Genomic DNA, 114,398 nt, shown 5'->3' with positions numbered 1-114,398 from the left:
CGCGCGTTCGAACGCGTCGCGAACCCACGCTGGTTCGTCATCGGGCGAGTCCAGCCGCCGCAAGCGCAGCAGATCATGCGGCCGCCACCGCGCGTCGCACGACGTGGCGTGCACGGTGGAGAAGGGCGCGGCCGCACACACGCGCATCACACGGCATCCCATTGTTCGGCAAGGCGCCGCCGCACCTCGATCGACGCCGCGCGAGTCTGCCGCGCCGCCGCCGATTCCAGCCGACGCGCGAGCGTACGATCCCCGTCGCGCGCGCTGCGAATCTGCTCGACCAGTACCGTGCGCACACGCTCGATCTGTGCCGCGTCGGGCGCGTCCGCGTCGATGCCTTCGATCAACTGATCGAGCAGCCCCAACTTCGCGAACGACGCCATCGAATACGACATCGGCACGATCGTGTCGCCGAGTTCGTCGAGTTCTTCGACCGTGCGGCGCGTGACGCGCGCGGCCGCTTCCTTGCCCATCGCGTGGACCATCGTGCCGGGCGCGTCGAGCGCGACGATGCGGTTCGCCTGATAGCCGTGCGCGAGGAACGCGCCGGACATCGCCGGACCGACGATCAGCGCGATCACCGGATGGCCGGCGTCGCGCGCGCTCGCATAGGCGTCGACGGCGGCCGCGCAGGCGAGGTGGATGCCGAGCATTTCCTCGCGATAGCCGTACGCCTGGCTCTTCACGTCGACGATGGCGACGATCGGGCGCCGCGTGCCGGCGTCCACACCCGCATCCGCTTCGATCGCTTCACGCACCGCGCGCGCGAGTTGCCAGCCTTGTTCGAGCCCGACCACGTTGGTGGTCGCGCGCGGAAAACGGTTCGCGGGGTCGGGCACGACCGTGATGAAGCGCGCGGTGTCGCCGCCGAGCGGCGCATCGCCGCTCCAGACGGGCGCCGCGCTCGACGGTTCACCGGCAAGTGCATTGAACCAGCGCGTGCCGCGCGTGAGTGTCGTGTCGTTCATGCCTGCTCCCTGTTCGACGCATCGCGCCCTTGCGGGTTGTACACATCACGCAGCGACTCGGGCGTGACGCTCGCCGGATCGATCCGCGCGAGCCTCTGCAAGAACATGTCGACCTGCTCGCTGCGATGCGAGGCCGGCACGCCTTGCGCGAACGCGGCGCGTACGGCGGCGCGCACGGCCTCGGCATCGTCGTCGACGAGCGTGTCGGCGAGCGCGCTCGCGACGCGCTGCTCGCCGCCGATCAGTTGCCATACGCGGCGGCGGTCGCTCGCATCGAGTTCTTCGATACCGGCTTCCTGCTCGATTACCTCAGGTCCGTTCATGCCGAGCCGTCCCTGCTTCGTCACGATCAGATACGAGCACAGCGCGGCCGCGAGCGACATGCCGCCAAAGCAGCCGACCATGCCCGCGATCACGCCGACCACCGGCACGCGCCAGCGCAGCGCGACGATCGCCGCCTGAATCTCGGCGATGACCGCAAGCCCAAGGTTTGCTTCCTGAAGCCGCACGCCGCCGGTCTCGAACAGCACGACCGGGCGCACGAGCGTGCCACGCTTGCAGTCGCGCAGCGCCATCTCGAGCGCCGCGGCGATCTTGCTGCCCGACACTTCGCCGATGCTGCCCCCCTGGAACGCCGACTCGATCGCGGCGACCACGGCCGGTTCGCCGTCGATCGTGCCGCGCGCGATCACGCAGCCGTCGTCGGCCTGGCAGACGATGCCCTGCAAGGGCAGCCACGGCGATTCGATGCGATCGAACGGTCCGAGCAGTTCGCGGAAGCTGCCCGCGTCGAGCAGCGAGCGGGCGCGCTCGCGTGCGGGCAGTTCGATGAAGCTTTCGCGCAGCAGCGGCGCGCTATGTACGCTGGCGCTCGTGCTCATACGCTGTCTCCTTCCTCGGCCGCTTCGACCGCTTCGGCGAGCCGCAACGCGACCACGCCCGGCGTCGCGCCGAAGTCGTTGATCTCGATTTGCACGGCGCCGTCGTAGCGCGTGAAGAAGCGGTCGAACACGCTCTTCCAGATGTGGCTATAGCCGTCGACGCTGGTGCGCACCACCACGTGCGCGGCGAGCGCCGAACCGCCTGGATCGGCGGCAGCAGGCGACAGCAGCACTTCCAGATCGCCCGAGCCGACCACGCCGACGTGCGCGCGGGTCGTGACGGCGCGTTGCGCCGGATAGTCGAAGGTCAGATGTTCCATGAGGCTCAGCTCCGGCTGGCGTCGCGATGCGCCAGCATGTCGAGAAAGAGGGTGGCGGCGAGCAGATCGGCCGCGCCGCCCGGCGATGCGTTCAGCGACAGCAGTTCGCGTTCGAGCGCGTCGAGCGCGACGCGGCCCGGGGCTGTCGAACTGCCGCCCGCGTCGAGCACGCGCCGCGCGCCGCGCTGCCCCGCATGCAAGCCGGCGAGTCCCGCGCGATGCAGGAGGCAGGTATCGTCGAGCGTGCTCATGATCGCGAGCAACGCATCGATGCGCGCGGCGTTTTCGTCGAGGCCGCGCGCGCGGGCCGCGTGCAATGCCGGCAGGCCGACGTCGAGCGCGTGCGGAAAGCCGTCCTGCGCTTCGCGCCGCGCGCCGCCGACCTGATAGCGTCGACGCGCGCGCTCGCCGTGGCTATCGGACGAAGCGGCGAAGCGATCCGGGAAGCAGGCGATCTGCGCGGCCAGCGTGCAGACGCGCGAGGTATCGAGATGGTTGGGATCGCCAGGTCTGTGCGCACGCATGGAGGAACTCGAAGCCGTTTCGAGCGCGACGCCTGCAACCAGCAAGCCGATGATCCAGATCGCGCCGCGATGCGCATTGCTCCCTCCCGTCGCCTGCATCATGTCCTGTTCGCCCGCGCGGCCGATCTGCGCGAGCTCGGCGCGCAGCAGCGCCGAGGGTTCGCCGCGGCGACGCGCCGTGCGCGCCAGCGCCGCGAAGGTCGGTTCGAGCGCGTGCGCGGAGCGCCGCATGATCGCGAGATCGAGGTCGCGATGCGCGCCGCTGCCGCGCCGGTCGACGAGCGCGGGCTTCGGCGTGAGCTCCGCCTCGTCGATCAGCGCGATGATCGCGTCGCGCGCGAGTTGGGCGTCTGAAAACGGCGCGACCGGCGAGGTGCCGCACGCATCGTGTAGGACCGAAGCATGCGGCGCGTCCAACCGGTCAAGAAGAACAGCAGCGGACGCCATCGTCACCAGCTCCGGAAGCGCGCGGGCGGCGCGTACAGTCCGCCCGACCACGTGACTAGATCGTCGATGCTGCGCGCCGCGAGCAGCGAACGCTTCGCTTCGCCGCGCCGGATGCCGAGATCTTCCGGATACGCGACGATGCCGCGCCGGCGCAATTCCGCAGTTTTCTCGGGCTTCGCGCGCAGACCGATCGGCGTGACACCGGCCACCGCCGCGACCGCCGCGCGCCGCTCGTCGATGCCTTCGGCCTTGTGCAGATGCGCGATGCCTTCCTCGGTGACCACATGGCTCACGTCGTCGCCATAGATCATCACCGGCGCGATCGGCATGCCGTTTTTCGCGCCGACCGCGACCGCGTCGAGTTCATCGACGAAGGTCGGCTCGCCGCCTTTCTTGTACGTTTCCGCGAGTTGCACGACGAGCTTCTGGCCACGCGACACCGCGCCGTCGCCCTTCAACAGCTTCAACCACGCCTCGCTCGAATGACGCCGGCCGCGCGGATCGTGGCCCATGTTCGGCGCGCCGCCAAAACCGGCGAGCCGTCCGCGTGTGACCGTCGACGAATTCGCGTCGGCATCGATCTGCAGCGTCGAGCCGATGAACAGGTCGACGCCGTATTGCCCGGCCAACTGACACAGCACGCGGTTCGAGCGCAGGCTGCCGTCGTTGCCGGTGAAGAACACATCGGGGCGCGCCTCGATATACGCCTCCATGCCGACCTCGCTGCCGAAGCAATGGATGCTGTCGACCCAGCCCGATTCGATCGCGGGGATCATCGTCGGGTGCGGATTGAGTGTCCAGTTGCGGCAGATCCTGCCCTTGAGACCGAGCGATTCGCCGTAGGTGGGGAGCAGCAGTTCGATCGCCGCGGTATCGAAGCCGATGCCGTGATTCAGCGAAGTGACGCCATACGGCTCGTAGATGCCGCGTATCACCATCATCGCGGTCAGCACCTGCAAGTCGCCGATATGGCGCGGATCGCGCGTGAACAGCGGCTCGACCGCGAACGGACGGTCCGCCTGCACGACCACGTCGACCCACGAGCCCGGAATGTCGACGCGCGGCAATTCGTCGACGATCTCGTTGACCTGCACGATCACGATGCCGTGACGGAACGCGGCGGCCTCGGCGATCGTCGGCGTGTCCTCGGTATTCGGGCCGGTGTACAGATTGCCGTGACGGTCGGCCTTGTCCGCGCACAGCAGTGCAACGTGCGGCGTCAGGTCCACGAACATGCGCGCATACAGCTCGACATACGTATAGATCGCGCCGATTTCGAGCTGGCCGTCTTCGAGCAGTTGCGCGACTCGCAGACTCTGCGGCCCTGCGAACGAGAAATCGACCTTGTGCGCGATGCCGCGCTCGAACAGCGTCAAGTGCTCAGGACGACTGATGCTCGAAATCAGCAGATGCACGTCGTGCAGCTTGTGCGGATCGACCCTGGCGAGCGAGCGCGACAGAAAGTCGGCCTGCTTCTGATTGTCGCCTTCGAGCGCGACGCGCTCGCCGGGTTGGATCAGCGTTTCGAGCGCATCGACGATGCGGTGCGTGGGCAGTACGCCGTCTTCGAGCCATGGCGCGATGGCCGCGAGGCGGCGGTTCTTTTCGTCGCGCCGGGTCGTCCACGAGCGGGCAGTGGACCGCGATGCGGCGGCTTCGGCGGGGGGGTTCATCGGCTCGGTCATCGGTTCGATCAGCTCCCGGTGGTTACGCGCGGACGTCGGCCGCGCGGCTTCGGTTGATGCGCAAGCGCTTCTTCGCGCGCGCGCTCAGTCAGGAAACGATGCAGAAGCTCGCCGGTGCCGAGCAGATGCGCGACCACCAGCGACTGCGCGGTCGCGATATCGCGGCGCTCGACGGCATCGAGCAGCGCGGCGTGCTCACTGTCGGACTCGCCCTTGTACGACGGCAAGCCGAACTTCAGGCGCAGATAGCGTTCGCCGCGCCGGTGCAGCAAGCCGATCATGTCCGCGAGCTGCGGTCGGCCGGCGGGCGCATAGAGACACATATGGAACGCGGCATTGCGCGTGACGTATAGCGACGGATCCTCTTCGCGCTCGGCGGCGCGGCACAAGTCCCTGGCTTCGCGCAGCGTCGCGGCGGTGTGATTCGGAATCGCAAGGCCGAGCGCGAGACTTTCGAGCGCCGAGCGGATCTCGTAGATCTCGCGCGCTTCGTTGGCGGACAGCGGCGCGACGGTCGCGCCTTTATGGACCGCCGCGCGTGCCCAGCCCTCGCTTTCGAGCTGGCGCAGCGCCTCACGCACGGGAATCGCACTGACCAGGAAATGCCGGGCAATCGCGTCCTGGCGCAGCGGGGCGCCAGGCGCGAGCGTGCCGTCGACGATCGCCGCGCGCAGCGCCTCGGCAATCATGTGCGAGGTACTTTCGCGCGGCGCGGCGGCCGGAAGAAACGAACCGGACATAGCCGCGTCCAGGGGAAAACCTTCAGTTGCGTCGGTCATGATATCAAATATTATATATGAAAAGACGCGTATTTCAGCGCGGGCAAACCCGGAAGTCTTGAACCACATCCAGGCAGGTGCTCGCGCCGTCCTCTGAATGAGTTGTACGAGGACATCGCCGATCACTCAACATCGTCGAGCCATCCCCAAGCGCGCCCGTCCTTTTCTTCGTTACGTTCAACTATCGTAGGCCGGAGGAGCATGATGAATACAGTAACCGACCGACGGGCGGTCGCGCGTCAGCGCACACCGCTCAATCGTTCGCAGATCGCAGGGTTCTGGGGAGCGTGGGCCGGCTGGACGCTCGACGGCATGGACTCGTTCATTTACGCGCTGGTGCTCACGCCCGCGCTGACCGAGCTGTTGCCGCGTTCGGGCTTCGCGGCGACGCCGTCGAATGTCGGCCTTGCGGGATCGGTCCTGTTCGCGCTGTTTCTGGTCGGTTGGGGACTGTCGTTCATCTGGGGACCGCTCGCCGATCGCTTCGGCCGCACCAAGGTGCTCGCCGCCACCATCTTCACGTTCGCGATTTTCACCGGGCTCGCCGCGACCTCGACCAATGTGTGGCAGCTCGGTATTTATCGCTTCATCGCGGGCGTCGGGATCGGCGGGGAATGGGCGCTCGCGGGCACCTACGTTGCCGAGGCCTGGCCGGAGGATCGTCGCAAAATGGGCGCCGGTTATCTGCAGACCGGCTACTACGCAGGCTTCTTTCTCGCGGCTGCGCTCAATTACACGGTCGGCGTGCATTTCGGCTGGCGCGCGATGTTCCTGACCGGCGCGGTACCGGTCGTCGTCGCGATTCTGATTCTGCTGCGCGTGAAGGAGCCGGAGAAGTGGCAGAAAGCCGACGCAAAGACGGTGCGCGTGAAGCCGTTGCGCGAGATCATGGGGCCGGCTTACCGGCGTCGCACATGGGTCGCGTGCGTTCTGCTGACGATCGCGATCATCGGGCTGTGGGCGGGCGCCGTCTACGAGCCGTCCGCGGTGATCCAACTGGCGGCGCGCGCCGGCATGTCCAAGGGCGATTCGATTCGCACCGCGTCGCTCGCGACCGGCCTGCTGTCGATCGGCACGATCCTCGGTTGTCTCGCGCTGCCGCCACTGGCCGAGCGCATCGGCCGCAAGATGACGCTCGCGGTGTACTTCGCGGGGATGGCGGTGTCGATCGCGGCGAGCTTCGGTTGGGCGTTCTATCTGCCGAACGGGCTCGCGCCGTTCATCGCGTGGCTGTTCGTGCTGGGCTTTTTCGGCGGCAACTTCGCGTTGTTCAGTCTGTGGCTGCCCGAGCAGTTCGAAACCCGTGTACGCGCGACGGCGTTTGCGTTCTGCACGTCGTTCGGGCGCTTCGTCGGCGCCGGTGTCAACTTTCTGCTCGGCGCGGCGGTGCTGCATATGCAGACGCTCGGCGTGCCGATCGCGTTGACCGCGCTCGTGTTCGTGCTAGGCCTGTTCGTGATTCCGTTCGCGCCGGAGACGAAGGGCGAGACGCTGCCGCAGTGAGAACCGGGCGGGCGGCGCGCTTTACTTCGCGTGACTGCGTGTCCGCCCACCCGGATGCACCAGCGTCAGCAACGGCCAGCCGAGATTGACGCCGAGACTCGCGGCGACGATCAGCGCCATGCCCGCCAGTTGCGACAGCGACAGCGCACGGCCATACACGAGCGCATCGACGACGATCGCTGTCAGCGGATAAACGAACAACAGCACCGCGATCACTGGCGTGCTGAGCTTGGGCAGCGCGCCGTAAATCAGCACATACGACAATCCCGTGTGCAGCACGCCCATGCCGATCAGCCAGAACCACTGCATCGGACCGATATGCGTGAGCGTCAAAGGCGCGATGAGCGGCGCGATCAGCGGCAGACAGATCACGCCGACCGCGCATTGCGTGAGCGTCAGCAGATGCGGGCGCATTTCGCCGAGGCTCTTCGCGATCAGCGTGACGCTCGCATACAGCAGCGAGCCGAGCAGCGCTTCGCTCAAGCCGATCAGATAGCTGCTGTGGCCTTGCAGGTTTCCGGCCGCGATCACGCCCGACGCGAGCACGAGCCCGACGAACGCCGTCGCGATCCAGCCGAGCCGGTCCGCGCCGAGCCGCTCGTTAAAGAGCGCCGCGCCGATCAGCACGACCCAGAACGGCTGCACATGAAACACGACGGTCGCGACCGCGATGCTGGTGCGATGAATCGCATCGAAAAAGCCGACCCATTGCGTGACCATCAGCACGCCGGAAATCAGCGCGAGCGCGACCGTGCGGCGCGTGAACTGCGCGTGCGTGAAAAAGCCCTTCCATGCGCAATAGGCGGCGAGCGAGAGAAAGCCGAACAGGCAGCGGAAGAATACGAGCGTCAGCGCATCGAGCCGCGCCTCCTCGACGAAAACGCCGATCGTGCCCATCAGCAGGCCGCCGCTCGCCAGCGTGATCGCGCCTTGTTGACGTGAGGTGAGAGACATGCGCAATGACTCCGTAACATGATGCCTGCGAGTATTGCGCCGCTTGCGACCTGTTCACAAACGAATTAAATTGAGCAATTCCATAAGCCCGGTTGATAAATCGTGAACCCTGAATTCGACGTCGATCTGTTGCGCAGCTTCGTCGCGGTCGTGGAGGCGGGCAGCTTCACAAAGGCGGCGGCGAGCGTGCATCGCTCGCAGGCGGCGGTCAGCATGCAGATCAAGCGGCTCGAAACGATGCTCGGCACGACGCTGTTCGCACGCAACACGCGCAACCTGTCGCTGACGCGGCCCGGCAGTACGCTGCTCGAATACGCGCGGCGCGCGCTTGCGTTGCAGGAGGAGGCGTGGTCGGCGATCGTGCGGCCCGAGGTGACCGGGCGGGTGGTGCTCGGCGCGCCGGACGACTATGTGTCGTCGCTGCTATCGCCGGTGCTGCGGCGTTTCGCGACGTTGTACCCGCGCGTCGAGATCGAGATCGTCTGCGCGCAGAGCACGGCGCTCGCGCCGATGCTCGCCGACAACAAGATCGACCTCGCATTCGTCACGCGCGACCCCAGGATGCGCGGCGAATTCGTGCGCAGCGAACCGATGGTGTGGGTGGGGGCGTCGGTCGATACGCCGGTGTTGAAGGCCTCGCCGTTGCCGGTGGGGTTGTACGAGCCGGGCTGCGTCGCGCGCCAGCACACGCTGGCTGCGCTGGATGGCGCGCGCATCCGTTATCGCGCGGCGTTCAGCAGCGCGAGCCTGATGGGGCTCGTCGCGACCGTGGATGCCGGTTTGTCGGTGATTGCGCTGACGCGATGCAGCGTGCCGCCGCGGCTCGCGATACTCGGCGACGCGCAAGGCCTGCCGAGAATCGCTCCGCTCGAAATCGTGGTCGCGCGCAGCGCGAAATCGGATCGGCCGACCTGCGATTATCTGGCGCAGCAGATGGTGCAGGATCTGTCGCTGCGGTAGCCGAGCGTGCCAGCCTTAGTCGGTCAGGCGCGCGAATAGGCGGTCACTTCACCCTCGACCGCGAGCCGCACGCGCTCACCCGGACGCGGGCGCAGATAGCGGGTCGATCACGATCAGGCAGCCAGCGCCCTTGGTGCCGGTCGTGCCGTCGTTGCTCGGCGTGCTGCCGACGATCACCCAGCCCGACTTCAGCATCGTCATCGCGGTCGATAGGCCGATGCCGCCCGGGCATTCCTTCAGATCGCGCGGCACGGTCGCGAACACCGTCATCTGTCTGGTGTCCGGGTGATAGTCGATGATCGTGCTGCCGGTGCCCTGAAGGTTCGTCGAGTTGTTGAAGTTGCCGACCAGCACGTCGTCTTTCTTCACGGTGCCCTTGCTGACCGGCGCGACCACGAGCGCTTACGGATTCTGGTCGCCGTTATCCGGCACGGTATTGATCAGCGTCGTGTGACGCTTGATCGTTTCAAGGAAGCCTTGCGGCTCGGCCCGCGCGCTGGCGGCCATCGTGAGAGCGGCGGCGCCGGCCATCGCGGCGAGCAGGGCTCGCGCGGCGCGCGCCGCAAGCTTGCGCGTAAGTCGATTCACGATTGGGCCTCCGTGCGGGTGCACAAAGCGGGAGTGGCGGTGACGATGGAAAGCATGGGAAGTGCTGGTCCGGTTGCGTCGGGTGGCGTGTGCTTGCGAGGATGAAAGCGCGTTGCGGGCGGCGTCAGAAGTTGATATTGGTCCGCACGCCGACGACGAAGGTGTTGCGCAGCGGCTGCGTCGGGTCGTTCGGGTTCTGGCCCGCGCCGGCGTTGAACGTGTATTGCGCGTCGGCCTGCAACTGCCACCACGGATTGACCTGATATTGGTAGGTCGCCTCGAGCGTGGTTTCGCTGGTGCGCACGCCGTAGGGGCTGCCGTTGAATGCCAGGAAGTCCTTGTCGAGTCCGTTCACGTGACTGCCGACCTTGATGTAGGTCAGCGCGAGACCGGCGCTGTCGTTGTCACGGCCCTTGAACGGCGCCTTCAGCACGACGCCGAGGTTGGCCGCGACTTGCACGAGGTTGCGGTCGCCCGGCGCGCCCATCACGCGCGCGAACACGCCGAGGCTGCGTGGTTCGTCGGGGTCGGGGCGCCACACCATCTGATCGGCGACCGCATAGAAGCTGTAGTTGCCGCTGTGATTCGTGGGAATGCCGGTCGACGCCGGATTCGCGAGCGACAGCCCCATGTTGTCGTAGCGCTGATCGGCGAACTTGTTGGTGTTGTACCAGACGCCGACCTTGTAGGTGCCCGGCAGACCGCGGCCGCCCGTACCGACCATTTCGCCTTCGGCCGGCTGGTTGATCGAGTACTGCAACTCGCCGATCCACAACGCGCCGTTATGCAGGTTGAAGTTCGTGCCGCTCATGTTGTCCGGGTCGTTGCCGAGCGGGTCGCCCGAATACACGCCGGCAAGCGCGGTCAACGAAGGGGTGATCTGGCCGCGCACGCGCACGCCGAGACCCGCGAGCGGATAGGCGGGACCGCCCGACGGCATGTCGTACGAGGGCAGCGCGGGCCAGCCGAACATCGTGTTGAGGAACAGGGCCGCATACGTGCTCGTGATGAATTCCTGGTCGAGGCTCTGCTGACCGATCTTCACGTCCACGCGCTTGTTCAGGAACGACTGCTGATACCAGAGCTCCCACAGACGCGTCGCGTCGTCGGCCTCGATGCCGCTCGCGGTATTCAACGTGCCGAGCTTGTTCGCGCTCAGGTTCGCGCCGTGAATTTGCAGTGCGCTGACGTTGAAGAGGCCGCCCGGCAGGCCGAACGCCTTTTGCGTATCCATCTGCAAGGTGGCGGTGGTCAGGCCGTCGTAGTTGGCGCCGCGCGCGAGACCGCCGCGCAGATTGGCCAGCACTTCGCTGGTTTCGGTCAGCGTGAAGGTCATGCCGTACTTGCCGAGCCACGGACGCAGGCCGCCCATGTCGCCAAGCAATTGCTGGCGGTTCCAGAGGCCCGTCCACTGGTTGGTCTGCGTCGCCTGAATGTTCAGGTCGGCCTGGGGCGCTTCCGGGTTCGCATCGGGATTGGCTTCGGCCAGCGCCGCGTGGGCGGTCAACGAGGCCCACGCGAAAGCCGTGCACAGCGCGACGCGCCGCATCGAAGGCAAACGCGTACGATGAGTTGCGCCGGGACCTGCGGAAGCGTCGCAAACCGGACGCGCATTGGCACGCGATCCATTGAGTTGGGCGAACTGCATCGAAATCCTCATTAGTGTTGTTTCGACCGATGTTATCAATCGGCGATTGCCTGGCGCGACATCGCATGTTGTCTCAAGCTGCCAAAGCGGCTGATGGCGTGATCGTACAGGCGTATTGCGGCAGTCAAACAAATGAGAACGATTCGCAACAATATTGCTGCCGTGTAATTCCCGGATTTACGGGCTGCTCCTAAACTTTACGAGGGTGTAAGAAGGTATTAATTAACGAGTAATGAAAACGTATTGATGTAGTCAGGCCGAACGTGCGAAATGGCAAGATGTCGAAGCGCACGAGTAACCCCGAAAGTCAAAGTAAGGAGGTAGAAATGGGCAAGCGCAGTCTTCTGGTTTCGTTGCTGGTGAGTGGTGGTCTGTTGCTGGGCGGCGCAGCGCACGCGCAGTTGAATCTGAAGCAGTTCGGCATCGGCGGGGGCGGCGATAGCGCGGCGGGTACAGGGGCGTCGTCGGGCGGCGTGTCGCAGTTGCTGCAGAGTTACGTGGGCGCGAACCAGCAGGTGCTGAGCGGACAGTCGAGCCTCGCGTCGGCGATGGGCATGACGAGTGCCGCCGGCCAGGCGCAGCAGGCGGCGGGGCTGCTCAGCGGCGGCACGCCGTCGGTCAGTCAGTTGACGCAGGTCGGCAGCACCCAGCAGTCGCTGTCGCAGAAGCTGACCGATGCGTTCGCGAATCATGCAAGTGGCGGCGCGTCTGCGACGCCGGTCAACAAGGAAGCGTTCACGCAAGGTCTGTCGTCGCTCGGCAAGGGTGTGAGCCAGTATTCGAGCTTGCAGTCGGGGCTCGGCAGCCTCGGTCAGATGAGTCCGTCGTCGCTGCTGCAATCGGGCCTCAATCCGCAGACCGCGCAAAGCGCTTCGTATATTGCGCAGTCGGCGCCGGGGCAGTTGCAGTCGCTGATGTCGACGCTGAGCTCGGCCGTGCAGTTCGCATCGAGCCACGGCATTACGGTGCCGTCGATCGCGACGTCGGCGTTGAAGGGCTTGTAGGCGCGTTTTCGCTTCGTTCCGCGCGCGGTCGATTCAGCGCCGAAAGCCGCTATGATCGCGTCGAACCCGCAGTCCAACCGGAATTCCGCCGATGTCCCACACCATCAATCTGGAAAACTACTTCGCCCGGATCGGCTATCAGGGCGCGCGCGCCGCCACGCTCGACGTGCTGCGGGCGATTCACCGGCTCCATCCCGCCGCGATCCCGTTCGAGAACCTGAACCCGTTGACGCGCCGGCCCGTCAGGCTCGAGCTCGAAGCCGTCGAACGCAAGCTCGTGACCGAAAAGCGCGGTGGCTACTGCTTCGAGCAGAACATTCTGTTCGCGAACGTGCTGATGCAACTCGGCTTCCGGGTCACGCCGATGCTTGCGCGCGTCGTGTGGGGCCGCGAGCCCGGCACGATTGCGCCGCGCACGCATATGGTGCTGCGCGTCGATATCGACGGCGACGCATGGATCGCCGACGTCGGCTTCGGCGCCGTGACGCTGACCGCGCCGCTGCGGCTGACCGCCGGCCTCGCGCAGCCGATTCCGCTCGGCACGTTCCGTCTCGCCGACGCGGGGCGCGACACCGTCTATCTCGAGGTGCTCGCGCCGGACGAGAGCTGGACCCGCGTTTATCACGTCGACCTGCGCGCAGTCGAGTGGATCGACTACGAAACTTCGAACTGGTACACGTCGACGTCACCGGATTCGAAGTTCGTTCATAACCTGCTGGCGTGCCGCGTATTGCCCAAACGGCGCCTGGCGCTATTCAACGATCAGTTCAACGAGCGCGACGCACAAGGGCAGATCGTCAACGAACGGCGCCTCGCGAGCGCCGCCGAACTCGCCGACTGTCTGCGTGAGCGCTTCGGTTTAAACCTTGAGGACATCGATATCGCCGACGTGTTCGAGCGCGTGCGTACGCGCGATGAGGCCGCATGAGCCGACCGCTCAAGGGCGCCGCGATGATCGCACGTCTGATCCTGCAATCGCTGGCGTGGCTGGTTTTCATGGGCGTGCTGCTGTTCGGCGCGGCCGGCACGCTCGCGTGGCCGGCAGCATGGTGGTATCTGTTCGAGCTGGCGGTACTGAGTCTGTGGCTCGGCTTGTGGCTCGCGCGTCATGATCCCGCGCTGCTCGCGGAGCGGCTCGCGCCGTTCGTGCAGGCGCAGCAGAGCCGCTGGGATCGTGTGTTCATGGCCGCGATCGGGGCCGCGTGGTGCGGCTGGCTGATCCTGATGGGTTTCGACGCGATGCGGTTTCGCTGGTCCGCGCCGCTGCCGTCGTGGCTCATGGGCCTCGGCGCGTTGTGCGTGTTCCTGTGCATCTTCACGTGCCGGTTCGTGTTTCGCGCGAACAGCTATGCCGCACCGGTGGTCAAGATTCAGTCGAGCCGCGGGCACAAGGTCGCCGACACCGGGCCCTACGCGTACGTCCGTCATCCGATGTACGCGGCCGCGCTGGTGTTCTTCGTCGGCACGCCGCTGATGCTCGGCTCGTGGTGGGGGCTCGTGGCGCTGCCCGTGATGGCGTACGGGATGGGCTGGCGCGCGGTGCGCGAGGAGCGGCTGCTCGCCGGGCAGCTCGACGGCTACACCCAATACATGGCTCGGGTGCGTTACCGTTTCGTGCCGTTTATCTGGTAGCGCGTTCCAGCCGTCTCCCAGCGTCGAACCGGGTAAGATTGGGCCCGGCCGTCGGAGAACCGGCCACGGTGTACTTCATGTACCACCGGCGAACCACCGATGAGGTTTGGAGTGAAAACAACTACCCAGGCGCGCATAGCGCCCGCCGCACAGGCCGAGCAGAAACAGCATTCCGCCGAACGCGATCGCGATCGCGACACGCCGGTCAAGGCGATGCCCGCCTACGAGCAGATCAAACGCTACGTGCTTCAGCGCATCAGCGAAGGCGCATGGAAGCCGGGCGGGCTGATCCCTTCCGAAACGGAACTGGTCAAGGAGTTCGGCGTCGCGCGCATGACGGTGTCGCGCGCGCTGCGCGAGCTGACCGCCGAGCGCGTGCTCACGCGCGTGCAAGGCTCGGGCACCTTCGTCGCGCCGCAGCGGTATGAATCGACGGTGCTGGAGATCCGCAATATCGCCGATGAAATTGCCGCGCGCGGACATCGTCATTCGGCGCGCGTGCTGACGCTCGAACCGAGCGACGACGCCGATGCGCTCGAAGCGCTCGGTCTCGCGAGCGGTCCCGCGTTTCACTCGTGCATCGTGCACAGCGAGGAGGCCGAGCCGATCCAGTACGAGGACCGCTTCGTCAATCCGAAGGTGTTCCCTGAATATCTGCAGCAGGATTTCTCGGTCGAAACGCCGAATCACTACATGGTGCGGCTCGCGCCCGTGCAGCGCGCCGAGTTTCGCATCTACGCGCAAAAGCCCGACGCTTATGTGCGGCGTCATCTGATGATGGATATCGGCGAGCCGTGTCTGCTGCTGTGGCGGCGCACGTGGGTCGGCGAGAACGTCGCGACGTCGGTGCGGCTATGGCATCCGGCGTCGCGTTTTCATCTGGCGGGGACCGTCTAGGCCCTAGTACGGTTGCTGAAGCGCGCGTTATCCCTGGCGCTGCGACGTATTCGGCGAAAAGCGGCAGCCGAGCCGATAGCGCGAACCCGGATGCACGAAACGCGCGAACGTCACGGCGACGCCGCCCGTCCACGTGCGGCGCGTCAGCGTCAGGCACGGTTCTTCAGCGTGAATTTCGAGCAGCTCTGCTTCGGCAGGCGTCGGCAGCGCCGCGTCGACCACGTGTTCGAGATCGTGCATCGGCACGACCGTCAGCAGATACTCGGACGGCTTCAGCGCCGAGAAATCGTGCTGCAGAAAATCCGGCGCGACGGCCGGATTCACATAGCGATCTTCGAGCTGCACCGGCAGACCGTTCTCGCGATGCACGCAAATCACATGAAACACCGAAGCGCCCGGCGTCAGCCCCAAGGCGTTCGACACCGTGACCGACGCGGTCTCGCGCTGCAACAGCACCATATCGCAGCGATAAGCGTGGCCGCGCGAGCGGATCTCGTCGCCGATATGGGCGATCATCAATAGCGTGGACTGCGGCTTGTTCGGCGCGACGAAAGTACCGACGCCCGATACGCGCGTGACGAGCCCCGCGTCGGCGAGTTCGCGCAGCGCGCGGTTGACCGTCATCCGCGATACGCCGAGCGTCGCGACGAGGTCGAGTTCAGAAGGCAGACGGTCGCCCGCCTGGCGTCCGCCCGAGTCGATGATCTGGCGAATGTGCTGTTTGACCTGCTCGTAGCGCGCGGCCGGCGCCTCGTCGCTGCCGCGCGCGATTTTGGCCGCGGCGCTGGCCGCGCTAGCAGAGGATTTGCCATGAGGCTTGTTGCGAGCGGTGGCGCTCATAGGGGCGGGGTGTCGTCCGGGCCGCGCGTCCAGAACGCATTGCGGTCGAAATAGTTTTGCAGAAACTGCCGCAGACGCGGCTGCGCGGCATCGTGAAACACGTCGCGCGGTTTGCCCTGCACGGCGATGCGGCCTTGATCGATGAATACGACCTTGTCGGCAACCTGCGCGGCAAAACCCATTTCGTGCGTGACCACGGCCATCGTCATGCCGTCGCGCGCGAGCTGCTTCATCACCTGCAGCACCTCGCCGACCAGTTCCGGATCGAGCGCCGAGGTCGGTTCGTCGAACAGCATGATGTGCGGCTCCATCGCGAGTGCGCGCGCAATCGCGACGCGTTGCTGTTGACCGCCCGACAGTTTCGCCGGATACGCGTCGCCCTTGTGCGCGAGGCCGACCGTCTCCAGCATCGCGCTCGCGCGACGGCGCGCTTCGTCGTACGAAAGGCGCCGCACGCGCAGCAGCGCTTCCATTACGTTGCCGAGCGCGGTCATGTGCGGCCACAGGTTGAACTGCTGGAACACCATGCCGACGTTGCGGCGCACGCGGTTGATCTCGCCCTGCGAGGCGCGCACGCGTTTGCCGTTGCGCTCGGTATAGCCGAGCAGTTCACCTTCGATGCGCACGTCGCCGTGATCGTAGGTTTCGAGCGCGGCGAGGCAGCGCAGCAGCGTGCTCTTGCCCGAGCCCGACGGCCCGATGATGCAGACCACTTCCGAGCGCGCAATCTCGAGATCGATGCCGCGCAGCACCTCGACATCGCCGAAGCGTTTGCGCAGATCGCACACTTCGATCAGCGGCGCGGCATTCGATGCGTTCGCCGTTGCACTGGCGGCCGGCGCGGCAGATTGCGCGTTGGAGGACATGTCGGCGATGGCGTTCATAGGTGTTCCGGAATCATGCCATGAAGCGTGCGAGGCGGGCTTCGGCCCACATGCCCGCGCGCGAGGTCAGCTCGACCAGCGCGAGATAGCACACGCACAGCACCAGCAGGGTTTCGACGAAAGCGAAGGTGGCCGAACCGATGCCGGTCAGCACGAACGTCAGTTCGGGCACGGTGACGATCGACAGCACGGCCGTCTCCTTGCTCAGCACGATGATCAGATTGGTCAGCGCGGGCACGATCAGCACCAGCATCTGCGGCGCCTGGATGCGTACAATGGCCTGCCAGCGCGTGAGTCCGAGACACGCCGCCGCTTCGAGATGGCCTTTGGGCACCGACTGGAAGCCGGAGCGGAACGCCTCGGCGAAATACGCGCTGCCGTAGAGACCGAGGCCGACGATGCCAGCCGTCATCGGTTCGAGCGTGAGGCCGATGGACGGGCCAGCGTAGTACAGCAGAAACAGTTGCACGAGAAACGGCGTGCCGCGCAGCAACTCGATGTAGACACGCAACATGGCGCGCAGCCAGCGCCCGCAGAACAGTTGCAGCACCGCGATCAAAAAGCCGATCGCGAGACCGATTGCGACGCCCGCGGCCCAACTGGCGAGCGTCGTCGCCAGGCCGGCGGCGATCGGCTGCAGGTTGTGCGTGATGACGGTCGGGTCGAACGTTTGCATGGCGAGGTTCGCTTAAACGTGAGTCGATTCAGGCGTGCTGCAAACGGTGTTCGGCCGCATGCGCCACGAGCGCGAGCGAACCGCAGATCACGAAGTAGATGAGCCCGGCCGCGACATACGCTTCGAGCGGCCGGTAAGTGCTCGCGGCGATGTTCTGCGCGGTGCGCGTCAACTCGGCGACGCCGACCACCGAGATCAGCGAAGAAGCCTTGATCAGCAGCACCATTTCGTTGACGAGCGACGGCAGCGTCAAACGGAATGCTTGCGGCACCAGAATGCGCCGCAGCGTATCGAGCGGGGAAAGCCCGAGCATGCGCGCGGCTTCGAGATGTCCGGGCGGAATGCTCAGAAAACCGCCGCGCAGAATTTCGGCGATATACGACGCGGAGCACAGCGACACCGTGCTGATCGCGGCGACGATCGGCGACACGTTGATGCCGGCGAACGGCAGCAGGTAGTACACGAGCAGCAGTTGCACGAGCATCGGCACGCCGCGAAAGAAGAACACGTAGGCGCCGCCCGCGAGGCGCGCGGCGCGATGCTGCGACAGCCGCGCGGTGCACACGCCGATGCCGACGAAGAATCCGATCACGAGCCCCGTCAGCGAAATGCCGACGGTGGCGAGCGCCGCATGCAGCAGCAGCGGCAGGCCCTGAACGAAGACGGTCGTGTTGAACATGGATCGCGGCCGGTGGAACGGGAAGGGCGACGCGCGCCGCGCTACGGCGAAACTATTGCCCGACGCGGGACGCCCACGTTGAAGACGCTCAGTAGTTCGGCGTGGGCATCGTGGACGGCATCTCCATCGCGACACCGAACCACTTTTTCTGCAACGCGGCGAGGCGGCCATCCTTCTGCATTTTCACGAGCGCTGCGTTGAACGCGTCGGCGAGCGGTTTGCTGTCGGCGTCCTTGCGCAATGCATACGCGAAGTACACCTTCGCACCGAACGGCGGCTGCACGACCGCGAACATCTCGGGGCGCTGCTTCGCGACATACGCGATGTTGGTCATCGAGTTCGCTGCCGCGGCGATGCGGCCCGCCGCGAGGTCCGCGTAAGCCTGATTGTTGTCGACGTACTCGCGGATTTCAGGCTGCTTCGGCAGTGTGGCCGCGTAGCTCTTCAGCTGGTCCAGCTGCGCGGTGCCTTTGCCCGCGCCGACCGTCTTGCCCGCGATATCCGACGATTGCTTGATCGACGCATCGTTCGCGCGCTTGAGCAGCGCGTCGGTCGCATCGGCGACGGGCAGCGTGTACGTGTAGCGTTCCATGCGCGCCTTCGTGACCGTCAGCGGGCCGCCGACCATATCGAACTTGCCCGCTTCGAGACCGGGCAGCACGCTCGGCCACGGCAGATCGATGAAGCGCACCTTCACGCCGATTTCCTTGCCGATCTCCGCGAACAGCTCCTTGTTGAAGCCGGCCTGCTGACCGTTCTCGAGAAAGTCGAATGGCGCGAACTGCATTTCCGTGCCGACCACCAGTTCGCCGGCTTTCTTCACTTTGGCGAGCTGGTCTTCGGCGTGCGCGGCGACGCTTGCAGCGCACAGCGCCAGCATGACCAGACGACATTTCCAGCCTGCAAGGATACGCATGGGGTTCTCCGGGGGCGAATTGGTGTTAGGTTGCCGGCGTGTCGAAGTGTTCGTTCCAGACCCGCCGCGTCGGCAGCGCGTTGCGGGGCCTCGCTGGGCAGTATATACCGCGCTGCCGGCGAAAAATAAATGCTCGCGTGAGTAGAGAAAAGCCCTGATATCGAGGGCGTGCGAAGCAACTTGCGGTGCTGCTTTTGGCGGTATATACCACTGCAATACCGATCCTCGAAGGAGCCGCGCGATGCCCGTGAGCCGCATTCCGATCATCGATGTCGCCGGCGTGCGCACGGGCGATCAGCAGGCGCTCAGACGCGTCGCGAAGGAAATTCATGAAGCGTGTACGACGATCGGGTTTTTCTATATCGTCAATCACGGCGTGCCGCAAGCGAAGATCGATGCCGCCGCGCAGGCTGCCCGCACTTTCTTCGCGTTTCCGGTCGACACGAAACGACGCGTGGCGGTCAATCATCGGCATCGCGGCTTCAATGCGCTTGGCGACGCGACGATGTATCAGGCGAAGCGGCCCGATTACAAGGAGTTCTTCAGCATCGGCCTCGAATTGCCGGAAGACGATCCCGACGTGCTGGCGGGCCAGGCACTACGCGGGCCGAACAATTGGCCGGACTTCATGCCGGGGTTGCGGCCGGTGCTGTATGACTATTACGAGGCGGTCGGCGCGTGCGGGGCCGACCTGCTGCGCGCGGTCGCGGTGAGTCTCGGCATCGAAGAAAATTTCTTCGCGCCGCGCTACACGAAGCGCATGCAGCGCACGCAAATGGTCTACTACCCGCCGCAGCCGCAGCAGTCGGACGAAGATCAGTTCGGCGTCGCGCCGCACACCGACTACGGCTGCATCACATTGCTGTGGCAGGATCAGGTCGGCGGCCTGCAGGTGCGCGAAATCGCCAACGATACGTGGGTCGAGGCGCCGCCCGTCGAAGGCAGCTTCGTCGTGAACGTCGGCGATCTGCTCGCGCGCTGGACCAACGACCGCTTCCGCTCGACGCTGCATCGCGTGATCAATGCATCGGGGCGCGAGCGCTATTCGATCGCGACGTTCTACGATCCGACCTACGGCGCGCTCGTCGATCCGCGTGAGCTCGGCGCAAGCGACGCGCAAAGCAAATATCAGCCGGTCGCCGCGGGCGACTATATCCTCGGCCGCATCAACGATTCGATGGGCTACCGCAAGAAACTCGCCGCTACGGCACAGTAAGGAACGCCTGCATGACAGAGCAGAGCATCACTGACGACAAGACGACACCGACCGCAACCCCAGCCGCAACCGCACCGCTCGCGATGACACTCGAGGCCTTGCGCGCCGCGCTCGGCGTCGACGCGGTGCGCGTCGGCGATCAGATCGGCGAACGCGCGCTGACCGACTGGACGCGCCACGAGCCGACGCGTCCGGCCGCACTGCTGTTGCCGCGCACGACCGACGAAGTATCGCGTGCGCTCGCGATCTGCCACGCCGCGCATCAGCCGGTGGTACCGCAAGGCGGTATGACCGGACTCGCGGGCGGCGCGATCGCGCGCGCCAACGATATCGCGTTGTCGCTGGAACGCCTGAGCGGCGTCGAAGAACTCGACGCGGCGTCGGCCACACTGACCGTACGTGCCGGCACCACGTTACAGGCCACTCAGGAAGCTGCCGAAGCAGCCGGCTTCGAACTCGCGCTCGACCTCGGCGCGCGCGGCTCATGCCAGATCGGCGGCAATCTCGCGACCAACGCGGGCGGCAATCGCGTGATCCAGTCCGGCACCGCGCGCGACCAGGTGCTCGGGCTCGAAGTGGTGCTCGCCAATGGCGACGTGCTCAGTTCGCTCGGCAAGATGGTCAAGAACAACACCGGCTACGACCTGAAGCACTGGTTCATCGGTTCGGAGGGCACGCTCGGCGTGATCACGCGCGCGGTGCTGCGGCTGCATCCGCGCCGCGCCGCACGCCACACCGCGCTTGTCGCGCTCGACGATTACGATGCCGCGGTGAGCCTGTTGCGTCGTCTCGCGACGCGATTCGGCAACGACATCGGCGCGTTCGAGATCATGTGGCCGGACTTCTACGATTTCGGCGTGAAGCTGACCGGCGCGCGCTCGCCGTTCGACGCCGCGCATCCGCTCTATGCGTTGATCGAGCACGCGGGCTTCGATGCCGACGACGCTGGCGAGCGCTTCGCCCTGGCGCTGACCGATGCGCTCCAAGCGGGCGCATTGCGCGACGCGGTGGTCGCGCAGTCGGTCGCCGATGCGCGCGCGCTATGGGCGATCCGCGAATGCACGGCGGAGTTTCCGCTCAAGCTCGATCCGATCAACTTCGACGTGAGTCTGCCGATTGGCGAGATCGGCACGTTCGTCGACCATTGCCGCGCGGCGCTGGATCAGCGCTGGCCGGGCAACGAAGCGTATTTCTTCGGGCATATCGGCGATTCGAATCTGCATCTGACCGTCGATGGTCATTCGATCCCCGGCGTCGATCATCACGCGGTTTATGCGTTCGTCTACGAGATGCTCGGACCGTTGCGCGGGTCGGTGTCGGCGGAGCATGGCATCGGTTCGCTGAAGCGCGAGTTCCTGCCGATTTCGCGCTCACCGGCCGAGCTTGCGGCGATGGTCGCGATCAAGCACGCGCTCGATCCGAACGGCATTTTGAATCCGGGCAAGCTGTTCTGAGTTTCGATGAGAAGCAAATCAACGACTTCTTCCTCGCGTGCGAGTCCGCCATATTTTCACGATCAGCACATAAATAACGATCGCCACAATCAGATCTATAGCCGTCATTGCGCCGATGTAAAGCAGTTCATAGTCGGCCACTTCGACACGCCGGCTTCTATCAAAATCTCTTGTTTTATGCCTGGCTTTATTGTCCGAATGCGTGGCGCATCGGCCATGCTCCGCCGTCAATGCGCATTCAGATAACCGACGATCAACGGATAAACATCGACCGCCGCGTTCTTGCCGAAGATGCAGTCGATATGCCCATACCCCGGAATCAGATGTCGCTCGTACGGCTGCTCGGGGAAGCGCTCGCGCAGCAGCTCGTAAGTGCGCGCGGTGCTGACCGGCAGATAGGTTTCGTTCTTCTCGCCGTGTATGAAGCCGATCGGCAAACGCATGCCCTCGAGTCCTTTCATGCCGTCCGCGCCGGTCAGATACACGTCGTCGCCGCGCGCATCGACGACCTGGCCCGCGCGCACCATCGTGGCCAGATGCTGGAACACGGCCATGTCGTGAATGCCGAACAGTTCCTGCAGGTTCGCATGCAGCGTCTCGTTCAGCTTGTCGTGCTCGTAGAGCAGGCCATACAGGAATGTCGCGCGATGACAGATCGGATTGCCGCAGCCCTCGCCGTGATCGAGCGGATAGAGACGCAGCGCTTCGTCGTACAGGTTCGCGGGCCACGAATCTTCCTGCGTATAGGCGGTGAGGTCGCGTATGCGCAGATGCTGCATCAGATCGGGAATATGCAAGCCGGCCTTGATCCGTTGCAACGTGCCCGGCACCGGATGCGCGGACACCTGCGAAATCACCGCCGAGCGCACGCCGTCGAGTCCATGGAGAAGCGACATGCTGAGCGCGAGGCCGCCCAGGCAGTGGCCGAGTACCTGAAGGTTCGGCGCGCCGGTCACTTCGCGAATCTTCGCGACGGCGGCGGGAATGTCCTCGCGCGCGACTTTGTCGACGTTGGTCGGCACGAGCACGCTCGGCAGTTCGATGCTGACGCGCAGATCGACGAGCCACACGTCGTAGCCCGACGCGTACAGATATTCGACGAGGTTGGTCGTTATCAGATCGGTCGAGAAGATGCGGCTCGATACGCCCGAGCCGTGGATCAGCAGGATCGGCTTCGCGACTTTGCCCGCGGCCGGATCGCAGTAGCGCGTGAGCTTGAGCCGCGTGCGGTCGGGTGTGTCGAAGTACATGACCTGCGGCGCCGGCGCGCGCAGCGTGCGTTTCGCGCGCGGCGGTATGTATGGATCGTAGAACTGCAGCGGCGCGGCCACGCCGCCGTATTCGGTGAACAGCACGCCCGCGAAGAACTTGCCGAACTTCAGCGTCCATTCGAGGCGCGTCATCAGGTCGGGCGCGTGGGTGACTTCGAGCGTGCGCTGCTGCTTCAGGAAGTTTTCGGGCGTGATGATCAGCGTCGCGGTGCCGACGACGGGCGCATCGTCCTGCGCCGCGGCGCGAATCTCCGCATACAGCGTGTTGGTCTGCTCCCACAGGTTGATCGGCGACGTGCGCGTGATGATCTTCTTGCCGGTCAGATACCAGGTGTTGCCTTCGACCGCGGCGAGCGTCATCCGGTAGTTCATGTTGCGTTCGTCGACGTCGGATTCGTCGACGACGAACAGGTTGAACGTGCCGTCGCTGATCGTCAGCGGTTGGGCGGACAGGGCGGGGCAGGTCAGTGTGCCGGCGGTGCGCGCGAGGTGATTCGGGTTGCTCAGCATGTCGGCGAGATCGTCGGACTCGACCGTCAGCGTGAATTCGATCGGGCTCTTCGCGGCTTCGCCCGCCACGCTGGGCGTGTAGGTGCCGACCATCGTCTCGGTGAAGCGCAGGCCGATCTTCTGTGCGGGCGGCGCGGCGGCGGTGCCCTTCGACATGTAGTCGATCGACCAGTCGTGCGCTTTGGCCAGCAGCGCGCAATTGCGCTCTGCGAGCGCGGAGATGGTCAGGAGCGGATTGACGCCGAGCGACATCGGCATCACCGCGCCGTCCATCACGTAGAGGCCGTCGTGCACCGCGACGCCGACCGTGCCGCTGAACACGCGGCCCAGATGATCGACCACGCCATGCGCGGCGTCCTCGCCCATGCCGCAGCCGCCGAGCGGATGCACGGTGACGGTGTGCCGGCCGGCGATCTTCGTCGAAATCGGGTTGCGCAGATATTTGCCGCCGAGCGGTTTGGTCGCCTCGATCAGCACGTTCTCGATGGTCTGGAGGATCGGCTGGCGTCCCGCGTTTTTCCAGTCGATGCGCGCACGGCCTTTGTCGCCGACCGTGATGCGGCCGCTTTCGTCGTCGTGCGCCATCACGAGATAGCTTTGCGTGTGATTCATCGCACCGTGGTACGGGCCGCGGATCAGGCTTTCGAGCGCACGCGCGTCATAACTCATGCGCTCGAGCAGCGACGGGGCCCCAGCCGCATCCACGCCTTCGAGCGGCGCGACCGCGCCGAGCATGCCGACGAGCGCCTCGCCGACCGCACCGGCCAGCGAGCCTTCCTCGATCACGTAGCCATCCCTGACGTTTTTCTCGTCGGCGCGATTGTCGATCAGGCCGGTGATGGTCGGTCCGACCGGCGGAATCTGCCCCGGCTTGTGCTCGCCCCAGCCGACGCCGTTGATCGTGTCCCTGGTGTTGTACGCGAAGGCGAGCACGTCGCCGTTGCCGGTGAAATGCTGGCCGAGCGTCTCCGACATGCTCAAGCCCGCGTCGCGCGAGCGCAGCAGCAGCGCGGTCGAGCCGATCGTGCCCGCCGCGACGATGACGATGTCGGCCAGCACGAACAGATCGGGCGCGTCGTAGCTTTCGCGGCCGAGCTTCACGAGCTGGAAGTTGACCTTCCATTGCTGCGTGTCGGGATCGCGCAGCACCGAATGCACGGCCGTGCCGGTGAAAATCTGCGCGCCATGGGCGACCGCGTCGGGCAGATAGTTCATGTGGGTCGAATTCTTCGCGTCGTAGTTGCAACCGGAGTTGCAATCGCCGCAACCGACGCAGCGCTGCTGCTCGACGCCCGCCGCGTTCGGACCGTCCTTGAACGTGACCGTGATCGGCGGACGGCTGAAGCGGTCGGCCATGCCGAGCGCCTGTGCCGATTTTTCGAGCGCCTGGAGCTTCGGCAGCGGCGGGAAATCGTCGGGCACCGGCGACGGTGACAGCATTTTCCAGGCGAGCGCATAGCCGTCGTCGCGTCCGGCTTGGTCGGCGCGCAGCGCGGCCGGCCAGCGCGGGTCGTCCCACAGGCGCGGATCGGCTTCGAGCGCGACGTTCGCATTGATCAGCGACGTCCCGCCGAGCCCACAGCCCACCACCGCATTGACGTCTTCGTTCACGTGCACTTCGAGCAGCGCGAGCGGCGAACCGATCTGCGCCTCGGCCGTGTTGTACTGGATCTGCTCGACGCCCTGCAAGGGGGTGCGCGGAAACTCGCCGGCCATGAATTCGCGGCCGCGCTCGAGCACGCACACGCGACGGCCCGCGCGCGCCATGCGGCTCGCGGCGATCGCGCCGCCGTAGCCCGAGCCGATCACGACCACCTCGTAATGCCGTTGCAGCGCCGTCGGCGCGCTCGATAAGCGGTTCATCAGGACCACCTCGTCTGGAATCGGATGCGGGGAACGGAAGCTCGACTTCGAAACAAAGACGGCGTGCTGCGGGAGCTTTTTTATCGTAGGCGGAATATCGGCGCAAAAAAAGCGCGCCGTGAGGGCGCGCCGAAGTCGTAGCGTGCGACGTTCAGGGCGGCACGACCGGCCGGCCGTTGCCGGGGTGTACCCGGCCGTACGGGCATGCGCACTTACCGCACTTCTTATGTGGCCTGTTGGTTATCCGAACTATTACGCGGCCACTTCATTGAATTCGCTATCGCTCGATTCCGCCGCGAGCAGATTCAGCGCAACCAGAATCGCCGCGCGATTGTCGACGTCGATCTCGATGCCGAGCGCGTCGGTGAGCCAGCGGCCGAGCTTGGTGTTGGAAAATTCCTCGGCGCCGGCCGTCTTTTTCGTGGTGACGCCGAGTTTGACGGCGCGATAGTGATAAGAGGGCACCCGATGCTGAGCCGCGACCGCCGAAAGCCCGCCTTTGCATTCGGAGCACCAGCCGAGGCTGCCGGCCAGCACGATCCGCTCGGGTTCGTCGAGCCCTTCGATGAACTCGCGCGCCGCTCGCCGCACGCGCTGTTCGTCGAGGCCGTACTGCAGCAGCACGCTTTCCACCGGGTCTTCGAGCGCGTGCGCGTGCAGATCGATTTCCTGCGCGACGCCCTCGGTCTCCATCGACACATTGCGCTGATGGCACGCGCTGCGCAGGCAGTCGATCAGATAGCGGCGGAAATACGCGCATACCGCGTAGCTGTTGGACGGCGCGCTGTCGGCGCGCGCGTTCGTTTCAGTGTGGCCGGGCGCGAGGCGCAACACCTTCGCGTAGATGAACTGAGCGACCAGTTCTTCCTTGTCCTCGCCCAGCGCCTGCAATTCGAGCGGGTGGTAGGTCCGCAACGCGCGCTTGACCAGTTCGACCATCGACACCATTTCGTCCGCTGAGAGCCGGGTGCGCCTGCGCCACAGATGGGGGAGGATCGCGTCGTCGAGTTGGCTGGCGAACTCGTAGCTCGGGACTGCGCCCATGGAAAACCTCCGTCGGTTGGCAGGGAGCGCGGCGAGCCGCGGCGCGTGGGCCGCGAGTCGAGGGAAGGTGGCTGAAATGCCGCGCTGAAACGTGAATGCAGTATGGTTCGCGGCAAGGCCCTCGCCTATATGGATTAAGTGTTAGCCGATGGGTAAACTGCCGGGTAAACCTTCTGATGGATTGCTGACGATTCGTCTGAAGAGCGGGCATTCGCCGTAGAATAGACCGCGGGGGCGGCGCGTTCGGTCGCCCGATTCGACCCGCGGTTGCCACGAAGTGCCGGAGCGCCGCCGCTTCGTCAGTGTTTCGTCTCAACGAAGTTGCCATGCCCCCGCGATAAAGCTGCGTGGGATCGGCGTAAGCGCTAAAGCGCTCACGCCGATCGACAGAGGAGACCGCCCCATGCGGGCCGACCCGATCCAGCGTGCCATCGACGAAGACCTCGTGCGCGTGCTCTACGCGCAGGATCCGATCGCGTTCTTTTCGCACTGGTTTTCGATCGCGGTGCTGGTGGCGATCTACTGGCCGCATGTGCCGGCGCCGCCGCTGTTTATCGCGTGTTTCGTTTTTTATGCGCTCGCCAATTGCGCGGGCCTGGCGCTGTGGATTTGCAATCGCCGCTATCCGCAACTCGTCTCGCCGCGCGACTGGATCTATCTGCACGCGCTGCGCGGCGTGCTCCTCTATAGCGGGCCGGGGTTCGCGGTGTGGTTCGCGTTCCAGAGTCCGCAAACCGATCTGCCGTTATTGCATACCGTACTGCTGGTGACGCTCGCGGCCGGCGTGTTCATGTCGAATGGGTTCGATCTCCTCAATTTTTCGACGTCGATTCCGTTTCTGCTGCTGCCGTCGATCGTGCTGCACTTCGGCTCGCATACGTTCGATCGCACGATTCTCGCGATCGTGCTCGCGTTCTTCTTCTGCGCGATCAACGTCTACGCGATGAGCTATCGCAAGCTGTTTCGCCAGGTCGTGCAGGCGCGTGTCGATCAGCAATACCTCGCGGAATCGCTGGCCGCGCAAAAGCGCGTCGCCGAAGAAGCGAGCCTCGCGAAGACGCGCTTTTTCGCGGCGGCAAGCCACGATCTGCGTCAGCCGCTACATGCGATCGGCCTGCTCGCGGCATCTCTGAACGATCCGGCGGCGACGCCCGCGCAGCACGCGAAGACGGCCGGGCACATCGTCTATAACGTCGAGGCGCTCAATCAGCTGTTCAACCAGGTGCTCGATCTGGCCCGGCTCGAAAGCGGCGTGACCCAGGTGATCCGGTTGCACTTCCGGCTCTCCGAGCTGTTCGACCGGGTCGGTAGCCAGTATCGTCCGCAGGCCGCGGCGAAGGGGCTCGCGCTGCGCATCGCGCCTACGACGATGGTCGTCTACGACGATCCGGTGCTGCTCGAACGCGTGTTGAGCAATCTGCTGTCGAACGCGGTGCGTTATACGGAGCAAGGCGCGATCTGGCTCGGCTTCCGGCGCGCGGGGCGACAGAAGGGCGGCTATATCGAGGTGCGCGATTCGGGCGTCGGCATGGCGCCGCAAGAGCACGAGCGCATTTTCGAGGAGTTTTACCAGGTCGAGAATCCGCAGCGCGACGCGCGTCAGGGGCATGGGCTCGGGCTGCCGACCGTCAGGCGGCTCGTCGGCCTGCTCGGCGGCGAGTTGCAGCTGCGCTCGGCACCGGGGCGCGGCTCGGTGTTCCGCTTTGCGGTGCAGGCGGGTGACGCGAGCGGCATCGTCGCGAGTCTGAACGATTCGGTCGCGGGCGGCCCGGCCGCGCTGGGGCGGCGCGTGCTGTGCATCGACGACGAGCCGTCGATACTCGAAGGCCTCGCGAGTCTGCTCGAGCGCTGGGGCTGCGACGTGCGCGGCGCGCGCGACGAAGCCGGCGCGCTCGCCGCGCTCGCGGACGGCTTCGTGCCCGACGCGGTGCTGTGCGACTACCAGCTCGCCAATCACCGCACCGGCGCGCAGGCGCTGAGCGCGATACGGGGCGTGCTTGCGCGGGAGGGGCACGGCAATGTGGTGACGCTGCTGATCACCGGCGATATGGCGTCGGCGGAGCTGACGGCGCTCGCGTTGCAGGGGATTCCGGTGCTGCACAAGCCGGTGACGCCGGCGCGCTTGCGACGCACGCTGGAAATGCTGTGGCAGCAGGCGGAGCTCGATCAGGGGCGGCCGGCGGGTGCGGTGGTGTTGGGGCGCGGAGCGGCGGACGACCCAGCGCCGCCGCCCGCCGCGGCCGGCTCGCCGCAAGCTGAAGCGGGCTCAGGGGCGCAAAGCGAAACGCAGCCGTAGAGGCGGGAAACAAGGACGGGTTGGGCTTGCGGCGCAACACAAAGCGCTACAACGTCTTCCCGGCCTCCAGCCATCCATTGATTACGGCGATCGCCGTCGACCGGTTATGCACACCGAGCGCCCGAAAGATTACCGATAGATGCACCTTCACCGTGCCTTCGGCGACGCCGAGATCGCGCGCGATCATCTTGTTGGTCCAGCCGCGATGCACGAGCCGCATGATGTCCTGCTGACGTGGCGACAGGTTCTCCAGCAGATGCTGCTGATGCGGCTGCAGCGACGGTACCTGCGTGACCGGTTCGATCTGGGAGACGGTGCCGGGGCCCGGCCCGCGGACGGCTTGCGCGGCGGCGCTCGGGGCCGGCACACGTGCCGATCCATCCGCATCGGCGCCCGCGCAGCTGGCCGCCTGCGTTTCGCGCGAGCCGAGCAGACTCAGCGCTTCCATCGGCACATAGGCACCGCCGGACAGCACCAGCTCGATTGCCTTCAGCATCACGCTGGCGGGCTGGCGCTTGGGCACGAAGCCGAGCGCGCCGGCCGCGAGCACCGCGCGCATCTCGTCGGGCGATTCCTCGGCGGACAGCACCACGACCGGCAGCGCCGGATTCGCCTTCAGCAGCGTTTCGAGCGAACTCGCGCCGCTCATGCCCGGCATATGCAGATCGACGATCGCCAGATCGTGATTCGCGTCGGGTCGCGCGGCGGTCGCAAGGGTTTCCCAACTGTCGGCTTCGTCGAACTGGGCGTCGGGATCGAAGCCGCGCAGCATGCCTTTGACGCCTTGCCGGATCAGTTCATGGTCGTCGGCTACAAGAAACTTCATGATGTCTCCGCGAGTCGAGCCTGTCCGTTGAGGGTTGCCGCCGTTGCACATGCCGCAGTTGCAGGCTGCGCAGTTGCAGTGTGACTAACTGCCGTACTCGTGACACGCACCGCGGTCGTCGCCGGAATCGTTGCCTCGGTTCCTCGCCGCGTGGAGTGTCGCACTTACCGCCGCATCCGGCATCGTTCGATGCGCTTCGTGATGTTAAGGCAGGTCTCCCGCGCATAGGTTCCGGCTTGCTACGTAGACGAGCCGCGCGCCCCGTTTTTGAAGCGCTGACGCGCACGATCCGGAAGGTTATGCCCGCCGGATCGACACGGGTTCGCGCGCCGCTATCTGACCGCGAACAGCGTCGCATTCATCAGAAGCCTGAAGGCGAAACCGAGCGACATCGCCGCGGCCACGCCGAAGCACCATAGCGCGATGAACCAGAGCCAGCCCGGCAATTTGCGGCTGGGCGTTGCCGCAGTGGCGGTGGGAGCCGACGCACTGGGACCCCGCGTTTCAGTGATAGTGATGTTGGTCGCCATGACGCACCTTGCCTCGAAAGACCCAGTAACCCATCGCCGTATAGGCGACGATGATCGGAAGGATCACCGCCGCGCCGGCCAGCGTGAACGTCTGGCTCGTGCGTGGCGCGGCGGCTTCCCATAGCGTGATGCTCGACGGAATCGCATACGGCCACAGACTCACGAGCAGCCCGAGATAGCCGAGCAGCACGAGCGCCAGCGCGAGCATGAACGGCGTGTTGTGATGGCGCGCGCGCACCGCGCGATGCATGAAGAACGCGCAGATCGCAACGAGGAACGGCACCGGCAGCAGACGGTAGAAGATCCCGTCATGGAACCAGCGTTGCGCGATGCCCGCATCCATCAGCGGTGTCCACAGGCTCACGAGCGCGATGAAGCCGAGCAGCACCAGCGTCAGCGGCCAGACCACGCGATGCAGCCTTCGCTGCAGATCGCCCTCAGTCTTCGCGACGAGCCAGCAGCAGCCGAGCAGCGCGTAGGTCGCGACGAGTCCGAGGCCCGTCAGCAGGCTGAACGGCGTGAGCCAGCCGAACGCGTCGCCGGCATAGGCGCCATCGGCGACCGGAATGCCTTGCAGGAACGCGCCGAGCACGATGCCCTGGAAGAACGCCGCGCCGGCCGAGCCGCCGATGAATGCGAGGTCCCACAGATGCTTCGTGCGCCGCGACTTCGCGCGGATCTCGAACGACACGCCGCGAAAGATCAGGCACACGAGCATGAACACGAGCGGCAGATAGAGCGCCGACAGCACGGTCGAGTAGACGACCGGAAACACCGCGAACAGCGCGGCGCCGCCGAGCACGAGCCAAGTTTCGTTGCCGTCCCATACTGGCGCGACCGTGTTCATCATCAGGTCGCGTTCCTTTTCGTCGGGGAAGAACGGAAAGACGATGCCGATGCCGAGGTCGAAGCCGTCCAGCACCACGTAGATGAAAAGGCCCAGCGCGATAATCGCGGCCCATACGACGGTTACGTCCATTTTTTCTTTCTCTCGAAGCGTAGGTTAGACGGCGTCGATCATCCGATCGGCGGCGGACAGCGGGCGGCGCGCGGTCTGCGCGGTCATCGGCTGCGGCAGGCCGAGGGACATGTCGTGCGACTTGCCGCCAGGCAGCGCAGGACCGGAGCGCATCAGCTTCAGCATGTAGTAGATGCCGGTGCCGAACACGAGGAAGTAGACGGCCACGAACGTCATCAGTGACAGACCGACCTGCTGCGTGGTCAGCGGCGATACCGCCTGCGACGTGCGCATCACGCCGTACACGACCCACGGTTGACGGCCCGCTTCGGTGGTGACCCAGCCGGCCAGCAGCGTGATGAAGCCGCTCGGCCCCATCGCGACGCACAGCCGCTGGAACCACTTCGCTTCGAACAGGCGCCCGCGCCGGCGCAGCACCCAGGCCGCGATCGACATCGCGATCATCAGCACGCCGAGGCCGGCCATGATGCGGAAGCTCCAGAACACGACGGTCGAATCCGGTCGGTCCTGCGGCGGGAATTCCTTCAGGCCGCGGATTTCGCCGTCCCAGCTATGCGTGAGGATCAGGCTGCCGAGGTGCGGCACCGACACCGCGTAGCGCGTGGTTTCGGCCTTCATGTCGGGGATGCCGAACAGGTTCAGCGCGGTACCGCCCTTTTCGGTATTCCACAAGCCTTCGATTGCTGCGATCTTCGCCGGCTGATATTCGCGCGTGTTCAGGCCATGCTGATCGCCGACGAATGCCTGGATCGGCGTCAGAATCAACAGCAGCCACAGCGCCATCGAGAACATCTTCTTGACGGCGGGATCGCGCCGGCCGCGCAGCAGATGCCACGCGCCGACCGCCGCGACCACCAGCCCCGCCACGATGAACGCCGCGAGCGCCATATGCGCGAGCCGGTAGGGGAACGAAGGATTGAAGATGATCTTGAACCAGTCGAGCGGCACGACGTGACCGTCGACGACCTTGAAGCCCTGCGGCGTCTGCATCCAGCTATTGGACGCGAGAATCCAGAAGGTCGAGATCAGCGTGCCGATCGCGACCATCAGCGTCGCGCCGAAGTGCGCCCGCGGACTCACGCGCTGCCAGCCGAACAGCATGATGCCGAGGAAGCCCGCTTCGAGAAAGAATGCGGTCATCACCTCGTACATCAGCAGCGGACCCGTGATCGGCCCGGCGAAACTCGAGAAGCCCGACCAGTTGGTGCCGAACTGATAGCTCATCACGACGCCCGAGACGACGCCCATGCCGAAGGCCACCGCGAAGATCTTCGACCAGAACAGACAAAGATCTTTGTAGTAGGCCTTGCCGGTTTTCAGCCAACGCCATTCGAGAACGGCGATGAAACTGGCGAGACCGATGCTGAGCGCGGGGAAAACGATGTGAAAAGAAACGGTGAACGCGAATTGAATGCGCGCGAGATCGAATGCCGATAGTGCGGAGTTCATGATCCTGTTGTGCGTGATGGCCGCGTGAACGGACTTACGCGCGTCGACCGATGTCGGTGCGCACTGCGCTGGGCAGATGGCGCAAGAGTAGGGGATCGAAACAAAAGATGTTGCGATGCGATGTGCGTCAAAAAACCGCCTTGTTTTATGCGAAATACGCTTATCGATGAGGCAAGCCCTTGTTGAGTATCAAGTTTCTTTTGGCGACCGAAACGTGGCCGTGTGTGCCTCGTCGCGTGAGCTGCGTCAATCGACCGCGCTGCAGCAATGCGTTTCGCGCAGCCTTGCGCCGCAAGGTCGCGGGCGGTGTCTGTCGCCAGCCGACAATCGATCCATCCAAACCGACTTCGTCTGTGGGCGTGCTGGTCGGGCGATCTTTTTACTTCTACGATGCACGCTGCCGCCTCGCCCGTTTCAGCTTTTTCTCTTCAGTATTCGTTGCGCATTGCCCATTCGCCATTCGTTTGGTGTTGATGTTATTTCGCGGCGGAATTTCTCAATAGGTCATTACTCATTGCCGCATTCGCACGGCGTTCTGTCATGCGTCGCGCGCATGCTTCGTGACAAACTTCCGCTTCATCCACCTGCCGGCGACGGCAGACTTCATCGACAAGGAGTCAGCAGATGAGCACGATCAGGACGAAAGACGGTACCTCGATTTTCTACAAGGACTGGGGCCATGGCCGCCCGGTCGTGTTTTCGCACGGCTGGCCGCTGACCGCCGATGCGTGGGATGCGCAGATGCTGTTTCTCGGCAGCAAGGGCTTCCGCGTGATCGCGCACGACCGGCGCGGTCACGGCCGCTCGGAGCAGCCGTGGGACGGCAACGAGATGGACACCTACGCCGACGATCTCGCCGCGCTGATCGAACATCTCGATTTGCAGGACGCGACGCTGGTCGGCCATTCGACAGGCGGTGGCGAAGTTGCGCATTACATCGGCCGGCATGGCACGGGGCGCGTCGCGAAGGCCGTGCTGATCGGCGCGGTGCCGCCGCTGATGCTGAAGACCGCCGATAATCCGCTCGGCCTGCCGATCGACGTGTTCGACGGCATCCGCAAGGGCGTCGCGGACGATCGCTCGCAGTTCTTCAAGGATCTGGCCGTGCCGTTCTACGGCTACAACCGGGAGGGCGCGAAGGTGTCGCAGGGCGTGATCGATTCATTCTGGCGCCAGGGCATGGCCGGTTCGATCAAGGGGCTATATGACTGCATCGAGCAGTTCTCCGAAGTCGACTACACCGAAGATCTGAAGAAGATCGACGTGCCGACCCTCGTGCTGCACGGCGACGACGACCAGATCGTGCCGATCGACGCAGCCGGCCGACGCACCGCGGAGATCGTCAAGAACGCAACGCTGAAGGTTTATCCGGGCGGCCAGCACGGCATGTGCACGGTGGAGGCCGACAAGGTCAATGCCGATCTGCTCGAATTCATCGGCGCCTGAGCGAACGTAACGACGTGATCTGTCGAGGGCGCGGGCGGCATACGGACGCCGCTCGCGTCGGACGCCACGCGCCCGCTGGCGTCAGGTAAAGCCACTTCTGGAACAAAAATCCACTTTCAGTTATACGATGTCGCACGAATGCGATGTCCTTATGTCTTTGTTTTTTAAAGAGCTGCGAAACTGTCGCGCAGTAACTTAAGGGTAAATGCGGAGTTGAAATCCGCTTGTTCATCGCCGATAGTACGTTATCGTACAACCTGAGTGTGTTATGTGACGCGCACAGCGCGATTCGCCGGCCGCTCAGATCCTCCGTCTGTTCTCTGAAGACCTCGCGCGCGGCGCAGTAAAAGGAACCCCTATGAAGAAGATTGCCCTGAGTGGCGCCGGCGGCCAGCTCGGCTCCGTGGTACGTGCTGAATTCGTCGCGCGCGGCGTGCCGCTGCGCTCGGCCGCGGGCTCCAAAGTACTGACGCCGCTCGTCGACGGCGAAGACGTAATGAATGGTGACCTGCGCGATCCGGCGGTGGTCGACCGTCTGCTGAACGGCGTGGACGTGCTGATCCATTTCGCCGGCACGAGCGTCGAGCGTCCGCTGCCCGAGATCATCGAGAACAACTTGCGCGGCCTCGTCGAAGTCTACGAAGGTGCGCGCCGCAACGGCGTGAAGCGCATCGTGTTCGCGAGCTCGAACCACGCGATCGGCATGTATCCGGTCACCGAGCATCTGAGCCTCGACTGCGAACTGCGTCCGGACGGCTTCTACGGCCTGTCGAAGGTGTGGGGCGAAGCGCTCGCGCGCATGTACTGGGACAAGCACGGCATCGAAAGCGTGTGCGTGCGGATCGGCAGCTGCCTCGAGCGTCCGACCGAGCAGCGCCATCTGAGCACCTGGTTCGGCCACAAGGACCTGATGCATTTCCTCGACCGCTGCATCGAAGCGGAAGACGTCGGCTTCCTGACCATCTGGGGCGTGTCGGCCAATACGCGCAGCTGGTGGGACAACAGCGGCGCCGCGCGTCTCGGCTACGAGCCGAAGCAGAACGCCGAGGACTACGCGCAAGACATCCTGTCGCGCCCGAATCCGCTCGATGAGCTGTGCCAGCGCTACCAGGGCGGTAGCTTCGTCGGCATCGACTATTCGCGCAAGGCTTGAGTCCCGTTCGGCTTGACGGGCAATGCATCACGAGGAGTAGCAGCAATGAAGATCAAGGGTATTCGCTGGTGGATGGTCGCGCTGGTCGCGGCCGGCCTGATCATCAACTACCTGGCGCGTAACACGTTGTCGGTCGCGGCTCCGACGATGATGAAGGAGCTCAACATCACGACCGAGCAGTATTCGCACGTGGTCGTGGCGTGGCAACTCTGCTATGCGTTCATGCAGCCGGTCGCCGGTTTCGTGCTCGACACAATCGGCACCAAGGCCGGCTTCGCGGTGTTCGCTCTGGTGTGGTCGGTGGCTTGCGCGGCGGCTGCATGGGCGACGGGCTGGCGCAGCCTCGCGGTGTTCCGCGGTATCCTGGGTCTCGCCGAATCGGCCGGTATTCCGGCTGGCGTGAAGGCGACCAGCGAGTGGTTCCCGGCGAAAGAGCGTTCGGTTGCGATCGGCTGGTTCAACATTGGCTCGTCGATTGGCGCGCTGCTTGCGCCGCCGCTCGTCGTGTGGGCACTGTTTCACGGCCGCTGGCAACTCGCGTTCGTGATCGTCGGCGTGGCGGGTATCGTATGGAGCGTGCTGTGGATGATCATCTACAAGCATCCGCGCAATCAGAAGCTGCTGGCCAACGCGGAGCGCGACTACATTCTGAGCGGCCAGGAAGCGAAGCATCACGATGACATCAACACGCCGAAGCGCAACTGGCGCGCGATGCTGGCGAGCCGCGATTTCTGGGCGATCGGTATTCCGCGAATTCTGTCCGAGCCGGCCTGGCAAACCTTCAACGCGTGGATTCCGTTGTACATGATGACCGAGCGTCACATGAACCTGAAGGAAGTCGCGATGTTCGCGTGGATGCCGTTCCTCGCCGCCGACATCGGCTGCGTGCTCGGCGGTTATCTGAGCCCGCTGTTCCACAAGTACGCGAAGGTGTCGCTGTTCACGTCGCGCAAGATGGTGTTCGTGGTCGGTGCGCTGTTCATGATCGGGCCGGCGTGCATCGGTCTCGTCGAGAGCCCGTACATGGCGGTGGCGCTGCTGTGCGTCGGCGGCTTCGCGCACCAGACGCTGTCGGGCGCGCTGTACGCGATCACGTCGGACATGTTCGGCAAGCACGAGGTCGCGACCGCGACCGGCATGGGCGGCATGGCCGGCTATCTGGGCGCCGCTGCGTTCACTGCACTGTTCGGCGTGCTCGTTACGCAGATCGGCTACAGCCCGCTGTTCGTCGTGCTGGCGGTATTCGATCTGATTGCCGCGGCCGTGGTCTGCCTGATGGCCAGGAGTTCGGACAAGATGCCGGAGCCGAAGTGGACGTTGCCGGATGCGGTGACGGCGAAGTAAAGTGAGATGCGGTCGGCTCTGGTGGGCCGATCCGGTGAAAGAAGCGGCGCCCGCGAGTGGGCGCCGTTTTTTTATTTGCGGGTTTTGAGGCGGTCGACCGGATACTGATGTTGTGGCGCGAGCATCGCCACAAACTACTCGCTGAGAAGCCTCTTTGTGTTGAAGTCATCGTTGTCTCCCACAAGAACCCCGCAAAATAGCAGTCGACCACAGGGACAGGAAATGGGCGATAGATGATTCTTGTGTCCGATTGATCCGGGGAGACACGGGGCCGGGAGTCCATCGCTAAACACGATAAAGGCGTCGCGTTAGGCGGCGAAAGGCTCTACGGCCCGAAAGAGGGAAAGGGCATCACGCGCGAACTACGTACGATGCTCAAGAATGCAAAGTGCGACCGAGCCGGCCATCAGTCACATGAAGACCGACGGACAACCCGATCGCAACTATTTCGAACCTACGTCAAATCACGCGCTCTTCTGACCGATCTCGTGATTCGCGAGCACTTCGAGCGCGCGCACCATCGCCGAGTGGTCCCACGCCTTGCCGCCGTGCGCGACGCACGCGTTGAACAGCGCCTGGCAGATGGCGGTGTTCGGCAGCGACACGCCGAGCGCCTGCGCGGTCGACAGCGCGAGGTTCAGGTCCTTCTGGTGCAGTTCGATGCGGAAGCCCGGATCGAACGTGCGCCTGGTCATGCGCTCGCCATGCACTTCGAGAATGCGCGACGATGCGAAGCCGCCCATCAGCGCCTCACGCACGCGCGCCGCATCGACACCCGCCTTCGACGCGAGCAGCAGCGCGCTTCGCCGACCGCCTCGATGGTCGCCGCGACGATCACCTGGTTGGCGACCTTGCACACCTGGCCCGCGCCGACCGCACCGATCAGCGTGACGTTCTTGCCCATCATGTCGAACAGGGGCTTCACGCTGTCGAACGTGGCCTGTTCGCCGCCGACCATGATGGTCAGCGAGCCGGCCTTCGCGCCGACCTCGCCGCCCGACACCGGCGCGTCGAGATAATCGGCACCGGTTTCGCGCACGCGCGCCGCGAAATCGCGGGTCGCCATCGGCGAGATCGAGCTCATGTCGACGACGGTCTGGCCGGCGCGCAGCGCGCTCGCGAGGCCGTTCTCGCCGAACAGCACGCGTTCGACGTCCGGCGTGTCAGGCACCATGATGAAGATCACGTCCGCGTTGGCGGACACCGCGGCGGCGTTGTCGCATGCGACGGCGCCGGCCTGCGTGAGCTCGGCGGGCACGCCGCTACGCGTGAAGGCGGCGAGCGAGACGCCGTTTTTCAGAAGGTTGGCGGCCATGGGCTTGCCCATGATGCCGAGTCCGATAAAGCCTGCTTTTTGCATGGAATGCTCCGAAGATGTCGTGGCGGCCGCGTTCAAGCCTCGCCCGCCGGTTTCTGCATGAAGTGTTTCTGCGCCGCCTGCGCGGCGCCCTTGAGCAACCCGAGATCCGCGCAGACGGCGACGACGCGCGCGCCCATCGACAGATACCGCTCCGCGTCGGCCTGCATCGGCGCGAGAATGCCGCTCGACTTGCCGGCCGCCTGCGCGCGCGCGAACACATGCGCGATCGCCTGCTGCACGTCCGGATGGCTCGCGTTGCCGAGGCGGCCATACGACGCCGCGAGGTCTGACGGACCGATGAAGACCGCGTCGATGCCGTCCATCGCGAGGATGCTGTCGATATTCTCGACCGCCCTGCGGCTTTCGATCTGCGGGATCACGCAGACGTTGTCGTTGGCGATCGCGAAGTAGTCGGGCACGGTGCCATAGCGGTTGCCGCGATGGCCGACCGACACGCCGCGAATGCCCTGCGGCGGATAGCGCGTCGACGCGACCGCGCGGGCGGCGTCGTCGGCGCTGTCGACGAAGGGCACGAGGAAGTTCGAGAAGCCGCTGTCGAGAAAACGTTTGATCACGACGCTGTCGTTGGCCGGTGGTCGGACGACCGGTGCGCTGCCGCTGTCCTTGAGCGCCATCAACTGCGGGATCAGCGTGAGCACGTCGTTGGGCGCGTGTTCGGCGTCCAGCAGCATCCAGTCGAAGCCGACCGTGCCCAGCAATTCAGTGGCGATCGGGCTGGCGAGCGACGCCCAGCAGCCGATCTGGGTTTTTCCCTCGCGCACCGCGCGCCGGAAACTGTTGGGCAACGATTCGTAAGGCGTGACGGCGGGCATGCGGTGTCTCCTCGAACGGCGATGGATCGGGAAAAGCTGCGACAATGCTAAGCCTCGCGAAATGCGAGTTATAAGTCGTCGTATGACCAAGCCCAGATTAGCACTGCACGACCCGGTTGTAACGGGCGAGTATACCCGTATGCCCCTGCCAGATAAGCGTTTCGGGTTGCATAAGGCCCCCACGATGTTGTAGGATGACTTATATCTTTAGCGTTCATTAAAGGAAAGCCAAAAATGCCTATTACCGGCGAAATGCTGATCGGTCGCAAAGCCGTGCGCGGCGAAGAAAAACCGCTGCGCGCGTTCAATCCTGCCACGGGTTCCGAGATTGCCGAGCCGGTGTTCGGCAGCGGCACCGTCGAGAACGTCGAGCAGGCGTGCGCGCTCGCGCAACAGGCGTTCGACGCCTACCGTCAACTGCCGCTCGCAGTGCGCGCCGAGTTCCTGGACCGTATCGCTGACGGCATCACCGCGCTCGGCGACGAGCTGATCGAGCGCGCGCAGGCTGAATCGGGACTGCAGAAGGCGCGTCTGGAAGGCGAGCGCGGCCGCACCACCGGCCAGCTGAAGCTATTCGCGCAGACGGTGCGCGCGGGCCAGTGGCTCAACGCTACGCTCGATTCGCCGCTGCCGGAGCGCAAGCCGCTGCCGCGCTCGGATCTGCGCATGCAGAAGATCGCGCTCGGCCCTGTCGCGGTGTTCGGCGCGAGCAACTTCCCGCTCGCGTTCTCGGTGGCGGGTGGCGACACCGCCGCGGCGCTGGCTGCTGGCTGCCCGGTCGTCGTGAAGGCGCATCGCGCTCACCTCGGCACGTCGGAGCTGGTCGGTCGCGTGATCCAGCGCGTCGCGCAGGAAATGGATCTGCCCGAGGGCGTGTTCTCGATGATCGTCGGCGCGGGTAACTCGGTCGGCGAGGCGCTGGTTGCGCACCCGGCCATCAAGGCGGTCGGCTTCACCGGTTCGCGCGCGGGCGGTACCTCGCTGATGCGCGTCGCGGCGGCACGTCCGGAGCCGATCCCGGTGTACGCGGAAATGAGCAGCATCAACCCGGTGTTCCTACTGCCCAACGCTCTTGCAGCACGCGGCGACAGCATCGCGCGCGGTTTCGTCGACTCGCTCGTGCTCGGCGCGGGCCAGTTCTGCACGAACCCCGGCCTCGCCATCGCGGTCGACAGCGACGCGCTGAAGGGCTTCGTCGCGACGGCATCGGAAGCGCTCGCGGCGAAGCCGGCGCAGACCATGCTGACCTCGGGCATTCACGCCGCGTATGAAGACGGCGAAGGCAAGCTGGCGGCAACGAAGGGTGTCGAAGTCGTGGCACGCGGCGTCGCCGCAACCGGCCCGACCCAGGCTTGCGCGGCGCTGTTCGTGACCGACGCGCAGACGTTCCTCGCGAACCCGGCGCTCGAAGACGAAGTGTTCGGCCCGGTGTCGACGATCATCCGCTGCAAGGACGAGCAGGAAGTGCTGAAGGTCGCCGAACACTTCGCCGGCCAGCTGACCGCGACGCTGCAGATGGACAGCGCCGACGTGGCGGCTGCGAAGAAGCTCGTGCCGATTCTCGAGCGCAAGGCCGGCCGGATTCTGGTCAACGGCTTCCCGACCGGCGTCGAAGTGTGCCACGCGATGGTCCACGGCGGCCCGTTCCCGGCAACGTCGGATAGCCGCGCGACCTCGGTCGGCACCACGTCGATCGACCGCTTCCTGCGTCCGGTCTGCTACCAGGACTTCCCGGCCGAGCTGCTGCCGCAAACGCTGGCCGACGGCAATCCGCTGGAACTGTGGCGTCGTCGCGATGGCGAACTCACGCGCGGTTAATCGCGTGAGGCCGTCCTGAACGGATGCGCGCCCAAGCCGGTTGGCCGGGCGCGGATCGAAGGGAAGTGCGGACGCAATCGCAAGATAAAAAAATGGCCGGGAGATTCCCGGCCATTTTTTCGCCCGCGAGCTTCGTGAGAATCAGCTGTTCGCTTCGCTCGCTTCATTCGCGCGACGCAGCCGCTCGCGGCTATTCGACAGATGCATGCGCATCGCGGCGCGTGCGCCTTCGGCGTCGTGCCGGCTGATCGCCTCGAGGATGCTTGCATGCTCGAGGTTCACGAGCGACAGATACGCATCAGGATCGGCGCGCGCGATGCCGGCCGAGTCGAGCCGGTTGCGCGGAATCAACGCGCTGCCCATTTGCGACAGGATGTCGACGAAATAGCGGTTGCCGGTTGCGCGTGCGACCGAGATGTGGAACTGCAGGTCGGCCTGCACGCTGTCGAGCCCGTTGTGGCGCGTGGCCTCGATCGCGTCCAGCGCGGCGCGCATGCGCGCGAGGTCGTCCGGTTTCGCGCGTTGCGCGGCGAGACCGGCGCATTCGGTTTCGAGGCTGATGCGTAGCTCCAGAATGGACAGGACGTCGCGCAGCGTGGTGGCGGGCACCATGTCGATGCCGAGTTTTTCGCGCTGCGGCTCGAGCACGAAGCTGCCGATGCCGTGCCGCGTCTCGATGACCTTGCCTGCCTGCAGGCGCGAGATCGCCTCGCGAATCACCGTGCGGCTCACGCTGAGTGTGTTCATCAGCTGCGATTCGGTGGGGAGTTTGTCGCCCGGCTTCAGCAGGTTGGCCGCGATCTGCTCGGTGACGTAGTTGACGACGAACTCGGCAAGATTGCGAGCGCGTCGTGGCGGTGCCGCGGATGCTAGTGGTGTAGCCATCGAAAACGCTCCTTGTTTGAAAGATCGCTGGGGATCGTGCATTTTTATTATATCGTCGTCTGACGACTGATTATATAAGCGCAGGCCCGAAGTTTGGCGCCTCGGCGCTGATAGATTGCGCGAGGCGCCGGGTCGGCCGGCCGGAAGTACGATAACCACGACGATAACCAAGCCTATAACGGGCTCACGCCGGGCGCAACTCGACCCGCCGGATATCCTTGACGATCACCAGATAGCTGATCACCGTCAGCAGCGCGTTCGCGCCGACGAACACCAGTGCGCCATTGAACGAGCCCGTGCGCGCGACGAGATAGCCGATCACGATCGGCGTCACGATGCCGGCGACGTTGCCGAACATGTTGAAGATCGCGCCGGACAGGCCGAGCGCTTCCTTCGGCGACGTATCGGCGACGACGGCCCAGCCGAGCGCGCCGATGCCCTTGCCGAAGAACGCGAGCGACATCAGCGCGACGACGACCCAGTCGGTCGACACGTAGTTGCAGCCGATGATGCAGGTCGACAGCAGCATGCCGCCGACGATCGGCACCTTGCGCGCGACCGTCAGCGAACAGCCGCGGCGAATCAGCCCGTCCGACAGCACGCCGCCGAGCACGCCGCCGAGAAAACCGCAGATTGCCGGCAGCGAGGCCACGAGGCCCGCATGCAGGATCGTCATGCCGCGCGCCTGCACGAGGTAGATCGGAAACCACGTCAGGAAGAAGTAGGTCAGCACGTTGATGCAGTACTGCGCGAGATAGACGCCGAGCAGCATGCGGTTGCCGAGCAACTGACGCACGAGCGTCCAGCCGCCGGCCTTCGCAACATCGTCCGGGCCCGTCTTGCGCGCACCGTTGACGAGTCCGCCGCCTTGCTCGATGTACTCGAGCTCGGCGCGCGACACGCGCGGATGGTCGGCGGGATTCTTCATGACCTTCAGCCACGTCAGCGCGAGCAGCAGCCCGACCACGCCCATCACGACGTAGACCATCTGCCAGCCGAACGCGTGCGTGAGCCACGCCATCAGCGGCGTGAACACGACCGCGGCGAAGTATTGCGCGGCGTTGAAGATCGCCGACGCCGTGCCGCGCTCGTTGGTCGGGAACCAGCTCGCGACGACCTTCGCGTTCGCCGGGAACGCCGGCGACTCGGCCGCCCCCATCACGAAGCGCAGTACGAACAGCGCGGTGATCGCCGCACCGGCGCTGCCGAGCAGGCCGACCGAGCTCTGCAGCAGCGTGAACAGCGACCACGAGAAGATGCTCGCCGCGTATACGCGGCGAGCGCCGAAACGGTCGAGCAGCCAGCCGGCCGGCAGTTGCGACAGCACGTAGGCCCAGCTGAATGCGGAAAAGATATAGCCCATGCGGATCGCGTCGAAGCTGAACTCGGTGCGCATCGCGGAACCGGTGACAGACAGGGTCGCGCGGTCGGCGTAGTTGAGGGTCGTGATCACGAAGATCAGCAGCAGGATCCCGTAGCGGACCTTGGTGCGTGCCGCGCTAGAAGCGGCGTCGGTGGAACCGGCCATGCGGCTCAAGTCCATGGGTCATCTCCTGTATTGTCGGGCGAGGTGTGGTCTGCGCGCCGGCCGGCCCGCAGACCACCTGTCTGTCGTGCAAAGACGCGAACGCCCGGCGACGTTGCCGTGCCGGGCGTTCACAACGGGGCCGTCTATGCGGCCCTCGTCGATGAGGCTCGCGAGCTTCTTCGCTCGAAGCCCTGACGCCGGTGCCTTACTGCGGTCCGAGCTTCTTGATCAGCGCGTCGAGCTGCTCCATTTCTTCCGGAGTCAGGTCGGTCAGCGGTGCGCGCACCGGACCTGCGTCGTGACCGACCAGCTTCGCGCCAGCCTTGACGATGCTGACCGCGTAGCCTGCGCGGCGGTTGCGGATCTTCAGGTACGGCAGGAAGAACTCGTCGATCAGCTTGCCGACCGTCGCGTGATCGTCAGCGGCGATCGCGCGGTAGAAGTCCATCGCGGTCTTCGGGATGAAGTTGAACACCGCCGACGAGTACACCGGCACGCCCAGCGCCTTGTAGGCGGCAGCGTAGACTTCCGCGGTCGGCAGGCCGCCGAGGTACGAAAAGCGCTCGCCGAGGCGGCGGCGGATCGTCACCATGTTTTCAATCTCGCCCACGCCGTCCTTGAAGCCGATCAGGTTCGGGCAACGGTCTGCCAGACGCTCGAGCATGTCGGCGTTGAGCTTCGAGTTCGCGCGGTTGTAGATGATCACGCCCATGCCGGGAACAGCCTTGCAGACCTCTTCGGCGTGGTCGGCGATACCGTCCTGGCTTGCTTCGGTCAGGTAGTGCGGCATCAGCAGGATGCCGTGCGCGCCGAGGCGCTGCGCTTCCTTCGCGTAGGCGATCGCCACGCGGGTCGGGCCGCCGGCGCCGGCGAGGATCGGTACCTTGCCCTTGCAGACTTCGACCGCGGTCTTGACTACTTGCGTGTAGTCGTCTTGCGTCAGCGAGAAGAATTCGCCCGTGCCGCCGGCGACGAACAGAGCCGAAGCGCCGTACGGAGCGAGCCATTCGAGACGCTCTGCGTAGGTGTCGGCGCGGAAGTCGCCTTTAGCGTCGAAGTCGGTGACGGGGAAGGACAGGAGGCCCTCCGAAACGATCTGCTTGAGTTCCTGCGGTGTCGTCATGATCAAATATCCAGGCGTCGGATTGAGTCGTTGTTGGTTTCAACCAGTACAACGGACGTCGTACTAGTAGAAAATCTTTGGAAATCAGATTTCTTATACGTCATCGTACAACAACAAATCCGGTAACTCAACGGGGTTTTCACGGCATAATGCACTCTATAGGGTAAATACGGAACATCCAGGCAAAACTTCATGTTGTAGGATGACGTATGATTAATGGCGAAGCAGGCCTATCACGCCTCAAGGATCGATCAATGGAACAAACTCCGCTCTACATCCGCGTTCATCCCAATGACAATGTCGCGATCGTCGTCAACGACGGGGGTCTTGGCGAGGGCGCGGTATTTGCTGATGGCCTCAGGCTGCGCGAGCGTGTGCCGCAGGGCCACAAGGTCGCGCTGGCCGATCTCGCCGAGGGCGACGAGGTCATCCGCTATAACGTCGTGATCGGTTATGCGCTGAAGCCGCTGCCGAAGGGTAGCTGGATCAACGAACACGTGATCCGCATGCCGAGCCCACCGGGACTCGAAGACCTGCCGATCGCCACGACCAAAGCGCCGGACATGCCGCCGCTCGAAGGCTACACGTTCGAGGGCTACCGTAACTCGGACGGCTCGGTGGGCACGCGCAACATTCTCGCGATCACGACCACCGTGCAGTGCGTCGCCGACGTCGTGCAACACGCGGTCACGCGCATCAAGGCCGAGCTGCTGCCGAAATATCCGAATGTCGACGATGTCGTCAGCCTCGGTCACACCTACGGCTGCGGCGTCGCGATCGACGCGCCCGACGCGATGGTGCCGATCCGCACCGTGCGCAACATCGCGCTGAACCCGAACTTCGGCGGCGAAGTGATGATGGTGAGCCTCGGCTGCGAGAAGCTGCAGCCCGAGCGTCTGATGCCGCCGGGAACGATTCCGATCGCGGCGGCAGCGGTCGTCGACGACGTCGCGGACATCGGTGATGTCGCGCTGGACCAGAACGGCGACGTCGTGGTGCTGCAGGACGAATCGCACGTCGGCTTCCAGTCGATGATCACGTCGATCATGAGGATGGCCGAAGGGCATCTGAAGCGCCTGAACAATCGCCGTCGCGAAACCTGTCCGGCGTCGGATCTGGTGATCGGCGTGCAGTGCGGCGGTAGCGACGCGTTCTCGGGCCTGACCGCGAACCCGGCCGTCGGATTCGCAACGGACCTGCTGGTGCGCGCCGGCGCGACCGTGATGTTCTCCGAAGTCACCGAAGTGCGCGACGGCGTCGATCAGCTGACCGCGCGCGCTGCCAATGCGGACGTCGCACAGGCGATCATCCGCGAGATGCAGTGGTACGACGATTACCTGAAGCGCGGCGGCGCGGACCGCAGCGCGAACACGACGCCCGGCAACAAAAAGGGCGGCCTGTCGAACATCGTCGAAAAGGCGATGGGCTCGATCGTCAAGTCGGGCAACTCGGCGATCTCCGGCGTGCTGTCGCCGGGTGAGAAGGTCAATCAGAAGGGCCTGATCTACGCGGCGACGCCGGCCAGCGACTTCATCTGCGGCACGCTGCAGGTCGCCTCGGGCATCACGGTGCACGTGTTCACGACCGGCCGCGGCACGCCGTACAGCCTCGCCGAAGTACCGGTCATCAAGGTCGCGACGCGTTCGGACCTCGCGCGTCGCTGGCACGATCTGATGGACCTCGACGCCGGCACGATCGCGACCGGCCAGTCCAGCATCGAGGAGGTGGGCTGGGAACTGTTCCGCCTGATGCTCGAAGTCGCGAGCGGCCGCAAGGAAACCTGCGCGGAGAAGCTCGGACTGCACAATGCGTTGACGCTGTTCAACCCGGCGCCAGTGACCTGAGCAGGCACCTTGCCCCGTCCATACTCAGGCGAGCGCCGGTCCAGCCGGCGCTCGCTTTTCCGTTCAGAAGACCCGATCGCAATCACAACATCAAAGAGACATGACCGATTTGAACGTTGACCGCTCCGCGGCAAAGAAACCCTTCCGCCGTCTGCTGCTCACCGGCGCCGCGGGCAACCTCGGCAAGCAACTGCGTCCCGCGCTCGCGCAATGGGCCGACATCGTGCGCGTGTCCGATATCGCTGCGCTCGGCGAAGTCGCCGCGCACGAGGAAGCGGCCGTCGTCAATCTCGCCGATGAAGCAGCCGTGCACGCGCTGCTCGAAGGCGTGGACGCGGTGGTGCATCTCGGCGGCATCTCCGTCGAAGCGCCGTTCGAGGACCTGCTCGAAGCGAACATCCGCGGCCTGTACAACGTGTACTCGTCGGCGCAAAAGCATGGCGTGAAGCGCGTCATCTACGCGAGCTCGAATCACGCGGTGGGTTTCCATCCGGTGACGTCGGTTCTCGATACCGAAGTGCCGCTGCGTCCGGACGGCATGTACGGCGTGACGAAGTGTTTCGGCGAATCGCTGTCGCGCTACTACTTCGACCGCTTCGGTCTCGAGACCGTGTGCTTGCGGATCGGCTCGTCGTTCGAGCAGCCGAAGACCGCGCGCATGCTCGTCACGTATCTGAGCTACCGCGATTTCATCGAGCTCGTGCGCTGCTCGCTGTTCACGAACCGCGTCGGTCACGCGATCGTCTACGGCGTGTCGAACAACCGCATCTCGTGGGTCGACAACACGAACGCCGCGTTTCTCGGCTACCGTCCGCAAGACAGCTCGGCGCAGTTCGAACACCTGTTCCCGCCGAGCGCCCCCGACACGCGCTTCGACGACCCGACCCAGCTGTACCAGGGCGGCCCGTTCGTGCTGGCCGGTCCGATGGAGCCGCAGCGGGAGCCTGAACAATGAGCGCGAATCCGCAAGTGGAGCGCTTCGAAGCGGCCGGTCCGTTGCCCGCGGCCACCGGTGAAAGCCCGGTCTGGCGCGCGGCCGAGCAGGCGCTGTATTGGGTCGATATTCCGGCGAAGAAGATCGTGCGCGGCTCGCTCGAGACGGGCAAGCGCACCGCATGGCTGCTGCCGGAGCAGGTTGCCTGCATCGCGTTCGATCGCGCCGGCACGGTGCTCGCCGGCTGCGAGACCGGGTTGTTCGCGGTCTCGCTCGAGGACGCGTCGAAGGCGGCGAGCGGCGAGCCTCTGACAGCGTCGCTGCGCAAGCTCGCGGCGCCTGAATTCCCGCACGGCGGAATGCGTTTCAACGACGGCCGCTGCGACCGGCAAGGGCGATTCTGGGCCGGCACGATGGTGATGGACATGGCCGCGGCGATCCCGGGCGGCGCGCTGTACCGCTTCGACGAGAAGGGCGTGCTGTCAGCGCCGGTCGTCGATTCGCTGATCACGCAGAACGGCCTCGGCTGGTCGCCGGACGGCACGACGATGTACCTGTCCGACTCGCATCCACTGCGCCGGCTGATCTGGGCGTTCGACTACGACGTCGACACCGGTGAGCCGCGCAACCGCCGCGTGTTCGCCGACCTGCATCACTATTCGGGCCGTCCGGACGGCGCGGCGGTCGATGCCGACGGATGCTACTGGATCTGCGCGAACGACGCCGGTCTGCTGCTGCGTTTTACGCCGCAGGGCAAGCTTGACCGGCAGGTTCCGGTGCCGGCCATCAAGCCTGCCATGTGCGCGTTCGGGGGCCGCGATCTCGATACGCTGTTCGTCACTTCGATTCGTCCCGCCAACGGCGCGAGCGAGCACGACGGCCACGTGTTCGCGCTGCGGCCCGGCGTGAGCGGGCTGCCTGAGCCCGAATTCGCAGGGCAACTGTAACGTTGCTTGCATGAAGCATGCGCCGGGACGAAGTTTTTCTCCCGGCGTTTTCATTTTTTGGGACCATTCGTGTGGCCCTTTATTCGTCACTCGTCGTACAACATGTAGCGCAAAGACCACGACGCCACGTATTTCTTCAGCAAAAATACAACAGCTTCACAGACTGTACGATTCCGTCCCCATCCAATGCCAGACGGCGCGGGGCCATATTGCATGCCACGCCGGTCATCCGTACCGACGCTTTTCTTGATGCGGGTAAATACCGTCTGTACAAGATAAAACCCCTTTTATAGACTTCGTATGTTGTCGTACAACATATAAGCCCAAACAAATGGCTTTCTGTATTCGTGTGACAGTGCAATTCGGTGGGTTTTCAGGGCATTCGTGCCGCTGCGGTCGATGCGGCATGCATGTCCGAAGCCGGCCGGCGTGATTGAAGTAAGTAGTCGAGTTGTCGACTGGAGTGCTGGGTCAACTGTGCCGGGGAAGTCGCGCAGCCAGTACGGCCAACGCCCGCACCTGCGAGGGCAGTGAGCGTGAAGCCGGAGACGCGTCAAAACCATGTCACATCCGCTGTTGCTGGGATGGTCTATTTTTCAAGGAATGTCACGATGAACAAGAAGTTTGCCTCTTCCCATGTTTCGATGATCGTCGCGGCCGCGGCGTTGGCGTTCAGCACGATGTCGGCTGAAGCGCGCGTGTTCCGCGTCGCCGATGTGCACGGCGACACCTTCCCGACCAACATGGCCGTGAAGTACATGGGCGAGGAGATCAACAAGGCGACCGGCGGCAGGGACTCCGTGAAGGTGTTCGGCAACAGCGCGCTCGGTTCGGAAAACGACACGATCGACCAGGTCCGTATCGGCGCGCTCGACATGGCGCGTGCCAACGGTGCTGCGTTCAACGAAATCGTGCCGGAATCGATGATCCCGTCGCTGCCGTTCCTGTTCCGCGACGTCGACCATTTCCGCAAGGTCATGTACGGTCCGGAAGGCCAGAAGATCCTCGACGCCTTCACGGCGAAGGGCATGATCGCGCTGACGTTCTACGAGAGCGGCGCACGCTCGATGTACGCGAAGAAGCCGATCAAGTCGCCGGCTGACATGAAGGGCCTGAAGGTTCGCGTGCAACCGTCCGACCTGATGGTCGACGAAATCAGGGCAATGGGCGGCACGCCGACCCCGATGCCGTTCTCGGAAGTCTATACGGGCCTGAAGACCGGCCTCGTCGACGGCGCCGAAAACAACCTGCCGTCGTACGAAGAAACCAAGCACTTCGAAGTCGCTCAGGTCTACTCGGAAACCCAGCATTCGATGACGCCTGAAGTGCTGGTGTTCTCGAAGAAGGTGTGGGACACGCTGTCGCCGCAAGAGCAGCAGATCATCAAGAAGGCCGCGGCCGACTCGGTGCCGTACTACCAGAAGCTGTGGACCGCGCGCGAAGCCGACGCACAGAAGGCCGTCACGAAGGGTGGCGCAACGGTCATCGCGCCTTCGCAGATCGACCGCGCGGCTTTCGTGAAGGTGATGCAGCCTGTGTGGGCGAAGTACGAAAAGACCCCGCAGATGAAGCAGATCGTCGACGAGATCGAAGCAATCAAGTAAGTCTCGCGTCCCGGACGCAATCAGCAATTGCAGCGCTTGTCGCAACAGCGGCGTGAATGGTCCCGCGAGGAAACTCGCGAGACCTTCCGCCGCGCGATTTCGCGCGCGCGTGCGGATCGCGTCGCATCGGGACGGCTGAATCTCAAGCACAGGTCGGTCGTAAGCAAGGACAGGGTCATGAGTTTCCTGAAACGCCCAAATGATTTTCTTTTTCGCGTGCTGCTGGTCGTGGCGTCGCTTAGCCTCGCCGTACTTTGCCTGCTCGTGATTTATAGCGTGGTGATGCGCTACGTGTTTAGCGACGCGCCCGATTTCGTTGAGCCCATCGCATTGCTGCTGGTGATCCTGATCGCGATGTTCGGCGCCGCGCTGAAGGTTCGCGAGGGCGGTCACATCGGACTCGACTCGCTCGTCAAGAAATTGCCCGAGAAAGGCCAGGTGATCGCGAAAGGGATTCAGCACCTGTGTCTGGTCGCTTTCGCGGTGGCGGTCTTCGTCGGTTGTCTCGAGATGGCGGAAACCACGATGGGCGACCGCATTCCGATCATCGGCGTGCCGGAAGGCGTGCGCTACTGCATCCCGATCTTCGCGAGTGTGTGCATCGCGTTGTTCTCGATCGAGCATCTGCTCGAGCTCTTCGCGGGGAAACGGGAAGAGCCGGCGCTCGAACTCTCCGCCACGGAATAAAAGTAGAACCATCATGGAACTTGCCCTTCTTACCGCCAGTTTTCTAATCTTCCTCTTCCTCGGGGTTCCGGTTTCATTCGCGTTGGGCCTGTCCTGCGTTCTGACGTACCTGTTCGAAGGCTTGCCGACCGCGACCGCGATGCAGTCGATGATCTCGGGCATGAACGGTTTCTCGTTCCTCGCGGTCCCGTTCTTCATCTTCTCCGGCGAGCTGATGCTCCACGGCGGCATCGCTGATCGCATCCTGCGTTTCGCGCAGGCCACGGTCGGCCATTTCCGTGGCGGCCTCGGCATGGCCAACGTAGTCGCCTGTACGCTGTTCGGCGGCGTGTCGGGTTCGCCGACCGCGGATACGTCGGCCATGGGCGGCGTCGTGATCCCGCTGATGAAGCGCGAAGGTTATAGCGCCGCATACGCGGTCAACGTGACCACGCACTCGTCGCTCGCCGGCGCGCTGATGCCGACGTCGACCAACATGATCATCTACGCGTTCGCCGCGCAAGGCGTGAGCGGCGTGCTGAACGGCAAGCAGATGAGCGGCGTGTCGATCGGCGATCTGCTGTTCTCGGGTCTGTTGCCGGTGCTGTGGGTGATGGGCTTCGTGCTGATCGCCGCTTACTGGCAGGCTGTCAAGTTCGGCTATCCGCGCCGTCCCGACGGTTCGACCGAACTGCAGCGTTTCCCGGGCTGGATGGCGGTGCTGCGCACGTTCATCGGCGCGGTGCCGGGTCTGATGGTCATCGCGATCATTCTGTTCTGCGTGGCGCGCGGTATCGCCACCGCGACGGAGGCGGCCGCGATCGCCGTGGGTTATTCGCTGATATTGACCATCGTCGTGTATCGCTCGCTGTCGATGAAGAAGCTCGGCCATGCGCTCGGCAAGGCCGCGAAAACGACCGGCGTGGTGTTGCTGCTGATCGGTGTGTCGAACATGCTGCGCTTCCAGATGGCCTATCTGGAGATCCCGGAGGCGATCGAACGCATGCTCGACGGCGCGACCTCGCTGCCGTGGCTGATGTTGTTGTACATCAACGTGATTCAGGTGTTCCTCGGTACGTTCGTCGACATGGCGGCGCACATCCTGATCACAACCCCGCTGTTCCTGCCGATGGCCATGCACAACGGGGTGGGCCCGGTTCAGTTCGGCATCATGATTCTGCTGAACTGCGCATTGGGTCTCGTGCATCCGCCGATTGGCTCGGTGCAGTTCATTGGTTGCGCAATTGGCAATGTGTCGATAGGTGAAACTACTAAGGTGGCGTGGCCGTATTACCTCGCTATCTTCTCGGCGATCAATATTGTCACCTATGTCCCGTGGTTCTCGACGTGGTTGCCGAGCATCATCAACGGTCACCCGGTGTTCTGATCTAAATAAAAACGTATTTCCCACACTCAGCGGCGCTCGCATAGGCCGCATTAGAAAGTTTTTAACAGAGGAGTAGAAATGAAAAAGACTCTCTTAGCTTCGGCCTTGGGGTTGGTCGCCCTGGGCGCACACGCGCAAAGCAGCGTGACGCTTTACGGTATCGTCGATACGGGGTTGGGTTGGCAGAACAGCTCGACGACGCTGAGCCCGACGTCTGGCGCCGCATCGGCCCGTCCGTCGCCGGGCGGTGCTTCGCAAGTCAAGATGATCAACGGCATTTGGGCTGGTAGCCGTTTCGGCCTGAAGGGCTCGGAAGACCTGGGTGGCGGCACCAAGGCCATCTTCCAGTTGGAAGAAGGCTTCAACAGCGCAACCGGCGCGCAAAGCGTGTCGGGTCTGATGTTCAACCGTCAGGCATGGGTCGGTATGACGAACGCGCAGTTCGGTACGCTGACGGCTGGCCGCCAGTACACGTCGTACTACACGATGCTGTCGCCGTACAGCCCGACCACGTGGCTGACCGGTGCATACGGCGCGCACCCGGGTGATATCGACTCGTTGGATACGGTGTACCGCGCGAACAACTCGCTGGTCTACACGTCGCCGAGCTTCGGCGGTCTGACGGTCAGCGGTTCGTACTCGATCGGCGGCACGCCGGGCAGCTTCAGCGCCGGCCAGACGTGGAGCGTGGCAGCACAGTACCTGAACGGCCCGATCGGTATCGCTGCAGGTATCCAGCGCATCGACAACGGCAACTCGAACGGCGGCCTGTGGGGCGCGAACTCCACGCTGATCAACAGCACCACCCCCCCGATTGCGGCGCCGGCCAACTCGGCAATCAACAACGGCTTCCAGACCGCAGCGAAGCAGCAGCGCATCGCAGTCACGGGCGGCTACGCGTTCAACTCGGCGTGGGACGTCTCGTTCGCATACTCGAACGTTCAATACGCTGCGGGTACGGGCTCGTTCTTCCACGACACCCAGATCTGGAATACGGGTGGTGCAGTGCTGCACTGGAAGCCGATCTCGGTGCTGGACCTGGCCGCTGGCTATAGCTACACCCGTGCAACGTCGTCGAACGGTATCCAGAGCACGGCTAGCTACAACCAGTTCAACCTGTCGCAGTACTACACGCTGTCGAAGCGTACCGGCCTGTACGCGCTTGAGGCGTTTCAGCGCGCTGGTGGCCAGACGCTGGCAGGCAACGGTAAGACGATCATCGACGCAACCGCAAGCATCGGTGACGGTCAGAACGGTTCGCCGGCGTCGTCGCGCAGCCAGGTCGCTGTCGGCGTTGGTATCATCCATAAGTTCTAAACAGTTACTGAATACGTGGCGGCACGTTGTTTTGCCGCCACATCGACGCGTTTTTTTCGCGTCGTCAGTCTCGCAAAGCTGCCCACATTACGTGCGCAGCTTTTTTTTCGATGCTTCATTTTCATGCATCGCAGGCGCTGGTCTCGCCAGCGGTGCCAGATCTGAGTTGGGATTGCCTCGCGCGCGGGCTTTCGCGTTACGATGAGAACCCGGCGCGCTTTCCCGCGCCGTTTCGCGAGGAGACGCCGATGCGTGAATTACGATGGGCTTCGGAAGAGGGCGACGGCATCGAACATCTGGTATTCGATGCGCGCGACGATGGCTTCGCCGTTGAAAGCGTCGTGGTCGGGCAGCGCTATGGCAAGGCGTACGGGCTGCATTACGCGGTGCGCTGCGACGCGCGCTGGCGCACGCGCTACGCGCGGCTAAAGATCGTCGGCGGCGGCGAGCTGGAGCTGCATGGCGATGGCGACGGCCACTGGCACGACGGGCACGGCCTCGCGCTCAGCGCGATCGAAGGCTGTATCGACATCGATATCGCGGCGACGCCGTACACCAATACGTTGCCGATCCGTCGGCTGCAACTCGCGCAAGGCGAACGTCAGCCGATCGAAGTCGCGTATATCTCGACGCCAGACTTGCAGGTCACGCGCGCCGAGCAGGCATACACGTGCATCGAGTTGAATGGCGAGTACCGCTACGAAGGCATTTTTCGCGAGTTCACCGCGAATTTGCGCGTGGATAGCGATGGTCTCGTTATCGACTATCCGACCTTGTTCACGCGTTTGCCGCGCGCGCGTTAGGTTTTGCGTTCGGCGTCGCCTGCTGCGTTTGAATCGTCGTCGGGCCCGGTCGACGCGCCGCGGCCGAGCGGGCGTTGCATCAGCGTCGTGTCGAGCCAGCGACCGTGCTTGTAGCCGACAGCCTTCAACGTGCCGGTCAGCTCGAAGCCGAGTTGCGCGTGCAACGACAGTGAGCCGCCGCTGCCGCCATCGGCGATCACCGCGATCATCTGACGCCACGGTCCGGTCTCGCAACGTTCGATCAGCGCCTGCAGCAGCAGGCGTCCGATGCCGCGTCGGCGATACGCGTCGTTGACGTAGATCGAGTCTTCGATCGTGTTGCGATAGGCGGCGCGCGGGCGATACGGCGTCGCATAGCAATAGCCGGCCACGTCGCCTTCGATCTCCGCGACCATATATGGCAGGCCGTGGCTGCGCACGCTTGCGAGCCGCGCGCGCAGATCGTCGACGGACGGCGGGGCTTCTTCGAACGACGCGACACCGGTCAGCACGTGATGCGCGTAGATCGCCTGGATCGCGGGGAGGTCGGCTTCGCTGGCGTCGCGGATCAGCGGGGCGTCGAGCGGAGGGCGGGGTGAACTCATGCGGGGTCCTGTCGAGGCGGGCGCAGTTTAGCGGAAGTATTCACTATGCCTGTCGCCGGGGCGGAATTGAAGCGGGTCAAAGGTCGAATTGATCGAACTCGCTCTGCAGCTCGCGATTACGCGCCACGCGTTCGTCGATAGCCGGTCCACGCCGTTCGACGACCGCCGAGATCAGCAGATTGAACAGGCACGTCAGCGGCGCGAGCGAATCCCAGAACTGACCGACGTCGGTCTTCACCTGCAGCAGATCGCCTCCGAAATCGCGCGCCCACGGACAGTAGATATCGGTGACGAGCGCGAACGGCAGGCCGCGGCGCGAGGCCGCCTGGCAATAGCGTCGCGCGATCGTCGAGTAGGTGCGCGTGTCGGTGACGATCAGATAGGGCGTGCTGAATTCCGAGTTCAGCGAATCGACGTAGGAACCCGACATGCCGTCCGAATAGAACACGCGTGGGCGGATGTATTCGAGATAGCTGTAGAACGCGTTGCTGATGCCGCGCGTCGATTGGATGCCGAGGATGTAGACCGCATCGGCGTTCGTAATGCGCTCGGCGACGCGCGCGAAGGCCGGCGAGCGCGCGAGTTCGTACACGTGCCGGATCGCGCCGATCTCGAGTTCGAGCGATCGGGCGAGCGCGCCGTCGCGCGGCGAGGAGCCATCAGCGACGCTCGGTTCATGAAGCTCACCGGTTTGCGCGCTGTCGCTCGGGCCACGGCGGAACGCGTGGAGCCGGTCCGTGATCAGCCAGGGCCGCTGCTGCGTGCCGCGCAGCTCGCGTTTCAGATCGTCGAGATTGCGATAGCCGACGCTACGTAGAAAGCGGCCGACCGAAATGCCGCTGGTGCCGGCTTGCTGCGCGATCTGATCGGCGGTCTCGAGGCCGAGCCGGTCGAGATTCGCGAGCATGTAGCTGGCGACGCGTTTCGACGTCGGCGTGAGTTCGGCAAAACGGGCTTCGACGGTTTGGGCAAAAGCGGTCGTCATCGTCAGTCGCGGCGCGGGGCGCTGGTTGTGCCAATCTGCGAAATGATGACATATCGATCCACGGCTCGCGCAATTCGATCCTGAAAAAGTCTGCTCGCCGTGCGACGGTCGAGCCGCGTCAGACCGGCCGCCGCACCGGCGCGGCGCGCGAAAAATGCCGTGCGCCAGCCACGCAGGCGACCACGATCACGGTGACGATGATCATCGATGGCGGTACCTGCTCGTGCAGCAGCACGCCGGCGAGCAGCAGTCCGAAAAACGGCTGCAGCAACTGCAATTGGCCGACCGCCGCGATGCCACCGAGCGCGAGCCCGCGATACCAGAACACGAAGCCGATCAGCATGCTGAACAGCGACACGTACGCGAGTCCCCACAGCGCGGCGGCGCCGACACCGTCGAACGACACGGGCCGCGTCCACCATGCGAGCGGCAGCATCAACGGCATCGACAGCACGAGCGCCCACGAAATCACCTGCCAGCCGCCGAGATGACGCGACAACCGCGCGCCTTCCGCGTAGCCCAGCCCGCACACGACGATCGCCGCGAGCATCAGCGCGTCGCCGAGCGGCGAGGCGTCGATGCCGTGACGCAGCGCGAACGCGGCAACCGCCGCGCTGCCGAGCGCCGAGAACAGCCAGAACGCCGGCTGCGGGCGCTCGCCGCCGCGCAACACGCCGAAGATCGCGGTGGCGAGCGGCAGCAGGCCGATGAACACGACCGCGTGCGCGGCACTCACATGACGCAGCGCGAGCGCGGTCAGCAAAGGAAAGCCGACCACGACGCCGAGCGCGACCACGACGAGCGGCAGCAGATCGCGCCGCTCCGGGCGCGTCTCGCGGAACACCAGCAACAGCAGCAGGCCAAGGATGCCCGCGATCGTCGCGCGCGCCACGGTCAGAAACACCGGATCGAAGCCCTGCACGGCAAGCCGCGTGGCCGGCAGCGAGCCGCTGAAAATCAGCACGCCCGCGACACCGCTGAGCCAGCCGTTGGTGGTTTTGTCCATGGCAAACGTCCCTGCGCTGAAAGAGTCTCATGATGCGCGCCGCGGCCGTAAACGTTAAGCTACAGATCAGTACAGTTCGCCCAAACTGTACCGAACATGGGAGCAGTACAGATGGCGGAAAGCGAGAACAACGAGACGGTGCCGGGCACGCGTGTCGGCCTCGTGATGACCAATCTGCGGGAGCGTATCGCGAGCCGCTCGCTGATGCCGGGCGCCCGCGTGCCGTCAATCCGCGCGATGACCGACACGCTCGGCGTATCCAAGTCGACCGTGGTGGAAGGCTACGACCGTCTCGTTGCGGAAGGGGCGATCATCGCGCGGCGCGGCTCGGGCTTCTTCGTGTCGGGCCATGCGCCGCCGCTCGCGCTTGCCGATCTTGGGCCGCGGCTCGATCGCGAGGTCGATCCGCTGTGGCTCACGCGGCAGTCGCTGGAGACCGGCTCGAAAGCGCTGAAGCCCGGCTGCGGCTGGATGCCGGCTTCGTGGTTGCCGGAAGATGGCGTGCGGCGCGCGCTGCGCGCGGTCGCCCGTGATCCGCAATCGCTGCTCGCGGATTACGCGAGCCCGGCCGGCTTGCCCGCGCTGCGTCAGCAGCTTGCGTGGCGGCTTTCCGCGCACGCGGTCGATGCGCCGCCCGAGCAGATCCTGCTGACCGACGGCGGCACCCATGCGCTCGATCTCGTATGCCGCTTCCTGCTCGAACCCGGCGACACGGTGCTGATCGACGATCCTTGCTATTTCAATTTCCAGGCGTTGCTGCGCGCGCATCGCGTGCGGATCGCGAGCGTGCCGTACACGCCGCAGGGACCGGATCTCGCGGCGTTCGAGCGCGTTCTGGTCGAGCAGCGTCCTCGGCTCTACGTGACGAACTCGGCGATCCACAATCCGACCGGCGCGACGCTCGCGCCGGCCGTCGCGCACCGGCTGCTGAAGCTCGCCGGCGAGCACGATCTGCTCATCGTCGAGGACGACATCTTCGCGGACTTCGAAGACGAAGCCGCGCCGCGCCTTGCCGCATTCGACGGCCTCGCGCGCGTCGTGTCGATCGGCAGCTTTTCGAAGACGCTGTCGGCGGCGGTGCGCTGCGGCTATATCGCGGCACGCGCCGAATGGGTCGAGCCGTTGATCGATCTGAAGCTCGCGACCTCGTTCGGCAATGGTCAGCTCGCGGCGAGCGTCGTGCATCGGATGCTCGTCGACGGTACCTATCGGCGTCATCTCGAGTCGATGCGCGCGAAGCTGGCCGATGCGATGGGAGAGACCATCAGGCGTCTCGGCTATGCGGGCCTCGATATCTGGACCCGGCCGCGCGCGGGCCTGTTCGTATGGGCGCGCTTGCCCGGGGCGCTCGATGCCGCCGACATCGCCCGTCATGCGCTGACGGCGGGCGTCGTGTTCGCGCCGGGCAACGTGTTCAGCGCGTCGCAAGCGGCGGCGGGCTTTCTGCGTTTCAACGTGTCGCAATGCAATCGCCCGAAGGTGTACGAGGCATTGCAACGGGCGATGGAAGCGTGCACGGTGTCGGCCGACGCGGGACGCGAGCGGGTCTGAGACGAACTCAAGCGAAGCAGGCGTTCGCGGTCCCCCGCTGCAGCGTTATTTGCACAGCAGAAGCATCCGTTCTTCTTCCGAGCAAGGCGTGTGCGGTTTCGGCCCGGGTTGCGCGGCCGCCGCGCTCATCGCCGCGCTGCGGTTCGCGAGACACGCGCGCAGATGCTTCTCGACCGGACCGTAGTACTTCCACCCATGAACGAGCGTCGGCAATTCGAGCTTCACCTGTTTCCATTTCGGATGGCCATGCTCCTGCAGATTGTCGAAGTTCGCGCACAACGAGTCGGCGAAATGATTCAGATTGCTGACTGTGTCGCGCAAGCCGTAATCGTAAGTGACCAGAAACGCTTTGACGGTCAGACCCGGCACGTCTTCCTTCAACCAGCCGGGGTAGCTGCTTTGGCGGATCGTAGTCGGAAAGTAGGTGTGCTTCGCGCGATTCGTCTCGGGCGCGTTGGGATCGACGGGCAACAGACGCAACTGTGACAGCAGGTCGGGTTTCATGTCGTTGAACAGCTTTGCCGGCTGCCCGACCACGATGATCGCGACGTCGATCTTCTTCACGATCAGCGCGGCGAGCGCGTCCTCGTTGCTCAGATGCACGACGTTCTGCTCGGGAATCGGCTGGCCGAACATCAGGCGGTAGAGCGTCGTCGCAGACTGCGCGGTGCCGCTGCCTAGCAGGCCGACGCTGATGGTCTTGTCCTTGATGTCGGCGAGCGTTTTCAGCGGCGAATCCGCCCGCACGACGACGTTAATTTCCTCGTCGTAGAGCGGCATAATCAGTCGCAGCGGCCGGATCGTCGTGCCCGCATCGGGGTTGCCCGAGTTGGCCATGTCGATGAACGCCTGGTACACGTCGGACTGCACGAGCGCGAGCTTCACGCCGGGCTCGAAACGCATGCGCTGCACGTTTTCCGCCGAGCCTTTCGACGCCACCACTTCGAGGTCGATGCCAACCGGCTGGGCCACCCATTTCGACAGGTCATTGCCGATCTGGATATAGGTGCCGCGCTCCGGCCCGGTGACGATCTTGTAGTGCGCCGGTTCCGCGCCGGCCAGCGAACATACGACCAGTACCACCAGGCCCAGCCAGCCCGCGAGAAGTCTCTTCAGCATGGTCTTTCTACCTATCGGTCAGGTTGATCCCGCTTCACGCGTGGCGCGTGGAAGCACCAGTGATCCGGTTGCCATGTCATGTTCAAACTGCTGCCAGGGTCGCTCCGTCTGTTTCCGCTCAGAGGACGCACGATAATGTGCGAATCGGCACAGACGGCGGCCATTTGATCTGGTATGCCAAGCAATGTTTTGCGCGACGGCACAGCAGTTTGCGTCTCCTGGACCCTGTTCGGACCGTCGCGTCGCGCGTGAGCGCTAGTTGCTCCGCGGTGTCGCGGTTCTCACGACACCGACGTTCGTTGCGGTCACGATCAGTTCGCCGGGCGCTTGCATGCCGACGGGCAGCGGTGCCTGCGCTTGCGCGAGCGGCGCGCCCGGCGCGGCGTCCGTCGTCGCATGCGGCGGAGTCAGCGGCGCCCAGCCGGTCTCGCGAATGACGCGCTCGAGGATCACTTTCGCCGCGTCGTTGCCGCTGTCGATCGCGAGCGCCTCGTTCGCGTGCTGACGCGCGCACGGCCACGACTGCTGCGCGACGCAGGCCTGCGCGGCCTGTAGCGCAGTATCGCGACGCTGGACGAGCGGCCGCATCTGATCGGCCAGACCCTGCGCGTCGCTGTTTCCAGGTTGTAACGTTTGCGCGGTGGCGAGAGCGGCTTGCGCGGCGGACAAATCGTTCGCGCGGAACGCTGTCCTCGCGACCTGCAATGCTTGTCCGGCGTCGCGGAATTGCGGCGCGGGCCGCATGGGCGTCGCGGCCATCGGCGGCGCGGCAGGCGGCGCAGCTGGTGTCGCTGGAATGACGGGAGCCGCGGGCGCGACGGGCGCGGGCTTCGCCGCCAGTTCGGTCACGGGCGGTGGCGCGGGCTTGGCCGCGGCCGGCGCGTGCGTGGTCTGTGCTTGAGCAATCACAGGCGCGGAAGCAAGCGGCGCAATCATGCCGGTCGTTGTTCTGGCATCCGTCGTAATCTGCTCCACGCCTTTATCTTCCGATTCGCCGCCGTCGCTGAATAGCGTATAAGTGACATACGCCAGGCCGATTGCGACAAGCGCGCCGATCACGTACAGCACGCGCCAGATCGTCTGCGCAGTGTTGGGCGGCGCATACATCGGATCTTCGTAAGGCGGGATACTGGTGTCGGTCGACACGAGCGCCGTGTGCATGACCGGCTCGGTCTGCAACAGGGGTTCGGACGTCATCGCGGCAGCGGCGATGGCGGGCTGGTCCCGTCTGCCGAGCTCGTCGTCGAAACGGGGCAGGGGCTTGTGCGTGGCGCTCGCGCGGCTGCCTGGAATACCGGTGCGGATGTGCGGATCGTCCTGGTCGAACGGATGCGCAGCGCCACAGTAGGGGCAGGCGTCGACTTGTCGGTACAGTGCGCCACCGCAGCGTTTGCAGGGCGTGGGGAAACTTTGGCCGGTTGCTGTCTGGGTGGACATGCCGTGGACCCACCTTTGGAAAACGATGCCATAAAGGCATGCTTCGGATCGTGTTGAGGCAGGAGCCTTGTCCGCGGAATCACAATCCACATGCGCCGGAGGTCGCGGAGACGTAGGCAGCGGCTGCGTTTCCACGGTTTCCAATATGTGGTGTTTCACGGGGGACGTCAACGCGGATGGCCCCTGGATTGTGTGCGCTACCGCTCATTTGGAGGTATGAAGAAACCCTGGCCATACAATCGAAACGAGTGTATGTGCCTGTTGTTTCACGACAAATGGAAGACAACCGGAAGCATCGCGCTGCATGAAGTGAGCGCGACAAAAAAACAACGAGGCCGACGCGTCGTGCGTGCGCCCTCGTGATCAACCTGCGATCTGGCGCTTGCCGGTACGCATTTGCATCAGCTTCCCGATCAGGCGTCGAAGTACGCTCAGTGCTTGCGCAACGGATGATCCTTCAGCAGCCATGCGAGCACGAAGGCGAGCACCACGACGCAAGCGGCCGACAGATACACGGTGTGCAACGCACCCGAGAACGCATGCAGATAATCGTTGCGCAATGCTTCGGGTAGCTGATGAATCGCTGCGGGACCCAATGCCTGCGGAAGTTCGGTGTCGGACGGGATCAGCTTTTCGAGGCGTCCGGCGAGGCCGTTCGAGAACACCGCGCCGAAGCCGGCCACGCCGATCGAGCCGCCGATCGAGCGAAACAGCGTCACGCCCGACGTCGCGACACCCATATGCTTGAATTCGACGGTGTTCTGGACCGCGAGGACCAGCACCTGCATCACCATGCCGAGGCCGCAGCCGAGCAGACCCATGTACAGATACATCACATGAATCGGCGTATCGATCTGCAGGCGCGCGAGCAGCAGCATCGCCACGGAGACGAGGAACGTGCCCATGATCGGGAACAGCCGGTACTTGCCGATCCTGCTGATCACGCGGCCCGTCACCATCGACAGGATGAACAGGCCGCCCATCATCGGCAGCATCTGCATGCCGGCTTGCGACGGCGTGGAGCCCTTCACGACCTGCAGATAGAGCGGAATGAACGTCACGGAGCCGAACAGCGATACGCCGATGATGAAGCTCACGAGGCTGCTGATCAGAAACGTGCGCTGTTTGAACAGTCCGAGCGGCATGATCGGTTCGACCGCGCTGCGTTCTTCGTGAATGAATCCCCAGATCGCTACGAGGCCCATGCCGAGCGTGAACCACAGTTGCGGCGACGACCACGGCAGGATCGTGCCGCCCTGACTCGTGAACAGGATGATGCAGGTCAGCGCGCCGGCGAGAAACGCGGCGCCCATGTAATCGACCGTGTGCTTCACGTGGCGCACGTGCGGCGTGAACACCGCGCCGATCACGACGAGCGACAGGATGCCGAGCGGCAGGTTGATATAGAAGATCCAGCGCCACGTCAGATGCTCGACCAGAAAGCCGCCGAGCAGCGGACCGATGACGGTGGCGAGGCCGAAGATGCCGCCGAACACGCCTTGGTAGCGGCCGCGCTCAGCGGGCGGAATCACGTCCGCGATCGCCGCCATCGTCACAACGAGCAGGCCGCCGCCGCCGAACCCTTGCAGCGCGCGCAGCACGATCAACTGACTCATGTTCTGCGCGATGCCACACAGCGCCGAGCCGACGAGAAAGATGACGATCGCCGTCTGCAGCACGATCTTGCGGCCGAACAGGTCGCCGAACTTGCCGTACAGCGGCACGACGATGGTCGAACTGAGCAGGTAGGCGGTCACGACCCACGACAGGTTATTGAGCCCGCCCAGTTCGCCGACGATGGTCGGGAGCGCGGTCGAGACGATCGTCTGGTCGAGGGCGGCGAGCAGCATGACCAGCAGCAGCGCCGGAAACAGCAGCCGGATCGGCGGATGGTCGGCGGCGGGCGCCGCCGTGCGCGGATCCTCGGGCGCGGAGTCGACTGACAGGGTCGTAGCGGGTTGTTCCATGGCGGCAATGCATTGAAATTAATTAACTGAGAGATTAATATATTCGACATCGCCTCTCACGTCAAATTCCATGCAATGACAAGGATCTCGTCTGACGACGCCGCGACGCACAGTGCCGTGACAGATACGGAGCCGCCCGCGCGAATTGCCGCGAAAGAGCGCGACGCGTCGAAGCCCAAACTCAAGGCAGCGCCAACGGATATTCACGCCGCGAATTTCGGAAGCAGCGCGCCGGCTGGGTCGGCCGCCCGCCGCCCCGGCCGACCGTCGGGCGCCGCGCGCGGCCCCGAGCAGCGTGCGCGCTTGCTCGACGCCGCGCTGACGCTGTTCGCGAGGCAGGGGATCGTCGAGACATCGCTGGGTGAGATCGCCCGCGAGGCCGGCTTCACGCCCGCGATGGTGCACTACTACTTCAAGACGCGCGATCAACTGCTCGACGTGCTGATCGACGAGTGTTTCGCACCGTTGCGCGCGAGCCTCGGGCTGCCGTTTCAGGAGAATCCCGACGATCCGGTCGCGGCAATCACGCAACTCGCGGAGCGGCTCGTGCAGATCGCGAGCGACAACCCGTGGTTCGCGTCGCTGTGGGTGCGCGAAGTGATCAGCGACGGCGGGCTGCTGCGCCAGCGCATGCATGAGCGCTTTGGTTTCGAGCATCAGAAGGCGTCGCTGCTGGCGATCGCGCGCTGGCAGAAGGAGGGGCGCCTGAATGCATCGCTCGAACCCGCGCTCGTGTTCGTCACGCTGCTCGGCATGACGATTCTGCCGCTTGCCACTTCGAAGCTGTGGCGCAACGATCCGTTGCGCCGCAGTATCGGCGGCGCGGAGATTGCGCGGCACGCGGTGGCGTTGCTGGTTCAGGGCATTGGGCCCGGCAAGGGCGATTGAACTGGCGCCCGGTGTGGCACACCGGTCGCCGCATCCTTTGAAAACGCCCTAGACTTTGCGATTTTTCTTCCACTCGTCGAACGCCGCCTTCGTCTCGTCGTTCGGCGGATAGGTGCCGGGCAGCGCGGCGCCGGCACGAATCCTTTCGGTGAGAAACGCCTCGAGTTGTTCCTGCCCGGCTGCGGCTTGCGCGACGTCGTCGGCCATCTTCAGCGGAATTACCACAACTCCATCCACATCGCCGACGATCACGTCGCCCGGAAACACCGCGACCCCACCACAGCCGATCGGCACGTTGATATCGACCGCGTGATGGCGGATCAGATTGGGCGGCGCGCTCGCGCCGGCGCAAAACACCGGCATGTCGAGCGCGGCGATCGTCGCGCTGTCGCGCACCGGGCCGTCGGACACCATGCCGACAACACCGCGCACCTGCAAACGAAGCGACAGAATCGAACCGAACGACGCGCTGCCGCGCTCGCCGCGGCAATCCTGCACGAGCACGTGGCCCGGCGGAATGGTCTCGACGCATTTGCGTTGCGCGTACTCAGGGTCCGCGAATAGCTCCAGTACGTCGATGTCTTCGCGCGATGGGATGTTGCGCAGCGTGAACGCCGGCCCGACCAGATTCGCGCCGCGCCGCGGACCGAGCGGCGCGACGCCCTGCATGAAGGTGTTGCGCAGACCGCGTTTGAATAGCTGCGTGGTCAGCGTGGCGGTGCTGACGTGACGAAGGATGTCGAGCGTCGCGGCGGAAAGCGCGGGCGATGTGGCGGACATGGTGTCGGTTGACCTCGGGTTGAGATGAGGGGGCATCGATAGGCGCGCGTGCGCGCCCACGATGATAGCGCCGCGACATCACCGGTTAGCAGGCCAGCGCCATTCATCGCCGCGACATCGGCAACCGCGACCGAGCCCTTCTTTACGTGACGCGAACCGCTGCAACGCGGCACGCGACGTGCTTACAGTGTCGTCGGATGCGAGCGACGCAAAACGAACGACGGCGCCGCGTTGCGCAAACAATACGAAGGACAGAATCGATACCGGGCGGAGAAGGCCGTACGAACGGGGTTCGTACGAACCGCGCCGGAACATCGGGTGCCGGCGATCGGCGAGCCGCGGATAAACTGCGGACTCAGCAGCTAAAGCGCGGTATGCGTCGAGCGTCGTTTTTTCATCGACGTGCAATTTTGGCGCGTTACCGTGCGCAGGCGTTGTACTCGGGAAGATGTTAAGCAATGTTTTACATCGCGGACCTGTCTGCAACCCGGCGTGCGAAATCGAGTCGGAATCATGGACAGCAACACCCTGGCCGCGCGAATCAGCGGCAATCAGCAAAATGAAATACAAGGTGAAACCTTGGCCTCCTCGGACGGCCTAACCGGTTTTTCAGAGCAACAACATACGATGAACGCAGCAATGAGGCTCGATCAGGCCACGATCGTGCTGGTGGAGGACGACCCGGACAGCCGGGAATCGTTGACCTTGTTACTCGAGGCGGAAGGCGCGAAGGTCTGCGCGGTCGCCGATGCGGAAGAGGGCGTCGTGGCGGCAATGCGTTTGCTTCCCGACGCGGTCGTCTGCGACCTCGACTTGCCGGCCATGGATGGCTTCTATCTGATCCAGCGGCTGCGCGACCACGAGATTTGCGGCGGCCATTCCCCCTCGGTGGCGGTGGCCCTCACCGGCCATACCGACGACGCATACCGCCTGCGCAGCATCGGCGAAGGCTTCCAGCATTTCATGACCAAACCCGCGTTACCCGAAGCGCTGGTGACGCTGCTGCACGACGCGATCGACGCCCGCGCGGCAGGTTGATCGACGCTTCGCAGCGGCTCGCACGGCCGTCGACGCTTCGCTGCGCGTCATACAGCGTTGCGCACGCGACGCGTGGCGCGCCGCTATTTCGCCGCGGCCACCGGCGCGGCCGCGCTGGCCTCTTTGGCCGCCTGACAGGCCGCACACAATCCCTTCAACTCGATTTCGTCGCTCGCGAGCCGGTAGCCCGCGTCCTCGATCTGCGCGACCAGGGCCTGGCGCAACTTCGGTTGATGCAACTCGGTGACGCTGCCGCATTGCTGACATACGACGAGAATGCCGTGCTGGCATTGCGTCAGATCATGGCAGACAGTGAACGCGTTGATCGATTCGATCCGATGCACCAGCCCCACGGACAGTAAAAAATCCAACGCGCGATAGACGGTCGGCGGCGCCCGAGCCGGCGTGGATCTGGCGCATTTCGTCGAGCAGCGAATAGGCCTTGGTCGCGCGTCCCGAGTTCAGCAGCAGTTCGAGCACCTTGCGCCGGATCGGCGTGAGTTTTTCGCCGCGTTCGCGGCAATATTCCTCGGCAAGTGCGAGAGCCGCTTCCTGCGACGGGCCATGTGCGTGCGACGGCTCGTGCACGTCGTAATGCGCTTGATGATCGCGTGCATCGGCGGCGGGGGCGGCAGGTGTGGGAGCGACCGGACGGCCGGTCGCGGCTGGCTTGGCGGTTTTCATGCGTCGATTATAGAGGCAGGCGGGATGCAGGTGCCGCGCCGGTTGAAGCGTCGCGAGAATCGGGATTCCCGTTCATCGAGAAAGTGGCCCCGTCAGGTTTGCTCCGCCCGGCCGATGGCGTTCCCCCAGATATGGTTTACGACGGACAACAAGGGTCTTTACCGGCAAAAAAATGCCTATTCCTTTCCGCCGACCCGCGCCATGCTCAGGTCAACGGAAAATCCACATACTTCTTGAACCCGGAACGCGTCGTGAGACGCGAATACCAGCGCTCCAGATTCGGCAGCGGCGGCCGCTGCAAACCGTCGAGGCCGAACCAGCGCTTCGCGTACGCGCCGATCACGATATCGGCGAGCGTGAACTTGTCGCCTTCGAGAAAGAAGCGGCCCTGCAGATGCGTGTCGAGCAGGCGCCACAGGACGGTGACGGCCTTCGCGTCGGCGGCGAGTTTGGCGGCGTCGCGCTCGGCCTCGGGCGTGCGCACGAGGGTCCAGAACACGGGACGTTCCACTGGCTGCAGCGTCGACAGCGACCAGTCCAGCCAGCGGTCGATGCTCGCGCGCAGTTTCGGGTCGGCCGGATACAGCAGGCTCGATTCGCCGTATTGCATCGCCAGATAGCGCAGGATCGAGTTGGATTCCCACAGCACGAAGTCGTCGTCGACCAGCGTCGGAATCTTGCCGGTCGGGTTCATCGCGAGATAGTCGGGTTCGTTGTTGCGGCCGAATTGCAGGCCCGCGTCGATGCGGTCGAACGGCAGCACGAGTTCGTCGCAGCACCACAAGACCTTCTGGACGTTGACCGAATTGGCGCGTCCCCAGATCGTAATCATCCGGTAAATCCTTTTCTCTTACAGTTGGCAAGCCGCGCGGCGTGCGCGGCGTTCAGCCAGTAACGATACACGATCCGCGCGGCTTTGCGCGAGGGCCGCCCGGCCGACATTGCGTTGCGTACAATGACCGCACTCCGGATTGCCCGCTGAAACCACGCATCCCAACTCATTGAGGCATCGCATGGCCCGCATTGTTCCCGACGACTGGAAGAGCCTCGAAGCGACCGGCGCGGCGGCGCGCGAACGCGAAACGCTCGCGTTGCTCGAGAAGGCACTGCCCGCCGACTACACCGTCTACCACGGCGTGCATTGGACGCGCCTGAACCAGAACTTCTCCGTGTTCGGCGAGGCCGATTTCGTGATCGTGAGTCCCGCCGGCCGCCTGCTGATCATCGAGCAGAAGACCGGCTTTCTGCGCGAAACGCCGAAGGGGCTCGTCAAGGTGTATCTGCAGACCGAGCGCAACGTCGCGATCGCGCTCGCGCATACGATCGAGAGTCTGCACCGGCGTTTTACCGCGGCGTTCGGCGCGGGCGCGTATTTCATCGAGGAACTGCTGTACTGTCCCGATCACATCGTCAAGGATGCGGCGATCGCCGGCGTGAATCCCGCGCGCATCGTCGACGCTACGCGGCGCGAGCGTCTCGCCGCGATCATTCGCGAAGCGCTGCCGGCCGATGAACCGCGGCTTCCCAGCGCGTCGAAAATCCACCACTTTCTCGCCGACGAACTCGCGTTGACGCCCGACACGAGCGCGCTCGTCGGGCAGGCGGGCACGCTCGTCACGCGCCTTTCGGGCGGACTCGCGACATGGGCCCGGCGGCTCGAATTCGCGCCGTTCCGTTTGCGCGTGATCGGCACGGCGGGCTCCGGCAAGACGCAACTCGCGGTGCAGGTGATGAAGGACGCGGTCGCGCGCGGCGAGCGGCCGTTGTACGTGTGCTTCAACCGGCCGCTCGCCGATCACATCGCGCGGGTCGCGCCGCCGGAGGCGAAAATCGCGAACTATCACCAGCTCTGCGACTGGGTCGCGCGCGACGCGGGCCGCGCGCCCGATTTCCGGTCGGCGCAGGTGTTCGATCAACTGGAGGCCGTATTCGCCGACACGCCGATCGAACCGCGCTGGCAATTCGACGTACTGATCGTCGACGAAGGGCAGGATTTCCAGCAGCCATGGGTTGCCGCGCTCGAGCGGCTGCTGCGGCCGGGCGCCGCGTGGTGGTGGCTCGAAGACCCGCTGCAGAATCTGTACATGCGTGAGCCGGTCTCGTTGCCAGGCTGGACCACGCTGAAAGAAACCACCAATTACCGCAGTCCTCGCGACATCCTCGATTATCTGCGCGATGTGCTGGGCGCGTCCGTGCCGCTGGCCGCGGCACTTACGTCGGGCAGTCCGTTCGACGGCTCCGAGGTTTCGGTGTCGGTCTACGACGAAGCGCTGGGCGCCGATAGCAGTATCGACGCAACCAAGCGCGCCATCACGCAGGCGCTATCGCTCGGTTTTCGCAAGCAGGACATCGCGGTGCTGTCGTTCCGCGGCCGCGAGGGCTCGGCGATGAGCGCGCTCGATCATCTCGGACCGCATCGGCTGCGCAGTTTCACCGGCAAATACGATCTGTTCGGCAACCCGGAGTATCGTGAAGGCGACGTGCTGTTCGAGTCGATCTACCGCTTCAAGGGGCAGGCGGCGCCGTGCGTGATCTTCACCGAGATCGACTTCGACGCGTTCGACGAACGCAGCGCGCGCAAGCTGTTCGTCGGCGCGACGCGTGCGACGATGAAGCTGATCGTCGTCGCGTCGCAGCGGGCCGCGCGGCATTTGCAGTTGCGCGAGGCGAAGGACAAATAGCGGCGGCGTTCGGGCGCTGCGCCCACCCAGAACGTTGCGCTCAACTCCACGCCCTTGCGCTCACCAGCATCCCCGTGCGCGTCAGCGCATCCCACCAGATCACGCGCAGCAGCGGCGCTTGCTGCGCGATCAGCAGCGCCTGCACCGGATCGCTTTCGACGAAGTGCGTGACACCGGCCCGTAGCGCCGCGCTCGCCTTGTGCGCGGCCGCGCCGGCGGGGCTGTCGTCGTGCAGGCCGGGCGTTCGCATCGCCAACTGCATGTGAGCGAAGCCGTGTCGCGCGAGCCACGCTTCGGTGCGCGCGCGATCCATCTCCGGGCGGCCCGTGATTATCGTGCGCACCTGCTGCAGGTCGATGCCGGGCAGCACCTCGAACGGCAGCAGTGCGTCGCGCTCGGCGAGCGCGGCGGCGAGGTCCTCGTCGTAGCTCGCGAGCGGTACGTCGGGCAGCAGGATGCCGTCGAGGTCGATCGCGTAGGCCGCGTACTCGTGGTCGTTGGCCATCGCGGGCGCGGCGCCGGCTTCGACGCGCGCCCAGTCGTCGCGGTAGCGCTCGGTGTACGCCTGGCGCTCCCATGGAAAGAGGGCGAAGTAGCCGCGCGCATCGATCGCGTAGTCGGGCTGCGCGCGGCTCAGATCATCGACCGCGGCGGTCAGGGTTTTGACTTCGAGCCCGTGCGCCTGCAGAAACGCGATGCAATCGACGAGCGTAAAACCGCGTCCCGCGATGTCCTCGCACAACAGCACTTTCGATCCGGCGGGCGGGATCGGCAGCGTCGAATCCCATGCGACCGCGCGAGTCTGGCGGTCGTAGCGCAGGAACGCGACCGGCGCGCCGACCGCGTGCGACACCATCAGCGCGAGCGGCGCGCCGCCGCGCAGAATCCCGAGCGCCATCGCGAAACGCTCGGCGAGCAACGCGGGTTGCAGCGATTCGATCCAGTGATCGAGCTGTTCGTACGTCAGAGGCAGGACCGGCTTGTTCATGACTATCGAGGCGCCGCGTGGCGCGATGGAAGGCAATGGTCCGCGGGGATGCGCGCGCGGCGCGCGCTGACGCACTGGCGCGACATAGCGGGTCCTCGCTTTTGAGTCAGCGCATTTTGGCGATATTATGCATGCGGGTCAAAGGTCGCGTGTCGGGGTGGCACGCGTTTGACGGCTCGGCACGGCGCAACACTTCGCGTGGCATGAGATCGGCTGACCGTGGCGCCGCCCGCGGTCCGGCGAATCAACGAAAACGGATAAAAAAAGCAAATGGCCAATCTGATTGCAACGCTGCGCAACGCAGCCAGCGGACCCAGTGTGCCCTGGCGGATGAGCTGGCTGACGGGGCTGGTGGGACTGATCGTCGGGCTTTCCGTCTGTTGCGCGCATGCGCAGCCGGGCGCGCGGCAGTCGCCGCCGCTGGCGCTCGACGTGCAGGGCAAGATCGCCAATACCAACGACGCCGCGCATCGCACCTATCACTTCAACGAGGCTCAACTGCTCGCGCTGCCCGTGCATACGATCACGACCTCGACCACCTGGACGCCGCGCTCGACGTTCACCGGGCCCAGGCTTGCCGACATCCTGAAGGCCGTCGGCGCGCACGGCACCCAGATCGAACTCCACACGTTCGACGACTACACCTACACCGTGCCGGTGTCGGACTGCGAACGCTACGGCGTGATCGTCGCGTACAGCATGAACGGCCAGCGCCTGAAACTCAGCGACTTCGGGCCGCTGTTTCTGATCTATCCGCGCGACGCTTTTCCCGATGAACTGACTGGCGCGGTCGGCGACTCGAAATTCGTATGGCAGATCAAGGCCCTCATCGTCAAATAGCGCGCCGTCCGTGGCGGCGCGTGTTGTACGTGCTGATCTGGCTGATGGCGCTCGCGGCGCCCGCCGGCGCGATCGGCTATCTGCTCTATGCGAACCTGTTGAACCCGCGCACGACCGAGCAACTGACCGGTACCTACGACGGTTTCTACTGGGACGCCGCGCAACTGCAGATCGCGTACGCGCGCTTCGAGAACCAGCTGCTGCTGTATCAGTCCGGGGCCGACGACGATTATCAGCGGTTGCAGCTGCGCTTCCAGCTGCTGCAATCGAAGCTGCGCGTGATGGCCGGCTCGACGCAGCGGCTCTCCGCGCAGCTCGCTCTGTTGCAGCGGCAGCTCGACGAAATCAAGACGCTCGAGACTATGCTCGACGACATCCAGCCCGAGGTCGACGTACTGCAGCGCGACCGTGCGGGTGCCGCGCGGATCGACGCGCAGCTGCGCCAGCACTGGAGCGAGGTCAACGATCTCGCGCTGTCGCGCCGTTTCGCGGACGTCGCCGACCGCGAGGCGATGAACCGCGATTTCATCGACAAGCGCCGCATCCTGTTCGCGGGCGGTCTGGTGCTGCTATTTCTGTCGGCGGCGGCGACGCTGCTGCTCGTGCTCAACGCCCGGCGCCGCACGCGGCTCATGCGCCAGCAGCGCGCGGCGCTGGAAGCCGAGCATCAGGCGAGCCGCGCGGCGCGCGAGGCGAGCCTCGCGAAGGATGCGTTTCTCGGCATGATCGGCCATGAGCTGCGCACGCCGCTGCATGCGATCGTCTCGTCGGTGGAACTGCTCGGCTTCAACTATCACTCGGATGCCGACCGCAAGGTGATCCAGCGGCTCGAAACCGCGGCGCGCCATCTCGAGGCGCAGATGAAGGACCTGACCGACTACGCGCGCCTTGGCGCCGGCAAGCTCGAACTGCGGCACCAGCATTTCGAGCCGCGCGAGCTGCTGGCGTCGATCCTCGATGAACACACGATGTCCGCCAGGACGCGCGGGCTCGAGCTCGAAGGCGAGGCGAGCGGCGCGAGCGGGCTCGTCGAGTCGGACCCGCACCGCATCCGGCAGATCGTCAACAACCTCGTCACCAACGCGATCCGCTACACCGAGACCGGCACGGTGCGCGTCGAACTGCGGCAAGAGCCGGCGCTGCTGATTTTCGTCGTCAGCGATACAGGGCCGGGCGTGTCGTCTGAACAGATCCCGTTGATCTTCGAGGAGTTCACGCAGCTCGACGCGTCGCGCACGCGCCGCTTCGAAGGCGCGGGGATGGGGCTCACGATCGTGCAAGGGCTCGTGAAGCTGTTCGGCGGCACGGTGGATGTTGCGAGCACGGTCGGCGAGGGCACCAGCTTCACGGTGACGATCCCGGTCGTGCCGGTCGCAAGCGTCGAGCCGGCCGACGTCGCGGAGCAAGCCGAGCCGGACGGCGCACAGCCGTGCGTGCTGATCATCGACGATAACCGGCTGATCCGCGAGTCGCTCAGCGAAATGGTCGCGCACATGGGCTACGACTCGCTCGCACTCGGCAATGCCAACGACGCGCTCGCGTGGCTCGACACCCACCGCTGCGAAGTGGTGCTGCTCGATCTGCACATGCCGGAGCGCGATGGCTACACGTTTCTCGAAGACTTCGCGACGCGCGACGGACCGTCGGCGGGCGTGCCGGTGATCGTGGTCAGCGCGTACGCGCCGGAGGTCGTGCGGAATGGCGAAAGTGGCGCGACTGGCGCGCCGTCGGTGTTCGAGGCGCTGTTAAAGCCAGTCCATTACGAGGATCTGAAGCACGCCCTGCAGCGGGCGCTGGCGGCGCGGCATCAGGCGTGAGCGCGTGAAGGCGGCGCTGCCGCGAACGGGGCGCGCATCGGCGCCCGCGCTTCAGGGGCGGTTAAGCCGCTTCGACAGATCGGCGACGAGGATCGCCATGCGCGCGGGCTTCTCGTAGCACGCGACGTCGTAATCGCGGATCACCTCGCTGATCTCTGATTCGCTGGCCTTGCCGGTCAGCAGTTCGCCGGTGAGCACGAAGATCGGCGCGTCCGGGTTCTCCGACGCGCGCACCGCGCGAATCGCGGCCGCGGAGGTCTGCGAGCCGAACAGCCAGTCGATGATCACGCCGTCGAACACCTGCGTCTGCAACTGCTCGCTGAAGGCCGCGAGCCCATAGATCGCGACCGCCGTGAAGCCGCTGCGCTCCAGATAATCGCGCAGGTTATCGGCGCTTGCACGATCGTCGTCGACCACCGCGATGGCCGGCTTGTCGCTCTCGGCGCGGCGCGGATAGATCTCGATCTTGTGGACCTCGTACGCGCTCTGATACAGCGCGCCATCATGACGCGAGACGCGCCATTGACCGAGCCGCGAATAGGCGACGAATTCCGGGCGGCTACCCGGTTCGAGCGCCGCGCCGACCCACGCGGTGCAGGCGATTTCGGTCGCGCCGATGCAGAACACCGCCTCCTGGGCGATCGCGCCGACGACGCCCGGATCGAGCGACTGCGCGCCGAACAGCTGCGCCGCGGGTTCGTCGAATACCTCGGCGACTTTCTTGATCTGCGACAGCGTCCACGGACTATTGCCGCGCAGTTTGCGGTGCCCCTGAGAAAAACTCAGGTCGAGGATGCGGCATAGCTCCGTGGTTTGCTGTCGCTTGCCGATTCCATGCCTGCTCATCAACTCGCGCACGCGCTCGGCAACCGCGATGGAGTCGGGTGAGTCTGTTTCGTTGGCCATGCTGCGTGAAAATCCGCCGGGTTAAAAGGTACATGGGGAGCGCGGTCGACAGGCGCAAGCTGACCCTGCGCATGCTATGCGCATGAATCGGTCACGCGGGGACAGCAAATGTACCGCAAAAAAATTCACCATTATGATTTTGTCAGACCGGCCGCCGAGTCCGCTGATGCAAGCGACGCCATGGCCGTGCCGGTGACTTTGATGCATTGAGCATCAAAAGGCATTCTACCGGTGAATCGATGACGAAACCGTAGGGAATCCACGAATGAGTAGTGCGCAAGGCGACGGATCCGGCTGCTTGCCGCAAAGCCTGGCGGGTCCGCCCTTGCGGAAAAGCCAGGCGAGAGGGGCAATGAAAAGTGTGTCCGGAGGTACGGGTTTGCGCCGGCACGCGCGGTCCGCGTTCAGCTTGCCGGCATCGTGTCGAGCCGGGCCGCCGAATTTTGAAGTCCTTTGAAAATCCGCTCGGCGACCTTGCCCGGAAAGCGCTCGGGCAACTCCGCCGACACCCGCTCGATCACGCCAGGTGTCTGCTCGATCAGACGCTGGAGCAGCGGCTCGGCGTCGGCGCCGTACGAGCATTTCAACGCCATCGCGTTGAAGTGTCGCCGCTGCACGTCGCGAAACGCATCGTGCTTGCTGCGCGACCATAGACCCATCGCAAGCCGCGCCTTGTACCACGACCACTGGTTCGGGCCGTTGCCCTCGACCGGCCAGATCGACATCACGTCGTAAAGCGGCGTCAGACGGTACTGGCCACCGGCGAGCAGGCGGATGCTGAAGTTCTTCGCGTGGCCGTCCGGCGCGGCCAGCATCCAGAACAGGATCTGGCTCGCGAGCAGGGTCTCGATGTCCTGCCGCGCCTCGACCGATTGCTGCAGAATCCGCGCGAGGTCGAGCACGCCGGGGCCGCCCTCGTTTTCGTACTTGCGATGCGACGGCACGCCGTACACCTGGCAGAAATCTTCCTGCGGCAGACGCAGCAGCCAGCTGCCGCTCGAATGCATCTGCCGGTCGAAGCGTTCGACGGCGAGCACGCGCTGCTTGCCGAACCTGAGCATCTCGGTGTTCGCGACCGGCAGGCCGAACGCGCGCAGAATCCGCAGACACAGCCACTCGTTTTCGACCGACGTGCTGAGATCGGCGAGCCGGTTGCCGACCAGCCCGAGCGGCAGCTTGAAGATATGCGTGGTCGGCGTCGCGCCGTGCGGCCGTTGCCATTGGCCGTCGTGCCACAGCAGCGCGGTTTTCTCCTGCGCGCCGGCGAGCGAGATGCGGAAGTCGTCGGATTCGTCGGGCGCGCCGAGCGTCGGTTTGCCGACCGTCTGCGCGAGCAGCGCCTCGATGTCGTCGTCGGAAAGCGGCGTGCCTTCGATGCGCTGGACCCCGGCCGGCGCGTCGTCTTCGGCGAGTAGCTGGACCGCGCCTACGCAGTCGCGGCCGATGGCCTGCAGCAGCTCGAACGCGTCGAGCGTTTCGGTCCGGTAGCGCTGCGCGATGCGTTTGCGGATGACGTCGCTGTCGGGCAGCAGGTTGTCGAAGTAGTTGAGCACCCGCGGCCCTTTGTGCGTCATGTTGCCGGGCGTGAACGGCAGCGACAGCGACAGCGGACGACCCGCGGGCGACGCGATCCAGGCGGCGTCGTAGGCGAACTCCATCGGGCCGCGCGCGGGCAGCCGCCAGAGCCCGACGCGCTCGCCGTTGGCCCACACCGACAATGCCTTCGAAGCGGTTTGCCGGGCCATCTCACCACTCGACGTTCGGTGCCGGCTCGGAGCTCGGCTGATTTTTGTCGCGCAACTGCAGTTGCAGGCCGTAGGCGCCGCACAGCGCGAGCAGCTGGGTGAGCGTGAGCCCGCTTGCATCGGTTTCGAGCGTGGAAATGCGGCTTTGGCTCACGCCGACGCGCGCGGCGGCCTCGGTCTGCGTGAGGCCGGCCTGGCGGCGGCTGGCCGCTAGCAACTGCGCGAGCTGGTCCGAAGTGGCGATCAGATGGAGCATGGCGGATTATCTGCGAGACGAATAAATGCAATTTATGCGTGAGACGAATATTTGTCAAATATTTGCGTGACGCATAATCGACGAATATTCGTGTGACGGATAATCGGGCATTCCGGCAGGCGCCGGCTGCGACCAGCCGCGGTGCCGACGTCGCTCGTCATTGCGGACAATGGCCCGCACTGCGAAGATGACGCCCACCTCTCCAACCCGCCCACCAATGACCACGACTTACCCGCTGCACTCGACCTTCACGCCCGCCGACCAACCGTTTCCCAGCCACGCCGACGTCGTGATCGCCGGTGCCGGCATCATGGGCTGCGCGGCCGCTTATTACCTGGCGCGGCGCGGCCTGTCGGTGGCGGTGCTCGACAAGTCGCGGATCGCCGGGCAGCAGTCATCGCGCGCGTGGGGCTTCGTGCGTCAGCAGGGTCGCGAAGCCGCGGAGGTGCCGCTGATGATGGCCAGCATTCCATTGTGGAAAGAACTCGAACGCGAGCTGAATTTCGATCTCGAATGGCGCCAGGGCGGTTGCCTGTATGTCGCCACCCATGACGAAGACTGGACATCGTTTCAGCAATGGATCGAGGTCGCGCGTCAGTATGGCCTCGATACCCGCACGCTCGACCGCAGGCAGATCGACGCCGTGGTGACCGGCATGCAGGGCCCCGCGCTCGGCGGCCTGTACACGCCAAGCGACGGTCAGGCCGAACCGCGCCGCGTCGCCGCGGCCTTCGCGGCACGGGCGGCCGAAGCCGGCGCGCTGTTTTTCGAGGGCTGCGGCGTGGTCGGCGTCGAACGCGCGGGCGGTGCGATCGCTGGTGTGGTCACCGAGCGCGGCACGATTCGTACCTCGCGTTTGATCTGCGTGGCCGGCGCGAGCAGCTGGCGGCTGCTCGGAACGCTCGGTCTCGAACTGCCGCAGCAGGCCGTGCGCGGTACCTGCATGCGCACCAATTCGTTGCCGCCGATCACGGCGTCGACCTTCTGGGGCCACGGTCTCGGCATCCGGCAGCGCGCGAACGGCGCGATCAATCTCGCCGACGACATGCAGGTCGACGTCGACATGACGCTCGGTCATTTCCGCGCGCTGAAATGGTTTTTGCCCGAACTGTGGACGCAGCGCGAGAAGTTCAGCTTCCATCTGAACGGCGCCTGTTTGCACGATCTGCGCGAACGTCTGCCAGGCGGCGTGCCCGACGCCGAACGCGTGCTCTATCCGCGCGACCCGCATCCCCAGCCGAACGCGCGCCACGCGCCGCGCGCGCTGACAAAGCTGCGCGCACTGTTTCCGGCGTTGCGCGACGCCCAGGTGGTCGAGGCGTGGGCGGGGCTGATCGACGTGTTGCCCGACGGCATTCCGGTGATCGATGCGCCGCCGCAGGTCCCGGGCCTGACGATCGCGACGGGTTTCTGCGGTCACGGTTTCGCGATGGGGCCGATCGTCGGCAAGCTGCTGGCTGAACTCAACGATGGCGGCGAGGCATCGCTTGATCTGTCGGCGTTCCGTTTGCAGCGTTTCTTCGACGGCACGATGAAGCGGCCGCGCAGCATGCTGTAACCCCGCGCAACCCAACCCGATCCAACCCAACCCGACCGATAGCACCGATGACCGAACACGTCCTCCGCCACGCCGACGTCCCGTACCACACGCAATGGGGCAGCCCCGAGTGGGTGCGCGACATCGTCGAACGACAGCGCGACCCGTGCGACGATCCGCACTGGCAGCGCAGCGGTTTCGCCGACCCCGAGCGCTACCGCTTCTGGGCGCAACGCCTGTGCGGGCTGACGTGCCTCGAGTCGGCTCTCGACTACTGGAGCATCGATCACGCGCCGCGCGCCGCACTGCTCGACGACGCGCTGCGGCACGGCGTATACCGGTTGCGCGACGATGGTGGCGTCGACGGTCTGATCTACCGGCCGTTCGCCGACTGGGCTGGCCCGGCGTTCGGCCTCGATATCGACGTGCTGCCACAGGCGTCGCTCGAGGAGATCGCGGCGCGGCTCGACGACGATACGCTCGCGATCGTGTCGGTGAGTCCCGAGATCCGCTATCCGCAGCGGACGAACCAGCGGCGGGGCGGTCATCTGATCCTGCTGCACGGGCGGGATCGCGGCGGCGTGTGGTTTCACAACCCGTCGGGCGTCGCGCCGCATCAGTCCGACGTGTACCTGCCGTTCGCGACGATGTCGCGTTTCTATGCAGGGCGGGGGATGACGCTCAGCCGCGGCACGAGCTAGCCGGCGCGCTGGGCACGAAGCGGAGTCGCGATTCGGCGGGCAGTAGACGTCCACACGACTGGTCAATTTTTTCGCGCTCGGTTACGGTGACGTCATGCCCACTCCATCCCCCATTGGATCGTTCCGCCCATGACCCGCCCGACCACGCAGATCTTCGACGCCGCCACCACCGCGCGGCTGATGCCTTACGCAGCGCTCGTCGACGCGTTGAGGCGCGCTAGCATTGACTACGCGCAACGACGCATCGTGAGCCCCGAGCGGCTCGTTGTGCCGCTGAACGCCGGTGGCGTCATGCTGTCGATGCCCGCCACCGCGCCCGATCTCGCGATCCACAAGCTCGTCAATGTGTGCGCGAGCAACGGCGCGCGCCATCTGCCGACGATCCACGGTCAGGTCATGGCCTTCCATGCCGATACCGGCGAGACGCTGTTCATCCTCGATGGTCCGACAGTGACGGGGCGCCGGACCGCGGCGATGTCGATGCTCGGCATCGCGACGTTCGCCACGGGCGCGCCACATGAATTCCTGTTGATCGGCACCGGCACGCAGGCGCTCAATCATCTCGAGGCGATCGGCGAACTGTTTCCCGACGCGCGCGTGTGGGTCAAGGGCAGCGCGCCCGCGCGCGCCGAAGCGTTCTGCGCGGCGCAGCGCGGCAAGGTGCGTGAGCTGCGGCCGCTCGCGGATGCGGGCGCGACGATTCCCGTTTCGGTCGACGTCGTGATCGCGTTGACCACGAGCAAACAGCCGGTCTACGACGAAACGGCGCGCGCCGAGCGGCTCGTGATCGGCGTCGGCGCTTTCACGCCGCAGATGGTCGAGATCGGCGCGACTACGATCGCGGGCAGCGCGCTGTTCGTCGACGATCAGGCTGGCGCAATGCACGAGGCCGGCGATTTCATCCAGGCCGGTGTCGATTGGGCGCGGGTGGGCGGGATCGCCGCGGTGCTCGAGCAGACGCAGCCCTTGCCGGCGGGGCCGGTGATGTTCAAGAGCGTCGGCTGCGCGGCGTGGGATCTGGCCGCGTGCCGGGTCGCGCGCGACGCGCTGGCGCGCGGCTGAGCGTCAGCGGCCCAACCGGCAAATAATCGCGCAAAATATCCCGAAAAAACAATTGTCTGGCGCGCAAGATTGGCAACTTGCGCTAACCTGCGGCAGATGTTGCCGTGCAAACTATCTCAAAACGTTGCACCATAGATGTTTGCCGGAAAAAGCGCCATAGCGGACGTGAGCCGTAGCCCGTCCGCGCCGCCGCCGATTCCTGATCGACGCCTTCCCCCTAGACGCTGCGACCGTGCCATGACGACCCAACAAGCTCCTGCAACACCCGACCTGCCGCTTGATATGATCATCTTCGGCGGCACCGGCGACCTGTCGTTCCGCAAGCTGCTGCCCGCGCTGTACATGGCGCATCTGCACGGCAACCTCCCGCCCGACACCCGCATTCTGACGATCGGGCGCAAGCCCTGGTCGCGCGAGGAATACATCAGTGAATTCATGGAGCAGAAGGCCAAGCCCTTCATCGACGAAAAAGCGTTCGACGCGTCGGCGTGGGACAAATTCCTCGCGATTTTCGAATACGTGCGGATGGACGTCGATGCGGCCGAGGACTACCTGCGCCTGAAGGAAGCGTCGCGCGACGGCGTGAACCGCGTGTTCTATCTGGCGACCTCGCCGGATCTGTTCACCCATATCTGCGACAACCTGTCGTCGGCCGGGCTCGTCGACGGCAATTCGCGGGTGGTGCTCGAAAAGCCGCTCGGCCACGATCTCGCGTCCGCTCAGGAGATCAACAACGCGGTCGGCAAGCATTTCGAAGAAGCGCAGATCTACCGGATCGACCACTACCTCGGCAAGGAAACCGTGCAGAACCTGATGGTGCTGCGCTTCGGCAATCCGATTTTCGGGCCGCTGTGGCAGGCGCCGTACATCAAGAGCGTGCAGATCACGGTGGCCGAAACGGTCGGCGTGGGCAGCCGCGCGGGGTTCTACGACAAGACTGGCGCGCTGCGCGACATGGTGCAGAACCACCTGCTGCAACTGCTGTGCATCGTCGCGATGGAGCCGCCGGTGTCGCTCGATCCCGACGCGGTGCGCGACGAAAAGCTGAAGGTGCTGCGCTCGCTGCGGCCGATGACGCCCGAGGAGATCGCGCGCGATACGGTGCGCGGCCAGTACACGGCGGGCGCGGTGGATGGCGAGGCGGTCAAGGGATACCTCGAGGAAGACAACGTGCCGGCGGGTAGCCGCGCCGAAACCTTCGTCGCGTTGCGCGCGCGGATCAACAACTGGCGCTGGGCCAACGTGCCGTTCTTCCTGCGCACCGGCAAGCGGATGCAGAAGAAGCTGTCGGAGATCGTCATCGAATTCTCCGATCTGCCGTTCTCGATCATCCCGAGCGGTGGACGAACCTACGGCAATCGTCTGGTGATCCAGTTGCAACCCGAAGAGTCGATTCAACTGCAGGTGCTCGCGAAAGAGCCGGGCAGCGGCATGCACATGCTGCCGGTGAGCCTGAACCTCGACCTGCAGCAGGCGTTCACCGAGCGTCGCGCGGAAGCCTATGAGCGGCTTCTGATCGACGTGATCCGCGGACGTCTGACGCACTTCATGCGCCGCGACGAACTCGAAGCGGCATGGGCGTGGGCCGAGCCGATTCTCGAAGGCTGGGCGAAGTCGGGCGAGCGGCCGCGCTCATATTCGGCGGGCACGTTCGGACCGGCGGCATCGACCGCGTTGATGACGCGGGAGAACGCCGTGTGGGCGGAGGAATCGCAGTAACTGGCTTTTGACAGCGCGCTTTTCGAAGCGGCTCGCGACGTTGCAGTGGCGTCGCGAGCCGCTTTTGCGTGTGCTGTCGTTGCCGCGTGCATTATTCGTCATTGATACGGCTTGCGCCTATGATGGTTTCCTTGTCCGCGTCACTCAGCGGCATTCCAAACGGGGCATCGATGAGGCGAATTCTCGTGGCATTGATCTGGGCGGCAAGCGTGGCAACCACACTCGATCTCGCGGCTTGCGCCAGCAGCAGTCTCGATGCCCGGAGCGATCCGCCGAAGGTGATCATCGACAGCGACTACAACACGCTCGGCGACGACGGCCAGCTCGGGGTGATGGCTGCGCAATTGCAGGCGCAGGGCTCGCTGAAAGTGCTCGGCATTACCGTGGTGTCGGGCAACCAGTGGTTGAAGCAAGGTGTTGCCGATGCGCTGAAATCGGTCGAACGACTCGGCGTCGAACAACAGATCGGCGTCTATGCGGGCGCCAACTACGCACTGACGCACGACTTCAAAACGATCCAGCGGGAACTGAAGGAATTCCCCGGCGGCGATGGCTATATTGGCGCATGGAGCAAGCCCGAGCCGAAATCGGCTAGCGACCTCGTCGCGCCGCCGGACGGCTTCGCGACGCACACGAAGGTGCAGAGCCAGAGCGCGATCGACTTCATCGCCGAATCGGTCAAGCGGTACCCGGGCGAGGTGACGATCCTCGCGATCGGCCCGCTGACCAACATCGCGTTGGCCACGCGCGAGCATCCCGAGATCGTGCCGCTGATCAAGCAGATCATTTACATGGGCGGCGCGGTCGACGTGCGGGGCAATACCACGCCCACCGCCGAATTCAACTGGTGGTTCGATCCCGCAGCGGCGAAAGCGGTGCTGGGTCTGCCGATCAAACAGACGGTGATCCCGCTCGACGTGACGGATACCGTGAAAATGGACAAGGCACTGTACGATCGAGTCGCGCACGATCCGGCGAAGCAGACCATCATCACGCAACTGTTCAGGACGCTGAACGGCTACGGATACGACGGCAAGGACGGCTTCGAGACCGATCCGAACTACACGACGAACATCTGGGACACGCTGACGCTCGCCTATCTGATGCATCCGTCGTTCGCGACGCAGACCGTCGAGGAGTGGGTGGATGTGGATACGGGCTTCGGCGCCAACGATGGCAAGGCAAGGGGCTACACGAGTTCGCCGCCGCCGGGTTTGCAGAAGATGACGGTCGTCAAACGATTTGATAATCCGGCGTTTTTTAATTTCTATGTCGATCTGTTGACGCGGCCGGTGCCGGTGCGGCCGTTGGACTAGTCAACGCGCGAGCGCCGCGCGCCCGCACCCGCTTCACGCGGGATGCAAGCCGCGCAGCAACTGACGCACGCGCGACAGATCCTGCTCGACGTGCCCGGCTTTCTCGAACAGCTCCGCGAGCCAATCGACGAACGCGCGCACGCGCGGCGACACGCGGCGGTTCTTCACATACGCGACCGAGACCGGCATCGGCACGGGTTTCCATTGCGGCAGCACTTCATGCAGCAAGCCCGAATCGAGGTAAGGCTGCGCGGCGATGCGCGCGGGCTGGATCATGCCGAGGCCTTGCAGTCCGCAGGTCAGGTACGCTTGTTCATCGCTGACTTGTACGAAGCCGTTAAGCTTGACCTTGCGCGCTTCGCCGTCCACTTCGAAATCGAAGTCGCATTCGCGGCCGCTATGCGGCGACACGCAGTTGACCGCGACGTGCGCGCGCAGATCGTCGAGATCGGCGGGCGTGCCGTGGCGGGCCAGGTAGGCCGGACTCGCGCAGGTGACGTGATCGAGCGTGCCGAGTTGCCGCGCGACGAGATTGGAATCGGGCAATTCACCGAGCTGGATGCTGCAGTCGATTGCTTCGGAGACCAGATCGACGGTGCGGTTGCTGACGCCGATCGCGAGGTCGAGTTTCGGGTAACGGGTGTGGAACTCGTCTAGCGACGGCAGCACGATTGCACTCGCTACCGCGCTGGGCATTTCGATGCGGAGGCGGCCGGTCAGGTTGTCGGTCGAATTACGGAGGCTGGCTTCCATTTCGTCGATGTCGGCCAGGATTTGCGCACAGCGTTCGTAATAGGCTGCGCCTTCTGGTGTGATGCTCAGGCGGCGCGTCGTGCGGACTAACAGCGCTGTGCCCAGCAGGGCTTCCAGGTTTTGGACGATCGTCGTCGCCGTTGCACGCGGAATGTTTAATGACTCCGCTGCGCGGGTGAAGCTGTTGGTGTCCACAATTCGGATGAATGTGCGCATTGCAGTTATTCTGTCGATCACTGGGATGCTCCAAATGGTTTTCTGTTTTTTTGCCTGCGGTGGATTTGTCTTTGTTCTTGTGGTGTTGGCCTTTCCTTGCTGACTTGTCGGTCTATTAGCGTTGCCCCTGTGCGGGGCGGCACCTACTTTCTTTGCTGCTGCAAAGAAAGTAGGCAAAGAAGACAGCTCAAACCGCTAATTCTTAAGCGGGCACCGTGCTCCACGAATGGCAGTGGTGCATCTGGAATCCGTGCCCCCGCACATTCCACGGCAGTGACAAAGCCGTCATCCATCCCACTCCGCACTACGTGCGTCGCGGACGGGTATGCAAGGGAAACCAGAGTGTTTTTTTAGGTTAGTGGGGCCATCGGCTGCGCCTCGGCGACGCGCCGAAACAACCAATGGTTTGAGAACAGCGCTTCGGCGCGCGCAGCGCCGCCGGAAGAATGACGGCCTTGTCACTAACGCGGAGTGTGCGGGAACACAGATTCCAGATGCACCACTAGCCGCGGTATACAGAGGGACCCGCTTAAGAGTTAGCGGTTTGAGCTGTCTTCTTTGCCTACTTTCTTTGCAGCAGCAAAGAAAGTAGGTGCCGCCCCGCACAGGGGCAACGCCAATAGACCGACAAGAAATCAAGGAAAGGCCAACGCCCTAAGAACACAGAAAAAAGGGCGAAGGCAAAAAAAAACACAACAACAAAACAGAACCCCGCGCCGCAGGCGCAAAAAACCACCCGCTGCGCGGCCAAAAAGTTGCCATTACTTCCGCATCGAATCCATATCAACCACAAACCGATACTTCACATCGCTCTTGAGCATGCGCTCATAAGCTTCATTGATCTTCTGCATCGGAATCATTTCAATATCAGAAGTAATGCCATGCTCGCCACAGAAATCGAGCATCTCCTGCGTCTCGGCAATACCGCCAATCAGCGAGCCAGCAAGGCGCCGCCGCTTGAAGATCAGATTGAACACCTGCGGCGACGGATGATCGTGCTCCGGCGCACCCACCAACGTCATCGTCGCGTCACGCTTGAGCAGATTCAAAAACGGATTCAGATCATGCTGCGCAGCCACCGTATTGAGAATGAAATCGAAGCTATTCACATGCGCTTCCATCTCCTGCGGATTCTTCGAAACCACGACTTCATGCGCGCCAAGCCGCTTCGCGTCCTCGATCTTCGACGGCGAGGTCGTAAACAGCACGACATGCGCGCCCATCGCCCGAGCCAGCTTCACACCCATATGGCCAAGTCCACCGAGGCCGACAATCCCGACCTTCTTGCCCGGGCCCACGCCCCACGTGCGTAGCGGCGAATACGTGGTGATGCCCGCGCACAGCAGCGGCGCGACACCCGCGGGGTCGAGGTTCTGCGGCACGCGCAGCGTGAAAGCCTCATCGACGACCAGTTGCGTCGAATAGCCACCGTAAGTGACCTGTCCGTCGACGCGATCGACACCGTTATACGTGCCCACCCAACCGTTCTCGCAATACTGCTCGAGACCTTCCGCGCAGCTCGAACAGGTGCGGCACGAATCGACCAGACAGCCGACCGCGACCAGTTCACCGACCTTGTACTTCGTCACGTTCGGACCAACTGCGGTCACACGGCCTACGATCTCGTGGCCCGGCACGACCGGGTAGATCGTGTTCTTCCATTCGTTGCGCGCCTGATGCAGGTCGGAATGGCACACGCCGCAGTACAGCACTTCCATCTGCACGTCATGGGCGCGGGGTGCGCGGCGCTGGATTTCAAATGGGGCGAGCGGCGCGGTGGCGTCGGTCGCTGCATAGGCATACGTCGTGCTCATGGATGGCTCCAGCAAAGAGGGTGATGGCGCAACATGCGACGCGCCGGCGATGCGCAACACTGGGTTGCGGATGCGGCGGGCCGCAGCATGAACCGGGATCGGGGCGCGAGCGTTGGGGGCCGCCGTTGGCAAGCTGTCGGCGCATGGCGGTCGATGACCGCGCACGCTGCGCGCGTCGAAAAAGGCGATCCGGCAGGGTTCCCATGTTAGGAGCCCGGCGCCGCCCGGGGAATACCTGATCGTCTTGAAGGTTTGCCTAAAACTCTGGAGGGGCAGCGCGACAGGCTGTTTGATGCTAAATTTCAAGCATTATTCTCTTGGCCGTCGCCATATCGTCATGTCCACTCAAGCTGTCGGTTCCATTCCGGAAGACCCCGCGCAACGCCGCTTGCTCGAACTGTTCAACCTGCTCGCGCCGAATGCCGGCATGACGCGCTCGAGCCTCGAAGGCGTCAGCCTGCTGCGCGCGAATCGTCCGATGCCACGCATGCCGGTCATGTACGAGCCGAGCATCGTGATCGTCTGTCAGGGGCGCAAGCGCGGCTATCTCGGCGATCAGGTGTTCCAGTACGACGCGCAGCAGTACCTCGTGCTGTCGGTGCCGTTGCCGTTCGAATGCGAGACCGAGGCAAGCGAACAGGAACCGTTTCTCGGCATGTCGGTGCGCGTCGATCTGACGATGGTCGCCGAACTGCTGATGGCGCTCAACGAAACCCAGGGCCTCGCGCAATACGAACCGGCCGGCATGTATTCGACGCCGCTCGATGCCGCACTGAGCAGCGCGGTGCAGCGTCTGCTGGAGGCGCTCGCGTCGCCGCTCGACGCGCAAATCCTGGCGCCAGGCATCGTCCGGGAAATCTGTTATCGCGTGTTGACCGGCGAGCAGGGCGGCGCGATTCGCGCGGCGCTCACGCATCAGAATCACTTTGGCCGCATCGCGAAAGCGCTGCGGCGCATTCATGCGGACTACCACGCGTCGCTCGATGTCGATACGCTCGCGGCCGAGGCCGGCATGAGCCTCGCGGTGTTTCATGCGCAATTCAAGGCGGTCACCGCGACCTCGCCGATGCAGTACGTGAAGACCACGCGTCTGCATCACGCGCGTCTGTTGATGGTGCAGGATGGCTTGAATGCGGGCGCGGCCGCCGTGCGGGTCGGTTACGAAAGTGCGTCGCAGTTCAGCCGCGAGTTCAAGCGGCTATTCGGCCTGAGTCCCGTCGACGAGGTCAAGCGCATGCGCGTCGCTCACGATGCGCCGCCGCCGCGCGCGCACAAGCCGGTGCCGCGTTATGTGACCGCGGTCTAAAGCCCGCTGAACCAGTTGTAGCCCTGATCTTCCCAGTAGCCGCCCGGGTTCGAGTTGGTCACGAAGATCGCGGCGATGTGCTTCGGGTTCTTGAAGCCGAGCTTGGTCGGCACGCGCAGCTTCAGCGGATAGCCGTATCTGGCCGGCAGCGGCGCGTTGCGGAAATCGAGCGTCAATTGCGTTTGCGGATGCAGCGCGGTCGCCATGTCGAGGCTCGAGTAATAGCGGTCCGCGCATTTGAAACCGACGTAGCGCGCGCTCAGATCGGCACCGATCAGTTCGAGAAACGTGCGAAACGGCACGCCGCTCCATTGTCCGATCGCGCTCCATCCTTCGATGCACACGTGACGCGTGATCTGCGAGACCTGCGGCAACCTGCGCAGCTGCTCGAGACTCCAGCGGCGTTTATCCGCGACGAGCCCCGATACTTCGAGCCGATAGGTCGAGCCGTCGATATCGGGCGCGTCGAACTCGGGATAGAACGCGTTGAACGGAAACGGATCGGTGATATCGCGCGCCGACCAGGTCGGCGCGAGTTTGTTGCGATTGAACAGCCACGCCTGCACGCGGTCGTTCCAGCGCGACATCGCCCATAGCACCTTGTCGACGGAATCGTTGTCCTGCAGGTTGCAGCCGGACAGCATCGCGAGCGCGCCGATCGATAGCGAGGAGCGCAGAAACAAGCGGCGTTGCAACTGCTCGATTTGCGGCCGGTGCTCGGCAAGCACGATGCGTGAGCGGCGCGCGTCTTCTGTATTGGCACGCGTATCGTTCGCCATGTCGGTTCGTTGCGCGGCGCTCATGCGCGAGTCCTCTGGGGGGCTTGATCGATGCGCTGCGCGCCGCGCCGGACGCGTCCGGTGAACATCGGCGGCAACGTGCGCGGCACCAGCAGCACCAGCAGCAGATGCACGACGACAAACCCGACCACGCCGGCCATCGCGACGAAATGCACGCGGCGCGCAAAATCGAAGCCGCCGAACAGCGCGGTTAGCCACGACAATTGCACCGGCTTCCAGATCGACAGTCCCGATGCGACCAGCAGCACGCCGAGCAGCATTACCAGCAGATACAACGCGCGCTGCACGGCGTTGTACCTGCCGGTTTCGTGCGGCAATCTGAGGCGCAACGCAAGCGCCGCATCGCGCGCCAGCTCGCGGGCACGCACCGGCAGCAGCTTGCGACGCAAATGGCCGCTCGCGACGCCATGCGCGAGATACAGCAGGCCGTTCGCACACAGCAGCCACATCGCCGCGAAGTGCCATGCGATCGAGCCGCCGAGCCATCCGCCGACCGTCGCCCACACGGGGAACCGGAACGGAAAGATCGGCGACGCGTTATAGATCGCCCAGCCGCTCATCACCATGCAGGCCATCGCGAACGCGTTGATCCAGTGCGTCACGCGAACGACGAGGGGATGAACGACCAGAAATGCTTGCGAGTCGGGCATTGGCTTCAAAGACGAGGGGGATGAAGACGAACGACGGGCCGCTTTACATCGGCGGCGTCACGCCATGCTCGCCGGCCGAAATGAAATTCGCCGCCATCGCGCCGTCCGCTTCCTTGTGCGCGAACAGCACGACCTTCGTGCCGGGCGCGAGCAACGCGCGGCTGCCCGGCTCCAGACTGACGATGGGCACGTCCTGCGGAATCACGATCTTTTTCTCGCCATCCTTGTACTTGACGGTGATCGTGCGGCCGTTGCTGACCACGAGCGAGCCGACCGTGCCGTTCGTCATCGTGCTGTTCGCGCCGAGATCCCACGGCCGATGACCTTCGCCCGAACCGCGCATGCTCGGCGGGAACACATGCACTTCGAGCGCCTTCAACGTGCCGTCGGGCTGCGGAATCGCGGCGGTGCCGACGTAGCTGTCCGGCTTGATGTCGCTGACGTTGGCGAGCGTGACGCCGCGAATCGGCGTGTCGGCGGCGAGCTTCACGTCGACGTCCTGACCGTCGCGCGTGTGGACTTTGAGCAGATCGCCCGACAGCGACGTCACCGTGCCGCGCACGCCGGTTGGCGCGGCGGTCTGGGCCGAAGCCGCGAACGTCGTCGCGAGCAGCGCGGCGGCGAGCGCGGGGACGGCGAGGGCGCGCAGCGTTCGTGCGCGGGCGATCTTCATGCGGGTCTTCATGAGGCAACTCCAGGAAGGGATGCAGCGTGGTGGACGGTGGGTTCAGACTAGCCGTCGCATCGGCTCGTCAGAGTGACGGGAGGATGACAAAAACGTCATCAAGGGTCGAGGGCGGCCACGTAGAATGGCCGCCGGGAGCGCTGCGGTTCTTCTCGAGCGCTGTCATCAGGCTTTTTTGCGCGTGCGAGCGCGGCTTTTACGGTCGCATCGCGCGAGAGGAGCAGCGAGCATCATGAGCATTCTGGTCATCGAAGACGATCCGAAAACCGGCGACTATCTGAAGAAGGGCCTGCGCGAGAATGGCTACGCGGTCGACCTCGCGCGCACCGGCACGGACGGCCTGCATCTGGCGCTCGAGCATGAATACGAACTGATCGTTCTCGACGTGATGCTGCCCGGCATCGACGGTTGGGAAATCATGCGGGCGTTGCGTGCGCGGCGCGATCTGCGGGTGATTTTCCTGACCGCGCGCGATCAGGTCAGCGACCGCATTCGCGGTCTCGAACTCGGCGCCGACGACTATCTGGTCAAACCGTTTTCGTTTACCGAACTGGTGCTGCGCGTTCGCACGCTGTTGCGCCGTGGCGTAATCCGCGAGAGCGACGTGTTCGAAGTCGCCGACCTCAAGCTCGATGTGTTGCGCCGCCGGGTCACGCGCGAGGGCGTCGACATTGCGCTGACCAACAAGGAGTTCATGCTGCTGCATCTGCTGGTGCGCCGCGAGGGCGAAGCGCTGTCACGCTCGCAGATCGCATCGGAGGTGTGGGACATGAACTTCGATAGCGACACCAACGTGGTCGACGTGGCGATCAAGCGCTTGCGTGCAAAGGTCGATCACCCGTTCGGGAAGAAGCTGATTCACACAGTGCGCAGCATCGGCTACACGTTCGGCGACGGCGCATGAAACTCTGGAGCGAACGCTCGCTGATCGCGCGCACCACGTTGCTGTTCGCGCTGATCGCCTGCGCGGTGATCGGCTCGCTCGGCGCGTATTTCTATCATTCCGCCGAAGTCTCGCTGCAACGCCGCGCCGACGTCGTGCTGAGCGGCCGTGTCGAGCATTTCAGCCGCATCGTGCACGACCTTTATTCGGTAAGCGAATTAAAAAAGCGCCCGCTGCTGTTCGAGACGATGCTCGGCGCGGAAGAGGACGTATTGATCTTCCGGCGGCCGGGAGAAGCACCGTTCGTCGACGTGAATCCGGGCAGGCTCGCGGTGCCTGAGCTACCGGCCGGCCCGGCGGGCAATCCCCCGCGTGCCGCCGACGTGCGTCAGACGCGCCTGCCCGACGGCGTGCCGGTGCATTGGGCGATTGCGACCGCGACAGCACGCGAGGATGGCGCCGAAGTCGAGGTGATCGCAGGCCATCCGATGACGCACGAAATGCGCATGCTGGCCGAATACCGCAACCGCATCGTGCTGGCGACGCTGACCGGCATGCTGGCCGCGACGCTGCTCGCTTACTGCGTGCTGCGCCGCGCGCTGCGACCGGTTCGCGAGATCGCCACGCGGGCCGCGCAAATCAGTCCGACGAACCTGGCGGTGCGGCTCGACGACGAAGCGGCGCCGGTGGAACTGCGTCAACTCACACACGCGTTCAACGCGATGCTCGATCGTCTCGCCGACGGCTATCAACGCCTGCAGCAGTTTTCCGCCGATCTCGCGCACGAGATTCGCACGCCGGTCGGCGCGCTGGTCGGTCAAACCCAGGTGGCGCTCGCCCAGCCGCGCGAAGCCGACGAATATCAGCAACTGCTCGAATCGAATCTCGAGGAGTTGAATCGCCTGAGCCATATCGCGGAGAACATCCTGTTTCTCGCGCATGCGGATCATGCGGCGTTGTCGATCGAGCGGCAGCCGGTCGATCTGCATGGCGAGCTCATCAGGATCGCCGACTATTTCGAAGGCCTGGCCGACGAACGCGGGATGCGTTTCGAAGTCGACGCGGCGGGCGTCGCATCGGCCAATCCGATGCTGTGCCGCCGCGCCATCAACAATCTGGTCGTCAACGCGGTGCGTTACGGCGCGGGCGACACGATCGTGCGCCTGCGCGGCGCGCAGGACGAAGCAGGCGCGCTGGTGACGGTCGAAAACGAGGGCGAGCCGATTCCCGCCGTGCAACTCGACCGGCTGTTCGACCGCTTCTATCGCGGCGACGCGGCGCGCAGCGCGTTCACCGAATCGAACGGACTCGGGCTCGCGATCGTGAAGGCGATCATGCACCTGCATGGCGGCAGTGCGCGTGTGGTGTGTCCGCTGCCAGGCGTCGTGCGCTTCGAGCTGCGCTTTCCGGGTGCGTGACTTGCTAGCCGGGTAGGTCCGGCGCCGCCTCAGCCGACGCCGCCTATACTTTTCAAAGCGCTTTGAAAGGACCGTTCGCTGCCGAACTCACCAGGAGTCGCATCATGGTCAAGCTCGCTTTGTATGTCCGTCTGGAAGCCAAGCCCGGTAAGGAAAAGGAAGTCGAGGCGTTTCTGCTCGGCGCCCTGCCGCTCGTCGAGCAGGAGCCGGCCACCGCCGCGTGGTTCGGTCTGAAGCTCGGTCCGTCGACATACGCCATTTTCGACGCGTTCGACGACGAAGCCGGCCGCGACGCGCATCTGACCGGCAAGGTCGCGGCCGCGTTGATGGAGAAGGCGGGCGAGCTGTTCGCGTCGCCACCGAGCATCGTCAAGGTAGATGTGCTGGCGGCCAGGCTGCCGGGCTGAGGTTGAGCGTTGCGTTGGCGTGGTGAACGCCTGACGCCGGCGAGCGTTACTTCGCCGCCGCGTCCGCCCCAGGCTGCGCCCCGTAGTGCGCGCGCTTTTCCTCGTACATCAGCAGGTCGGCGCGCTGCACGCCCGCTTCCAGCCGATCGTCGCGCTGGCAGGTTGCCGCGCCCATCGAGAAGCTCAGCGGCGAGCCCGGATAGAACTGGTTGTTCATCTCGACGAGCTGGCGGATCGCGTCGATCATCGCCGCGCCGCCGCGCTCGTCGGTATCGGGCATCAGGATCGCGAACTCATCGCCGCCGATGCGCGCCGCGTGGAACGGCGATTCCATCGCCTTCGCGAGCACTTCGCCGGCACGCCGCAGCAGCGCGTCGCCGGCCGCGTGACCGAGCTGATCGTTCACGCGCTTCAGGCCGTTCAGGTCGGCCATGATGATCGTCACGGGCCACGGTCCCTTGCGTTCGAGCCGGTTCAGCTCGTCGACGTAGAACGAGCGGTTGCGCAGCTTGGTCAAGACGTCGTGCTTGCCGAGGAATTCGAGGTAGGCCTCGGCCTTCTTGCGCGCGGTGATGTCGGTCAGCGCGACGAGTACGAGGTCCCAGTCCTGTTCGTGGCCTGGCAGCACCGAGAATTGCAGGTGTACGTGCACCTCGTTGCCGTCGAGTGAATAGTTGAGCACCTCGCGCTGCTGGAACAGCTTGTTGTCCCACAGTTCGATCAATTGCTCGCGGAAATGCGGACGCATGTCGTCGCGGAACACGTCGGCGAGGCGCGCGAGCAGCGTTTTCTTGTCCTTCGCGCCGAACATCCCGAGCGTGTGATGGTTGACGTCGAGCACATGGATTTCAGCCATGCAGCGTTCGACGAACTCGGGATGGACGTCGGTAAACACGCGGAAATCGTTGATGCCGGCCGCGCGCGCGCCATCGAGCAGGCGTTTGACGGCGCTGAAATCCTCGACCCACAGCGATACCGGCGAATGCTCGAAGAGCCCGCGCGCGTATTCTTCCGCTTGCGCGACGCGGCGCCGCGCGCCTTCGAGCTCGGTGATGTCTTCGGTCGACACCAGCACGCGGTCCCAGCGTTCCTCGTGACCGGGCAGCACCGCGCCTTTCAGCAGCACGTCGAGGCGCCGTCCACCAAGCGTGTAGTTGACCGTGTGGCTCGTGAAGTTCGACTGTCCGGCCCATAGCTGGCACAGCTCTTCGAGGTGCGTTTTCAGCATGTCGTCGCGGAACACCGAGGCGAGATTGCTCGTCAGCGTGTCGAAATCGGCGGCCTCGAATTGCGTGAGCGTCTGGCGATTGACCTTGATTACGCGGATGCGATGAGCGCATTCGGTGACGCGGCGCGGGTCTTCGGCGAAATGGGCGCGCAGATCGGTCACGCCGGCGGCTCGCCACGCGTCGAACAATGCGCGCACGCCGCTGAAATCTTCGAGCCACAGCGACACGGGCGCGAGGTCGAACATCCCGGAGTCGTCGTTGATGGGCGCGGAGCCGCTCGTGAGGGTATCCAGCATGAGGTTCTCGGGGGCGGAAGTGCGGCTATTTTAGACAGGTTGGCGCCGGCCGAAAATGAAAGACGATTGGCCTGTCGTTTTTGCGCAGATGTGATACGAAGCGCAGCCGGCGACCGAGGTCCGCTATTTCTGATCGTCGCGCGCCGCGCGCGTGCCGATGTACTCGTACTCCTCGGTATTGAGCCGCGAAATGCGCAGTTCGACCGCCCTGCGGTGATACGAGTACGCGATGCGCCGGATCTCGAGCAGCGGCGCGCCGACTTCGACGCCTAGTTGTGTGCTTTCGAGCTCATTGGCGAGCGCAACGCTCACATGCTCATCGGTCTCGACCACGTTGATGCCGAAACCGTCCTGATAGAAGTTGTACAGCGTGTTCGGCCGGTTGCGCAGCTTGCTTTCCGTCAAGCCGGGAAACAGCGCTTCGGGCACGGTGATATGTTCGATCAGCACGGTCTTGCCGTGCAGCGCGAGCCCGTTGACGAACTGCAGAACGCGCGCGCCGGTGTCGATGCCGAGCGCGGCGGCCGCCTCGCGCGAGGCACGCGCCTTCCTGAACCCGATCAGCGTGACGACCGGGTAGGCCTTGTCGCCGTCGCGCCGCACGATGCGAAAGAAGCGGAAGAAGTGCCGGTCGCGCTGATGCATCGCCACGAACGTGCCGAGCCCTTGATGACGGATCAGAATGTTCTCGGCGCACAGTTCGTCGATGGCTTTGCGCAGCGTGCCGATCGACACGCCGAAGCGTTCTGCGAGGCGCTTTTCCGAAGGAATGCATTCGCCGCCCTTCCATTCGCCGGCCGCGAGCGCCGCGAGAATCGCGCTTTTGACCTCCTTGTACCGTGTGCCTCCCACTGCGGGCGCATTGATCGCGAGCGTGCTCATGAAAACCTCTGGGATACGCGAGTCGGGCCGCTCGCCGGGGTTGAACCTGCCCTGATTCTAAACGACCAGGTCATCTAATACATCTGGATGAATCGTATGTTGTCGGTGAATCGCGACAACGGCCCGGTTCTCGCCCAGTCGTCTAACACATATATATGACCTAATTGACATTGGGTAAGTCGCCGCCTAATATCGATTCACCGCGGCGCACCTGGCTGCGCCGCCCGGCGGCACCCTCACCGCATTCAAACTACGAATGGAGACGCTCATGAGCAATCCCACGGCAGACATCAACGACACCGCAGCGGGCGCGTCGGCGCCGCGCAGAACGATCCACATCGTGCTGCACGAGGCGAAAGACACGGTCGGCGTGGCGGTGGTCGAGGGCATCAAGGCGGGCACGCTGCTCAACGCATGGATCATGGACGACGACGAAATCGTCACCGTGCCGGCGAAGCAGGACATTCCGATCGGTCACAAGGTCGCGCTGAAGGACATGGCCGTTGGCGACACGGTGTTCAAGTACGGCGTCGACATCGGCAAGGTGGTCGCGCCGATCAAGGCCGGCGAGCATGCCCACGTGCACAACATCAAGACGAAGCGCTGGTAGGCAGAGCAGCGCCGCGCTCGACGGCATGATGCTGCCGTTCGGCGGCGCCAAAGGCGCGATGCTGGCGCTGGTGGTCGAACTGCTGGCCGCCGCGCTGAGCGGCGCGAACTTTGGCTACGAAGCGGGCTCGTTCCTGACCGAGGAGGGCGAGCGCTCGCGCATCGGCCACCTGTTCTGGACGATCGACCCGGGCGCGCTGGCTGGCGACGACGCGTATCTGTCGCGAGTCGAGGCGCTGATCGAGATGATGCTGATGGATGACGACGTGCGCCTGCCCGGTTATCGCCGGGAGCAGCTTGCGCAGGCGGCATACGAGGAGGGCGTCGACATTCCGGATGCGCTGATCGCGCAACTGGAGGGCCGCGCTTAAACGAGCGTCGCAGCGCACCCAACCGATCTCACCCGACTGGACACGCCGTCGAAAAAAGCGCATAGCTGAAAGCGAAACCGAAACTATCGGTGCGCCAGATAGTTTTGCTCGCAAATCGCGATTTCCCTTGTGAGGCAGGTGCGAATACGATGGCCGGTATCGTATGAGCAGCGCGTATGACGCGCGCTTCGGCCCACCAGAAGCAACGACGGAGATGGCCATGGAGCACCACGCCCGCACGCAGAACGAACGGCTCGATGTCAAGACCACCACCTGCTACATGTGCGCGTGCCGCTGCGGCATCCGCGTGCATCTGCGCGACGGCGAGGTGCGCTATATCGACGGCAATCCGGAGCATCCGCTCAATCAGGGCGTCATCTGCGCGAAGGGTGCCTCCGGCATCATGAAGCAGTACTCGCCCGCGCGCCTTACGCAGCCTTTGATGCGCAAGGCCGGCGCGCAGCGCGGCAGCGCGCAGTTCGAGCCGGTCTCGTGGGACACCGCGTTCGACGTGCTCGAAAAGCGTCTCGCCGCGATTCGCTCGACCGATCCGAAGAAGTTCGCGCTGTTCACGGGTCGCGACCAGATGCAGGCACTGACCGGCCTGTTCGCCAAACAGTTCGGTACGCCGAACTATGCGGCGCACGGCGGCTTTTGCTCGTCGAACATGGCGGCCGGCATGATCTATACGATCGGCGGTTCGTTCTGGGAATTCGGCGGACCGGATCTCGACAGCGCGAAGCTGTTCTTCATGATCGGCACCGCGGAAGATCATCATTCGAATCCGCTGAAGATCGCGATTGCGAAGTTCAAGCGCGCGGGCGGCCGCTTCATCGCGATCAATCCGATCCGCACCGGTTATGCAGCAATCGCGGACGAATGGGTGCCGATCAAGCCTGGCACCGACGGCGCGCTGTTCATGGCGTTCCTGCACGAACTGATCGCCGCCGACGCGTGGGATCACGAGTTCGTGCAGCGCTACACGAACGCGGCGGAGCTGATCGATCTCGACGAAGCGAGCGAAAACTTCGGCCTGTTCGTGCGCGATCTCGAGCGGCCGGAAGGCAATCCGCTGTTTCCGCAGAATCATCTGTGGTGGGACCCGGTCACGCACCGCCCGGTGCCGCATCATGCGAGCGGCGTGACGCCCGCGCTCGACGGTCGTTACACGCTCGACAACGGCAAGCCGGTCACGCCATCGTTCGCATTGCTGCGCGAGCGCGTCGCCGAGTGCACGCCCGAATGGGCGGCGCAGATCACTGGGATCTCCGCCGATACGATCAGGCGGCTGGCCGGCGAGATGATCGAGACGGGCCGCCGCCACCGCATCACGCTGCCGATCCGCTGGACCGACGCGTGGGGCGAAACACACGAGACGGTCACGGGCAACCCGGTCGCTTTTCACGCGATGCGTGGGCTCGCCGCGCATTCGAACGGCTTTCAGTCGATCCGCGCGCTCGCCGTGCTGATGTCGCTGCTGGGCACGATCGACCGCCCCGGCGGCTTTCGTCACAAGTCGCCGTTTCCGCGCGCGGTGCCGCCATCGGCGAAACCACCGAACAGCCCCGCCGCGGTGAAGCCCAATACACCGCTTGCGACGGGCCCGCTAGGCTGGCCCGCCGCGCCCGAGGATCTGTTCATCGACGAACACGGCGGTCCGGTGCGCATCGACCGGGCGTTCTCGTGGGAATATCCGCTCGCGGTGCACGGCGTCATGCACAGCGTGATCACCAACGCGTGGCGCGGCGATCCGTATCCCATCGACACGCTGATGATTTTCATGGCCAACATGGCGTGGAATTCGTCGATGAACACGATGAAGGTGCGCGAGATGCTCGCCGACAAACACGCGAACGGCGACTACAAGATTCCGTTTCTCGTCGTGTGCGACGCGTTCCAGTCCGAGATGACCGCGTTCGCCGATCTGATCCTGCCGGACACGACTTACCTCGAACGTTACGACGCGATGTCGATGCTCGACCGGCCGATCTCCGAGTTCGACGGTCCCGTCGATTCGGTGCGTGTACCGGTCGTGCCGCCGACCGGCGAATGCACGCCGTTCCAGGAAGTGCTGATCGAACTGGCGTCGCGCCTGAGGTTTCCGGCGTTCACCAATGCGGATGGCAGCCGGCGCTTTCGCGACTATCCGGACTTCATCGTCAATCACACGACGTCACCCGGTTCCGGCGTCGGCTTTCTGATCGGCTGGCGCGGCAAGGATGGCGACAAGGCGCTCGTCGGCGAGCCGAATCCGAATCAATGGGAGCAGTACGCGAAGAACAACTGCGTATTCCATTACCGCTTGCCCGAGACCTTGCAGTACATGCGCAACTGCAACGGACCGTATCTCGACTGGGCGGTCAAAAACGGTTTCCGAAAATTCAGCGAACCGATTCTGATCCAGCTTTACTCGGACGTGATGCAGAAGTTCAGGCTCGCCGCGCAAGGACGCACGAGCGGCCGGCAGCCGCCCGACCATCTGCGCGCGCGCGTCGACAGGTACTTCGATCCGCTGCCGTTCTGGTACGCACCGCTCGAAAGCGCGGCGACGGACCTCGCGCGATTCCCGCTCGCCGCGGTCACCCAGCGGCCGATGGCGATGTATCACTCGTGGGATTCGCAAAACGCGTGGCTGCGGCAGATTCATGGGGAGAACTACCTTTATGTGAATCCGGAAACGGCGAGCGGGAACGGCATCGCCGACGGCAGCTGGATCTACGTCGAATCGCAATGGGGCCGGGTGCGCTGTATGGCGCGCTACAGCGAGACCGTCGAACCGGGCACCGTATGGACGTGGAACGCGATCGGCAAAGCGGCGGGCGCATGGAATCTCGGTCCCGACGCGAACGAGTCGCAGCGCGGCTTCCTGCTCAATCACCTGATCACCGACGAGCTGCCGGGCCGCGACGAGGCACCCGCGCGTATGTCGAACTCCGACCCGGTGACGGGCCAGGCCGCCTGGTACGACGTGCGCGTGCGCATCTATCCGGCCGAAGCCGACGCGCGGCACACGCTGCCGCAGTTCGAGGCGATGCCCGAATTGCCCGGCGCGGTTGCACAGAAAAGTGTGGTGTCGCGGATCGTCCAGACCTATTTCGCGGGACGCGGAGAATTCGCGGCTCGCCTGCGCGGGACGTTGCGCCGCGCCGAACATAAGGGCGACGATCGTTGAAGCCACGGCAAGGAGCTTGCAATGACCCAGATGGCGCTGGTAATCGATCTGAACGTATGCGTGGGATGCCAGGCGTGCGTGACGAGCTGCAAGGAGTGGAACACGTCAGGCGAATCGGGCAGCCTCGCCGATTTCAATCCGTACGACGCGGACCCGTCCGGCACGTTCTTCAACCGTGTGCAGAGTTTCGAAGCGGGCAGCTTCCCCGACACGGAGATGATCCATTTCCCGAAGTCGTGCCTGCATTGCGAGGACCCGCCGTGCGTGCCGGTGTGTCCCACGGGCGCGAGCTACAAGCGCAAGGAAGACGGTCTCGTGCTGGTCGATTTCGATCGCTGCATCGGCTGCAAGTATTGCGCGTGGGCGTGCCCGTACGGTGCGCGCGAACTCGACGAAGCGCGCAAGGAGATGACCAAGTGCACGCTGTGTGTCGATCGCATTCATGACGAGCATCTGTCCGAGCGCGATCGCAAGCCGGCCTGCGTGCTCGCATGTCCGACATCCGCGCGGCTGTTCGGCGATATACACGATCCGGAGTCGGAGGTGTCGCAAGCGATCCGCGAGCGCGGCGGCTATCAGTTGATGCCGGAGTGGGGCACGCGCCCCGCGAATCACTATTTGCCGCGCGTGCCGATCGCGTCCGCGAGTTGCGGCGGCGACGGGTGCTCGTGCAAATCGTCAGGAACGACCACCGGCGATGCCATGCACACGTCGGGCTCGCCCGACTCACAGCTCGAGGGGCAGCTCGCGCATGGCGAAGTGCATCTCGCGTCGATCGCGACGCGCATTTGAACGACAACGAGGCCATACGATGAATCCGGCTTTTTCCGTAGTCTTCCTGACCACGCTGAGCGGCGCGGCGCAGGGGCTGTTGATCGCGCTCGTCGGCGTCGAGAGTGCGGCGTGCCTGGGCTTCGTTGCGCAACCCGCCGCCACCATCGCGTTCTACGTGAGCGGCGCGGCGCTGGCGGTGCTGCTGGGCGGTCTTGGTCTGATCGCGTCGTTCTTCCATCTGGGCCATCCGGAACGCGCGTGGCGCGCGATCGCGATGTGGCGCACCTCGTGGCTGTCGCGCGAATGTCTGTGCCTGCCGGCGTTTCTGGCGTGCGCGTGCCTGTATGGCGTCGCGCACTGGCTCGGCTCGCCGTGGTCGCTCGCGCTCGGCTGGCTCGGTGTGCTCGCGAGCGCCGCGCTGTTCGTCTGCACCGCGATGATCTATGCGTGCCTGCGCTTTCTGCAGGAATGGGCGACGCCGCTGACGCTGGTGAACTTCGTGCTGCTCGGCTGCGCATCGGGCTTGACGCTCGCGACCGCACTGAGCGCATGGTTCGCGCCCGCCCTGACGGCGGGACTGGCGATCTACGCGTGCCTGCTGACGCTCGCCGGATGCGCGAGCCGCTACGCGTCGCTCATGCGCAATGCGCGCTTGCGGCCGAAATCGACGGTGCAGAGCGCGACGGGCATTCGCAATCCGAAGCTCGTGCAGGTGTCACGAGGCTTCACCGCCGGTGCGTTCAATTTGCGCGAGTTCTTTCACGGCAAATCGGCGCGGACGTTGCGTGGCGTCAAATGGGGCTTTCTCGCGGGTGCGTTCGTCGTGCCGGTCGTGTTGATCGTGCTGGGCGCGGGGCTGCGTTCGCCTGGCGGCTCGTTCGGCTTGCTGGCCGCGGCTTGTCTCGTGCAGTATGCGGGGCTCGTGGCGGAGCGCTGGTTTTTCTTCGCGGAGGCGAAGCATCCGCAGAATCTTTACTACGCGAGGGTGGGGTGAGGCATCGCCTTCAATGAGCGCGTTCGGCCCGGGTGCCAGCGCGCTCTTCGCCTCACACTACCCGCACGCCCCCACCTCCCCACACGCGGTGCAAAAATCGCAGCCGTCCTTGCGAATCACCGCATTCGCGCCGCACGAACCGCATTTGCGTCCGAGCATCGTGTGCAGACCTTGCGTGCCGTTCGGCTGCAGCAAGGTGTCGGCGCTATCCGCTGGATTCGGACGGATGCCGAAATCGGCGGACAGCGCCATGTCGGTTTTCATGTGCCCGCGCGGCAAACGCGCGAGCATCCGCGACGCGACCTGATTGCCCTCGGCGTCGAGAAAGCCGCGTCGATACAGGATTTGCTGGATCGCGAACGCGAGCGCCGCCACTTCGGAATCGTGCCAGCGCGGCGCGCGATGACCGTCGAGACGCTGCACGTCGCCAAGCCGCACCTGTCCGCGATCCCATGACACCTTGCGCATGTCCTGCAGATTGCGCGCAACGAAGCCGCCGCGCGCGGCCAGCGACAGCGAACGCATCGTCGCGGTGATCCACTGCTGCGACTCGTCGCGCTGACCGGTCGGAATGAAGAACTCGATCGGCCGCTCGATCGTCACGTCCTCGCCGCCGAGCCGCCCCGTCACCTCGATGAAGGACGCCGCGACATACAGCGACTTCTTGCCCGCCTGGGTCAGATACTCGACCTTCTCGATGATCGCCGGCAACTCGCCTCTGGGCCGATGATCGATCGCGATACGCAGCGGGTCCTGGTCCATCTCGGCGAGCGTGTCGTCGGCCTGCGCGGGCGTCACGCTCAACACCGCGCCGAGCGTGTCGTTCGGGCGATAGGTGGCAAGGCCCTTCAGCCCGCTTTTCCATGCATCGAAGTAGAGGTTTTCGAACGCGTCGAACGGATAGTCGGCTGGCACGTTGACGGTCTTCGAGATCGACGTGTCGACGTACGGCTGGACGGCCGCCATCATGTCGAGATGATCGCGCGCCGACATCTGCAGCGCGCTGACGAAATAGTCGGGTAGCCGGCTCACGTCGCCGCCGAGCTCGCGATAGAGCCGGTACGCGTAGTCCTCGACGTCGAACGATTCGCGGCCGCCGTCGGCCATCACTTTCATGCGCGTATAAGTCCACGAGAACGCCGGCTCGATGCCGTTCGACGCGTTGTCGGCGAACGCGAGGCTCACGGTGCCGGTCGGCGCGATCGACAGCAGGTGGCTGTTGCGAATGCCGTCGCGGCGGATCGCCTGCTGAATGTCATCGGGCAGGCGCGACGCGAACGTGCCGGCTTCCAGATAGCGCGCGGCGTCGAACAGCTCGAACGCGCCGCGCTCCTTCGCGAGCTCGACCGACGCGCGATACGCCTCGTCACGCATCAGCCGCGCGATGCGCACCGCGAAATCGCGGCCCTCCTGCGAGTTGTAGCGCAGGCCCATCATTACGAGCGTATCGCCGAGGCCGGTGAAGCCGACGCCGATGCGCCGCTTCGCGCGTGACTCGTCGTATTGCTGCGGCAGCGGCCACAGCGTGACGTCGAGCACGTCGTCGAGAAAACGCACCTGCGTGCGGGTGCGCCGCGCGAGGCCGTCCCAGTCGAACGACGGCTGGCGCCCCTGCAACTGCGCGAACGGATCGACGACAAAGCGCGTCAGATTGAGCGGCCCCAGGTTGCAGCAGCCGTACGCGGGCAGCGGCTGCTCGCCGCACGGATTGGTCGCGCGGATCGTTTCGACTGCGCGCAGATTGTTGTCCTCGTTCATCCGCGAGATGAACACGATGCCGGGCTCGGCGACGTCGTACGTCGAGCGCATGATGCGGTCCCAGATCGCGCGCGCCGGGTGTTCGCTGTAGACCCACCGGCCGTCTTCGCGCTGCCGCACGTCGCCGGCCGCGCGCAGCGCCGGCGACGGCTCGGCGCGATGGACCAGTTGCCACGGCTCGTCGTTTTCGACCGCGCGCATGAACTCGTCGGTGACGCCGACCGACACGTTGAAGTTGTTCCAGCGTCCCTTCGAATGCTTGGCTTCGATGAATTCGAGCAGGTCGGGGTGGTCGCAGTCGAGCACCGCCATCTGCGCGCCGCGCCGCGAGCCCGCGCTTTCGACGGTACGGCACGACGCGTCGAACACGTCCATGTAGCTGCACGGACCCGAGGCGGCCGAACTCGTGGTGTGAACGCGCGCGCCCTTCGGCCTGATCGCGGAGAAGTTGTAGCCGACGCCGCCGCCGCGCCGCATCGTTTCGGCCGCCTGCAGCAGGGCCACGTAGATGCCGGGCAAGCCCTGTTCATCGACGCCCTGGATCGAATCGCCAACCGGCTGCACGAAGCAATTGATCAGCGTCGCGGCGATGCCGCTGCCCGCCGCGCTCATGATGCGGCCCGCGCCGAGCGCGCCGTGGCGCATGTTGTCGACGAACTGTTCCTCGACCGACGCGCGCAACTCGGGCGGCTCGGCCTCGGCGACGCCGCGCGCGACGCGGCGATATACATCGGCGGCCGATTGCTCGTCGCCTTTCGCATACTTTTCGAGCAGCACGTCGAGAGAGAACTGCTGCGGCGGGATCAGCAAAGCGGGAGGAGCGGAGGAGGCGGGAGGCGTGGAAGCGGCGTTGGCCGCGCGGGTTTGCGGCGTGTCTTCTGCCATGATGGGCCCTCAAACGGCGTCGCGGCGGGCGCGGCGCGGTGGTGGAAGGCGCGCCGCCGGCGCCGGATAGCGAGGCCGGCGGTCGGGCGGGCGCAACGAGTCCACCTTAACGCACGAGGCGCGGGGCGGCAACCAGCAGCGGGGCGGGCGCGGCGCCGCATTTTGCGATGCCGCGGCCGCTGGGCGCGCGGTCGGTAAGGGCACGTGGACAGTAGGGAGATCGACCCGGGAACAACCGGTTGAAACCCGCGCTTCGTTCGCGGGACTCGGGAACGTTCCGTGCGTCAGGCCGCTTCAAGCAGCGGTTCGAGGATTTCCGCGCAGATCATCGCGGACGCATTCGACGGCGCCGGGCGCTCGGCCGGCTTGAACACCGGGTCACCGCGACGGATCTTGCGGCGCGACACCGCGCAGGTGCCGGAAGAATGCGCCGAGCGACGGCGCCAGCGCTGCTCACCGTAGTGGCAGCGGCCCGGCTCGACCCAGCGGATCACCAGCGTCGTGTCGGAGCTCTCGAGAATTTCGATGCGTACGCCATTGCTACCGTCGAGGGGGATGGACTCCAGGGTCATCATCGGCTCCGTATTGTGGAGTGCCGAATTTAGTCCCGTGCGCGCCGGATAGCCATTGTGTCACCGTTGAAACACCGTTCCGGAATTAGCAATAATCAGACTTGACATTTGCGATTCGCCTAAAAGACAGGCATTGCTAGCGGGTTTTTATGTGATTTTTTAATAACGCCCATTTTTGCAACGCTGTGTTGCCTGTGGCGCGACGAGGAGGGGGCCCGGAAAGGAGCGGCAACGCTTCCTTTAAGATGTCGAATGTCGGGCCGCGAACTGAGCCGTCAGTGTAGCGGGTTTGAATTTTTCAGGTCGGCTCGCGCGCGCACCGTTCAAAAACAAAGAGTTCACATGATTCCACGCCCTCCCGCAGTCCCTCCCAACTCTCCCGAAGCGTCGTCAGTCGCCGCCGAGCGCCTGAAAAAGCAGAAGGCGGCATCGGTCGTGCTCTATATCGGGCTCGCGCTGCTCGCATTGTGGGTGGTGCGCGATTTCATCGTGGTGGTGGCGTGGGCCGGGGTCGTCGCGATTGCGCTGTGGCCGCTGCTGCACAAGGTGGCGGGCAGCCACTGGTTCAAGGGGCGCGCGACCTTGCTCGCGACAGTCTTCACGCTGGTGATCGCCGTGCTCGTGCTGCTGCCCGTCGGGCTCGGCATCGCCCAGGCGCTGCACGAGGCGCACGAACTGAACGACTGGTTCCGCAGCGTGCAGGAGAACGGCATCGCGCTGCCGGACTTCATCAACCGTCTGCCGTTCGGCGCGCAGCAGATCACTTCGTGGTGGCAGGCCAATCTTGCTCAGCCGCTGCGCGACTCGGCCGCGATGAAAGGCTTGCACAGCAATACGGTGATGACGCTCGGCCGGCATTTCGGCGCGCGCGCCGCGCATGCGGCAATGGTGTTCGCGTTCATGCTGGTCACGCTGTTCGTGATTTTTCAGGCGGGGCCGCGGCTGTCCGGCTCGCTGCTGAAGGCCGCGCGACGCGGTTTCGGCGATAGCGGCGCGGACCTCGTCGCGCATATGGGTACCGCGGTGCGCGGCACCGTGTCGGGGTTGATCGTGGTCGGCGTCGGCGAAGGCCTGTTGCTTGGCGTCGCCTACTTCGTGACCGGGATGCCGCATGCGGCGCTGCTCGGCTTCGTCACGGCGATCGCCGCGATGCTGCCGTTCTGCGCGCCGATCGTGTTCGGTCTTGCGGCACTGTGGCTGCTCGTGCAGGGCTCGATGGTCGCGGCGGCTGGGCTGCTGGTATTCGGCGCGGTCGTCGTGTTCGTCGCCGAGCACTTCGTGCGGCCGGTGCTGATCGGCAGCTCGACGCGCCTGCCGTTTCTGCTCGTGCTGTTCGGCATTCTCGGCGGCGCGGAGACGTTCGGGCTGCTGGGGATTTTCATCGGCCCCGCGTTGATGACGGTGTTGATGGTGCTGTGGACCGATCTCGTGGAGTAGCGCGGGTGTCGAGGGACTCGGGGCTGGGCGGCCGTGCGCCTCGCGTGCCGCGCCGGCTCAAGGGCGCTGATTCGACGGATGCTCCTGCGCCGGCGGCTTCACGCAGCCGAGCGTGTATTTGAGCGCGGCGGGCAACAGCGCGCTCCACACGTCCCACGTGTGGCCGCCGTCGATGATGCGCAACGCCGCCGGATTGCCCGCTAGCCGCAGATGCGTATACAGCAGCGACGCGTCGGCCTGGATGTCGAGGTCGTCGTCGCCGGATGCGATGAACATCGGCAGGCGATACGCCTGGCTCATGTAGCGGTCCCACTGCGCCGGATAGTTGAGCTCGTGCCACACGCGCGGATCGAACTGGCGCTCGCCGAACACGCCGACCCGCCGCGCCGCCGACGCGCGCGGCGGCTCGTTCGAGTAGATCGCCGGACTGAGCAGCAGCGCGCCGCAAAACATCTCGGGCCGCGTCAGCGCGTAGCGCAGCGCGCCGAAGCCGCCCATCGACACGCCGCCGATCATCCGGCCTCCGCGCTGCGTCGCGACCGCGTAGTGCGTTTCGATCTCCGGCAGCAGATCGTCGAAGAACGCGCTCTCCATCTTTTCCTTGCGGTCGACGTACCAGTCCGTGCCGCCTTGCGGCATCACGATGACGACCGGCGCAATCTCCTTGCGCTCGATCAGCGCGTCCGCGGCGTTCTGCAAATGACCTTGCGTGAGCCAGTCGTTGGCGTCGCCGTTATTGCCGTGCAGCAGGTAGAGCACCGGCAGGCGCGGACCGTCCGCGCGATAGCCGCCCGGCAGGTAGATCGTGTAGTTCCAGTCGCGGCCGAGCGCATCGGAATGGAAGCTGCGGCTCGCGACCGTGCTCGCGAACGCGGGCGCGCCGACGGCGAAAGCAAGCAGTGCGAGGGCGAAACTGAGGAATCGACGCATGTCAGTAGGGAAGGACGGCGGGCGCGGGACTCGCGCGCGGCCGTCATGCTATCAGCATTGGCGCCAGATTTGAGATGGAAAGCGGCGCAGAGAAGGACGGCGCTTTATGCGCGCAAAGTTCTTCGGGCGCCAGGGGTACGTCAAGTGCCCCGAGAATCGCGACACGTCAGGGACAGGCTCGAAGGGCGCTCGAAACGTTGCCGAAAAGTTCTTCAGCCCGAAGTCCGCAGCCGCCCGTCCACGAGCCGCCCGACGAACCGCTTCAGCGGCTCCACGCCCAAGGCGACGGCAAACAGCGCGCCGACCGCGGCCGCATCGGCTAGCAGTCCGAGCGGATAGTTCAGGTAACCATCGGTCGCCGCGTAGAGCACTGAGTCGATCACCAGCGAAATCACCGCGCCGGCAATGAAGCACAGCAAGCCCTGACGCCCGATCGCGCCGACCCACGGCAGCCGCCGCGCGACCTTCTTCGCCCAGCCGAGCTCGACCAGATTGGCGACGAGCCACGCGATCGCGAGGAAGTTCCCCGCGCGCAGGTAGGACAGGTTCTGCTTGAGGCTCGCGGCAAGTGGCGCGTGCAGCAGAACGAGCTTGTAGTACGCGGCGCCCACGACCACCGCGAGCGCCAGCACGCTGACGAGCCACCCGGATCGATGCGCGCTGGTGCGCTGATACACCGGCTGGCAGCGCGCGAGCACGCCGAGCACGAACATCAGTTGCCACGCGAACGGGTTGAAGTCCCAGTGCATGTCGGGCGCGGCGGGAAGGTACTTGCTGACCGCCGGTGCGCCGGCCCACAGCGCGACGCTGCCGGCGACCAGCAGCCAAGGCTTGCTGCGCGCGAGCGGCAGGATCGCGGGCACCAGCAGCGCGAAGAACGCGTACATCGGCAGCACGGACGCGAGGTACGGCTGGCGGCGTAGCAGCACGATGTCGCGCAGCGCGGCAAGCGGCGTGTCGATCAGGTCGTCGAGATCGGTCGTGGCGAGATTCGGCCCGTCGATGCTGAATGCGGTTAGCACCGCGCTGACCAGCAGCATCAGCCCGGCGGTGACGAGAAACGCGCGATAGATCTCGAACGAGCGGCGCAGGAAGCGGCCGCGCGCGATCGTCTCATTGCGCCGCTCGGCGAGCGTCGCATAGGCGGTAGCGGTCGCGAAGCCGCCGAGGAACACGAATACTTCGGCGGCATCGCACAGCGCGTACGCATGCAGCGTCACGCGCGACAGGATGCTGCCGCCGATGTGATCGACGACGATGATCAGCAGAACCAGTCCGCGGAAAAAGTCGAGCTCGATCAGGCGGGAAGATGACTTGGCCATTGTTTGCGTCAAAAGCAGCCCCGTGCGACGGCGCGCTGATCCAGCGCGGCGGGCGTCTCACAAGGCTTTTTAATATGGGATTGGGTGCTGCGGCGGTGAGGTGATCCGTGCTGGCGTCGCCTGTTGCCCATCTCGCCACGCTCGAGCGGCATCGCAAGGCGGCCGTGTCAGCGGGCTGTGAAAGATGACCTTCGCTGTGACGCCGAGTTCCGTTGCATCGCAGCAAAGCGCAGGATTATATTTCTTTTCATGACAATGACGCAGCGGGACCGGCAGCAGCGGCTGCTGTTTACCTGAAGCGACGTTACGAAAAAAGAGGCAGCAACGCGCAGTGGAGAATTAGCAACATTCTCGATGCTTGGCGCATCCACTCATGGACGGCCGGACGATGTCGTGTGACGATTTCCGGAAAAGAGCAGCCATTGGAGCAGTCTTCAGAACTGCTGGAAAGTGACGAGAATAAACAGCAAAGAGAACAAAGCGGCCGGATCGAGTTGTCCTATCACTCGAGGTGCAGGGAGATCATCATGAACAAGCAAGTGTTCGCGCTGGCTGTCTCCGTTGCTGCGTCCGCCGTTCTTGCCGCGCCTGCCGCCGCGCAGACTAGCGTCACGCTGTACGGCGTGATCGACGAAGGCATCAACTACACGAACAATGTCGGCCACGGCCATGTTTATGAACTCGCCAGCGGCCTTGCGCAGGGAAGCCGCTGGGGCCTGAAGGGCTCCGAAGATCTCGGCGGCGGCCTGAAGGCGATCTTCCAGCTCGAGAATGGTTTCGATCTGAATTCTGGGCGGCTCGGGCAGGGCGGCCGCCTGTTCGGCCGGCAGGCTTTCGTCGGACTCAGTTCACAGGCGTACGGCACGCTGACGTTCGGCCGGCAATATGACTCGGTCGTCGATTATCTCGCGCAGACCACGGCCAACGGCAATTGGGGCGGCGAGCTGTTCTCGCATCCGTACGACAACGACAACACCGACAACACGTTCCGCCTCGACAACACCGTCAAGTACACGAGCGCGTCGATCTCGGGCTTCCAGTTCGGCGGCACCTACAGCTTCAGCAACGACACGAACTTCGCCAACAATCGCGCCTACAGCTTCGGCGGCCAGTACACATACGGCGGGCTGCTGGTCGCGGCGGCCTATCTGCAGGCCGACAATCCGGGCAACGGCTCGAACGGGGCGATCACCGCGAACGACGCCGGCTTCGTCGCGACGCGCCTGCGCGTGTTCGGCGGCGGCATCACCTATACGTTCGGACCGGCGACGGCGGGCTTCGTCTATAGCAACTCGAACTACCTGGAGCCGACCGCAAACGGCTATCTCGGCGTCGAGCCGCTGGTGCCGCTCGTGCCTGTCACACCGCCGGGCGTGCTGCTGAATTCGCTCAAGTATCAGAACTTCGAGATCAACGGCAAATATCAGATTTCGCCGGTGCTGTTCGTCGGCGCGCAGTACGTGTACACGATGGAAAACTACGACGCATCGAACGGCGGCGTGAAGCCGCGCATCCATACATTCGGCCTGATGGCCGACTACAACCTGTCCAAGCGCACCGACCTCTATCTGCAGGGCGCCTATCAACAGGTCACCGGCGATTCCACGCTGTCGATCCTCGATTACGCATTCATCCCCGGCACGCAGTCGCCGTCGTCGACGTCGAAGCAGGTCGTCGTACGCGCGGCGATCCGGCATAAGTTCTAGTTCGCTGTCCGTCAAACGCAGATCGGCCAGCCTTCGGATTCCGAAGGCTGGCTTTTTTTTGCGCCCTCCGACGCAACGCATGGCTATTCAAGTTCCTCTCGCGCCTGCCGATAAGTCGAACGTCAACAAGTCTGAACGCGCCGCGGCGAAGCGGTGATGTGTACGTCGTTGGCGTCCCAATACACGTGCGGTCGTAACGCGGAAATACGGCTCGTAACGTCTGTATCAGAGTGTGTGGGGCAGGGCGTTTTTATTAAACGACACTTTAGAATTCCGCGAGAAATTTCATCGGCAAGCAGGCAGGAAATGAGCGCCATACGGGGCGGCTTCGCCGTGCCGTCGGGAAGGCCGCGCGGCCGAAGATCGCGCACCCCGTCCGCGGCATCGGGCTATCCGGCTTGCGCATCCATACAGCAGGAGTCGAACAGGATGAGAAAGCGTTTCGACAGAACGTTATTGGCCAGTCTCGCCGGCGCGTGGGTCGCGCTGGCCGTCAGCGGTTGTGCGAACGTCGGGCAGCCGAATGTGCAGAACGGTGCGGCAACCAGCGCCAACGCGGCGTCCGGCGTGCCGGCGGCGAATGCGACGGGAGCGGCGTCTGGCGACCCGGCGGCAGCCGCGCCGCTGTCGATCGGCGCCAGCGATAACGCGCCGCTGAAAAAGTCGCCGCCACTCGTGTATCGGGTCAGGCGCGGCGACACGCTCGCGCGGGTTGCGCAGCATCATCACATCAGCGTGAAGCAGTTGCAGGCATGGAACGGATTGAAGGCGTCGGCGCGGCTGAAGCCGGGGCAGGTGCTGCACGTTGCGTCGCCGGAAACGGTGCGCGCGGTGAAGGCGGCGGCGCAATCCGCGGCGCAGCGTGCGTCACAAGCGACAGCGCAAACGTCGTCGCAAGCTTCGACACAGTCCGCCGCGCCGGCTCCGGATGCCACCGAGGTCCGCGAGGTCACGCAGGAAACCCGCCGGCACGCGAGCAACGTGGCGCTCGCGTGGCCTGCCGCGGGCAGCGTCGTCGAAGCGTTCCAGCCCGGCGAAACACGCGGCATCGAAATCGGCGGCAAGGCGGGCGATCCGGTGCGAGCCGCCGCCGACGGCAAGGTGATGTACGCGGGCACCGGACTGAACAGCTACGGCAGTCTGATCATCGTCCAGCACAACAAGGATTTTCTGACCGCGTATTCGCACAACCGCAAGCTGATGGTCAAGATGGGCGACATCGTCCGCAAGGGACAGCAGATCGCGGAGATGGGCGACGAGAACAACTCGCGTGTGTCGGTGGGGTTCGAAGTGCGGCGCGACGGCAAGCCGGTCGATCCGCTCCCTTATCTGCCGCAGGGGCGCGGCTGAGCTTCCACGTTCCCGGAAAAGCTCACCTTGGATTTAGTCAGCTAAACCAGGTAATTTGATCGACCGCGCATTCCGGCGGTCGACGAATCATTGCAAAAGTACCTTCATGTAAGAGCATTCCTCTCGATCTGCGCAATAGTATCGACAATCAACCATGCGGCCACGACCCGCAGCCGTTTATGAACGGTGAGGCGATGCAGGAGCCGGCAGGCAGCGCACGCGCCGCCGCCGTGCCTGGCGCGAATCGCCGTTACGTCGTTTGCACTCCGCGCAGCAGCCGCGATACCTCGCCGTGGTAATGCAGGATCGCGGGATCGGCCTGCAAGAGCGGCAGATAACGCGGCAGAAAGTGATTGTGCGGTTGATCGGGCGCGAACAGGCCGACCACGGCCTCGGCGGTCGCGAGACGGTCGCCGGCCTCGGCTTCCGCGTCGTCGAGAACTTCGTCGACGCTCGCGATCACCGTCGACAGCGGCGTCAGCCAACGAAATCCCGAGCCGTTGATCAGCACCTGCAGGAATGCCGCCGGCGTTACCGGGCCGAACTCCTTTTCGTACGCGGCGCGTTCGTGATCGAGAATCGCCTTGTGCAGCGCAAGCAATGGTCGGCGAATGTCCGTGAGGAATTGAGTGCATTGCGGGTCGTTCATCGGCGGCTCCAGCGGCTGAGGTGATTCGACGGAATCGTGCGTCGCAACACCACGAAGTGCGATGCAGCGGGTCGCGCGATCACGCTAACGGATCGATCCGTCGATGGTAACGCATCGCTCCAGCCGACACATGCGATCCACCGCGCACAGCATGCGACGTGCCGCCTGGCACCGCCAAAGCGAACTTCTTTCGACACCGCTACAATCGGCCGGTTTTCTTGCGACACCCGCTCGCTCACAGGCCGCATTTCATGGCCTATTAGCGCGACACGCCGAACAAAACCGGCGCATGTCCGCGGTCTGGCGCGGTGTCGCGATCTAAACCGCGTGATCAAAACAACATCCCCACCCGGAGCCGCTCATGACAACGCTCAATATCAACGGCGAAACCCATACCGTCGATGCCCCGCCAGACATGCCCCTGCTGTGGGTGCTGCGTGATCTCGTCGGGCTGACCGGCACCAAGTTCGGCTGCGGCATCGCGCAATGCGGCGCATGCACCGTGCATCTCGATGGCGTCGCGGTGCGTTCGTGCGTGTTCCCGGCGGCGGCGGTCGGCGACCGCAAGATCGTCACGATCGAAGCGCTCGGCGCCACGCCCACGGGCCAGAAAGTGCAGCAGGCCTGGCGTGAGCTCGACGTCGTGCAATGTGGCTACTGTCAGTCGGGACAGGTGATGTCGGCGGCGTCGCTGCTCGCGCGCAATCCCAATCCGAGCGACGCCGACATCGACGCCGCGATGGCGGGCAACATCTGCCGCTGCGGAACCTATCACCGCGTGCGCGCGGCGATCAAGCACGCCGCGAAGGGGGCCTGACATGTCCCAGGGATTGCTCGATGCACAGAACGGCGGGCAGCCGTCTGACACCGACACGCGGCATGCGCGCGGCATCTCGCGGCGCGGCTTCCTCAAATTCGGCGTGACGGTCGGCGCCGCGGCCGGCGGCGGTCTGCTGCTCGGCTTCAGCATGCCGGCCGCGAGCCAGGATCAGAAGGCGGGCAAGAGCGTGATCGGCGGCGATGCGAACGAGGCGCCGCAAAGCGGCGTGTTCGCGCCGAACGCGTTCATCCAGATCGACAACGCCGGCAAGGTCACGCTCGTGATACCGAAGGTCGAGATGGGTCAGGGCGTCTATACGTCGATTCCGATGCTGATCGCCGAGGAGCTCGAAGTGCCGCTCGGCACGGTCACGCTCGATCACGCGCCGCCCAACGAAAAGCTCTTCATGGACCCGCTGCTCGGCGGGCAGTTGACCGGCGGCTCGACGTCGATCCGCTTCGCGTGGGAGCCGATGCGCCGCGCGGGCGCGACTGCGCGCGTGATGCTGATCAACGCGGCCGCGCAGCAGTGGCAGGTCGATCCGGCGAGTTGTCATGCGCAGGCCGGTCAGGTGATCCACCCGGCCAGTAATCGCAGCGCGAGCTATGGTCAGCTCGCGCAGGCCGCCTCCGCGCTGCCCGCGCCGCAGAACGTGCCGTTGAAAGACCCGAAGGACTTCAAGCTGATCGGCACGCCGGCCAAGCGTCTCGATTCGCCGGAGAAAGTCGACGGTACCGCGCAGTTTGGCCTCGACGTGCGCTTGCCTGACATGGTTTACGCGGCGATCGCGAACTGTCCGGTGTTCGGCGGCACGCTCGCGAGCGTCGACGATACGCATGCGAAGACGATCCCCGGCGTGCGCGAGGTCATCAAGCTCGACAACGCGGTCGCGGTGATCGGCGCTCACACGTGGGCCGCGAAGCGCGGCCTGCAGGCGCTCGACATCAAGTGGAACGAAGGCGCGGGCGCGCAGGTATCGATGAAGCGCATCGTCGACGATCTCGCGGCGGCCTCGCAACATGGCGGCGCGGTGGCGCGCAAGGACGGCGACGTCGGCCGCGCGTTCGGCGCTGCGAAGTCGCGCGTCGACGCGGTCTACCAGCAGCCGTTCCTCGCGCACGCGACGATGGAGCCGGTCAACGCCACGGTCCACGTGCGCGGCGACGCCTGCGAAATCTGGCTCGGCTCGCAGGTGCCGACGCGTGTCGTCGATGCGGCGGTCGCGGTCACGGGCTTGCCCGCCGACAAGATCATCGTGCACAACCATCTGATCGGCGGCGGCTTCGGACGGCGGCTCGAAACCGACATGGTCACGCAGGCCGTGAAGGTCGGCAAACAGGTGTCGACGCCGGTCAAGGTGCTGTGGACGCGCGAGGAGGACATCCAGCACGACATGTACCGACCGTACTACTACGACACGATCTCGGCCGGGCTCGACGCGAACGGCAAGCCGATCGCGTGGCAGCATCGCATTGCCGGGTCGTCGATCATGGCGCGCTTCGCGCCGCCCGCGTTCAAGAACGGGCTCGACCCCGACGCGGTGGAGGTCGCCGCCGATCTGCCGTACGACCTGCCGAACCAGCTGGTCGACTACGTGCGCGTGGAACCGCACGCGGTGCCCACCGCGTTCTGGCGCGGCGTCGGGCCGACGCGCGGCACGTTCGTCGTCGAGAGTTTCATCGACGAACTCGCCGCGCACGCGAAGATCGATCCGGTGCAGTACCGGCGCGATCTGCTCGGCAAATCGCCGCGCGCGCTGAACGTGCTCAACCTGGCCGCGCAAGCGGGCAACTGGGGCAGCGCGCTGCCCAAGGGGCAAGGGCGCGGCATCTCGGTGATGCACGCGTTCGGCAGCTTCTTCGCGATCGTCGTCGAGGTCGCGGTCGAGCAGGGCGAAGTGACGGTCAAGCGCGTCAACTGCGCGGTCGATTGCGGGATGTTCGTCAACCCGAACACGATCGAAGCGCAGGTGCAGGGCGGCATCATCTTCGGCATCACGGCGGCGCTTTATAGCGAGATCACGATCAAGGACGGTCGCGTCGAGCAGAACAACTTCACCGACTACCGGATGCTGCGCATCAACCAGACGCCGCCGATCGACGTGCATATCGTGAAGAGCGGCGAGGCGCCCGGCGGCATCGGCGAACCCGGCACCGCGGCGCTCGCGCCCGCGCTGACCAACGCGATCTATGCGGCCACCGGCACGCGGCTGCGGCAATTGCCGGTTGGCCGCCAACTGCACAACGCCTGACGCGAAAGGAGCCCGACATGAAAAACATGCTGAAGGGTCTTGGCGCGGCGCTATGCGTCGCATTGCCGTTTATCGCCCAGGCACCTGCTGATGCCGCAACTCCGGCAGCCACCGGCGCAGCCAATCAAACGCTCGTGCAACGCGGCGCTTACCTCGCTCAACTCGGCGATTGCGCCGCTTGCCACACCGCGCCGAAAGGCAAACCGTTCGCCGGCGGCCTGCCGATGAACACGCCGATGGGCCGCATCTACGTGACCAATATCACGCCCGACGCACGGACCGGCATCGGCGGTTACACGGAAGCCGACTTCGCACGGGCGCTGCGTGAGGGCGTCGCGAAAGACGGCCACAACCTGTATCCGGCGATGCCGTATCCGTCCTACGCGAAGGTCAACGACGACGACGTGAAGGCGCTGTACGCGTTCTTCATGCACGGCGTCGCGCCAGTGCAGCAGGCGAATCGCGAGTCCGACATCAAGTGGCCGTTGAACATGCGCTGGCCGCTGATGTTCTGGAACATGGCGTTTCTCGAGAAGGGTGCGTATCGCGACAAGCCAGGCAAGGACGTCGCGTGGAATCGCGGCGCGTATCTGGTGCAAGGGCTCGGACATTGCGGGTCGTGTCACACGCCGCGCGGTATTGCGTTCCAGGAAAGTGCGCTCGACGAAAGCGGCAGCGCATTCCTGAGCGGCGCGCTGCTCGACGGCTGGTTCGCGTCGAACCTCACGGGCGAGCACAACACCGGGCTCGGCCGCTGGAGCGACGCTGATCTGCGCACGTTCCTGAAGACCGGCGCGAATCGCCATGCATCGGCGTTCGGCGCGATGACGAGCGTGATCAACAACAGCACGCAAGCGATGAGCGATCAGGACGTCGCGGCAGTCTCGACGTATCTGAAGTCGCTGCCGCCGGCCGGCGGCACCAGCGCGGCGGCCTATACGTACGATCCGCAGGCGACCAAGGTGTCGCTCGATCGCCCCGCGAACGATGCCGGCGCACGCGTCTATACGGCGTATTGCATGCACTGCCACGGCGTCGACGGGCACGGCTTCGCGCCGATGCTCGCACCGCTCGCCGGCAATCCGAACGTGCTCGCGAAGGACGCGTCGTCGCTGATCAACGTCACGTTGAACGGCACCGGCGATCTCGTGATCGACGGCGTGCCGTCGCCGTTTCCGATGCCGGGCTTCGCCGCGGTGCTCGACGATCAGCAGATCGCCGACGTGCTGAGCTTCGTGCGGGCTGGCTGGAACAACGGCGCGCCGGCGGTCGGTGCGGCGGAGGTGGCGAAGTTGCGGCAGTCGACGCAGGCGGGGCGTTGATCGGTCGCTAAGTGCGGCGCGCAGGCGCGCTTGCCGACCTCGCGCCGTTTCAGGTTGTGGGCCAACCGACGGCAGCTATCATAGTGGGACGGCCACACCGTGCCTTCGTCGATGGACTCGCCGTCGACCAATGCCGACATTTGCATCACGACCGATACAGGCGCATTGGTCCTATAGGAGCCCCCGTCGTGTCCGAAGGGCTCTCAGAATTGGCCACGACTTTCGTCCGCCGTGCGGCGTCGAAGTCTCTGCGCGAAGCTCATGGACTTCCGACATGACCCTGCCCAGTCAAGCCCGAAACGTGTCGGTCACACCGTCGGCTTCTCGCCTGTCGACGCTCAGTCACATACAGATCGCGTCGCTGTGGTTTGCGCTCTTTACCCAATGGATGACGGTCGTTCCGGTGCTCGTGCCGGCACAGGTCGCCGATATGCTCGGACGCGATGCCGCGTTGAAGGAAGGCGTGGCCGGCTCCGTCATTGCTTCCGGCGCATTCATTGCGATGATCGTGGCGCCGCTGGCCGGCGCGCTTTCAGATCGCTGCTCTGCAAAACACGGACGTCGGCGACCGTTTCTCCTCACCGGCGTGTTCGGCATTGCGGTTGCACTGGTATGGCTTGGTTCATTCAACGGCGGGGGGAGCGTAGCGATGTATACGCTCGCGTTCCTGCATCTCCAGTTCTGGTGGAACTGGGCGGCGGGGCCGTACGCCGGGCTGGTGCCCGATGTCGTGCCAAAACAGGAAACCAACCGCGCGAGCGCGTGGCTCAACGTGATGACCGTGCTCGGCACGATCACTGGCAACGTGGTGCTCGTTGTCCTCTATTCGCCGGGCCACCTGTATCCGACGGTTGCCGCGTTCATTGCAATCATGTTGCTCTGCCTTTGGCTGACGATTCGCGGCTCGCGCGAGCCGACACCTGTCAGATCCCGACAACGGTTCGAACTCGTCGCGTTCATGCGCTCGTTCTATCTCGATCCACGCCTGCACCGAAACTTTTACTGGGTGCTGGTAACCCGTCTGTTCGGCAACATGGGAATCTGGTCGATCTTCACCTTCTTGTTGTACTACCTGCAGGACGTGATCGGCATTCGTCATCCGACCAGTCTCCTGAATGGGCTGCTTGGCGTCGGCGTGGTGCTTGCGATCCCGGCCAGCCTGCTGGGCGCACGGCTCGCCGACCGGCACGGCGTCGTTCCTGTCGTCCGCCTGACCAGCTGGACCATGGCCGGAGCTGCGATCGGCTTTGTCCTGCTGGCGTTGCATCCAAACCTGTTGCTGGTGTTCGCAGTCGGGCTGGTTTTCTGCGCCGCT

At 64.7% G+C, this 114,398-nt stretch carries 95 protein-coding genes and 4 pseudogenes (2 of these 99 only partly in view); 48 read left to right on the top strand and 51 right to left on the bottom strand.

The features are described from left to right. The 7 genes in view from OKW44_RS07230 to OKW44_RS07200 are tightly spaced (at most 20 nt apart) and all read right to left on the bottom strand, a layout consistent with a single transcriptional unit that may run on beyond the window. Positions 1-147: the 5' portion of a malonate decarboxylase holo-ACP synthase gene (locus OKW44_RS07230; RefSeq protein ID WP_026225855.1), read on the bottom strand. Its footprint begins 552 nt before the window's first position; 147 of the gene's 699 nt are visible here — the first part of the coding sequence; the start codon lies at positions 145-147; its stop codon lies off the left edge, out of view. Further along, the gene (mdcE, locus tag OKW44_RS07225; RefSeq protein ID WP_018420781.1) at positions 147-968 is read right to left on the bottom strand and encodes a biotin-independent malonate decarboxylase subunit gamma; all 822 of its coding nucleotides are present in this window, start codon (positions 966-968) and stop codon (positions 147-149) included. The genes OKW44_RS07230 and mdcE overlap by 1 nt, the downstream gene beginning before the upstream one ends. After that, on the bottom strand, positions 965-1,849 hold the full coding sequence (locus OKW44_RS07220; RefSeq protein ID WP_018420782.1) for a biotin-independent malonate decarboxylase subunit beta: 885 nt from the start codon (positions 1,847-1,849) through the stop codon (positions 965-967). Before OKW44_RS07220 ends, mdcE begins: the two co-directional genes overlap by 4 nt. Continuing rightward, the gene (locus tag OKW44_RS07215) at positions 1,846-2,169 is read right to left on the bottom strand and encodes a malonate decarboxylase subunit delta (RefSeq protein WP_018420783.1); all 324 of its coding nucleotides are present in this window, start codon (positions 2,167-2,169) and stop codon (positions 1,846-1,848) included. Before OKW44_RS07215 ends, OKW44_RS07220 begins: the two co-directional genes overlap by 4 nt. A 5-nt stretch (positions 2,170-2,174) precedes the next feature. Continuing rightward, positions 2,175-3,140, bottom strand: a complete 966-nt coding sequence (locus OKW44_RS07210) for a triphosphoribosyl-dephospho-CoA synthase (RefSeq protein WP_026225856.1) — start codon at positions 3,138-3,140, stop codon at positions 2,175-2,177. 2 nt (positions 3,141-3,142) lie between these two features. Continuing rightward, complete coding sequence (gene mdcA, locus OKW44_RS07205; RefSeq protein WP_026225857.1) at positions 3,143-4,813, bottom strand: malonate decarboxylase subunit alpha; 1,671 nt, start codon at positions 4,811-4,813, stop codon at positions 3,143-3,145. Positions 4,814-4,833: 20 nt separating this feature from the next. Beyond that, the gene (locus OKW44_RS07200) at positions 4,834-5,604 is read right to left on the bottom strand and encodes a GntR family transcriptional regulator (protein WP_026225858.1); all 771 of its coding nucleotides are present in this window, start codon (positions 5,602-5,604) and stop codon (positions 4,834-4,836) included. Between the two features lie 204 nt (positions 5,605-5,808). On the opposite strand from OKW44_RS07200, the gene OKW44_RS07195 reads away from it, so the two are divergent. After that, positions 5,809-7,107: an MFS transporter gene (locus OKW44_RS07195; protein WP_018420787.1), complete on the top strand. Its 1,299-nt coding sequence runs from the start codon at positions 5,809-5,811 to the stop codon at positions 7,105-7,107. Between the two features lie 21 nt (positions 7,108-7,128). On the opposite strand, the gene OKW44_RS07190 is transcribed toward OKW44_RS07195, so the two are convergent. Beyond that, positions 7,129-8,061 (bottom strand): DMT family transporter, encoded by a 933-nt coding sequence (locus OKW44_RS07190; RefSeq protein ID WP_018420788.1) that lies wholly within the window; start codon positions 8,059-8,061, stop codon positions 7,129-7,131. 102 nt (positions 8,062-8,163) lie between these two features. On the opposite strand from OKW44_RS07190, the gene OKW44_RS07185 reads away from it, so the two are divergent. Then, entirely contained in the window at positions 8,164-9,021 is an 858-nt protein-coding gene (locus OKW44_RS07185) for a LysR substrate-binding domain-containing protein (RefSeq protein ID WP_018420789.1), read from the top strand. Between the two features lie 99 nt (positions 9,022-9,120). Here the strand turns inward: OKW44_RS07185 and OKW44_RS07180 are convergent. Then, a pseudogene (locus tag OKW44_RS07180) lies at positions 9,121-9,552 on the bottom strand (hypothetical protein); the annotation flags it as partial. A 181-nt stretch (positions 9,553-9,733) separates the two neighbouring features. Then, the gene (locus OKW44_RS07175) at positions 9,734-11,257 is read right to left on the bottom strand and encodes a carbohydrate porin (protein WP_018420792.1); all 1,524 of its coding nucleotides are present in this window, start codon (positions 11,255-11,257) and stop codon (positions 9,734-9,736) included. A 326-nt stretch (positions 11,258-11,583) separates the two neighbouring features. Here OKW44_RS07175 and OKW44_RS07170 point away from each other — a divergent pair, with 326 nt between their 5' ends. The 4 genes from OKW44_RS07170 to hutC (OKW44_RS07155) all read left to right on the top strand — a co-directional run bounded on the left by OKW44_RS07170 (position 11,584) and on the right by hutC (OKW44_RS07155) (position 14,790). After that, complete coding sequence (locus tag OKW44_RS07170) at positions 11,584-12,261, top strand: hypothetical protein (RefSeq protein WP_018420793.1); 678 nt, start codon at positions 11,584-11,586, stop codon at positions 12,259-12,261. Positions 12,262-12,352: 91 nt separating this feature from the next. Beyond that, positions 12,353-13,189, top strand: a complete 837-nt coding sequence (locus OKW44_RS07165; RefSeq protein ID WP_018420794.1) for an arylamine N-acetyltransferase family protein — start codon at positions 12,353-12,355, stop codon at positions 13,187-13,189. A gap of 23 nt (positions 13,190-13,212) precedes the next feature. Next, positions 13,213-13,893, top strand: coding sequence for a methyltransferase family protein (locus OKW44_RS07160; RefSeq protein ID WP_026225859.1), 681 nt, complete (start codon positions 13,213-13,215; stop codon positions 13,891-13,893). 111 nt (positions 13,894-14,004) lie between these two features. After that, positions 14,005-14,790: a histidine utilization transcriptional repressor HutC gene (gene hutC / locus OKW44_RS07155; RefSeq protein WP_018420796.1), complete on the top strand. Its 786-nt coding sequence runs from the start codon at positions 14,005-14,007 to the stop codon at positions 14,788-14,790. Positions 14,791-14,817: 27 nt separating this feature from the next. On the opposite strand, the gene hutC (OKW44_RS07150) is transcribed toward hutC (OKW44_RS07155), so the two are convergent. The 5 genes from hutC (OKW44_RS07150) to OKW44_RS07130 form a co-directional block, all read right to left on the bottom strand. Beyond that, positions 14,818-15,630, bottom strand: coding sequence for a histidine utilization transcriptional repressor HutC (hutC, locus tag OKW44_RS07150; protein ID WP_018420797.1), 813 nt, complete (start codon positions 15,628-15,630; stop codon positions 14,818-14,820). Beyond that, a complete protein-coding gene (locus OKW44_RS07145; RefSeq protein ID WP_018420798.1) occupies positions 15,627-16,514 on the bottom strand; it encodes an amino acid ABC transporter ATP-binding protein in 888 nt (295 codons plus the stop codon). Before OKW44_RS07145 ends, hutC (OKW44_RS07150) begins: the two co-directional genes overlap by 4 nt. A 13-nt stretch (positions 16,515-16,527) precedes the next feature. Beyond that, positions 16,528-17,190: an amino acid ABC transporter permease gene (locus OKW44_RS07140; RefSeq protein WP_018420799.1), complete on the bottom strand. Its 663-nt coding sequence runs from the start codon at positions 17,188-17,190 to the stop codon at positions 16,528-16,530. A 28-nt stretch (positions 17,191-17,218) separates the two neighbouring features. Continuing rightward, complete coding sequence (locus tag OKW44_RS07135; protein ID WP_018420800.1) at positions 17,219-17,869, bottom strand: amino acid ABC transporter permease; 651 nt, start codon at positions 17,867-17,869, stop codon at positions 17,219-17,221. An 88-nt stretch (positions 17,870-17,957) separates the two neighbouring features. After that, positions 17,958-18,785: a transporter substrate-binding domain-containing protein gene (locus OKW44_RS07130; RefSeq protein ID WP_026225860.1), complete on the bottom strand. Its 828-nt coding sequence runs from the start codon at positions 18,783-18,785 to the stop codon at positions 17,958-17,960. Between the two features lie 241 nt (positions 18,786-19,026). Here OKW44_RS07130 and OKW44_RS07125 point away from each other — a divergent pair, with 241 nt between their 5' ends. Further along, positions 19,027-20,001: an isopenicillin N synthase family dioxygenase gene (locus tag OKW44_RS07125; protein ID WP_018420802.1), complete on the top strand. Its 975-nt coding sequence runs from the start codon at positions 19,027-19,029 to the stop codon at positions 19,999-20,001. Positions 20,002-20,012: 11 nt separating this feature from the next. Next, a complete protein-coding gene (locus OKW44_RS07120) occupies positions 20,013-21,455 on the top strand; it encodes an FAD-binding oxidoreductase (protein ID WP_018420803.1) in 1,443 nt (480 codons plus the stop codon). Between the two features lie 227 nt (positions 21,456-21,682). Here the strand turns inward: OKW44_RS07120 and OKW44_RS07115 are convergent, their stop codons facing one another. Both OKW44_RS07115 and OKW44_RS07110 read right to left on the bottom strand, forming a co-directional pair. Next, positions 21,683-25,099 (bottom strand): alpha/beta fold hydrolase, encoded by a 3,417-nt coding sequence (locus OKW44_RS07115; RefSeq protein ID WP_018420804.1) that lies wholly within the window; start codon positions 25,097-25,099, stop codon positions 21,683-21,685. A gap of 252 nt (positions 25,100-25,351) precedes the next feature. Next, positions 25,352-26,143: a hypothetical protein gene (locus OKW44_RS07110; protein WP_018420805.1), complete on the bottom strand. Its 792-nt coding sequence runs from the start codon at positions 26,141-26,143 to the stop codon at positions 25,352-25,354. A gap of 403 nt (positions 26,144-26,546) precedes the next feature. On the opposite strand from OKW44_RS07110, the gene OKW44_RS07105 reads away from it, so the two are divergent. Further along, the gene (locus OKW44_RS07105; RefSeq protein WP_018420806.1) at positions 26,547-28,439 is read left to right on the top strand and encodes an ATP-binding response regulator; all 1,893 of its coding nucleotides are present in this window, start codon (positions 26,547-26,549) and stop codon (positions 28,437-28,439) included. A 46-nt stretch (positions 28,440-28,485) separates the two neighbouring features. Here the strand turns inward: OKW44_RS07105 and OKW44_RS07100 are convergent, their stop codons facing one another. From OKW44_RS07100 to OKW44_RS07085, 4 genes are all read right to left on the bottom strand, one after another. Next, positions 28,486-29,265 (bottom strand): response regulator transcription factor, encoded by a 780-nt coding sequence (locus tag OKW44_RS07100; protein ID WP_018420807.1) that lies wholly within the window; start codon positions 29,263-29,265, stop codon positions 28,486-28,488. A gap of 332 nt (positions 29,266-29,597) precedes the next feature. Further along, positions 29,598-29,795 carry a hypothetical protein gene (locus OKW44_RS07095; protein WP_026225861.1) on the bottom strand — a complete coding sequence of 66 codons (198 nt, stop codon included), beginning with the start codon at positions 29,793-29,795 and terminating at the stop codon, positions 29,598-29,600. Then, positions 29,770-30,774, bottom strand: coding sequence for a cytochrome d ubiquinol oxidase subunit II (cydB, locus tag OKW44_RS07090; RefSeq protein ID WP_018420809.1), 1,005 nt, complete (start codon positions 30,772-30,774; stop codon positions 29,770-29,772). Before cydB ends, OKW44_RS07095 begins: the two co-directional genes overlap by 26 nt. A 24-nt stretch (positions 30,775-30,798) precedes the next feature. Next, the gene (locus tag OKW44_RS07085; protein ID WP_018420810.1) at positions 30,799-32,223 is read right to left on the bottom strand and encodes a cytochrome ubiquinol oxidase subunit I; all 1,425 of its coding nucleotides are present in this window, start codon (positions 32,221-32,223) and stop codon (positions 30,799-30,801) included. A gap of 624 nt (positions 32,224-32,847) precedes the next feature. On the opposite strand from OKW44_RS07085, the gene OKW44_RS07080 reads away from it, so the two are divergent. From OKW44_RS07080 to OKW44_RS07070, 3 genes are all read left to right on the top strand, one after another. After that, on the top strand, positions 32,848-33,669 hold the full coding sequence (locus OKW44_RS07080) for an alpha/beta fold hydrolase (RefSeq protein WP_018420811.1): 822 nt from the start codon (positions 32,848-32,850) through the stop codon (positions 33,667-33,669). Between the two features lie 358 nt (positions 33,670-34,027). Next, positions 34,028-34,822 carry an NAD-dependent epimerase/dehydratase family protein gene (locus tag OKW44_RS07075; RefSeq protein ID WP_018420812.1) on the top strand — a complete coding sequence of 265 codons (795 nt, stop codon included), beginning with the start codon at positions 34,028-34,030 and terminating at the stop codon, positions 34,820-34,822. Positions 34,823-34,867: 45 nt separating this feature from the next. After that, complete coding sequence (locus OKW44_RS07070) at positions 34,868-36,166, top strand: MFS transporter (RefSeq protein ID WP_018420813.1); 1,299 nt, start codon at positions 34,868-34,870, stop codon at positions 36,164-36,166. Between the two features lie 464 nt (positions 36,167-36,630). Here OKW44_RS07070 and OKW44_RS07065 read toward each other — a convergent pair. Together OKW44_RS07065 and garL are read right to left on the bottom strand one after the other, a co-directional pair. Continuing rightward, a pseudogene (locus OKW44_RS07065) lies at positions 36,631-37,526 on the bottom strand (2-hydroxy-3-oxopropionate reductase). Positions 37,527-37,558: 32 nt separating this feature from the next. Next, positions 37,559-38,359 (bottom strand): 2-dehydro-3-deoxyglucarate aldolase, encoded by an 801-nt coding sequence (garL, locus tag OKW44_RS07060; protein WP_018420815.1) that lies wholly within the window; start codon positions 38,357-38,359, stop codon positions 37,559-37,561. A 234-nt stretch (positions 38,360-38,593) separates the two neighbouring features. Between garL and OKW44_RS07055 the strand changes: the two genes are divergently transcribed. Then, positions 38,594-40,177, top strand: a complete 1,584-nt coding sequence (locus OKW44_RS07055; RefSeq protein ID WP_018420816.1) for an aldehyde dehydrogenase (NADP(+)) — start codon at positions 38,594-38,596, stop codon at positions 40,175-40,177. A gap of 141 nt (positions 40,178-40,318) precedes the next feature. Here the strand turns inward: OKW44_RS07055 and OKW44_RS07050 are convergent, their stop codons facing one another. The 3 genes from OKW44_RS07050 to kdgD form a co-directional block, all read right to left on the bottom strand. After that, positions 40,319-41,062 carry a FadR/GntR family transcriptional regulator gene (locus OKW44_RS07050; protein ID WP_018420817.1) on the bottom strand — a complete coding sequence of 248 codons (744 nt, stop codon included), beginning with the start codon at positions 41,060-41,062 and terminating at the stop codon, positions 40,319-40,321. Positions 41,063-41,246: 184 nt separating this feature from the next. Beyond that, positions 41,247-42,605, bottom strand: coding sequence for an MFS transporter (locus OKW44_RS07045; protein WP_018420818.1), 1,359 nt, complete (start codon positions 42,603-42,605; stop codon positions 41,247-41,249). A gap of 190 nt (positions 42,606-42,795) precedes the next feature. Further along, positions 42,796-43,713: a 5-dehydro-4-deoxyglucarate dehydratase gene (kdgD, locus tag OKW44_RS07040; protein WP_018420819.1), complete on the bottom strand. Its 918-nt coding sequence runs from the start codon at positions 43,711-43,713 to the stop codon at positions 42,796-42,798. Between the two features lie 254 nt (positions 43,714-43,967). Here kdgD and garD point away from each other — a divergent pair, with 254 nt between their 5' ends. The 8 genes from garD (at position 43,968) to OKW44_RS07000 (ending at position 53,215) form a co-directional block, all read left to right on the top strand. After that, entirely contained in the window at positions 43,968-45,557 is a 1,590-nt protein-coding gene (garD, locus tag OKW44_RS07035) for a galactarate dehydratase (RefSeq protein ID WP_018420820.1), read from the top strand. 100 nt (positions 45,558-45,657) lie between these two features. Continuing rightward, the gene (locus OKW44_RS07030; RefSeq protein ID WP_018420821.1) at positions 45,658-46,512 is read left to right on the top strand and encodes an NAD-dependent epimerase/dehydratase family protein; all 855 of its coding nucleotides are present in this window, start codon (positions 45,658-45,660) and stop codon (positions 46,510-46,512) included. Further along, positions 46,509-47,438 (top strand): SMP-30/gluconolactonase/LRE family protein, encoded by a 930-nt coding sequence (locus OKW44_RS07025; RefSeq protein ID WP_018420822.1) that lies wholly within the window; start codon positions 46,509-46,511, stop codon positions 47,436-47,438. Before OKW44_RS07030 ends, OKW44_RS07025 begins: the two co-directional genes overlap by 4 nt. Positions 47,439-48,049: 611 nt before the next feature. Further along, positions 48,050-49,042, top strand: coding sequence for a TRAP transporter substrate-binding protein (locus OKW44_RS07020; protein WP_018420823.1), 993 nt, complete (start codon positions 48,050-48,052; stop codon positions 49,040-49,042). A 177-nt stretch (positions 49,043-49,219) separates the two neighbouring features. Next, positions 49,220-49,729, top strand: a complete 510-nt coding sequence (locus OKW44_RS07015; protein ID WP_035470962.1) for a TRAP transporter small permease — start codon at positions 49,220-49,222, stop codon at positions 49,727-49,729. Between the two features lie 13 nt (positions 49,730-49,742). Continuing rightward, on the top strand, positions 49,743-51,095 hold the full coding sequence (locus tag OKW44_RS07010) for a TRAP transporter large permease (RefSeq protein WP_018420825.1): 1,353 nt from the start codon (positions 49,743-49,745) through the stop codon (positions 51,093-51,095). A gap of 78 nt (positions 51,096-51,173) precedes the next feature. Further along, on the top strand, positions 51,174-52,412 hold the full coding sequence (locus OKW44_RS07005) for a porin (protein WP_026225862.1): 1,239 nt from the start codon (positions 51,174-51,176) through the stop codon (positions 52,410-52,412). A gap of 248 nt (positions 52,413-52,660) precedes the next feature. Further along, positions 52,661-53,215 carry a putative glycolipid-binding domain-containing protein gene (locus tag OKW44_RS07000; protein WP_026225863.1) on the top strand — a complete coding sequence of 185 codons (555 nt, stop codon included), beginning with the start codon at positions 52,661-52,663 and terminating at the stop codon, positions 53,213-53,215. Here OKW44_RS07000 and OKW44_RS06995 read toward each other — a convergent pair. The 3 genes from OKW44_RS06995 to OKW44_RS06985 form a co-directional block, all read right to left on the bottom strand. Next, the gene (locus tag OKW44_RS06995) at positions 53,212-53,799 is read right to left on the bottom strand and encodes a GNAT family N-acetyltransferase (RefSeq protein WP_018420828.1); all 588 of its coding nucleotides are present in this window, start codon (positions 53,797-53,799) and stop codon (positions 53,212-53,214) included. The genes OKW44_RS07000 and OKW44_RS06995 overlap by 4 nt on opposite strands. Positions 53,800-53,875: 76 nt before the next feature. Next, positions 53,876-54,784, bottom strand: a complete 909-nt coding sequence (gene sapR, locus OKW44_RS06990; protein WP_018420829.1) for a sap1 transcriptional regulator SapR — start codon at positions 54,782-54,784, stop codon at positions 53,876-53,878. Positions 54,785-54,902: 118 nt separating this feature from the next. Next, complete coding sequence (locus tag OKW44_RS06985) at positions 54,903-55,790, bottom strand: DMT family transporter (protein ID WP_018420830.1); 888 nt, start codon at positions 55,788-55,790, stop codon at positions 54,903-54,905. 111 nt (positions 55,791-55,901) lie between these two features. On the opposite strand from OKW44_RS06985, the gene OKW44_RS06980 reads away from it, so the two are divergent. Then, positions 55,902-57,341: an aminotransferase-like domain-containing protein gene (locus OKW44_RS06980; protein ID WP_018420831.1), complete on the top strand. Its 1,440-nt coding sequence runs from the start codon at positions 55,902-55,904 to the stop codon at positions 57,339-57,341. 45 nt (positions 57,342-57,386) lie between these two features. On the opposite strand, the gene OKW44_RS06975 is transcribed toward OKW44_RS06980, so the two are convergent. The 3 genes from OKW44_RS06975 to OKW44_RS06965 all read right to left on the bottom strand — a co-directional run bounded on the left by OKW44_RS06975 (position 57,387) and on the right by OKW44_RS06965 (position 61,864). Continuing rightward, the gene (locus OKW44_RS06975; protein ID WP_018420832.1) at positions 57,387-58,460 is read right to left on the bottom strand and encodes a TAXI family TRAP transporter solute-binding subunit; all 1,074 of its coding nucleotides are present in this window, start codon (positions 58,458-58,460) and stop codon (positions 57,387-57,389) included. A gap of 255 nt (positions 58,461-58,715) precedes the next feature. Beyond that, the gene (locus tag OKW44_RS06970; protein WP_018420833.1) at positions 58,716-59,897 is read right to left on the bottom strand and encodes a hypothetical protein; all 1,182 of its coding nucleotides are present in this window, start codon (positions 59,895-59,897) and stop codon (positions 58,716-58,718) included. A gap of 431 nt (positions 59,898-60,328) precedes the next feature. After that, the gene (locus OKW44_RS06965; RefSeq protein WP_018420834.1) at positions 60,329-61,864 is read right to left on the bottom strand and encodes an MDR family MFS transporter; all 1,536 of its coding nucleotides are present in this window, start codon (positions 61,862-61,864) and stop codon (positions 60,329-60,331) included. Positions 61,865-61,981: 117 nt separating this feature from the next. Between OKW44_RS06965 and OKW44_RS06960 the strand changes: the two genes are divergently transcribed. Then, the gene (locus tag OKW44_RS06960) at positions 61,982-62,752 is read left to right on the top strand and encodes a TetR/AcrR family transcriptional regulator (protein WP_018420835.1); all 771 of its coding nucleotides are present in this window, start codon (positions 61,982-61,984) and stop codon (positions 62,750-62,752) included. Positions 62,753-62,800: 48 nt separating this feature from the next. On the opposite strand, the gene OKW44_RS06955 is transcribed toward OKW44_RS06960, so the two are convergent. Then, entirely contained in the window at positions 62,801-63,532 is a 732-nt protein-coding gene (locus tag OKW44_RS06955; RefSeq protein WP_018420836.1) for a ribonuclease activity regulator RraA, read from the bottom strand. Positions 63,533-64,045: 513 nt separating this feature from the next. Here OKW44_RS06955 and OKW44_RS06950 point away from each other — a divergent pair. After that, a complete protein-coding gene (locus OKW44_RS06950; RefSeq protein WP_018420838.1) occupies positions 64,046-64,570 on the top strand; it encodes a response regulator in 525 nt (174 codons plus the stop codon). Between the two features lie 83 nt (positions 64,571-64,653). Here OKW44_RS06950 and OKW44_RS06945 read toward each other — a convergent pair. Next, positions 64,654-65,254, bottom strand: a pseudogene (locus tag OKW44_RS06945) (Fur family transcriptional regulator). Between the two features lie 205 nt (positions 65,255-65,459). Then, positions 65,460-66,086 (bottom strand): glutathione S-transferase family protein, encoded by a 627-nt coding sequence (locus OKW44_RS06940; RefSeq protein WP_018420840.1) that lies wholly within the window; start codon positions 66,084-66,086, stop codon positions 65,460-65,462. A 181-nt stretch (positions 66,087-66,267) separates the two neighbouring features. Here OKW44_RS06940 and OKW44_RS06935 point away from each other — a divergent pair, with 181 nt between their 5' ends. Continuing rightward, the gene (locus tag OKW44_RS06935; RefSeq protein ID WP_018420841.1) at positions 66,268-67,935 is read left to right on the top strand and encodes an ATP-binding domain-containing protein; all 1,668 of its coding nucleotides are present in this window, start codon (positions 66,268-66,270) and stop codon (positions 67,933-67,935) included. Positions 67,936-67,975: 40 nt separating this feature from the next. On the opposite strand, the gene OKW44_RS06930 is transcribed toward OKW44_RS06935, so the two are convergent. Then, positions 67,976-68,923 carry a phosphoribosyltransferase gene (locus OKW44_RS06930; protein WP_018420842.1) on the bottom strand — a complete coding sequence of 316 codons (948 nt, stop codon included), beginning with the start codon at positions 68,921-68,923 and terminating at the stop codon, positions 67,976-67,978. Between the two features lie 270 nt (positions 68,924-69,193). On the opposite strand from OKW44_RS06930, the gene OKW44_RS06925 reads away from it, so the two are divergent. Continuing rightward, positions 69,194-69,763 (top strand): putative pterin-binding protein, encoded by a 570-nt coding sequence (locus OKW44_RS06925; protein WP_018420843.1) that lies wholly within the window; start codon positions 69,194-69,196, stop codon positions 69,761-69,763. Further along, positions 69,733-71,580 (top strand): ATP-binding response regulator, encoded by a 1,848-nt coding sequence (locus OKW44_RS06920; RefSeq protein WP_026225865.1) that lies wholly within the window; start codon positions 69,733-69,735, stop codon positions 71,578-71,580. The genes OKW44_RS06925 and OKW44_RS06920 overlap by 31 nt, the downstream gene beginning before the upstream one ends. 51 nt (positions 71,581-71,631) lie before the next feature. Here the strand turns inward: OKW44_RS06920 and OKW44_RS06915 are convergent, their stop codons facing one another. The 3 genes from OKW44_RS06915 to OKW44_RS06905 form a co-directional block, all read right to left on the bottom strand. Then, positions 71,632-72,486: a helix-turn-helix domain-containing protein gene (locus OKW44_RS06915; protein ID WP_018420845.1), complete on the bottom strand. Its 855-nt coding sequence runs from the start codon at positions 72,484-72,486 to the stop codon at positions 71,632-71,634. Positions 72,487-72,890: 404 nt separating this feature from the next. Further along, entirely contained in the window at positions 72,891-74,231 is a 1,341-nt protein-coding gene (locus OKW44_RS06910) for a type II toxin-antitoxin system HipA family toxin (protein WP_018420846.1), read from the bottom strand. Position 74,232: 1 nt separating this feature from the next. Then, on the bottom strand, positions 74,233-74,487 hold the full coding sequence (locus OKW44_RS06905; RefSeq protein ID WP_018420847.1) for a helix-turn-helix domain-containing protein: 255 nt from the start codon (positions 74,485-74,487) through the stop codon (positions 74,233-74,235). 217 nt (positions 74,488-74,704) lie between these two features. On the opposite strand from OKW44_RS06905, the gene OKW44_RS06900 reads away from it, so the two are divergent. The 5 genes from OKW44_RS06900 (at position 74,705) to OKW44_RS06880 (ending at position 80,822) form a co-directional block, all read left to right on the top strand. Beyond that, positions 74,705-76,045 (top strand): NAD(P)/FAD-dependent oxidoreductase, encoded by a 1,341-nt coding sequence (locus tag OKW44_RS06900; RefSeq protein ID WP_018420848.1) that lies wholly within the window; start codon positions 74,705-74,707, stop codon positions 76,043-76,045. A gap of 47 nt (positions 76,046-76,092) precedes the next feature. After that, positions 76,093-76,725, top strand: coding sequence for a cysteine peptidase family C39 domain-containing protein (locus OKW44_RS06895; RefSeq protein ID WP_018420849.1), 633 nt, complete (start codon positions 76,093-76,095; stop codon positions 76,723-76,725). A gap of 129 nt (positions 76,726-76,854) precedes the next feature. Next, a complete protein-coding gene (gene lhpI / locus OKW44_RS06890; protein WP_018420850.1) occupies positions 76,855-77,787 on the top strand; it encodes a bifunctional Delta(1)-pyrroline-2-carboxylate/Delta(1)-piperideine-2-carboxylate reductase in 933 nt (310 codons plus the stop codon). A 237-nt stretch (positions 77,788-78,024) separates the two neighbouring features. Further along, positions 78,025-79,506 carry a glucose-6-phosphate dehydrogenase gene (gene zwf / locus OKW44_RS06885; protein WP_026225866.1) on the top strand — a complete coding sequence of 494 codons (1,482 nt, stop codon included), beginning with the start codon at positions 78,025-78,027 and terminating at the stop codon, positions 79,504-79,506. A gap of 170 nt (positions 79,507-79,676) precedes the next feature. Beyond that, positions 79,677-80,822: a nucleoside hydrolase gene (locus tag OKW44_RS06880; protein WP_026225867.1), complete on the top strand. Its 1,146-nt coding sequence runs from the start codon at positions 79,677-79,679 to the stop codon at positions 80,820-80,822. A 33-nt stretch (positions 80,823-80,855) separates the two neighbouring features. Here OKW44_RS06880 and OKW44_RS06875 read toward each other — a convergent pair whose 3' ends face one another. Next, on the bottom strand, positions 80,856-81,812 hold the full coding sequence (locus OKW44_RS06875; protein WP_026225868.1) for a LysR family transcriptional regulator: 957 nt from the start codon (positions 81,810-81,812) through the stop codon (positions 80,856-80,858). A 740-nt stretch (positions 81,813-82,552) separates the two neighbouring features. Beyond that, entirely contained in the window at positions 82,553-83,605 is a 1,053-nt protein-coding gene (locus OKW44_RS06870) for an NAD(P)-dependent alcohol dehydrogenase (RefSeq protein ID WP_018420855.1), read from the bottom strand. Positions 83,606-83,942: 337 nt separating this feature from the next. On the opposite strand from OKW44_RS06870, the gene OKW44_RS06865 reads away from it, so the two are divergent. Further along, positions 83,943-84,911, top strand: a complete 969-nt coding sequence (locus OKW44_RS06865) for an AraC family transcriptional regulator (protein WP_026225869.1) — start codon at positions 83,943-83,945, stop codon at positions 84,909-84,911. Here the strand turns inward: OKW44_RS06865 and OKW44_RS06860 are convergent. The 3 genes from OKW44_RS06860 to OKW44_RS06850 are packed head-to-tail and all read right to left on the bottom strand — an operon-like array spanning position 84,908 to position 87,046. Then, positions 84,908-85,714, bottom strand: a complete 807-nt coding sequence (locus OKW44_RS06860; protein ID WP_026225870.1) for a molybdopterin-dependent oxidoreductase — start codon at positions 85,712-85,714, stop codon at positions 84,908-84,910. The two genes, OKW44_RS06865 and OKW44_RS06860, sit on opposite strands and share 4 nt — an antisense overlap. Further along, positions 85,711-86,361 carry a cytochrome b/b6 domain-containing protein gene (locus tag OKW44_RS06855; RefSeq protein WP_018420858.1) on the bottom strand — a complete coding sequence of 217 codons (651 nt, stop codon included), beginning with the start codon at positions 86,359-86,361 and terminating at the stop codon, positions 85,711-85,713. The genes OKW44_RS06860 and OKW44_RS06855 overlap by 4 nt, the downstream gene beginning before the upstream one ends. Before the next feature lie 43 nt (positions 86,362-86,404). Continuing rightward, complete coding sequence (locus tag OKW44_RS06850) at positions 86,405-87,046, bottom strand: DUF5666 domain-containing protein (protein WP_018420859.1); 642 nt, start codon at positions 87,044-87,046, stop codon at positions 86,405-86,407. A 232-nt stretch (positions 87,047-87,278) separates the two neighbouring features. On the opposite strand from OKW44_RS06850, the gene OKW44_RS06845 reads away from it, so the two are divergent. From OKW44_RS06845 to OKW44_RS06835, 3 genes are all read left to right on the top strand, one after another. Then, entirely contained in the window at positions 87,279-87,950 is a 672-nt protein-coding gene (locus OKW44_RS06845; RefSeq protein WP_018420860.1) for a heavy metal response regulator transcription factor, read from the top strand. Continuing rightward, positions 87,947-89,347, top strand: coding sequence for a heavy metal sensor histidine kinase (locus OKW44_RS06840; RefSeq protein ID WP_018420861.1), 1,401 nt, complete (start codon positions 87,947-87,949; stop codon positions 89,345-89,347). The genes OKW44_RS06845 and OKW44_RS06840 overlap by 4 nt, the downstream gene beginning before the upstream one ends. 104 nt (positions 89,348-89,451) lie before the next feature. Beyond that, positions 89,452-89,754: a putative quinol monooxygenase gene (locus OKW44_RS06835; protein WP_018420862.1), complete on the top strand. Its 303-nt coding sequence runs from the start codon at positions 89,452-89,454 to the stop codon at positions 89,752-89,754. A 46-nt stretch (positions 89,755-89,800) separates the two neighbouring features. Here the strand turns inward: OKW44_RS06835 and OKW44_RS06830 are convergent, their stop codons facing one another. Further along, positions 89,801-91,279 carry a sensor domain-containing diguanylate cyclase gene (locus tag OKW44_RS06830; protein ID WP_018420863.1) on the bottom strand — a complete coding sequence of 493 codons (1,479 nt, stop codon included), beginning with the start codon at positions 91,277-91,279 and terminating at the stop codon, positions 89,801-89,803. Positions 91,280-91,402: 123 nt separating this feature from the next. Next, positions 91,403-92,161 carry a GntR family transcriptional regulator gene (locus tag OKW44_RS06825; protein WP_018420864.1) on the bottom strand — a complete coding sequence of 253 codons (759 nt, stop codon included), beginning with the start codon at positions 92,159-92,161 and terminating at the stop codon, positions 91,403-91,405. Between the two features lie 268 nt (positions 92,162-92,429). Between OKW44_RS06825 and OKW44_RS06820 the strand changes: the two genes are divergently transcribed. The 5 genes and pseudogenes from OKW44_RS06820 to OKW44_RS06800 all read left to right on the top strand — a co-directional run bounded on the left by OKW44_RS06820 (position 92,430) and on the right by OKW44_RS06800 (position 98,081). Further along, positions 92,430-92,771 (top strand): UxaA family hydrolase, encoded by a 342-nt coding sequence (locus OKW44_RS06820; RefSeq protein WP_018420865.1) that lies wholly within the window; start codon positions 92,430-92,432, stop codon positions 92,769-92,771. A gap of 10 nt (positions 92,772-92,781) precedes the next feature. Then, a pseudogene (locus OKW44_RS06815) lies at positions 92,782-93,141 on the top strand (Ldh family oxidoreductase); the annotation flags it as partial. A gap of 220 nt (positions 93,142-93,361) precedes the next feature. Beyond that, positions 93,362-96,313, top strand: a complete 2,952-nt coding sequence (locus OKW44_RS06810) for a molybdopterin-dependent oxidoreductase (RefSeq protein WP_018420867.1) — start codon at positions 93,362-93,364, stop codon at positions 96,311-96,313. A gap of 21 nt (positions 96,314-96,334) precedes the next feature. Beyond that, complete coding sequence (locus tag OKW44_RS06805) at positions 96,335-97,105, top strand: 4Fe-4S dicluster domain-containing protein (RefSeq protein ID WP_018420868.1); 771 nt, start codon at positions 96,335-96,337, stop codon at positions 97,103-97,105. A gap of 19 nt (positions 97,106-97,124) precedes the next feature. Further along, positions 97,125-98,081, top strand: coding sequence for a dimethyl sulfoxide reductase anchor subunit family protein (locus tag OKW44_RS06800; protein WP_018420869.1), 957 nt, complete (start codon positions 97,125-97,127; stop codon positions 98,079-98,081). 57 nt (positions 98,082-98,138) lie between these two features. Here OKW44_RS06800 and OKW44_RS06795 read toward each other — a convergent pair whose 3' ends face one another. Continuing rightward, positions 98,139-100,724, bottom strand: a complete 2,586-nt coding sequence (locus tag OKW44_RS06795; protein ID WP_026225873.1) for an adenosylcobalamin-dependent ribonucleoside-diphosphate reductase — start codon at positions 100,722-100,724, stop codon at positions 98,139-98,141. 284 nt (positions 100,725-101,008) lie between these two features. Next, positions 101,009-101,296 carry a DUF3331 domain-containing protein gene (locus tag OKW44_RS06790; RefSeq protein WP_013091570.1) on the bottom strand — a complete coding sequence of 96 codons (288 nt, stop codon included), beginning with the start codon at positions 101,294-101,296 and terminating at the stop codon, positions 101,009-101,011. Between the two features lie 342 nt (positions 101,297-101,638). On the opposite strand from OKW44_RS06790, the gene OKW44_RS06785 reads away from it, so the two are divergent. Next, on the top strand, positions 101,639-102,733 hold the full coding sequence (locus OKW44_RS06785) for an AI-2E family transporter (protein WP_026225874.1): 1,095 nt from the start codon (positions 101,639-101,641) through the stop codon (positions 102,731-102,733). A gap of 57 nt (positions 102,734-102,790) precedes the next feature. On the opposite strand, the gene OKW44_RS06780 is transcribed toward OKW44_RS06785, so the two are convergent. Both OKW44_RS06780 and OKW44_RS06775 read right to left on the bottom strand, forming a co-directional pair. Next, positions 102,791-103,663, bottom strand: a complete 873-nt coding sequence (locus OKW44_RS06780) for an alpha/beta hydrolase (RefSeq protein WP_018420872.1) — start codon at positions 103,661-103,663, stop codon at positions 102,791-102,793. 212 nt (positions 103,664-103,875) lie between these two features. Next, entirely contained in the window at positions 103,876-104,985 is a 1,110-nt protein-coding gene (locus OKW44_RS06775; protein ID WP_018420873.1) for an OpgC domain-containing protein, read from the bottom strand. A gap of 527 nt (positions 104,986-105,512) precedes the next feature. Here OKW44_RS06775 and OKW44_RS06770 point away from each other — a divergent pair. Together OKW44_RS06770 and OKW44_RS06765 are read left to right on the top strand one after the other, a co-directional pair. Beyond that, positions 105,513-106,691 (top strand): porin, encoded by a 1,179-nt coding sequence (locus OKW44_RS06770; protein WP_018420875.1) that lies wholly within the window; start codon positions 105,513-105,515, stop codon positions 106,689-106,691. Positions 106,692-107,120: 429 nt separating this feature from the next. Further along, positions 107,121-108,041 carry a peptidoglycan DD-metalloendopeptidase family protein gene (locus OKW44_RS06765; protein ID WP_018420876.1) on the top strand — a complete coding sequence of 307 codons (921 nt, stop codon included), beginning with the start codon at positions 107,121-107,123 and terminating at the stop codon, positions 108,039-108,041. 250 nt (positions 108,042-108,291) lie between these two features. Here OKW44_RS06765 and OKW44_RS06760 read toward each other — a convergent pair whose 3' ends face one another. Further along, complete coding sequence (locus OKW44_RS06760; RefSeq protein ID WP_018420877.1) at positions 108,292-108,690, bottom strand: hypothetical protein; 399 nt, start codon at positions 108,688-108,690, stop codon at positions 108,292-108,294. Positions 108,691-109,051: 361 nt separating this feature from the next. Between OKW44_RS06760 and OKW44_RS06755 the strand changes: the two genes are divergently transcribed. From OKW44_RS06755 to OKW44_RS06740, 4 genes are all read left to right on the top strand, one after another. Continuing rightward, positions 109,052-109,507 carry a (2Fe-2S)-binding protein gene (locus OKW44_RS06755; protein ID WP_018420878.1) on the top strand — a complete coding sequence of 152 codons (456 nt, stop codon included), beginning with the start codon at positions 109,052-109,054 and terminating at the stop codon, positions 109,505-109,507. 1 nt (position 109,508) lies between these two features. Continuing rightward, positions 109,509-111,761, top strand: a complete 2,253-nt coding sequence (locus tag OKW44_RS06750) for a xanthine dehydrogenase family protein molybdopterin-binding subunit (RefSeq protein ID WP_026225875.1) — start codon at positions 109,509-109,511, stop codon at positions 111,759-111,761. Between the two features lie 17 nt (positions 111,762-111,778). Further along, positions 111,779-113,083, top strand: a complete 1,305-nt coding sequence (locus OKW44_RS06745) for a c-type cytochrome (protein WP_018420880.1) — start codon at positions 111,779-111,781, stop codon at positions 113,081-113,083. A gap of 274 nt (positions 113,084-113,357) precedes the next feature. Further along, positions 113,358-114,398, top strand: the 5' portion of a protein-coding gene (locus tag OKW44_RS06740; protein ID WP_018420881.1) for an MFS transporter. 282 nt of this gene lie beyond the right edge of the window; the window shows 1,041 of its 1,323 coding nt (coding positions 1-1,041); the start codon lies at positions 113,358-113,360; the stop codon falls past the right edge of the window.

This window comes from Paraburkholderia lebeckiae, from assembly GCF_050436325.1.
Classification (GTDB): Bacteria; Pseudomonadota; Gammaproteobacteria; order Burkholderiales; family Burkholderiaceae; genus Paraburkholderia; species Paraburkholderia tuberum.
Note: the sequence above shows the minus strand (reverse complement) of the source record. Positions and strands in the feature narration are given on the sequence as shown.

What these genes read in the sequence shown, in the direction of transcription:
- OKW44_RS07195 (WP_018420787.1), top strand. Translation starts at nt 5,809, where the DNA reads ATGAATACAGTAACCGACCGACGGGCGGTCGCGCGTCAGCGCACACCG.
- kdgD (WP_018420819.1), bottom strand. Translation starts at nt 43,713, where the DNA reads ATGACGACACCGCAGGAACTCAAGCAGATCGTTTCGGAGGGCCTCCTG.
- OKW44_RS07135 (WP_018420800.1), bottom strand. Translation starts at nt 17,869, where the DNA reads ATGTTCAACACGACCGTCTTCGTTCAGGGCCTGCCGCTGCTGCTGCAT.
- OKW44_RS06760 (WP_018420877.1), bottom strand. Translation starts at nt 108,690, where the DNA reads ATGAACGACCCGCAATGCACTCAATTCCTCACGGACATTCGCCGACCA.
- OKW44_RS07215 (WP_018420783.1), bottom strand. Translation starts at nt 2,169, where the DNA reads ATGGAACATCTGACCTTCGACTATCCGGCGCAACGCGCCGTCACGACC.
- OKW44_RS06965 (WP_018420834.1), bottom strand. Translation starts at nt 61,864, where the DNA reads ATGGAACAACCCGCTACGACCCTGTCAGTCGACTCCGCGCCCGAGGAT.
- OKW44_RS06915 (WP_018420845.1), bottom strand. Translation starts at nt 72,486, where the DNA reads ATGGCCAACGAAACAGACTCACCCGACTCCATCGCGGTTGCCGAGCGC.
- OKW44_RS07095 (WP_026225861.1), bottom strand. Translation starts at nt 29,795, where the DNA reads ATGGCGACCAACATCACTATCACTGAAACGCGGGGTCCCAGTGCGTCG.
- OKW44_RS06800 (WP_018420869.1), top strand. Translation starts at nt 97,125, where the DNA reads ATGAATCCGGCTTTTTCCGTAGTCTTCCTGACCACGCTGAGCGGCGCG.
- OKW44_RS06770 (WP_018420875.1), top strand. Translation starts at nt 105,513, where the DNA reads ATGAACAAGCAAGTGTTCGCGCTGGCTGTCTCCGTTGCTGCGTCCGCC.
- OKW44_RS06840 (WP_018420861.1), top strand. Translation starts at nt 87,947, where the DNA reads ATGAAACTCTGGAGCGAACGCTCGCTGATCGCGCGCACCACGTTGCTG.
- OKW44_RS07130 (WP_026225860.1), bottom strand. Translation starts at nt 18,785, where the DNA reads ATGCGTATCCTTGCAGGCTGGAAATGTCGTCTGGTCATGCTGGCGCTG.
- OKW44_RS07220 (WP_018420782.1), bottom strand. Translation starts at nt 1,849, where the DNA reads ATGAGCACGAGCGCCAGCGTACATAGCGCGCCGCTGCTGCGCGAAAGC.
- OKW44_RS07070 (WP_018420813.1), top strand. Translation starts at nt 34,868, where the DNA reads ATGAAGATCAAGGGTATTCGCTGGTGGATGGTCGCGCTGGTCGCGGCC.
- OKW44_RS06755 (WP_018420878.1), top strand. Translation starts at nt 109,052, where the DNA reads ATGACAACGCTCAATATCAACGGCGAAACCCATACCGTCGATGCCCCG.
- OKW44_RS07045 (WP_018420818.1), bottom strand. Translation starts at nt 42,605, where the DNA reads ATGGACTTGAGCCGCATGGCCGGTTCCACCGACGCCGCTTCTAGCGCG.
- hutC (WP_018420797.1), bottom strand. Translation starts at nt 15,630, where the DNA reads ATGAGCGCCACCGCTCGCAACAAGCCTCATGGCAAATCCTCTGCTAGC.
- OKW44_RS06870 (WP_018420855.1), bottom strand. Translation starts at nt 83,605, where the DNA reads ATGAGCACGACGTATGCCTATGCAGCGACCGACGCCACCGCGCCGCTC.
- OKW44_RS06950 (WP_018420838.1), top strand. Translation starts at nt 64,046, where the DNA reads ATGGACAGCAACACCCTGGCCGCGCGAATCAGCGGCAATCAGCAAAAT.
- OKW44_RS07110 (WP_018420805.1), bottom strand. Translation starts at nt 26,143, where the DNA reads ATGGGCGCAGTCCCGAGCTACGAGTTCGCCAGCCAACTCGACGACGCG.
- OKW44_RS06980 (WP_018420831.1), top strand. Translation starts at nt 55,902, where the DNA reads ATGGCGGAAAGCGAGAACAACGAGACGGTGCCGGGCACGCGTGTCGGC.
- OKW44_RS07010 (WP_018420825.1), top strand. Translation starts at nt 49,743, where the DNA reads ATGGAACTTGCCCTTCTTACCGCCAGTTTTCTAATCTTCCTCTTCCTC.
- garD (WP_018420820.1), top strand. Translation starts at nt 43,968, where the DNA reads ATGGAACAAACTCCGCTCTACATCCGCGTTCATCCCAATGACAATGTC.
- OKW44_RS06900 (WP_018420848.1), top strand. Translation starts at nt 74,705, where the DNA reads ATGACCACGACTTACCCGCTGCACTCGACCTTCACGCCCGCCGACCAA.
- OKW44_RS07100 (WP_018420807.1), bottom strand. Translation starts at nt 29,265, where the DNA reads ATGAAGTTTCTTGTAGCCGACGACCATGAACTGATCCGGCAAGGCGTC.
- cydB (WP_018420809.1), bottom strand. Translation starts at nt 30,774, where the DNA reads ATGGACGTAACCGTCGTATGGGCCGCGATTATCGCGCTGGGCCTTTTC.
- OKW44_RS07165 (WP_018420794.1), top strand. Translation starts at nt 12,353, where the DNA reads ATGTCCCACACCATCAATCTGGAAAACTACTTCGCCCGGATCGGCTAT.
- OKW44_RS06745 (WP_018420880.1), top strand. Translation starts at nt 111,779, where the DNA reads ATGAAAAACATGCTGAAGGGTCTTGGCGCGGCGCTATGCGTCGCATTG.
- OKW44_RS06970 (WP_018420833.1), bottom strand. Translation starts at nt 59,897, where the DNA reads ATGTCCACCCAGACAGCAACCGGCCAAAGTTTCCCCACGCCCTGCAAA.
- OKW44_RS06820 (WP_018420865.1), top strand. Translation starts at nt 92,430, where the DNA reads ATGAGCAATCCCACGGCAGACATCAACGACACCGCAGCGGGCGCGTCG.
- OKW44_RS06930 (WP_018420842.1), bottom strand. Translation starts at nt 68,923, where the DNA reads ATGAACAAGCCGGTCCTGCCTCTGACGTACGAACAGCTCGATCACTGG.
- OKW44_RS07055 (WP_018420816.1), top strand. Translation starts at nt 38,594, where the DNA reads ATGCCTATTACCGGCGAAATGCTGATCGGTCGCAAAGCCGTGCGCGGC.
- OKW44_RS06780 (WP_018420872.1), bottom strand. Translation starts at nt 103,663, where the DNA reads ATGCGTCGATTCCTCAGTTTCGCCCTCGCACTGCTTGCTTTCGCCGTC.
- OKW44_RS06855 (WP_018420858.1), bottom strand. Translation starts at nt 86,361, where the DNA reads ATGCCCGACTCGCAAGCATTTCTGGTCGTTCATCCCCTCGTCGTTCGC.
- OKW44_RS06835 (WP_018420862.1), top strand. Translation starts at nt 89,452, where the DNA reads ATGGTCAAGCTCGCTTTGTATGTCCGTCTGGAAGCCAAGCCCGGTAAG.
- OKW44_RS07120 (WP_018420803.1), top strand. Translation starts at nt 20,013, where the DNA reads ATGACAGAGCAGAGCATCACTGACGACAAGACGACACCGACCGCAACC.
- OKW44_RS07125 (WP_018420802.1), top strand. Translation starts at nt 19,027, where the DNA reads ATGCCCGTGAGCCGCATTCCGATCATCGATGTCGCCGGCGTGCGCACG.
- OKW44_RS06880 (WP_026225867.1), top strand. Translation starts at nt 79,677, where the DNA reads ATGAGGCGAATTCTCGTGGCATTGATCTGGGCGGCAAGCGTGGCAACC.
- OKW44_RS06795 (WP_026225873.1), bottom strand. Translation starts at nt 100,724, where the DNA reads ATGGCAGAAGACACGCCGCAAACCCGCGCGGCCAACGCCGCTTCCACG.
- OKW44_RS06830 (WP_018420863.1), bottom strand. Translation starts at nt 91,279, where the DNA reads ATGCTGGATACCCTCACGAGCGGCTCCGCGCCCATCAACGACGACTCC.
- OKW44_RS06845 (WP_018420860.1), top strand. Translation starts at nt 87,279, where the DNA reads ATGAGCATTCTGGTCATCGAAGACGATCCGAAAACCGGCGACTATCTG.
- OKW44_RS07020 (WP_018420823.1), top strand. Translation starts at nt 48,050, where the DNA reads ATGAACAAGAAGTTTGCCTCTTCCCATGTTTCGATGATCGTCGCGGCC.
- OKW44_RS06775 (WP_018420873.1), bottom strand. Translation starts at nt 104,985, where the DNA reads ATGGCCAAGTCATCTTCCCGCCTGATCGAGCTCGACTTTTTCCGCGGA.
- OKW44_RS06985 (WP_018420830.1), bottom strand. Translation starts at nt 55,790, where the DNA reads ATGGACAAAACCACCAACGGCTGGCTCAGCGGTGTCGCGGGCGTGCTG.
- lhpI (WP_018420850.1), top strand. Translation starts at nt 76,855, where the DNA reads ATGACCCGCCCGACCACGCAGATCTTCGACGCCGCCACCACCGCGCGG.
- OKW44_RS06975 (WP_018420832.1), bottom strand. Translation starts at nt 58,460, where the DNA reads ATGCTGAAGAGACTTCTCGCGGGCTGGCTGGGCCTGGTGGTACTGGTC.
- OKW44_RS06925 (WP_018420843.1), top strand. Translation starts at nt 69,194, where the DNA reads ATGGCCAATCTGATTGCAACGCTGCGCAACGCAGCCAGCGGACCCAGT.
- OKW44_RS06805 (WP_018420868.1), top strand. Translation starts at nt 96,335, where the DNA reads ATGACCCAGATGGCGCTGGTAATCGATCTGAACGTATGCGTGGGATGC.
- OKW44_RS07000 (WP_026225863.1), top strand. Translation starts at nt 52,661, where the DNA reads ATGCGTGAATTACGATGGGCTTCGGAAGAGGGCGACGGCATCGAACAT.
- OKW44_RS06920 (WP_026225865.1), top strand. Translation starts at nt 69,733, where the DNA reads ATGGCAGATCAAGGCCCTCATCGTCAAATAGCGCGCCGTCCGTGGCGG.
- OKW44_RS06905 (WP_018420847.1), bottom strand. Translation starts at nt 74,487, where the DNA reads ATGCTCCATCTGATCGCCACTTCGGACCAGCTCGCGCAGTTGCTAGCG.
- OKW44_RS06790 (WP_013091570.1), bottom strand. Translation starts at nt 101,296, where the DNA reads ATGACCCTGGAGTCCATCCCCCTCGACGGTAGCAATGGCGTACGCATC.
- OKW44_RS06865 (WP_026225869.1), top strand. Translation starts at nt 83,943, where the DNA reads ATGTCCACTCAAGCTGTCGGTTCCATTCCGGAAGACCCCGCGCAACGC.
- OKW44_RS07050 (WP_018420817.1), bottom strand. Translation starts at nt 41,062, where the DNA reads ATGGCTACACCACTAGCATCCGCGGCACCGCCACGACGCGCTCGCAAT.
- OKW44_RS06765 (WP_018420876.1), top strand. Translation starts at nt 107,121, where the DNA reads ATGAGAAAGCGTTTCGACAGAACGTTATTGGCCAGTCTCGCCGGCGCG.
- OKW44_RS06935 (WP_018420841.1), top strand. Translation starts at nt 66,268, where the DNA reads ATGGCCCGCATTGTTCCCGACGACTGGAAGAGCCTCGAAGCGACCGGC.
- mdcE (WP_018420781.1), bottom strand. Translation starts at nt 968, where the DNA reads ATGAACGACACGACACTCACGCGCGGCACGCGCTGGTTCAATGCACTT.
- OKW44_RS06910 (WP_018420846.1), bottom strand. Translation starts at nt 74,231, where the DNA reads ATGGCCCGGCAAACCGCTTCGAAGGCATTGTCGGTGTGGGCCAACGGC.
- OKW44_RS06785 (WP_026225874.1), top strand. Translation starts at nt 101,639, where the DNA reads ATGATTCCACGCCCTCCCGCAGTCCCTCCCAACTCTCCCGAAGCGTCG.
- OKW44_RS06750 (WP_026225875.1), top strand. Translation starts at nt 109,509, where the DNA reads ATGTCCCAGGGATTGCTCGATGCACAGAACGGCGGGCAGCCGTCTGAC.
- OKW44_RS07145 (WP_018420798.1), bottom strand. Translation starts at nt 16,514, where the DNA reads ATGAACGCCATCGCCGACATGTCCTCCAACGCGCAATCTGCCGCGCCG.
- OKW44_RS06825 (WP_018420864.1), bottom strand. Translation starts at nt 92,161, where the DNA reads ATGAGCACGCTCGCGATCAATGCGCCCGCAGTGGGAGGCACACGGTAC.
- OKW44_RS07005 (WP_026225862.1), top strand. Translation starts at nt 51,174, where the DNA reads ATGAAAAAGACTCTCTTAGCTTCGGCCTTGGGGTTGGTCGCCCTGGGC.
- OKW44_RS07175 (WP_018420792.1), bottom strand. Translation starts at nt 11,257, where the DNA reads ATGCAGTTCGCCCAACTCAATGGATCGCGTGCCAATGCGCGTCCGGTT.
- OKW44_RS07080 (WP_018420811.1), top strand. Translation starts at nt 32,848, where the DNA reads ATGAGCACGATCAGGACGAAAGACGGTACCTCGATTTTCTACAAGGAC.
- mdcA (WP_026225857.1), bottom strand. Translation starts at nt 4,813, where the DNA reads ATGAACCCCCCCGCCGAAGCCGCCGCATCGCGGTCCACTGCCCGCTCG.
- OKW44_RS07140 (WP_018420799.1), bottom strand. Translation starts at nt 17,190, where the DNA reads ATGCAAACGTTCGACCCGACCGTCATCACGCACAACCTGCAGCCGATC.
- OKW44_RS07025 (WP_018420822.1), top strand. Translation starts at nt 46,509, where the DNA reads ATGAGCGCGAATCCGCAAGTGGAGCGCTTCGAAGCGGCCGGTCCGTTG.
- OKW44_RS07030 (WP_018420821.1), top strand. Translation starts at nt 45,658, where the DNA reads ATGACCGATTTGAACGTTGACCGCTCCGCGGCAAAGAAACCCTTCCGC.
- OKW44_RS07160 (WP_026225859.1), top strand. Translation starts at nt 13,213, where the DNA reads ATGATCGCACGTCTGATCCTGCAATCGCTGGCGTGGCTGGTTTTCATG.
- OKW44_RS07200 (WP_026225858.1), bottom strand. Translation starts at nt 5,604, where the DNA reads ATGACCGACGCAACTGAAGGTTTTCCCCTGGACGCGGCTATGTCCGGT.
- OKW44_RS06955 (WP_018420836.1), bottom strand. Translation starts at nt 63,532, where the DNA reads ATGTCCGCCACATCGCCCGCGCTTTCCGCCGCGACGCTCGACATCCTT.
- OKW44_RS06810 (WP_018420867.1), top strand. Translation starts at nt 93,362, where the DNA reads ATGGAGCACCACGCCCGCACGCAGAACGAACGGCTCGATGTCAAGACC.
- OKW44_RS07015 (WP_035470962.1), top strand. Translation starts at nt 49,220, where the DNA reads ATGAGTTTCCTGAAACGCCCAAATGATTTTCTTTTTCGCGTGCTGCTG.
- OKW44_RS07105 (WP_018420806.1), top strand. Translation starts at nt 26,547, where the DNA reads ATGCGGGCCGACCCGATCCAGCGTGCCATCGACGAAGACCTCGTGCGC.
- OKW44_RS07170 (WP_018420793.1), top strand. Translation starts at nt 11,584, where the DNA reads ATGGGCAAGCGCAGTCTTCTGGTTTCGTTGCTGGTGAGTGGTGGTCTG.
- OKW44_RS07075 (WP_018420812.1), top strand. Translation starts at nt 34,028, where the DNA reads ATGAAGAAGATTGCCCTGAGTGGCGCCGGCGGCCAGCTCGGCTCCGTG.
- OKW44_RS07085 (WP_018420810.1), bottom strand. Translation starts at nt 32,223, where the DNA reads ATGAACTCCGCACTATCGGCATTCGATCTCGCGCGCATTCAATTCGCG.
- OKW44_RS06895 (WP_018420849.1), top strand. Translation starts at nt 76,093, where the DNA reads ATGACCGAACACGTCCTCCGCCACGCCGACGTCCCGTACCACACGCAA.
- OKW44_RS06850 (WP_018420859.1), bottom strand. Translation starts at nt 87,046, where the DNA reads ATGAAGACCCGCATGAAGATCGCCCGCGCACGAACGCTGCGCGCCCTC.
- OKW44_RS06860 (WP_026225870.1), bottom strand. Translation starts at nt 85,714, where the DNA reads ATGAGCGCCGCGCAACGAACCGACATGGCGAACGATACGCGTGCCAAT.
- OKW44_RS06995 (WP_018420828.1), bottom strand. Translation starts at nt 53,799, where the DNA reads ATGAGTTCACCCCGCCCTCCGCTCGACGCCCCGCTGATCCGCGACGCC.
- OKW44_RS07210 (WP_026225856.1), bottom strand. Translation starts at nt 3,140, where the DNA reads ATGGCGTCCGCTGCTGTTCTTCTTGACCGGTTGGACGCGCCGCATGCT.
- OKW44_RS06940 (WP_018420840.1), bottom strand. Translation starts at nt 66,086, where the DNA reads ATGATTACGATCTGGGGACGCGCCAATTCGGTCAACGTCCAGAAGGTC.
- sapR (WP_018420829.1), bottom strand. Translation starts at nt 54,784, where the DNA reads ATGACGACCGCTTTTGCCCAAACCGTCGAAGCCCGTTTTGCCGAACTC.
- OKW44_RS07190 (WP_018420788.1), bottom strand. Translation starts at nt 8,061, where the DNA reads ATGTCTCTCACCTCACGTCAACAAGGCGCGATCACGCTGGCGAGCGGC.
- zwf (WP_026225866.1), top strand. Translation starts at nt 78,025, where the DNA reads ATGACGACCCAACAAGCTCCTGCAACACCCGACCTGCCGCTTGATATG.
- garL (WP_018420815.1), bottom strand. Translation starts at nt 38,359, where the DNA reads ATGCCCGCCGTCACGCCTTACGAATCGTTGCCCAACAGTTTCCGGCGC.
- OKW44_RS07115 (WP_018420804.1), bottom strand. Translation starts at nt 25,099, where the DNA reads ATGAACCGCTTATCGAGCGCGCCGACGGCGCTGCAACGGCATTACGAG.